The 103,687-nt window shown below is 62.8% G+C and carries 81 protein-coding genes and 3 pseudogenes (1 of these 84 cut by a window edge); 46 read left to right on the top strand and 38 right to left on the bottom strand.

Features of this window, described 5'->3' with window-relative positions:
* Nucleotides 1-1,056: the 3' portion of a sigma-54-dependent Fis family transcriptional regulator gene (locus tag OIU19_RS01855; protein WP_264232973.1), read on the top strand. 825 nt of this gene lie to the left of the window's left edge; 1,056 of the gene's 1,881 nt are visible here — the last part of the coding sequence; the start codon falls outside the window, past its left edge; it ends in the stop codon at nt 1,054-1,056.
* 85 nt (nt 1,057-1,141) lie between these two features.
* On the opposite strand, the gene OIU19_RS01860 is transcribed toward OIU19_RS01855, so the two are convergent.
* The gene (locus tag OIU19_RS01860; RefSeq protein WP_264232976.1) at nt 1,142-1,621 is read right to left on the bottom strand and encodes a nuclear transport factor 2 family protein; all 480 of its coding nucleotides are present in this window, start codon (nt 1,619-1,621) and stop codon (nt 1,142-1,144) included.
* A 208-nt stretch (nt 1,622-1,829) separates the two neighbouring features.
* Here OIU19_RS01860 and OIU19_RS01865 point away from each other — a divergent pair, with 208 nt between their 5' ends.
* From OIU19_RS01865 to OIU19_RS01890, 6 genes are all read left to right on the top strand, one after another.
* Entirely contained in the window at nt 1,830-2,297 is a 468-nt protein-coding gene (locus tag OIU19_RS01865; RefSeq protein ID WP_186554513.1) for a (2Fe-2S)-binding protein, read from the top strand.
* Nucleotides 2,297-4,540 (top strand): xanthine dehydrogenase family protein molybdopterin-binding subunit, encoded by a 2,244-nt coding sequence (locus OIU19_RS01870; RefSeq protein ID WP_264232979.1) that lies wholly within the window; start codon nt 2,297-2,299, stop codon nt 4,538-4,540. Before OIU19_RS01865 ends, OIU19_RS01870 begins: the two co-directional genes overlap by 1 nt.
* Nucleotides 4,541-4,560: 20 nt before the next feature.
* Nucleotides 4,561-5,913: a cytochrome c gene (locus OIU19_RS01875; protein WP_264232981.1), complete on the top strand. Its 1,353-nt coding sequence runs from the start codon at nt 4,561-4,563 to the stop codon at nt 5,911-5,913.
* Between the two features lie 15 nt (nt 5,914-5,928).
* Nucleotides 5,929-6,951, top strand: a complete 1,023-nt coding sequence (locus tag OIU19_RS01880; RefSeq protein ID WP_264232983.1) for an XdhC family protein — start codon at nt 5,929-5,931, stop codon at nt 6,949-6,951.
* A gap of 782 nt (nt 6,952-7,733) precedes the next feature.
* Nucleotides 7,734-9,380, top strand: a complete 1,647-nt coding sequence (locus OIU19_RS01885) for an MFS transporter (protein ID WP_264232985.1) — start codon at nt 7,734-7,736, stop codon at nt 9,378-9,380.
* Nucleotides 9,380-10,537: an HlyD family secretion protein gene (locus OIU19_RS01890; RefSeq protein WP_264232987.1), complete on the top strand. Its 1,158-nt coding sequence runs from the start codon at nt 9,380-9,382 to the stop codon at nt 10,535-10,537. The genes OIU19_RS01885 and OIU19_RS01890 overlap by 1 nt, the downstream gene beginning before the upstream one ends.
* Here the strand turns inward: OIU19_RS01890 and OIU19_RS01895 are convergent.
* Together OIU19_RS01895 and OIU19_RS01900 are read right to left on the bottom strand one after the other, a co-directional pair.
* Nucleotides 10,528-11,592: an acyltransferase gene (locus OIU19_RS01895; RefSeq protein WP_264232989.1), complete on the bottom strand. Its 1,065-nt coding sequence runs from the start codon at nt 11,590-11,592 to the stop codon at nt 10,528-10,530. The two genes, OIU19_RS01890 and OIU19_RS01895, sit on opposite strands and share 10 nt — an antisense overlap.
* 50 nt (nt 11,593-11,642) lie before the next feature.
* Nucleotides 11,643-12,779 carry an acyltransferase gene (locus OIU19_RS01900; protein WP_264232991.1) on the bottom strand — a complete coding sequence of 379 codons (1,137 nt, stop codon included), beginning with the start codon at nt 12,777-12,779 and terminating at the stop codon, nt 11,643-11,645.
* A gap of 390 nt (nt 12,780-13,169) precedes the next feature.
* On the opposite strand from OIU19_RS01900, the gene OIU19_RS01905 reads away from it, so the two are divergent.
* Together OIU19_RS01905 and OIU19_RS01910 are read left to right on the top strand one after the other, a co-directional pair.
* Entirely contained in the window at nt 13,170-15,083 is a 1,914-nt protein-coding gene (locus OIU19_RS01905) for a hypothetical protein (RefSeq protein ID WP_264232993.1), read from the top strand.
* Nucleotides 15,084-15,339: 256 nt separating this feature from the next.
* The gene (locus tag OIU19_RS01910) at nt 15,340-15,972 is read left to right on the top strand and encodes a hypothetical protein (protein ID WP_264232995.1); all 633 of its coding nucleotides are present in this window, start codon (nt 15,340-15,342) and stop codon (nt 15,970-15,972) included.
* 63 nt (nt 15,973-16,035) lie between these two features.
* Here OIU19_RS01910 and OIU19_RS01915 read toward each other — a convergent pair whose 3' ends face one another.
* The 8 genes and pseudogenes from OIU19_RS01915 to proX all read right to left on the bottom strand — a co-directional run.
* A complete protein-coding gene (locus tag OIU19_RS01915; protein ID WP_264232997.1) occupies nt 16,036-16,911 on the bottom strand; it encodes an AEC family transporter in 876 nt (291 codons plus the stop codon).
* A gap of 150 nt (nt 16,912-17,061) precedes the next feature.
* Nucleotides 17,062-17,970 (bottom strand): formate dehydrogenase accessory protein FdhE, encoded by a 909-nt coding sequence (gene fdhE / locus OIU19_RS01920; protein ID WP_264232999.1) that lies wholly within the window; start codon nt 17,968-17,970, stop codon nt 17,062-17,064.
* A complete protein-coding gene (locus tag OIU19_RS01925; RefSeq protein ID WP_264233002.1) occupies nt 17,967-18,599 on the bottom strand; it encodes a formate dehydrogenase subunit gamma in 633 nt (210 codons plus the stop codon). Before OIU19_RS01925 ends, fdhE begins: the two co-directional genes overlap by 4 nt.
* Nucleotides 18,599-19,480: a formate dehydrogenase subunit beta gene (fdxH, locus tag OIU19_RS01930; protein ID WP_186554525.1), complete on the bottom strand. Its 882-nt coding sequence runs from the start codon at nt 19,478-19,480 to the stop codon at nt 18,599-18,601. Before fdxH ends, OIU19_RS01925 begins: the two co-directional genes overlap by 1 nt.
* 13 nt (nt 19,481-19,493) lie before the next feature.
* Complete coding sequence (gene fdnG, locus OIU19_RS01935) at nt 19,494-22,544, bottom strand: formate dehydrogenase-N subunit alpha (protein ID WP_264233004.1); 3,051 nt, start codon at nt 22,542-22,544, stop codon at nt 19,494-19,496.
* Nucleotides 22,545-23,961: 1,417 nt separating this feature from the next.
* Nucleotides 23,962-24,915 carry an AraC family transcriptional regulator gene (locus tag OIU19_RS01940; RefSeq protein ID WP_264233006.1) on the bottom strand — a complete coding sequence of 318 codons (954 nt, stop codon included), beginning with the start codon at nt 24,913-24,915 and terminating at the stop codon, nt 23,962-23,964.
* 465 nt (nt 24,916-25,380) lie between these two features.
* Nucleotides 25,381-26,436: pseudogene (locus OIU19_RS01945) on the bottom strand (GlxA family transcriptional regulator).
* 58 nt (nt 26,437-26,494) lie between these two features.
* Nucleotides 26,495-27,279 (bottom strand): annotated as a pseudogene (gene proX / locus OIU19_RS01950) (glycine betaine/L-proline ABC transporter substrate-binding protein ProX); the annotation flags it as partial.
* Nucleotides 27,280-27,386: 107 nt separating this feature from the next.
* Here proX and OIU19_RS01955 point away from each other — a divergent pair.
* Nucleotides 27,387-28,271, top strand: a complete 885-nt coding sequence (locus OIU19_RS01955) for an alpha/beta hydrolase (protein WP_264233008.1) — start codon at nt 27,387-27,389, stop codon at nt 28,269-28,271.
* Nucleotides 28,272-28,296: 25 nt separating this feature from the next.
* Here the strand turns inward: OIU19_RS01955 and OIU19_RS01960 are convergent, their stop codons facing one another.
* The 3 genes from OIU19_RS01960 to OIU19_RS01970 all read right to left on the bottom strand — a co-directional run bounded on the left by OIU19_RS01960 (nt 28,297) and on the right by OIU19_RS01970 (nt 30,196).
* Nucleotides 28,297-29,028 (bottom strand): hypothetical protein, encoded by a 732-nt coding sequence (locus OIU19_RS01960; RefSeq protein WP_264233010.1) that lies wholly within the window; start codon nt 29,026-29,028, stop codon nt 28,297-28,299.
* Between the two features lie 99 nt (nt 29,029-29,127).
* Nucleotides 29,128-29,919: a histidinol-phosphatase gene (hisN, locus tag OIU19_RS01965; protein ID WP_264233012.1), complete on the bottom strand. Its 792-nt coding sequence runs from the start codon at nt 29,917-29,919 to the stop codon at nt 29,128-29,130.
* A gap of 67 nt (nt 29,920-29,986) precedes the next feature.
* The gene (locus OIU19_RS01970) at nt 29,987-30,196 is read right to left on the bottom strand and encodes a hypothetical protein (protein ID WP_264233013.1); all 210 of its coding nucleotides are present in this window, start codon (nt 30,194-30,196) and stop codon (nt 29,987-29,989) included.
* A 147-nt stretch (nt 30,197-30,343) separates the two neighbouring features.
* Between OIU19_RS01970 and OIU19_RS01975 the strand changes: the two genes are divergently transcribed.
* Together OIU19_RS01975 and OIU19_RS01980 are read left to right on the top strand one after the other, a co-directional pair.
* Nucleotides 30,344-30,928, top strand: coding sequence for an NTP transferase domain-containing protein (locus OIU19_RS01975; RefSeq protein ID WP_264233015.1), 585 nt, complete (start codon nt 30,344-30,346; stop codon nt 30,926-30,928).
* 82 nt (nt 30,929-31,010) lie between these two features.
* A complete protein-coding gene (locus tag OIU19_RS01980) occupies nt 31,011-31,901 on the top strand; it encodes a universal stress protein (protein WP_264233016.1) in 891 nt (296 codons plus the stop codon).
* Nucleotides 31,902-31,951: 50 nt separating this feature from the next.
* Here OIU19_RS01980 and OIU19_RS01985 read toward each other — a convergent pair whose 3' ends face one another.
* From OIU19_RS01985 to OIU19_RS02000, 4 genes are all read right to left on the bottom strand, one after another.
* Entirely contained in the window at nt 31,952-32,473 is a 522-nt protein-coding gene (locus OIU19_RS01985) for an acyloxyacyl hydrolase (RefSeq protein WP_264233018.1), read from the bottom strand.
* Nucleotides 32,474-32,635: 162 nt separating this feature from the next.
* Nucleotides 32,636-33,382, bottom strand: coding sequence for a phytanoyl-CoA dioxygenase family protein (locus OIU19_RS01990; protein WP_264233080.1), 747 nt, complete (start codon nt 33,380-33,382; stop codon nt 32,636-32,638).
* A 54-nt stretch (nt 33,383-33,436) separates the two neighbouring features.
* A complete protein-coding gene (locus OIU19_RS01995; RefSeq protein ID WP_264233020.1) occupies nt 33,437-33,880 on the bottom strand; it encodes a carboxypeptidase regulatory-like domain-containing protein in 444 nt (147 codons plus the stop codon).
* Between the two features lie 83 nt (nt 33,881-33,963).
* Nucleotides 33,964-34,830: a LysR family transcriptional regulator gene (locus OIU19_RS02000; RefSeq protein WP_264233022.1), complete on the bottom strand. Its 867-nt coding sequence runs from the start codon at nt 34,828-34,830 to the stop codon at nt 33,964-33,966.
* 107 nt (nt 34,831-34,937) lie between these two features.
* Between OIU19_RS02000 and OIU19_RS02005 the strand changes: the two genes are divergently transcribed.
* Nucleotides 34,938-36,323: an aldehyde dehydrogenase family protein gene (locus OIU19_RS02005; protein WP_264233023.1), complete on the top strand. Its 1,386-nt coding sequence runs from the start codon at nt 34,938-34,940 to the stop codon at nt 36,321-36,323.
* 44 nt (nt 36,324-36,367) lie between these two features.
* Here the strand turns inward: OIU19_RS02005 and OIU19_RS02010 are convergent, their stop codons facing one another.
* Nucleotides 36,368-38,281, bottom strand: coding sequence for an AAA family ATPase (locus tag OIU19_RS02010; protein ID WP_264233025.1), 1,914 nt, complete (start codon nt 38,279-38,281; stop codon nt 36,368-36,370).
* Nucleotides 38,282-38,805: 524 nt separating this feature from the next.
* Nucleotides 38,806-39,705, bottom strand: coding sequence for a helix-turn-helix domain-containing protein (locus OIU19_RS02015; RefSeq protein ID WP_264233027.1), 900 nt, complete (start codon nt 39,703-39,705; stop codon nt 38,806-38,808).
* A 151-nt stretch (nt 39,706-39,856) separates the two neighbouring features.
* On the opposite strand from OIU19_RS02015, the gene OIU19_RS02020 reads away from it, so the two are divergent.
* From OIU19_RS02020 to OIU19_RS02030, 3 genes are read left to right on the top strand one after another with little or no spacing between them, the layout of a single operon-like run.
* Entirely contained in the window at nt 39,857-41,215 is a 1,359-nt protein-coding gene (locus OIU19_RS02020; protein ID WP_186554547.1) for a glutamine synthetase family protein, read from the top strand.
* A gap of 49 nt (nt 41,216-41,264) precedes the next feature.
* Nucleotides 41,265-42,353: a polyamine ABC transporter substrate-binding protein gene (locus tag OIU19_RS02025; protein WP_264233029.1), complete on the top strand. Its 1,089-nt coding sequence runs from the start codon at nt 41,265-41,267 to the stop codon at nt 42,351-42,353.
* A gap of 14 nt (nt 42,354-42,367) precedes the next feature.
* A complete protein-coding gene (locus tag OIU19_RS02030; protein ID WP_264233030.1) occupies nt 42,368-43,663 on the top strand; it encodes an FAD-binding oxidoreductase in 1,296 nt (431 codons plus the stop codon).
* A gap of 18 nt (nt 43,664-43,681) precedes the next feature.
* Here the strand turns inward: OIU19_RS02030 and OIU19_RS02035 are convergent, their stop codons facing one another.
* The 3 genes from OIU19_RS02035 to OIU19_RS02045 form a co-directional block, all read right to left on the bottom strand.
* Nucleotides 43,682-43,987: a DNA-binding transcriptional regulator gene (locus tag OIU19_RS02035; RefSeq protein WP_186554550.1), complete on the bottom strand. Its 306-nt coding sequence runs from the start codon at nt 43,985-43,987 to the stop codon at nt 43,682-43,684.
* Nucleotides 43,968-44,351, bottom strand: coding sequence for a type II toxin-antitoxin system RelE/ParE family toxin (locus OIU19_RS02040; RefSeq protein ID WP_264233032.1), 384 nt, complete (start codon nt 44,349-44,351; stop codon nt 43,968-43,970). Before OIU19_RS02040 ends, OIU19_RS02035 begins: the two co-directional genes overlap by 20 nt.
* Nucleotides 44,352-44,569: 218 nt before the next feature.
* Complete coding sequence (locus OIU19_RS02045) at nt 44,570-46,513, bottom strand: acyltransferase family protein (protein ID WP_264233034.1); 1,944 nt, start codon at nt 46,511-46,513, stop codon at nt 44,570-44,572.
* A gap of 229 nt (nt 46,514-46,742) precedes the next feature.
* Between OIU19_RS02045 and OIU19_RS02050 the strand changes: the two genes are divergently transcribed.
* Complete coding sequence (locus tag OIU19_RS02050; RefSeq protein WP_264233035.1) at nt 46,743-47,420, top strand: DUF3313 domain-containing protein; 678 nt, start codon at nt 46,743-46,745, stop codon at nt 47,418-47,420.
* Nucleotides 47,421-47,491: 71 nt separating this feature from the next.
* Here OIU19_RS02050 and OIU19_RS02055 read toward each other — a convergent pair whose 3' ends face one another.
* The gene (locus OIU19_RS02055; RefSeq protein ID WP_264233036.1) at nt 47,492-48,799 is read right to left on the bottom strand and encodes a serine/threonine transporter; all 1,308 of its coding nucleotides are present in this window, start codon (nt 48,797-48,799) and stop codon (nt 47,492-47,494) included.
* 178 nt (nt 48,800-48,977) lie between these two features.
* Nucleotides 48,978-50,354: an L-serine ammonia-lyase gene (locus tag OIU19_RS02060; protein ID WP_264233037.1), complete on the bottom strand. Its 1,377-nt coding sequence runs from the start codon at nt 50,352-50,354 to the stop codon at nt 48,978-48,980.
* Nucleotides 50,355-50,500: 146 nt separating this feature from the next.
* Here OIU19_RS02060 and OIU19_RS02065 point away from each other — a divergent pair, with 146 nt between their 5' ends.
* Nucleotides 50,501-51,436, top strand: coding sequence for a LysR substrate-binding domain-containing protein (locus OIU19_RS02065; RefSeq protein WP_186554555.1), 936 nt, complete (start codon nt 50,501-50,503; stop codon nt 51,434-51,436).
* 64 nt (nt 51,437-51,500) lie between these two features.
* On the opposite strand, the gene OIU19_RS02070 is transcribed toward OIU19_RS02065, so the two are convergent.
* Nucleotides 51,501-53,198 (bottom strand): sulfatase-like hydrolase/transferase, encoded by a 1,698-nt coding sequence (locus OIU19_RS02070; RefSeq protein WP_264233038.1) that lies wholly within the window; start codon nt 53,196-53,198, stop codon nt 51,501-51,503.
* Between the two features lie 391 nt (nt 53,199-53,589).
* On the opposite strand from OIU19_RS02070, the gene OIU19_RS02075 reads away from it, so the two are divergent.
* The 15 genes from OIU19_RS02075 to OIU19_RS02145 all read left to right on the top strand — a co-directional run bounded on the left by OIU19_RS02075 (nt 53,590) and on the right by OIU19_RS02145 (nt 69,614).
* Nucleotides 53,590-54,942, top strand: coding sequence for a UDP-glucose/GDP-mannose dehydrogenase family protein (locus OIU19_RS02075; protein ID WP_264233039.1), 1,353 nt, complete (start codon nt 53,590-53,592; stop codon nt 54,940-54,942).
* Nucleotides 54,939-56,003, top strand: coding sequence for an NAD-dependent epimerase (locus OIU19_RS02080; RefSeq protein WP_264233040.1), 1,065 nt, complete (start codon nt 54,939-54,941; stop codon nt 56,001-56,003). Before OIU19_RS02075 ends, OIU19_RS02080 begins: the two co-directional genes overlap by 4 nt.
* Complete coding sequence (locus OIU19_RS02085; RefSeq protein WP_264233041.1) at nt 56,000-56,746, top strand: sugar transferase; 747 nt, start codon at nt 56,000-56,002, stop codon at nt 56,744-56,746. Before OIU19_RS02080 ends, OIU19_RS02085 begins: the two co-directional genes overlap by 4 nt.
* Nucleotide 56,747: 1 nt before the next feature.
* A complete protein-coding gene (locus tag OIU19_RS02090) occupies nt 56,748-57,395 on the top strand; it encodes a CpsD/CapB family tyrosine-protein kinase (protein WP_264233042.1) in 648 nt (215 codons plus the stop codon).
* A 19-nt stretch (nt 57,396-57,414) separates the two neighbouring features.
* Entirely contained in the window at nt 57,415-58,434 is a 1,020-nt protein-coding gene (locus OIU19_RS02095; RefSeq protein WP_186554561.1) for a polysaccharide biosynthesis/export family protein, read from the top strand.
* A 14-nt stretch (nt 58,435-58,448) separates the two neighbouring features.
* Nucleotides 58,449-60,023 (top strand): Wzz/FepE/Etk N-terminal domain-containing protein, encoded by a 1,575-nt coding sequence (locus OIU19_RS02100; RefSeq protein WP_264233043.1) that lies wholly within the window; start codon nt 58,449-58,451, stop codon nt 60,021-60,023.
* Nucleotides 60,020-61,102 (top strand): glycosyltransferase family 4 protein, encoded by a 1,083-nt coding sequence (locus OIU19_RS02105; protein WP_372353280.1) that lies wholly within the window; start codon nt 60,020-60,022, stop codon nt 61,100-61,102. Before OIU19_RS02100 ends, OIU19_RS02105 begins: the two co-directional genes overlap by 4 nt.
* Nucleotides 61,099-62,469: an O-antigen ligase gene (locus OIU19_RS02110; RefSeq protein ID WP_264233044.1), complete on the top strand. Its 1,371-nt coding sequence runs from the start codon at nt 61,099-61,101 to the stop codon at nt 62,467-62,469. Before OIU19_RS02105 ends, OIU19_RS02110 begins: the two co-directional genes overlap by 4 nt.
* Entirely contained in the window at nt 62,466-63,431 is a 966-nt protein-coding gene (locus tag OIU19_RS02115; RefSeq protein ID WP_264233045.1) for a glycosyltransferase family 2 protein, read from the top strand. Before OIU19_RS02110 ends, OIU19_RS02115 begins: the two co-directional genes overlap by 4 nt.
* Nucleotides 63,424-64,560, top strand: a complete 1,137-nt coding sequence (locus OIU19_RS02120; RefSeq protein ID WP_264233046.1) for a glycosyltransferase family 2 protein — start codon at nt 63,424-63,426, stop codon at nt 64,558-64,560. The genes OIU19_RS02115 and OIU19_RS02120 overlap by 8 nt, the downstream gene beginning before the upstream one ends.
* Before the next feature lie 9 nt (nt 64,561-64,569).
* Complete coding sequence (locus OIU19_RS02125; RefSeq protein ID WP_264233047.1) at nt 64,570-65,580, top strand: polysaccharide deacetylase family protein; 1,011 nt, start codon at nt 64,570-64,572, stop codon at nt 65,578-65,580.
* Nucleotides 65,577-66,881 carry a lipopolysaccharide biosynthesis protein gene (locus OIU19_RS02130; RefSeq protein WP_264233048.1) on the top strand — a complete coding sequence of 435 codons (1,305 nt, stop codon included), beginning with the start codon at nt 65,577-65,579 and terminating at the stop codon, nt 66,879-66,881. The genes OIU19_RS02125 and OIU19_RS02130 overlap by 4 nt, the downstream gene beginning before the upstream one ends.
* Before the next feature lie 106 nt (nt 66,882-66,987).
* Nucleotides 66,988-67,677: an N-acetyltransferase gene (locus OIU19_RS02135; RefSeq protein WP_264233049.1), complete on the top strand. Its 690-nt coding sequence runs from the start codon at nt 66,988-66,990 to the stop codon at nt 67,675-67,677.
* Nucleotides 67,678-67,681: 4 nt separating this feature from the next.
* Complete coding sequence (locus OIU19_RS02140) at nt 67,682-68,851, top strand: GNAT family N-acetyltransferase (RefSeq protein ID WP_264233050.1); 1,170 nt, start codon at nt 67,682-67,684, stop codon at nt 68,849-68,851.
* On the top strand, nt 68,823-69,614 hold the full coding sequence (locus OIU19_RS02145; RefSeq protein WP_264233051.1) for a ChbG/HpnK family deacetylase: 792 nt from the start codon (nt 68,823-68,825) through the stop codon (nt 69,612-69,614). The genes OIU19_RS02140 and OIU19_RS02145 overlap by 29 nt, the downstream gene beginning before the upstream one ends.
* A gap of 19 nt (nt 69,615-69,633) precedes the next feature.
* On the opposite strand, the gene OIU19_RS02150 is transcribed toward OIU19_RS02145, so the two are convergent.
* Complete coding sequence (locus tag OIU19_RS02150) at nt 69,634-71,868, bottom strand: bifunctional diguanylate cyclase/phosphodiesterase (RefSeq protein WP_264233052.1); 2,235 nt, start codon at nt 71,866-71,868, stop codon at nt 69,634-69,636.
* Between the two features lie 140 nt (nt 71,869-72,008).
* Here OIU19_RS02150 and OIU19_RS02155 point away from each other — a divergent pair, with 140 nt between their 5' ends.
* From OIU19_RS02155 to OIU19_RS02165, 3 genes are all read left to right on the top strand, one after another.
* Complete coding sequence (locus OIU19_RS02155; protein ID WP_186554572.1) at nt 72,009-73,634, top strand: NADP-dependent glyceraldehyde-3-phosphate dehydrogenase; 1,626 nt, start codon at nt 72,009-72,011, stop codon at nt 73,632-73,634.
* Between the two features lie 174 nt (nt 73,635-73,808).
* On the top strand, nt 73,809-74,276 hold the full coding sequence (locus OIU19_RS02160; RefSeq protein WP_264233053.1) for a VOC family protein: 468 nt from the start codon (nt 73,809-73,811) through the stop codon (nt 74,274-74,276).
* An 84-nt stretch (nt 74,277-74,360) separates the two neighbouring features.
* Nucleotides 74,361-75,545, top strand: a complete 1,185-nt coding sequence (locus OIU19_RS02165; RefSeq protein ID WP_264233054.1) for a hypothetical protein — start codon at nt 74,361-74,363, stop codon at nt 75,543-75,545.
* 64 nt (nt 75,546-75,609) lie between these two features.
* Here OIU19_RS02165 and yiaY read toward each other — a convergent pair whose 3' ends face one another.
* The 3 genes from yiaY to OIU19_RS02180 form a co-directional block, all read right to left on the bottom strand.
* Nucleotides 75,610-76,758, bottom strand: a complete 1,149-nt coding sequence (gene yiaY, locus OIU19_RS02170; RefSeq protein WP_264233055.1) for an L-threonine dehydrogenase — start codon at nt 76,756-76,758, stop codon at nt 75,610-75,612.
* Nucleotides 76,759-76,885: 127 nt separating this feature from the next.
* A complete protein-coding gene (gene ilvA, locus OIU19_RS02175) occupies nt 76,886-78,448 on the bottom strand; it encodes a threonine ammonia-lyase, biosynthetic (protein WP_264233056.1) in 1,563 nt (520 codons plus the stop codon).
* Nucleotides 78,449-78,633: 185 nt separating this feature from the next.
* Nucleotides 78,634-79,065, bottom strand: coding sequence for a PACE efflux transporter (locus OIU19_RS02180; protein WP_264233057.1), 432 nt, complete (start codon nt 79,063-79,065; stop codon nt 78,634-78,636).
* A gap of 187 nt (nt 79,066-79,252) precedes the next feature.
* Here OIU19_RS02180 and wecB point away from each other — a divergent pair, with 187 nt between their 5' ends.
* The 5 genes from wecB to OIU19_RS02205 all read left to right on the top strand — a co-directional run bounded on the left by wecB (nt 79,253) and on the right by OIU19_RS02205 (nt 87,617).
* Nucleotides 79,253-80,407, top strand: a complete 1,155-nt coding sequence (gene wecB / locus OIU19_RS02185) for a non-hydrolyzing UDP-N-acetylglucosamine 2-epimerase (RefSeq protein ID WP_264233058.1) — start codon at nt 79,253-79,255, stop codon at nt 80,405-80,407.
* A complete protein-coding gene (gene nrfB / locus OIU19_RS02190; RefSeq protein WP_264233059.1) occupies nt 80,404-82,578 on the top strand; it encodes a cyclic di-3',5'-guanylate-activated glycosyltransferase NrfB in 2,175 nt (724 codons plus the stop codon). Before wecB ends, nrfB begins: the two co-directional genes overlap by 4 nt.
* Nucleotides 82,575-85,565 carry a phage receptor gene (locus OIU19_RS02195; protein ID WP_264233060.1) on the top strand — a complete coding sequence of 997 codons (2,991 nt, stop codon included), beginning with the start codon at nt 82,575-82,577 and terminating at the stop codon, nt 85,563-85,565. Before nrfB ends, OIU19_RS02195 begins: the two co-directional genes overlap by 4 nt.
* Nucleotides 85,565-86,404, top strand: coding sequence for a DUF4434 family protein (locus OIU19_RS02200; protein WP_264233061.1), 840 nt, complete (start codon nt 85,565-85,567; stop codon nt 86,402-86,404). The genes OIU19_RS02195 and OIU19_RS02200 overlap by 1 nt, the downstream gene beginning before the upstream one ends.
* A gap of 124 nt (nt 86,405-86,528) precedes the next feature.
* Entirely contained in the window at nt 86,529-87,617 is a 1,089-nt protein-coding gene (locus OIU19_RS02205) for a GGDEF domain-containing protein (protein WP_264233062.1), read from the top strand.
* Nucleotides 87,618-87,723: 106 nt separating this feature from the next.
* Here the strand turns inward: OIU19_RS02205 and OIU19_RS02210 are convergent, their stop codons facing one another.
* Nucleotides 87,724-89,022 carry an ATP-binding protein gene (locus OIU19_RS02210; RefSeq protein ID WP_264233063.1) on the bottom strand — a complete coding sequence of 433 codons (1,299 nt, stop codon included), beginning with the start codon at nt 89,020-89,022 and terminating at the stop codon, nt 87,724-87,726.
* A gap of 7 nt (nt 89,023-89,029) precedes the next feature.
* The gene (locus OIU19_RS02215; protein ID WP_264233064.1) at nt 89,030-89,731 is read right to left on the bottom strand and encodes a response regulator transcription factor; all 702 of its coding nucleotides are present in this window, start codon (nt 89,729-89,731) and stop codon (nt 89,030-89,032) included.
* A 158-nt stretch (nt 89,732-89,889) separates the two neighbouring features.
* Between OIU19_RS02215 and OIU19_RS02220 the strand changes: the two genes are divergently transcribed.
* From OIU19_RS02220 to mobA, 3 genes are read left to right on the top strand one after another with little or no spacing between them, the layout of a single operon-like run.
* Nucleotides 89,890-91,065, top strand: coding sequence for an efflux RND transporter periplasmic adaptor subunit (locus OIU19_RS02220; protein WP_264233065.1), 1,176 nt, complete (start codon nt 89,890-89,892; stop codon nt 91,063-91,065).
* Nucleotides 91,066-91,076: 11 nt separating this feature from the next.
* Nucleotides 91,077-94,199: an efflux RND transporter permease subunit gene (locus OIU19_RS02225; protein WP_264233066.1), complete on the top strand. Its 3,123-nt coding sequence runs from the start codon at nt 91,077-91,079 to the stop codon at nt 94,197-94,199.
* Between the two features lie 59 nt (nt 94,200-94,258).
* Nucleotides 94,259-94,834 carry a molybdenum cofactor guanylyltransferase MobA gene (gene mobA, locus OIU19_RS02230; RefSeq protein WP_264233067.1) on the top strand — a complete coding sequence of 192 codons (576 nt, stop codon included), beginning with the start codon at nt 94,259-94,261 and terminating at the stop codon, nt 94,832-94,834.
* A gap of 313 nt (nt 94,835-95,147) precedes the next feature.
* On the opposite strand, the gene OIU19_RS02235 is transcribed toward mobA, so the two are convergent.
* The 5 genes from OIU19_RS02235 to OIU19_RS02255 are packed head-to-tail and all read right to left on the bottom strand — an operon-like array spanning nt 95,148 to nt 100,227.
* The gene (locus OIU19_RS02235) at nt 95,148-95,291 is read right to left on the bottom strand and encodes a DUF2474 domain-containing protein (RefSeq protein WP_264233068.1); all 144 of its coding nucleotides are present in this window, start codon (nt 95,289-95,291) and stop codon (nt 95,148-95,150) included.
* 2 nt (nt 95,292-95,293) lie between these two features.
* Entirely contained in the window at nt 95,294-96,301 is a 1,008-nt protein-coding gene (gene cydB, locus OIU19_RS02240) for a cytochrome d ubiquinol oxidase subunit II (RefSeq protein WP_264233069.1), read from the bottom strand.
* Between the two features lie 14 nt (nt 96,302-96,315).
* Nucleotides 96,316-97,740 (bottom strand): cytochrome ubiquinol oxidase subunit I, encoded by a 1,425-nt coding sequence (locus tag OIU19_RS02245; protein ID WP_264233070.1) that lies wholly within the window; start codon nt 97,738-97,740, stop codon nt 96,316-96,318.
* 2 nt (nt 97,741-97,742) lie between these two features.
* Nucleotides 97,743-98,228: a DUF934 domain-containing protein gene (locus OIU19_RS02250; RefSeq protein ID WP_264233071.1), complete on the bottom strand. Its 486-nt coding sequence runs from the start codon at nt 98,226-98,228 to the stop codon at nt 97,743-97,745.
* Nucleotides 98,215-100,227, bottom strand: coding sequence for a DUF2849 domain-containing protein (locus OIU19_RS02255; RefSeq protein ID WP_264233072.1), 2,013 nt, complete (start codon nt 100,225-100,227; stop codon nt 98,215-98,217). Before OIU19_RS02255 ends, OIU19_RS02250 begins: the two co-directional genes overlap by 14 nt.
* Nucleotides 100,228-100,395: 168 nt before the next feature.
* Here OIU19_RS02255 and OIU19_RS02260 point away from each other — a divergent pair, with 168 nt between their 5' ends.
* Both OIU19_RS02260 and OIU19_RS02265 read left to right on the top strand, forming a co-directional pair.
* Nucleotides 100,396-101,802 (top strand): PLP-dependent aminotransferase family protein, encoded by a 1,407-nt coding sequence (locus tag OIU19_RS02260; RefSeq protein ID WP_264233073.1) that lies wholly within the window; start codon nt 100,396-100,398, stop codon nt 101,800-101,802.
* A 379-nt stretch (nt 101,803-102,181) separates the two neighbouring features.
* On the top strand, nt 102,182-103,474 hold the full coding sequence (locus tag OIU19_RS02265; RefSeq protein WP_264233074.1) for an MFS transporter: 1,293 nt from the start codon (nt 102,182-102,184) through the stop codon (nt 103,472-103,474).
* Nucleotides 103,475-103,579: 105 nt separating this feature from the next.
* Here the strand turns inward: OIU19_RS02265 and OIU19_RS02270 are convergent.
* A pseudogene (locus tag OIU19_RS02270) lies at nt 103,580-103,687 on the bottom strand (cytochrome C); the annotation flags it as partial.

Genomic DNA, 103,687 nt, shown 5'->3' on the forward strand with positions numbered 1-103,687 from the left:
ACTGAGGTCGAGCAATTGCAGCGCCGGCTGGAAATGGAAAACCAGTACTTGCAAGAAGAGATCAACGCCCAGGCCAATCACCACGAAATCGTTGGTAAGAGCCCGGCCGTGCGCCACCTGATCCAGCAGATCGAACTGGTCGCCGCCACCGATGCCAACGTGCTGGTCAGCGGCGAATCCGGCACCGGCAAGGAGCTGATTGCCCGTGCCATCCATGCCAGCAGTCGCCGCGCTGACCGCCCACTGATCCGGGTCAACTGCGCGGCAATCCCCCGCGAACTGTTCGAAAGCGAGTTTTTCGGTCATCTCAAGGGCGCATTCACCGGCGCCGTGAGCAACCGCGTCGGCCGTTTCGAACTGGCCGACGGCGGCACCTTGTTCCTCGACGAGGTGGGTGAAATCCCTCTTGAGCTGCAGAGCAAGCTGCTGCGTGTGCTGCAGGATCGCCAGTTCGAGGCGGTCGGCGATAACCGCACCCGGGCGGTGGATGTCCGGGTGATTGCCGCGACCAACCGTGATCTGCGCGAAATGGTCGCCCAAGGCAGTTTCCGCGAAGACCTGTATTTTCGGCTGAATGTGTTTCCGATCCGCTCGGTGCCGCTGCGTGAGCGGCTCGAAGACATCCCGTTGCTCGCCAGCCACTTCCTCGCGCGGGCCAGTCAGGCGTTCAACAAACCTGATGTGCGCATGCCCCTGACGCAGGTCGAGGTGCTCAAGCAGTACCCCTGGCCGGGCAATATCCGCGAACTGCAAAACGTCATCGAACGCCAGACCATCGTCGCCCGCGAGGGGCGGGTCAGCTTCGACGAATTACTGGCAAGCAGCGGTCAAGCTCATCGCAGCCAGCCAACCCCAGCAACGGCCGATGCTGAACCGACTGCCGATCAAGAGTGGCAACGACAGATCCAGCTCAATGTCATCAGCGTCCTCAAGCGCACGGCAGGCAAGATCTCTGGCGCGCACGGGGCTGCGCAGCTGCTGGGCCTGAAGCCCACTACGCTGGCCTCGCGCCTGAAAAAGTGGGGGATCGATCCGCGCCAGTACAAGGGCCATTGAACCTTTGTTGCCTGCACGGGCCTCGTCGCACTACTGTGACTCGTCGCGCGATGAGGCCGGAGAATGCACACATCAATCCGCCCTTCTAAAGCCCCAAGTCAGACAAGCCCGGATGATCATCCGGTCGCCGTCCCAGCGGCCAGAGGTGCTTGCGATCCGAGGGATGAATGGGCAGATCATTGATACACGCAAAGCGCACCGCCATCAGCCCATCGTCGGCGAACTCCCAGTTCTCGTTGCCGTAAGAGCGAAACCAGTTCCCCGAATCATCGTGCCATTCATAGGCATAACGCACGGCAATACGATTGGCGCTAAACGCCCACAGCTCCTTGATCAGGCGGTAGTCGAGCTCTCTATTCCATTTACGGGTCAGAAACGCCTCGACCTCGCCTCGGCCATGAATGAACTCAGCGCGGTTGCGCCACTGGGTGTCGAGGGTGTAGGCCGTAGCCACCTTCTTCGGATCACGGCTGTTCCAGCCGTCCTCGGCCATTCGCACTTTTTCGATGGCCGATTCGCGGGTGAACGGCGGCAGTGGCGGGCGGGTGCTGGTGGCGGATGTCATGGCGGTTCTCCTGAATGTTTGAAGCACTCAACCAAATTAGCCCAACTTCACAGTCCCGTGCCGATTGACCGGTTCTCGGCAGGATCGTGCAAACCTGCACGCCTGGCCCTGTGCTAGGTTTTCTGCAGGGTGCGCGCAGCGCCAGCTGCGCGGCGCGACCGATAAAAACTAAAGATCGATCAACCAACCGACTGATTACGGGTGAGCCATGCAGCTTCGAATCAACCAAAAGACCTACGAGGTCGATGCAGAAGCGGATACCCCCCTGCTCTGGGTGATCCGCGATGATCTGGGCATGACCGGCACCAAGTACGGCTGCGGCCTGGCCCAATGCGGTGCCTGTTCGGTGCTGGTCGACGGTAATGTGGTGCGCGCCTGCGTCACCCCGGTGGCCGGGGTGGTTGGGCGCGAGATCACCACCATCGAGGCCATCGAAGCGGACGAAGTTGGCAAGCGGGTGGTCGCGACCTGGGTAGAAAAGCAGGTCGCCCAATGTGGCTACTGCCAGTCCGGGCAAGTCATGGCGGCCACCGCGCTGCTCAAGCACAACCCTAAGCCCAGCGATGAGCAAATTGCCGCGGCGATGGTCAACCTGTGCCGATGCGGCACCTACAACGCAATTCACAGCGCCGTGCACGCCTTGGCCGAACAGCCTGCTCAACAGGAGAATGCCTGATGAACGCGCCCGTCGATTACCCGGCCGATCTGTTGCAGTTGGATCAGCCGGTCAACCTCTCACGGCGGCGCTTTTTGGCCGGCAGCGCAATCGGCGCGTTGGTGCTGGGCTTTGGCCTGCCGATTGGCGTCTCGCGGGTTCAGGCCGCAGCCGCTACAGCACCGGCCCAGGGTACCCAAGTACCGGCCTTCCTGGAGATTCGCCCGGACAACAGCATTCGCCTGCTCAGCCCGTTCATGGAGGGTGGCCAAGGCACCTTCACCGCCATGGCGCAGATCGTCGGCGAAGAGCTCGACGCCGATCCTGCGACCTTCCTGGTCGAGGCTGCGCCGCCTGGCGAGGCCTACGTGGTGATGGAGAACGGCATGCGCATCACCGGCGGTAGCATGTCGGTGCGCATGAGCTATCCCACCATGCGCCGCCTCGGCGCCTTGGCGCGGGCCATGCTGCTGCAGGCCGGCGCCGAGCGGCTGGGGGTGCCGGTCAGCGAACTGAGCACCGAACCGGGTCGGGTGCTGCATGCAGCCTCAGGCCGGTCGCTGAGCTACGGCGAGCTGGCCAGCCAGGCGATGGACCTGCCAGTGCCCGACCCGGCCAGCATCCAACTGCGTGACCCCAGCCACTTCCGCTGGATCGGCAAGCCGGTCAAGCGCGTCGACGCCTACGACAAATCCACCGGCAAGGCGCTGTACTGCATCGACCTGAAACTCGACGGCATGCTGCATGCCGCCGTGCAACACGCCCCGCGTCTGGGCATGACGGTGGGCGAGCTGCGCAATGAAGCCCAGGTCAAGGCCATGCCAGGCGTGCATTCGATTCATCAACTCCCCGGCGCGGTGGCCGTGGTCGCCGAGCGCTGGTGGCATGCCAAGCGTGCGGTGGAGGCGATCCAGGTGCAGTGGCAGGAGCCGGCCGCGGACGCCCCGGTGCGACCCATGCCGGCAGATTTTTCCACCGAGGGTTTCCGCGAGCGGCTAAGCAGCGCGACCAGCCCTGCGCGTGACGAAGAAGTGCAAGGCGACTTCGCCAAGGCGCTGGACGGCGCCAAGACCAAGCTCGAGGCGACCTACCACAACCAGTTTCTCAACCACGCGCAACTGGAGCCGCCCTCCGCCCTGGCACGCTTCAACGCCGATGGCTCGCTGGAGGTATGGCTGCCCAACCAGGCGCCAGACATGTTCCGCGCCGACATCGCCAAGCGTACCGGCCTGGACCCGGCGCAGATCACCCTGCACTCGCCACTGCTGGGTGGCTTCTTTGGTCGGCACTTCCTCTACGACAGCGCCAACCCCTACCCGCAAGCCATCGCCCTGGCCAAGGCGGTCGGCCGGCCGATCAAGCTGATCTGGAGCCGCGAGGAAGAGTTTTTGCGCGATGTGCTGCGGCCCATGGCCGTGGTCAAGTTCCGCGCCGGGCTCGATGCCGATGGCCTGCCGGTAGCCATCGAGGCGGTCAGCGCCACCGAAGGGCCAACCGAGGCGATCGCTGGCAAGCAAGCCGAGAAGATCGACCCCACCGCCCTGGAAGGCTTGTCTGGCAAGGCCTACGCCATCGCCAACCGGCGCATCGCGCAGGTCTATGTCAAAGGCCCGGCGATGCTCGGATACTGGCGTTCGGTGGGCAACTCGATGAACGACTTCTTCTACGAAGCCTTCCTCGATGAATTGGCCGATAAAGGCGGCCAGGATCCGTTCGAACTGCGCCGACGCCTGCTGCGCGACAACCAACGCTTGAGCACCCTGCTCGAAGCGGTGGGCGAGCTGTCGGGCGGCTGGAAGCGCGGCCCGTTCACGGCCGAGGATGGCAGCAAGCGCGCCCGCGGGGTGGCCATGGCCTCGCCGTTCGGCTCCGAGGCGGCAGTGATTGCCGAGGTGTCGATTGAAAACGGCCAGGTGCGGGTCCACGACATCTGGCAGGCGATCGACCCCGGCAGCATCGTCAACCCGGCGATTGTCGAGGCGCAGGTCAATGGCGCGGTGGCCCTTGGCCTGTCCCAGGTGCTGCTGGAGGAAGCGGTGTATGTCGACGGCAAGCCGCGCGCGCGCAACTACGACCTCTACCCAATCCTGCCTGCGGCGCGTATGGCGCGGGTGCATGTGCGCATTGTCGAAAGCGGGGAGAAGATGGGCGGGATCGGTGAGCCGCCCTTGCCTGCCGTAGCCCCGGCGGTGGCCAATGCGGTGGCGCGGCTGACGGGCCAGCGCATCCGTAGCATGCCGCTGTCGCGCTATACCTTCAGCTAGCTGGCCAGGACGACCTGCACATGACGCAAAAATCAACTGCAAGAACCCTAGGCTTGCTGGCCGTACCGTGCCTGATCGCGGCGGGCCTGTTGGCCTGGTATGTCACCCGTGAGCCTGGCTCACCGTTCGATGCGCAAGCCAGCAGCCAGGCCACTATGGATCAAGCCCTGATCCAACGCGGCGAATACGTGGCCCGGCTCAGCGACTGCGTGGCCTGTCACAGCCTGCCCGAAGGCGCACCGTTTGCCGGCGGGCTGAAGATGGCGACGCCGTTGGGGGCGATCTATGCCACCAACATCACCCCCGACGCCAGCCATGGCATTGGCGCTTACAGCCTGGCGGACTTCGACAGGGCGGTTCGGCACGGTGTCGCGCCTGGCGGGCGCCGGCTGTACCCGGCAATGCCCTACCCCTCCTACGCCAAGCTCAGTGACGATGATGTGCGTGCCCTGTATGCCTTCTTCATGAAAGGCGTGCGGGCAGCCGAGCAGCCCAATAAACCGGGAGAAATCCCCTGGCCGCTCAACTTGCGCTGGCCGATTGCCCTGTGGAATGGCGTTTTCACCGATGCTGCCCCGTACGCGGCAAAAACCGATCAAGACCCGCTGTGGAACCGTGGTGCCTATATCGTCCAAGGCCCCGGCCACTGCGGCAGTTGCCATACACCGCGCGGCCTGGCATTCAACGAGAAGGCCCTGAGCGAGCATGGCAGCGCGTTCGTCGCCGGGGCCTTGCTCGATGGCTGGTACGCGCCCAGCCTGCGCAATGACCCCAATACCGGCCTTGGGCGCTGGAGCGAGGCGGACATCGTGCGTTTCCTCAAGACCGGTCGTAACCAGCATGCCGTGGTCTATGGTTCGATGACCGAGGCGTTCAACAACTCGACCCAGTTCATGCGCGACGATGATCTGGCGGCCATCGCCCGCTACCTGAAATCCTTGCCCGGCGATCCCCAGCGTGATGGGCAACCCTGGCAGTACCAGGCGGTGTCGGCAGCTACCCGCCTGCAGGCGCCGGGTGCGCATACCTATGTCACCGTCTGCGCCTCGTGTCATGGGCTGGAGGGCCGTGGCCAGGCGGAGTGGATGCCGCCGCTTGCCGGTGCCACCTCAGCCTTGGCCAAAGAAACCGCCTCGGCCATCAACATCACCCTCAATGGCTCGCAACGGGTGGTTGCTGCCGGCGTACCGGACGCTTACCGCATGCCGGCGTTTCGCGAGCAGCTAAGCGACCGCGAGATCGCCGACGTGCTGAGCTTCGTGCGCAGCACCTGGGGTAATCATGGCGGCGCAGTGCAGGCGCAAGAGGTAGCCAAGCTGCGCGAACACACCGGGCCTGCCAGTGCCAGCCCGATCATTTTGCAGATGCGCTGAACAGGAGGCGACGGGATGGAGAGCATTGACCTGATGGTCCTGCGTAGCGCCCGCGACTGGCTGGCTGCCGGCGAGCAGGTGTTGTTGGCTACGGTGGCGCGCACCTGGGGTTCGTCGCCACGGCCGGTGGGCTCGATGATGGTGCTGCGCGAGGACGGCCGGGTGATCGGTAGCGTGTCGGGTGGCTGCATCGAAGATGACCTGATCCACCGCTACACCCGAGTCTATGGCGGCGCGGGTATTGCCCCAGGGTTGCCCCAGGTGGTGCGGTACGGGGTCAGCGCGGATGAGGCGCACCGTTTCGGGTTGCCGTGTGGCGGTACGCTGGAGCTGATCCTGGAGTTCAATCCTTGCCGGCAGTTGCTCGAGCAGCTGTTGGCTCGGCTCGATGCCGGTGAGCTGGCGCGGCGCATGCTGGATCTGTCCAGCGGTGAAGTGCGCCTTGAACCTAGCGCCAGCCCGGACCAATTCAGCTTTGACGGTCGGTACATGAGCAGCACCCTGGGCCCCGGTTATCGCATGCTGTTGATCGGCGCCGGGGCGTTGGCCGAGTACGTCGCTACCATGGCCCAGTTCAATGGCTTCAAAGTCAGCGTCTGCGACCCTCGGCCCGAGTACATGGGGGCCTGCAACGTTGCCGGGGTCGAGCAGTTGGTCGGCATGCCGGACGATGTGGTACGGGCATTCCGCCCTGATTTGCGCACCTGCATTCTGGCCTTGAGCCACGACCCCAAGCTCGACGACCTGGCCTTGCTCGAGGCGCTGCACAGCCCCGCTTTCTACATTGGCGCCATAGGCTCGCGGCGCAACAGTCAGCAACGCCGCGAGCGCTTGATCGAGCATTTTGGTGAGACCCAAGCCTCGCTCAAGCGCCTGCACGGGCCTATTGGCATCTACATCGGCAGCAAGACCCCGGCGGAGATTGCCGTGAGTGTCATGGCTGAGATTCTCGCGGTAAAGAACAACGTGGCCTTGCCTGGCGAAGTGTCGGTGACCCATGCCAAGCGGGCCAAGGAGCGGCAATTGCTTGCCGGCTGAAGGCGGCGTCGTACTTTTCGCGGGCAAGCCCGCTCCCACAGGGTCCTGGTTGGACCTGAAAAGTGCTGTCCTGCCAAGGGACTTGAGTACTGCAGCCTGGCACTGGATATCCACCTAACCCGGCAACAACCTGCTCCTACAGGGGCCTGGTTGAACCTAATAAAATGCTGATCTGCCAAGGCACCTGAGTGCAGCAGTCTGTACCTGAACACCCACTGACCCCGAGAACAGCCTGCTCCCACAGGGGCGCGGTTGAACCTAATAACATGCTGACCTGCCAAGGGCCCTCAGTACAGCAGCCTGCACTTGGATACCCACTGACCCCGAGAACAGCCTGCTCCCACAGGGGCCCGGTTGAACCCAATAAAATGCTGATCTGCCAAGGGTCCTCAGTACAACAGCCTGCACCTGGATAGCCACGGACCCCGAGAACAGCCTGCTCCCACAGGGGCCCGGTTGAACCTAATAAAATGCTGACCTGCCAATGGCCCTCAGTACAGCAGCCTGCACTTGGATACCCACTGACCCCGAGAACAGCCTGCTCCCACAGGGGCCTGGTTGAACCTAATAAAATGCTGATCTGCCAAGGGTCCTCAGTACAACAGCCTGCACCTGGATACCCACTGAACCCGAGAACAGCCGGAACCCTGTGGGAGCGGGCTTGCCCGCGAAGAGGCCGGAACTAACCCCATCCGCTCAGGATCAATCTCACATCTGAAAATTTCCTTTGCCAGGCAGCTCGCGTAGAGTTTGCCTACGCGAACCAGGCCCCCGCACCTGCAATGGACAAATACACCCCCCGCCAGTGGCTGCCCCACGAAAAACCCAGCCTGCCCGGCTCTCCGTCAACGCCCCTGCACCCCCCAGGCACACGCCTGGCCTACGGCGCCGTCGGCCTGCTGGTGGCGATCACCGGCGGCCTGGGTAACGCGCTGGTCACCGCCAACCTGACCTTCCTGCAGGGCGCACTGGGCGCCACCACCGCCGAAATGGCCTGGCTACCGGCGGCGTTCGTCATGACCAACGTGTCGATGAACCTATTGCTGGTGAAGTTCCGCCAGCAGTTCGGCCTGCGCGCCTTCACCGAGGTGTTCCTGGTGCTCTACGCACTGGTGACCTTCGCCCACCTGTTCGTCAACGACCTCAACTCGGCGATCGCCGTGCGGGCCGCGCACGGTATGGTCGGGGCCGCGCTGAGCTCGCTGGGCCTGTACTACATGATCCAGGCCTTCCCTGCGCAGTGGCGCTTGAAGGCCATGGTATTAGGCCTTGGCGCCTCGCAGTTGGCCGTACCGCTGGCCCGGGTGTTCTCCGAAGATTTACTGCAAATCGCCGAATGGCGCGGGTTGTACATGTTCGAGTTGGGCTTGGCATTGGCCGCATTGGGCTGCGTGTTGCTGCTCAAATTGCCCCCAGGTGACCGTTTCAAAACCTTCGAGCCGCTGGATTTTCTCACCTTCTCGTTGATGGCCAGCGGCACCGCCCTGCTCTGCGCCGCCCTGTCGTTGGGGCGTATCGACTGGTGGCTGGATGCGCCCTGGATCGGCGTTGCCCTGGCAGCGGCGATCGCGCTGATCTGCGCGGGCCTGGCGATCGAGCACAACCGCAGCAACCCGTTGCTGATGACCCGCTGGCTAGGCAGCGCGGCCGTGATCCGCCTGGCCTTGTGCGTGATCCTGATCCGCATGGTCACCTCCGAGCAATCGACCGGCGCGGTGGGCTTTCTGCAAACCCTGAACCTGGGCAACGAACAACTGCGCAGCCTGTACTGGGTGATGTTGCTCGGCGCGGTCGCCGGACTTGCCACCAGTGCCCTGACCATCAACCCCAAGCACCTGGTGATGCCGCTGTTCGTCTCGCTCGCGCTGATGGCCAGCGGGGCGTTCATGGACAGCAGCTCAAGCAACCTGACCCGCCCTGCGCAGATGTACCTGAGCCAATTCATGTTGGCCTTCGGCAGCACGTTCTTTCTCGGCCCCTCGATGGCCCTGGGCATCAGCCATGTGCGCGCCAACCCGCGTAACCTGGTCAGTTTTTCGGTGATGTTCGGCATCTGTAACAACCTCGGCGGCTTGATCGGCGCGGCCTTGCTGGGCACCTTCCAGACCGTGCGCGAGAAATTTCATTCGAGCAACCTTGCCGAACAGTTGAGCCGCCTCGAACCGCTGGTCAACGCCAGGGTGCAAAGCGGCGGCAGCGGCTATGCCGGGATCATCGCCGACCCCGGCCTGCGCAGCGAAGTCGGCACCCGCCTGTTGGCCAATGCCACCACCCGCGAAGCCAATGTGCTGGCCTACAACGATGTGTTCATGTTGATCGGCACGATTGCCGTACTGACCATGTTGTGGATCTTGCTACGCAGCCTCTGGGTCTGGTACACGACTCGCACAGCACGCCCTTCCGACACCACCAGCGGCGCCCGAACCTGATGACTCAAGAGACACCGACCACCTCCACCACCGCCATCGCCGAAACCCCGGAAGGCCATACCCCGCCCAACGAACCGAGCAGCCCCACACGTTCGCGGCGAGTACGCGTGCTGTCCTCGATGACCTTTGCCGGCGTGGCCATGGCCGGTATCTTGCTGGTGCTCTACGCCTGGCGCCTGCCGCCTTTCAGCAGTGCCATCGAAAGCACTGAGAACGCCTTGGTGCGCGGCCAGGTGACGATCATTGGCCCGCAACTGGCCGGCTACGTCGTCGAAGTGCCGGTGCACGACTTCCAATTCGTCAAGGCCGGCGACCTGCTGGTGCGCCTGGACGACCGCATCTACAAACAGCGCCTGGCCCAATCGATTGCCCAGTTGCAACAACAGCAAGCGGCGTTGGCCAATAACCTGCAACAGCGCAACAGCGCCCAGGCCACCATCGCCCAACGCCAGGCGGCGATCGCCGATGCCGCAGCGCAGGCCGACAAGAGCCAGGCCGACCTGCGCCGCAACCAGGCGCTGGTCAGCGACGGGTCGGTGTCGCGCCGCGAGCTGGACGTCAGCCGCGCCAGCCACGCCGCTGCGCAAGCGAGCCTGGCGCAAGCCAAGGCCGCTCTGGAGATCGCCCGCCAGGACCTGCAAACCGTGATCGTCAACCGTGCGGCGCTAGAGGCTTCGGTAGAGAGCGCCAAGGCCGCCGTGGAGCTGGCGCGCATCGATCTGGACAACACCCGGGTAACCGCGCCGCGTGACGGCCAGCTGGGGCAGATCGGCACGCGTCTGGGGGCTTATGTCAATTCCGGGGCGCAGTTGATGGCGCTGGTGCCCGACGCGCGCTGGGTGATCGCCAACATGAAGGAAACGCAGATGGCCAAGGTGCGCATCGGCCAACCGGTGAGCTTTACCGTGGATGCCTTGGATCACTTGAAACTCTACGGCCATGTGCAGCAGATCTCGCCAGCCTCTGGCTCAGAGTTCGCCCTGTTGCAGGCCGACAATGCCACCGGCAACTTCGTCAAGATCGCCCAACGGATACCGGTGCGGATAACGGTCGACGCCGATCAGCCCGAGGCACGACAGCTGCGCCCGGGGATGTCGGTGGTGGTCAGTATCGATACCCGTGAGCACGCAGAACAGGCGCATCCCGCTCACGATTGAGCATTGCCCGCTGGCGCTACCGGCGTAGCGCCACGTAAGGTGCGGCGGTCGATCAGGCGCACGCGCAACCAGCGGGTCAGTGGCAACTCGACCAGCCGATAGACCGCGATCGCCACTGCGCAGCACAGGCCAATGCTCACCGGCACCATCACATAAGCCAGCACGCCCGGCGCATCGAACACGTGGAACACCTTGTTGAACACCTTCAGCACGTACGGGTGAAACAGGTAGAGCGAGTAACTAGCGTCCCCGATCAGCACCAGCAGCTTGGGCAAGCTGGTTCGCGACAAGCCCACCACCAGGCTGATGACGATGATCGCAGCCGGTATCCCGCGCCCCACGCCGCGCCCGGCGTCCTCGCCCAGGCTGGCCGACAACGGCATGTAGGCCAGGGCGAGCAAGCCAATCAATACCAGCGCGGCGCGCCCAGCCGAGCCGCCCGGCGCTGCACGCCAGGTCGCGGTGCGTGCATACAATGCATAACAGCCCATGCCCAGGACGAATTCGAGCAGAATCTGCTGGGTATAGAACCTGGCCAACAAGCTCTCGAAGGTCAGCCATTGACCGAGCATGACCAACCCCAGCAGCAAGCCCGAGCAGATCAACAACCGATAACGATGACTGACCGCCATGGACAGGGCGAACACGGCGTAGAAGAACATCTCGAAGTTCAGCGTCCAGCCCAGGTACAGCAGCGGCTGCACGAACTCGCCCTTCTGGTAGGGAATGAACAGCAACGACTTGACCAGGCCGGTCAAGTCCGCTCGGGTATTGTCCAGCAGACTAGGCAATACCAACGCCACGCAAAACACACCGATCGTACCCAACCAGTACAACGGCACCACCCGAATCAGGCGCTTGGTAAAGAAATGGCTGCCTGACTGGGTGGTGACCATGGCCATGATGAAGCCACTGATGACAAAGAAGATATCTACGCCCCAATCGCCATTGCGAAACAGCGGCAGGTGGAAGAACACCACCGCCAGCGCGGCGATGGCGCGCAGCATTTGGATACTGTCCAGCTTGTCAGCCGGAGCCTGGGCAACGGAGGTCATGGCCACATCCTTTCAGTCAGCCTGGGAGGCGGTAGCGCGACGTAGCCGGTTCACGACTCCAGCACCGGGCTTTTGTTCGCGGGTCTGTTGGCAAGTGCGCGACCAAGGTTCTGGCCGGTCATTTCCACGTAGCGGTAAGTGAACATCGACACCAGCACCACCATCGCCACTACCAGCAACGCCACCAGGTTGTTAAGCAGTGCATTGCCGGTATCCAGGTAACGCGTGCCGTCGATCATCGGCGCGATATCGATGCCGATCAGCTTCTTGATCAGCATGAACGCCGACACCACGCAAAACAGGATCGCCGCGTGGGTGAGGTAAATGGAGTAGGACAACTTGCCGAACAAGGCAAACCAGCGCCCGGTCAACACGCGTGATACTGCGCCACCGTCAAAGGCGTAGATCAGGATAATGCTGCCGAATAGCGGGCTGGCGACCAAGGCCTTGGCTTCAAAGTCGCTGACCACGAACAGCAAGGCGGCCGCTACGGCAATCACCTCCAGCAGCGACATCAGCCAGAAGCCGGGGCGTTCGAAGTGGGCAAGCTTGAGGTACAAGGTGTAGATCAGGCAGCCGGTGAAAAAGTACGCCAAGCCGCGCAATGCCTCGAGGGTGAAGAAGCCATTACCCACATGCATCAGCCCCAGTGCTGCCACCACCAATGCCGCCCACACCCATTGGCGCAGGCCAGCGGCAATGCTCAAGAGCAAGGCGAAGATCATGTAGGTGTAGTACTCGATGCTGATGCTCCAGGACGGGTAGTTGAAGGACAAGGGATTGGTCCAATGGGTCCAGGACTGCAGCAACAGTGCATTGGGCAGAATTTCAGCAGGCGCATAGCGCTCGGTAAACGGCGCATTGTTGAAATCCATGCCCTGTTGAAAAGCAATATAACGACCGCCTTCCAAAACAATGAACACCGCCAACATGAACAGGTGCAGGGGCAACAAGCGGAAGGTGCGCGAAATAAAGAACCGGCGAAAGTTAAACTGCGCGCTATTGCCGTAAGCGTGCGCCAGGACAAATCCACTCAGCACAAAGAAGAACGCCACGAACACTTCAGCATGGCGAAAGAACGCCAGCTCGGTAAAACTGCCACTGACCCGCAGGTGATAACCGACCACCGACAGGGCAAACAGGCCGCGGAAGCTGTCCAACGAATGGAAACGCCCTTGCGCGCTCATAGCCAAGCCCTTTCCTTATTATCCCTTCTGGATCAGGTCTCACGAAGCCTTGAAAAAACCGGCGCCAGGCTTTTGGCTTCGCGGTTGATCACGGAAATTTCGCTAGACGATGTCACGTTAGCATCACGCTAATAAAGAGCAAGGACCGCTCATGCCAAGTTAATTTGACGCTTTAACGCGTCAAAAAAACGCGGCGTAAAAAACTGAAATCAAATCCAACAATTAAATATAAAAGCAGTCCATCAGCGCTGGCGTAAAGCGCCTACCGTTTATCGCATGCAACACCGGCGCTACACCATTGAAGGTTAAGCCGTCTATTGTTGAGCAGCAGATAATGGCCCAAGGCCATTTCACTAATGCGTAACCCATCCCGTCAAAGCAAGGGCTCGTATGAAACGTACGCTGGCAGTTTTGATCTGCGCATTCAGCGCCCTGGCCCAGGCGGCGCCCATGCGTTGGGGCGATATTCGCGATGGCAGCCTGTACCTGCAGCCGGCACGCGACGATAGCGTGCGGGTCAGCTGGGTGCCGGCCTGGCAGACCAACGCCAACGAAGAGCGGCTGTACCTGCTCGATGGCCAGGGGCAGTTGCGTGGCGAACGCTTCATTGCCTCCAGCGAAGGCCGTGGCCAGCAGGTCTGGGCGTTGCCAGCCAGCGCCGCCGCCTACCGCCTGGAGGTACCTGGCTACAGTTTTCGCAGCTATCGTATCGAGCACGACGACAACACCGTAGCGCTGTTCGCCCCGACCAAGGTGCACTTCAGTGCCGAAACGCCCAACGGCGTCGAGCTGTACTTCAAAGTCGCTGCCGGTGAGCGGGCGGTGCTGGCAGGCAAGTTCTTCGGCGGGGTCAACAGCCTGCAGGCCGAGCGCCTGGGCGACCGTACCCAGGTCACCCTCAAGCTCAAGCCCTACAAGGACTATCCCCGCTACGACCAGACTGCCTTACCGGTCAGCGCCACCGAACAGGTCTGGCGCTTGCGCCTGCACGGCAGCGGCAAGGCAGCATTCTGGCTGGACGGCACGGCCAACCTGTTCGCCCAACGTGCGCAGCATTTGCAGCCACTGCGCCAAGATCCAGGGCGTGCCGAACTGCAGCTGCACAAGGACATGCTCGGCCCCACCCCGCGCCTGGGCCTGGCCCTGCCCTACCTATTGCCACCACCGGCCAGCCGGGGCGCCCTGGAGACGCTCAAACCACGCGCTGGCGGTTTCTATACCGCAGTCGACATCCTCGCCAACCGCCCGCATTACGAAGATGCCTTCAGACGCTTCTACCTTGAGCAAGCCGGCATCGACATGAACATCACCCTGATGGTCGCCAGCCAACGCCGTAATGACCTGCACGCCAACAGCCAGAGCCTGGCCGGTCTGGACGCCTGGCTGGCGGCCACCGTAGCCCTGGGCGGCAAGGGCACGCACTACCTGTCGTTTGCCGACGAGCCCAACTACAACTACCCCGACTACGCCACCTACAAGCGCTACTTCGACGCCATGGACCGTCACGTACGCGCCTACCCAGGCGCGCGCGAGGCCGGGGTGCGCATCGCCATGCCGGCCAGCTCGCGCTTCGTCAACGGCCCGTTCACCGCGCGCGGTGAGCAGCATCGCGGGATCGATTGGGCGCGGCGCATGCTCAGTGAGTCCGAGCCGCAGATCGACGCCCTGGCCTGGCACGAGTGGATGGTGCGCGACCTGCTGGCCACCCGCGTCTACCGCGACAGTGTGCGGCGCGCCGCTGAAGTGGTCGGTGTCAACGCCGATGGGCGGCCACGCAAGGCGCTGCTGCTCGACCAGACCAACATTTCCCCAGGCCCCAGTGTCAGCCCCTACGAACAGGAAACCCACTTCGCCTCGTTATGGTGGGCCTCGGTGGCGATCAATTCGGCTCAGGATGGCCTGCTCGACATGCTCAACTGGTTCCAGGCGGCAGATGATCCCGACCACATGAAGGGCATGATTCGCCTGCCCGGCCCAGACCGCTTCGAACTGAAACCAGTCGGCCTTGCCCAGCAGTTCATCCAGGCGCACTGGCTCGATCAGGTGCAACGGATGGACAACAGCGCCTTCGAGGTCGATGCCCTGGCCATGGCCCGCGACCGCCAGCGCAGCGTGCTCGGCGTGAACAAGGCTGAGCGTCAGCAACACGTGACCCTGCAAGGTGCCGGTCGCGCCTGTCCTTCACTGCGACTGTTCGGCCCCGACAGCCGCAGCCGCCCGGCAGCGGTGGATTGCACGGGGGGACAGATTCACTTCAACGTCCCCGCCCAGACCTTGTTCGCCCTGAGCTGGCGAGTGTCCTGACCCTGCTCCTGAACAGCACCCTGAGGCGCTCATTCAAGCGCTGCAGCGCACGGGTGGCGAGTGAACTGCGCGGGTGGGTATGAATGAGGCTGGGGTTAGCCGCAAAACTACCCTGCACTGCGCGCAGCAACGCTTTGCCAACTGTGTCCCGATGCCGTCTTGCCACGATTGCGCCCCTCTAGCGCGTGGGTTTTAATCCCGACCCACCGGTCATTCCGGCATCTTTTCGCACTCCGCTATTCAAGGACGCACGACCATGTACAGGACGCTCGTACCGCTGGCGCTAATGGCCACCCTGGCCGGTTGCTCGGACACCAAGGACGCCACCGAAGCCAACTTCCAGCAAGCCGCCCAAGCCTACCTCGACACCCAGTACCCGCATTGTTTCGTGGTTAGCTCGTTCCCGACCAAGACCAAGGACTTCGACGTCAACGGCACCAACAAGGCCCTGCATGCCCTGGCCCAGGTGGGTGTGGTCAGCGAGAAAGAGATCTCTCGCACCGAAGTCCCCGAGCGCCTCTGGCAGCCAGCGCGTACCGACATCTACTACGCCTATGACCTGACTGACGAAGGTCGCAAGTACTACAAGGCCGATGGCCAGAAGCTGATGAATGGCAAGACCGTCGGCGGGCTGTGTTTTGGCAAGGCGCAGGTGACCGGGATCGATCAGTACACTGAACCGGGCGAGATGATGGGGCAGAAAATCTCGCGGGTGACCTACGCCTACACGATCACCGACCTGCCGCCGTGGACGGCCAATGATGGCGTCAAGGCCAACATCTCTGGGTTGGACAAAGTGGTTGCCAGTGCCCAGGCACCCTTGAAGGAAACCCGCGCGATGGTGCTGACCAACAACGGCTGGGTGCATGAGCGATTGATTGCCAAGTGATGCCCAGGGCATGAGCGCCGCTGTGCGGCGCTCGATGTCAAAAGCCCAGGGCAACGCCCTCCCTCACAGCCACCAGGCCAGCACCACCGGCAACCAGACAAACGACAACACCGTCGAACACATCACCAGGTTCGCAACCTGCTCCGGCGAGCGTTTGGCGCGCACCGCCAACAGGTAGTTGAACACCGCCACCGGCATCGACGACTGCACCATCAGCACCGCCTTCTCCATGTGCTCAAGCCCCAGCAGCGCACCCACACCCCAGCCCACTGCCCCACCCAGCACGATGCGCAGGCCGCCGAGCAACATGCCGCTGCCGACGTGATGCAGGCGAATGCTGGCCAGCGACACACCCAAGGTCAGCAGCATCAGCGGGATGGTCATGCCCCCCAGCAGATCTGCGGTATTGGCCAGCCAGCGCGGCAGCTCCAGGTTGAAGAAAATGATCGGCATCGCCCCGACCAGGCTGATCACGATCGGATTGCGCAGCATCGCCTTGATCGAGCTGGCGTTACCGGAAAGCACAATACCCAGGGTGAACTGGAAGATCGACAAGGTCAGGAAGAACGCCACCGCCAGCGCCAGGCCATGCTCGCCAAACGCATACAAGCTGACCGGCAAGCCCATGTTGCCGGTATTGGGGTACATGAACGCCGGTAGCAGCACCCGCCAGTCCCGCCCGCACAGACGGCTGACGATGACGCCCGCCAGGGCCATGCCTGCCATGCACAGCACACAAGCCAGGGCCATGCTGGTGAAGGCGCTCTGGTCCAGTTTGGTGCGGCTGAGGGTCGACAAGACCAAGGCGGGGGTGCCGACGGTCATGACGATGCGGGCGATGAATTCGGTCGGGTAGTCGATACCGCTGCGGGCCCAGGCATAGCCGATGCCTGCGACGATGAACACCGGAGCCAGAACAGCGAACAGCGAAGCCAGCATGCAGCATGCCCTCCGTGGCGATCAGACTGATCGGCCGAAAAGTCAGCATTATGCCGTACCCTCGCCACCGCGGCGCAAGCCCGCCTACCCAACGCCTCAAACTCTGTAGGAGCGTGCTTGCACCGCGATAGCGATGAATCGGTCAACCCTTCAACCCGGGAACAAAAACGGATTGATACTGCTGCGGGCATACCCTTCGCGCTCAAGCTCAGCATCCAGCAGCAAGGATGCAAGGTCATCGGCGACCGGCTCCAGCCCCTGATCATGCTCGTAATAAAACACCTTCAGGTAACTTTCGCAGTCGCCACAGCTCTCGGCCTTCACCGCGCTGTCCTGGCGATCCAGCGACCAGTAGTCGAGCTTGCCGGTGCTTTCACAGTTGCTGCACTTGGCTCGCACCATATGCCAGCGGCTTTCGCACAATCCACACTGCAAGTAACGCAGGCCGGCCCGCTTGCCGGTGAGAATCACGCTGGCCAGCGGCGCACTGCTGCACACCGGGCAATACTGGCGCTGCTCGCCGACAGCCGCCTGGGCGCTGGCCGGCAAGGCTGCGGCAAGCTGGCTGAAGTAGAGCATCAGCGCCGCCCAGAAGAACACCGCCTGACCACTGCCGACCTGGTCGTAGCGACCGTGCAGCAAATGCTCTGCGCAGGTTTCTCGCTGCTCGGCAGTCATGCTGGCAATGCTCTGCAATGCGGCCGCCACGGGCGCGCTGGCATCGGCCGTGAGGTACTCCAGCAACTGCTTGAGCAGCGCCTGCCAATAGGCCGAACGCGGCAGGCTGCGCACATCCAGTGGCGCGCCCTCGCCTACCCGCCCTGCCAGTGTCTGCAGCTCTTCGTCGGGCACCGGCAGGCTGTCCAACAGCGCCTGCTGGGCCTGGGCAATGCGGGCAGCGAATGCCAGGTACGCAGCCTGGTCATGGCCCTCGGCCAACTGGCGCAAACGCGCCGCACGCTGGCCGTAGTGGTTGCGCAGCTGCGGCAGCAACAAGGCGCTGATCTCGCCCACGCCGCCGCTGGCCTGCTCCACGGGGGTCAACTTGATGCTGCTCATTTCTTGTCACTCTTGGAAATCTGCTGGTACCAGCGGTCGTGGTGCGATTTGGCCCAGCTACGCGACACGTAGCCGGTGACCATGCCGCGGACCGAACCCTTGACCCAGAACGCCAGGTAGGCGTGGCCAATGATCAGCAAGATCAGCGAGATTCCGGCCACGGCATGGGTGAACAGCGCGATGCGAATCAACGGGATGCTGAAATAGTCGGCAAACCACGGCCGCCAGATCACCACGCCACTGAGCATCAACAGGCTGATCAGGCCCATGATTCCCCAGAACAGGATCTTCTGCCCGGCGTTGTATTTGCCGATCTGCAAGGGCTTGCTGTGATCGCCCGCCAGCACCGTCTTGACGTTACGAAACCAGATCGCGTCCTGGCGCTCGGGCAGGTTGTACTTCACAAAGCGCACGAACAGGAACATCAACACCACGAACACCACCACCCCCAGGAACGGGTGGAGGATGCGCGCCAGCTGTGGCGTGCCGAACACACCGTTGAGCCAGTTCAGCGACGGGAAGAACCACGACAGCCCCGACAGCGCCACCATGAAGAAGCAGATGACCATGAACCAGTGGCTGGCGCGGTCGATGAAGCGGGTCCGCAGGATCAGTTTGTCCTTGTTCATCATGCGCTCTCCTTCTCATCTTCTTCGACTTCGTTAGGGCCAACGCCGATGTAGTGGAACACCGTACCGGCGAGGGTGGCGAAGAACGCTGCCGCAGCCACTGGTTTGAGCCAGCCCTTCCAGCCTTCGATGGCGCCGCTGATGCGCGGATCGGGGTTGAGTTTGTGGTACAGCTGCGGCTTGTCGGCGTGTTGCAACACATAGAACACATGGGTGCCGCCCACCGCTTGCGGGTCATAGATACCCGCGCCGGCAAAGCCGCGGCCGTGCAGCTCGGTCACGCGCTCCTCGGCCTGCACCAGCATGTCGGCCTTGCTGCCGAAATTGATCGCACCGGTCGGGCAGGTCTTGACGCAGGCGGGTTCCTGGCCGACCGTCACCCGGTCGACGCACAGCGTGCATTTGTAGGCCTTGTTGTCTTTCTTGCTGATGCGCGGCACATCGAACGGGCAACCGGCGACGCAGTAACCGCAGCCAATGCAGTGCTCGGACTGGAAGTCGACGATGCCATTGGCGTACTGGATGATCGCGCCCGGTTGCGGACAGGCCTTCAGGCAGCCAGGGTCGGCGCAGTGCATGCAGCCGTCCTTGCGGATCAGCCACTCGAGTTTGCCCGCCTCGTTCTCGTGCTCGTCGAAGCGCATCAAGGTCCAGGTGTCGGCGGTGAGGTCGGCCGGGTTGTCGTACACACCGACGTTATGGCCGACCTCGTCGCGCAGGTCGTTCCATTCGTTGCACGCGACCTGGCAGGCCTTGCAGCCGATGCAGATGCTCACATCGATCAGCTTGGCCACCTCGGCCTGGTGATCGCGCGCACGCGGCGCCGGGGTGAACGCGTGGGTCGCCGAACGGCGGATGATGTCTTGGGATTGCAGGGACATGTCAGTCGCTCCGTCAGGCCTTTTCCACGTTCACCAGGAACGCCTTGTATTCCGGGGTGTTGGTGTTGGAATCACCGATGCCAGGGGTCAGGGTATTGGCCAGGAAGCCCTTGCGGGTCGCGCCTTCATAGCCCCAGTGGCACGGGATGCCGATGGTGTCGACCGGCTGCCCGTCGATTTGCAGGCGGCGGATCCGCTTGGTCACCACCGCCTTGGCCTTGATATAGCCCCGCTTGGTACTGACCCGCACCAGGTCGCCTTGGACGATGCCCTTTTCCTTGGCCAGCACTTCACCGATCTCGATGAACTGCTCGGGCTGGATGATCGCGTTGAGCTTGGAGTGCTTGGTCCAGTGACGGAACAGCTCGGTGATCGAGTAGGTGGTCGCCACGTAAGGGAATTCTTCACTGTCGCCCATGCGCGCCCGGTCACTGTCGTACAGCCGCGCCGTGGGGCTCTTGCTGACATTGGGGTGCAGCGGGTTTTGCGCCAGCGGGCTTTCGGTCGGCTCGTAGTGTTCCGGGAACGGCCCATCGTTCATGGCGCCGACCGAGAACAGCCGGCCCACGCCCTCGGGGAGCATGATGAACGGATTGGTCTGGGTGCCCGGGGCGATGTTGACCGGGAAGTCGGGCACATCGATGCCGCTCCAGCGGCTGCCGTCCCAACCGATGACCTTACGCTTGGCATCCCACGGTTTGCCCTGCGGGTCGGCCGAGGCACGGTTGTAGAGAATCCGCCGGTTCTGCGGCCAGGCCCAGGCCCAGCCTGGGGTGCAGCCCAAACCGCTGTCGGCATTGTCGCGCCGGGCCATCTGGTTGCCGGCCTCGGTCCAGGAACCGGCAAAGACCCAGTTGAAGCACATGGTGCTGCCGTCGTCGCGCAGCTGGCCGAAGTTGTCCAGCAACTGGCCCTTGCGCAGGATCAGGTTGCCCTTGTCGTCGCGCAGGTCGGCCAGGGCGTAGCCGTTGGACTCCTTGGCTACTTCTTCCGGATCAGGGTCGTAGGGGTTCTTGTAGTCCCAGGCCATGTTCAGCACCTGCTCGGGGCACGCCCCGCCTTCGTTGCGATACAACTCGCGCAGCTTCATGAACAGGTGACCGAGGATCTTGCCATCATGCCAGGCTTCGCCGGGCGGCGCGGCGCCTGCCCAGTGCCATTGCAGCCAGCGCCCGGAGTTGACGATCGAGCCGTTCTCCTCGGCAAAGCAACTCGATGGCAGGCGGAACACTTCGGTCTGGATCTGCCCAGGATCGACATCGTTGGACTCGCCGTGGTTCTGCCAGAAGCTCGAAGTCTCGGTGGCCAGCGGATCGATGATCACCAGGAACTTGAGCTTGGCCAGCGCCTGGGCAGCCTTGTTCTTGTCCGGGAATGCAGCGATCGGGTTGAAGCCCTGGGCGATGTAGCCGTTGACCTTGCCTTCGTACATGCGGTTGGAGAAGTTCAACACGTCATAGCTGTCGTCCCACTTGGGCAGCCAGTCAAAGCCCCAGTCGTTGTCGCGGGTAGCCTTGTCGCCGTACAGGCTCTTCATCAAGCTGATGAAGAACTTGGGCGTGTGCTGGTAGTAGTTGACCTGGTCGGGCAGTTGGGCACTGGGGGTGGTCTGCTTGAGGTAGGTGGCAAGCGTGGTCTGCTCATCGGACGGCAGGTTCATGTAGCCCGGCAGGCGCTGCGAGAGCAGGCCCAGGTCGGTGTAGCCCTGGATGTTGGAGTGCCCGCGCAGGGCGTTGACGCCTCCGCCGGCCATGCCGATGTTGCCCAGCAGCAGCTGGATCATCCCCGAACCGCGGATCATCTGCGCGCCGGTGGTGTGGTGGGTCCAGCCCAGGGCATAGAGGAAGGTCGCGGTCTTGTCCGGCGCGCTGGTACTGGCCATGATCTCGCAGATTTCCAGGAAGTCGTCCATGGGCGTGCCGCAGATCTGGCTGACCACTTCTGGGGTGTAGCGGCTGACGTGCTGCTTGAGCAGGTTGAACACGCAGCGTGGGTGGCTCAGGCTCAAGTCGCGGCGGGCATGGCCGTGCTCGTCCAATTCATAGGCCCAGGAGCTGCGGTCATAGCGTTTGCTCTTGGCGTCGTAGCCGCTGAACAGGCCATCATCGAAGCTGTAGTCGCTGCGCACGATCAACGAGGCGTTGGTGTAGGCGCGCACGTATTCGTGCTGGATGCGATCGTGGGTCAGCAGGTAGTTGACCATGCCCATCAGGAAGGTGATGTCGGAACCGGCGCGCACTGGCGAGTAGATATCCGCCACCGACGCGCTGCGGTTGAAGCGTGGGTCGACGACGATGACCTTGGCGCCGTTGCGAATCTTCGCCTCGATCACCCACTTGAAGCCCACCGGGTGCGCCTCGGCCGGGTTGCCGCCCATGATCAGTACGACGTTGGCGTTCTTGATATCGACCCAGTTGTTGGTCATCGCGCCACGGCCGAAGGTCGGCGCCAGGGCGGAAACGGTCGGCGCGTGACACACCCGCGCCTGGCTGTCGGTGCCGAGGATGCCCAGGGCACGGGTGAAGCGCTGGTCGAGCGAGCCGGTTTCGCTGCTGGCTGCCGAAGAGCAGAGCATGCCGGTCGACAGCCAACGGTTGACGGTGACGCCCTTGGCGTTCTTCTCGATGAAGTTGGCGTCGCGGTCCTCCTTCATCAGCCGGGCGATACGGTCGATGGCGTAGTCCCAGCTGATCCGCTGCCATTTGTCCGAGCCTGGGGCGCGGTACTCGGGGTACAGCAGGCGTTGTTCGCTGTGGATGTAGTCGACCAGGCCGGCGCCTTTTGGGCACAGCGAGCCGCGGCTTACGGGATGGTCGGGGTCGCCTTCGATGTGGAAGATCCGCGCCTTGGCGTTTTTTGCGCCATCGCCCAGGCTGTACATCAGGATGCCGCAACCGACCGAGCAATAGGTGCAGTTGTTGCGGGTTTCCTTGGCGCGCAGCAGTTTGTACTGGCGAGATTGGCTGGCATTGGCCACTGCCGGGCCGAAGCCGAGCGAAACAGTGGTGGCTGCCGCCGCACCGGCGGTACAAAGTTTGAAGAACTGTCGTCTGCCAAGTGCCATGAATTTCTCCTCATGCAGGCCCGGGTTAATCACAGGCAAGTAGGCGCGGTGGCGTGGGCCACTCTGTTATGAAGTGTGAAAAAGTGCGTGGACGGCGTATTAGGCCGACGCGGCGTTAGTTGCGAAAGTCGGCGGCGTACTTTTCGCGGGCCGCCTGCTCCGACAAAGGTCCTGTGGCATTAATGGACGCTACAGCCCAAGTAGGACGGGCTTGGCCGCGAAGAAGCCGGCTAAATTTCTACCCGCCCCATGCGTCAAATCAGCACGCGCCCGCCATTGTAATGACCCTACAACAAGTGAGCCAATTGACCCGTTCGATCATTTGATAAGTTTTATCGATCAACGAGCTGATTAGCTAAAATAATTGCTGACTGTATTGATCTGGATCAAGAAATCGCTCAACCCTGTAACTAAGCGTGCAACTCAATACGACCAAAGTAGGTGGCAGAATAATCCTCACTTTCGCAGTAGATATTTAAAAGCATCGTCTTTAGTTAGACTTTTGGGGTAATGGTCTTGCACGCTCTTGGACTTTTGGCCTGCGAGCTTATCCATTGGATGTGGCGGTGCCACTGGCCCCTTCCGCCCTTACGGCGGGTTACTTTTTTTCAGGCGAAAAAAAAGTAACCAAAAAATTCTGCGCTCCACCATCAGTCCCGCCCGTGGCGGGATCCCCTCGCTCCGGTGCCTTCCGGGCCCGCGCGGCCTACGATTTGCTGCGCAAATCTACATCTCTCGCCTTCGGCTATGCCGAAGAGTGCTGACGCACCTGGCCCTACAGACACCTACGCTCGGCCTCCTGAAGTCGCGAAGTTAGTGGCGGCGCCTGGGCTGGCGTTATCTGGCGATAGTGCCAATTGTGGTGGATGTTCCGGCCTCTTCGCGGGCAAGCCCGCTCCCACAGGCTTCGTGGGGTTCGCAATATCTGCGTGGTGTCAGTGCTGGCTCAACGCTGGACTGAAATCTGCGCGGTCCCTGTGGGAGCGGGCTTGCCCGCGAAGAGGCCAGAACAAACAACACAAAACAGAAAATCAAAAATTTGGCTTTGGCTTTGGCTTTGGCTTTGGCGAGAGCGCAGCGATTCGCCTGCTCTTGATCTTCGTGCGCGTAATTGCAGGCGCCGCAGATTCGCGACTTCAGGTGGCTGAGCAGAGGTGCCTGGAGGGCCAGGTGCGTTAGCACCCTTCGGCGCAGCCGAAGGCGCGAGATGTAGATTTGCGCAGCAAATCGTAGGCCGCGCGGGCTCGGAAGGCGCCGGCGCGAAGGGACCCGAAGCGCAGCGCAGGGCCGTATGTAGGAGCGAGCGGTTTTGCTTACTTTTCCCAAGAGAAAAGTAAGCCGCCGTAAGGGCGGAAAGGTGAATCAGCGTCGACAACAAAAATGGATATGCTCAAAAACCAAAAACCAAAAACCAAAACTACCGCCGCCGCAACGTCTCAGACGGCAACTCCCCAAACCGCTGCCGATAACTCTCCGAAAACCGCCCCAAATGCATAAACCCATAATCCATCGCCAACTCCGTCACACTGCGCACCGAGCAACTCGAATCACTCAAACACTCATGCACCCGCTCCAACTTACGCTGGCGCACATACTGCTTAGGGGTAGTCCCCAAATGCCGATCAAACAACACATAAAACGACCGCAAACTCATGCAAGCCTGCTCCGCCAACGCCTCAGCCGGCAACTCCAACTTCAGGTTGCGCTCGATGTAATCCAAGATCCGCTCCAGGCTCGCCCCCGGCGCCCCAAGGCTCTCACGGCGGATGTTGGTACTCATCAAGGTCAATAACTTGCTCGCCACGATCTGGCTGTAGTGCCCCTGCACCCGCGGCAACGGGTCACTGACCTCAGCCTCATGACAGACCATTGCCAGCAAATTGACGAAGCCATCGAGCTCTTCCAACCGATAATGGTTGCGCAAGAACCGCACCCCACCACTGGGCCGAGACCAACGCTGCTCATCGCAAATCGAATCGAGCAACCGCGTCGGCACCTTGAGAATGAATTTCTCGCAATCTTGCGAGTACGTCAGGTCAACGGGATCATCCGGGTTGATCAGCAGCAGCTCGCCCGGCACCAGGTGATGCTCGCGCTGCGGCCCGCGCCACAGGCAGTTGCCGTTGAGCAGCACCTGCAGGTGATAGATGGTTTCCAGCGCCGGTGAGGTAACCCGCACACTGCCGCCATAGCTGATCCGGCACAGGTCCAGCTCGGCGAATTTGCGGTGGCTCAGACTGGCCTGGGGATGGGTGGTGCGCGACAGGCCGATGCAGTGCTGGCCGACATGTCGATTGACATAATCGGAAACAGCATAAGGATCAGCATGATGGAACACGCTGCTGCGCTCGCTCAACAGGCGGCTTTCCATAGGCAAGGCACTCGGCTCGTTATTGTTCTGGTCGCCGCTTCCTACAGGGCACAAGGCCCGTGGTCGCGGTCGTTCACGGTCATTCTATAGGCCGGTTGCAGGTGACAGCGGGCAAGTGACAACCGGTGGCTTGCTCACACACTAAGCAATATGGCGGGGGTTAGGCAATGCGACCTAGGCGAAGGGCGGGCGGATAGCGGACAGCATAGGGCATGTGATTGTACGATTATCGAACGCTATTGCGCTGCAGCAGTACCGGCCTTTTCGCGGGGCAAGCCCGCTCCCACAAGTGCGGGCCTGTAGATAGATGTCGCTGTGTGCATAACTGACTTTGCGGGGTGTCCTGGCCTCTTCGCGGCCCGCTGCCCCAAGGGGCTGTGCTGGCACAGCAAAAAACCCACTGCAACATAGATCCCTGTGGGAGCGGGCTTGCCCGCGAAGAGGCCAGCCGAGCATACCCATCTATCAGGGCACAGCGCCCTCTGGCCGCCCCGCCCAGCCCTGGCTGCGTGCGCGAAACTGCCTCGGCGCAATGGCGAACAACTCACGGAAACGCCGGTAAAAATGCGGAAAACTGACAAAGCCACTGGCCACCGCCACTTCAGTCAGCGACTTGCTCGTATGCTGCAACAGCTGCCGCGCATGGGTCAGGCGCAGCTCCAGATAATAGCGTGGCGGCGTGGCTTGTACATGGCGGCGGAACAACCGCTCCAGGTGGCGCCGTGACAGCCCTGCATGCTGCGCAATCTCATCGATGCCGATAGGGTCTTCGATGTTGGCATGCATCAATTCCAGCGCCAACCGCACCCAACGCGGTAGCGTTGGGTCTATATCCGGCGCTGCAGCCGGCATATCACTCAACACCCGCGAACGATCGCAAGCCAGCATTTGCTCGACCGCCCGGCGCAAGCTTTCACCGCCACTGTGTTCGAGCAAGCCAAGCATCATGTCCAGCGCACTGCTGGCCCCCGCGCAGCTCATACGCCGCCGATCCAGCACATGCGCCTGGCGGCTGACCCGCACCTGCGGGAACAGCTCGTTGAGCATCGCACGGCCATCTGGATGAAACGCGCAGTCGTGATCGTTGAGCAGGCCTGCCTCGGCCAGAAAGTACGCTCCATTCTACAAACCACCCAACAGCGCCCCATGCTGATCGACTTGGCGCAGTTTGCCGCGCAGCAGGGGGCTGCTTTCCAAGCGAACCCGAAAACCGCCACACACCAGCAGCACATCCAGACCCTGCCCTTCGAGATCGGCCAGGGCAGTATTGACTGGCAGGGCAATTCCCAGGTCGCTCATGACCTGGGCGCCCTCGCCCACCACCTGGATCTGGAACAGCGGCGTGGCGCTCATCAGGTTAGCGGTGACCAAGCTGTCCATGGCCGCTGTAAAGGCCATCATGGAAAAGTGCTCACGCAAGACAAACGCCACCCGCCGACATGGCAGGGCCAAGGCCGTGCGGCCAGCCGGATCGAGGTGGGCCAGGTTGCTGTTCTTCAATACGCTTTCGAAATAACTCATGGCTCAACTCCACCGCCAGCCTGTGCCCCGGCATTACCGGGGCGGATACAAACGACCGTTACTTGCTCGCCAGGCTGGCTGCGCCGCGGGCGGCCAACAGCCATTGGTCGAACTGCTGGCGATGGGCTGCGACCCATTCCTTGGCGTGACGCTCGATGTCGGCGGGTTTCTTCTCGCCCTGCTGCATCTTCAAGTTCTGCGCACTTTCGTCAGCGGTAGTGAGCTGCATCAGCGAGAGGAACGTGGCAGCGGCCGGATTTTCCTCGGCGAAGTCTTTGTTCAGCACCGCTTCAACCTTGTCCACGGCAAAACCGAGGTTCTTGCCTTGGTACAGAGTGTCGACCGTGTTGTTGCCATCGGGCAGATCGTTTTCGGCACCTGCAGCCAGACCACGTCCTTGTCTTCCACCAACACCGTGGAGATCCACTGCGGCACCCAGGTGAAATAGAGGATCGGTTTACCTTCCTTGTAGCGGGTGATGGTGTCGGCCATCAGGGCGAAGTAGGAGCCCTGGTCGACATGTACGGTTTTGTCCAGGTCATAGGCTTTGATGTGGTGGGAGATCACCAGCTCGCAGCCCCAGCCTGGGTTGCAGCCAGTCAGGTTGGCCTTGCCGTCGCCGTCGGTGTCGAACAGCTTGGCGATTTCGGGCTTGTTCAGGTCGGTGATGTACTTGATGTTGTGCGCTTGCGCGGTTTTCTTGTCGATCAGGTAACCCTGGAGCACGCCGGGCATGATGTCGCCGGCCTTGACCATCACCTGATCGCCACCGGCCTGCTGGTAGAACTTGTCGTGCAGCTTGTCCCACAGGTGCACGGTGAAATCGGCATCGCCGTTGGCCAGGATTAGTTGCCTCTGAGGCGCTGACTGACACAACCTGAAATCATCCGACTACGCCACTGGGCAATTTCCTCGACAAACCCGCTACGGCTTCTGCTAAAACGCCCCTCATGTCAACGCTCCTGCTCAATCATCTCAAACGCCGCTGGCTCAGCTGGCTGTGCGTGGCCCTGCTGTTGGTCGGCCTACCGACCGGCTGCGCCGTGCTGCAACACAAAGAGCGCGAACTGGTGTTTCGCATCGAACCGGGTAACGCCAGCTGGTTCCACGGCCTGCCGGCAGGCGTCCAGGAACTCCAATTGCGCCCGCGCAGCTTCGCCGACAATCAAAGCCTACACGCTTGGTGGTGGCCGGCGCGGCGCGCCGATGCCCCCGCCATCCTCTACCTGCACGGCGTGCGCTGGAACCTCACCGGGCAGCTGTTTCGTATCGAACAACTGCATGCCATGGGCTATTCGGTGTTGGCCGTGGATTACCGCGGCTTCGGCCAGAGCCGGGGCGATCTACCGTCGGAGGCGACCGTCTACGAGGATGCGCGCATCGCTTGGGAGCGCTTCGCCCAATTGCAGCCAGACCGCGACAAGCGGCTGATCTTCGGCCACTCGCTGGGCGGCGCGGTGGCCGTTGAGCTGGCCGCAGAACTGGCGCGTCAGGCGCAGAGCGCCGGCGCCCCCGCTGCCGCTCGTGGTTTGATCCTGGAGTCGACCTTCACCTCCCTGGGCGACGTCGCCGCCGCAGTGGCTGACACCGCGCTGCCGGTGCGTTGGTTGTTGTCGCAGAAGTTCGACTCGATCGACAAGATCAAGGATGTCGGCATGCCGGTGTTGTTGGTGCATGGGCAGGATGATCGATTTGTCCCGCCGCGCTTCAGTGAGCAGTTGTATGAAGCGGCGCAGGAGCCCAAGAGCTTGTTGCTGGTACCGGGGGCGAGCCATAACAACAGCATGCGTTTGGCTGGACAGCGTTATCAGCAGGCGATTCGCGGATTGCTTTGATAGCGATACGAGGGGCTCTGAGGTCTCACTGAACCGGCAAGAAATTCATCAGCAACAAGCTCTGCGCATAATTCAGGCCGATCCGCCGATAGCGCTCGTCGAGCATCTGTGCCAGCAGATCCAGGCGCGCGACGATCTTGCCGAACTCCACGGCAAAGCTCAAGTTGCTGCCCTCCTCGGAAATCTCATTGGAAAACAGCAGCAACACGCCATTGGCATCCTGGCGTTGGCTGAGCATCCAGGTGGCCTTTTCGATGTTGCGCGCGGCGTTGTTGACGAACAATGGGTCAATCGCATCGGTCATGTAGAACTCGGTGCGCCCGCCGTGGGCAGTGATGATCATGCTGCCAATGGCGTAGATGAAGGCACCTACCCGATCGCCCCGGAACTCGGGGCTCAAGGCATAGCTCAAGGCCGCCAGGTCACGCCGCTCGCCCAGCTGCGCCAAGGGCTGGCGCTGCTCGATCGCCACTCGAATCTGCCGCTCGGCGGTGGCGGCATCGAGGTAGCCGGACTGTTTCCACTGGCTGGGATTGCGCAGGTAGAGTTTGTTCATCAGCAGGTACAAACTCTGCAGATTGTCGCGCATCGACAGCGTGGCCATGCGGTCGACGCTGGTCTGGAACAACTCGCTGGGCTTGCCGTCACCGAACTGGCTGACGATGTCGCGCCCCTGTTGCTGGGTGCAGGCGCACAGGGCGATCAGGGCGCCTGCCAGCAGCAGGCGCGAGCAATGTCGGGAGACTGGGACAACCATTGGCACCGGGGTCTGAGATCAACGACGGGGCCGGGGATCGGCTCAGCCTGACCAGACATAGAGCGCGGAATGTTGAAAAAGTGCAGTGAAGGCCACGCATCACATCGCGTGGCGCAACAACTCCAGCACCTGGGCATGCAACGCCGGATCACCACAGGCCACCACACAACCGCCGTTCTGCGCCGAGCTACCGTCCCACGCAGTAATCACCCCGCCCGCCCCTTCGATGATCGGTATCAGTGCCTGCACGTCATACGGCTGCAGGCTGGCCTCGACGATCACATCGACAAAACCAGAGGCGAGCATGCAGTAGGCGTAGCAATCACCGCCATAGCGCATCAAGCGCGCCTGGCCAGCCACCGCCTCGAAGGCCGCCTTACGTGCCGGGGTATCGAACATGTCGGGCGTGGTGCACATCAAGGTCGCCGAGGCCAGGTCGCTACAGGCGCGGGTCTTCAGTGCAGCGTGGCCCAGCCAAGCGCCTTCAGGGGTACCGACGAAGCGCTCGCCGGTAAACGGCTGGTTCATCACCCCCACGCGCGGCCGCTCACCGTCGTTCAAGGCTATCAGCGTGCCCCATAGCGGCAGGCCGGTAATGAACGCGCGGGTGCCGTCGATCGGGTCCAGTACCCAGGTCAATGGGCTGCTGCCGACTGCCACGCCTTGCTCTTCGCCAAGAATGCCGTGCTCGGGATAGCGCGCCTGGATCAACGCACGCATGGCGTCTTCCGCCGCTTTGTCGGCCACGGTCACGGGGTCGTACAGGCGTCCGCCTTTGTCCTCGACGTCCAGGCTGGCTCGGAAATACGGCTGGATCGCCGCAGCGGCGGCATCGGCCAGCTGTTCGGCAAAGGCGCGGAATTCGCCAATCTGTGCAGCGCTCAGGGACATGGGGCAGGCCTCTTGGAGTGATGAGGGGCGCATCATACCCGACGCTATGCGGCTCGGTCAGGTCCGATCACGGCACATCCTTCTCCAGCGAGCGCCACAACTCGATCATGGTCGGGTTGCTGTTACCGGTTGCCTTGAACGACCAAATCTCCAGATCTGCGCACCACTGTGCGCCGCCCGCGTGCACCAGGCGGCCGGTGGCTAGTTCATCCTGCGCGGCCGATTCCGGCAGCCAGCAGATGCCATAGCCCTCGCGGGCCATCCGCCACAGGTGCATGGCCAAGTCAGCTGGCCAAGCGCTGCGTTAGCCTAAGCCTTGCCACGCGGTGCTGAGGCAGCCGTGTCCCCGGGCGGGCTGCTAACATGCACCTGGCGCCGCACCGATCCAGCGCAGGCGAACCTTGCCCTCGATAAGGACAACCCCATGCTTTGCAAGCCAGTCGCCCTAGTACTCGCCGCCGGCCGCAGCCAACGCTTTGGCGGCGACAAGCGGCAACAGCGCTTGAGCAATGGCCTGACCCTGCTGCAATCGAGCCTGTTACTGCCTTGCGCGGTGTTCGAGGAAGTCTGGCTGGCCTTGCGCGAGGACGATTCGGTGCCGCTCGACCTACCGAGCAAGGTCCGTATCGTCCAGTGCGCCAGCAGCCGGCTCGGTCTAGGTCATAGCATCGCCACCAGTGTCCAGCGTATCAGCGCCGTTTCCGAAGGCCAGGCGCTGGCAATGTTTCTCGCCGACATGCCGTTCATCCATGCCAGTACCCTGGATACCCTGCTCGGCAGCTCTGCTCCTGATCGAATCTGCCGCCCCGCCTACCAAGGCAAGACCGGTCATCCAGTCATATTCGGCCGCGACTTCTGGGCCGAGCTCAGTCAGCTTGCCGGCGACAGCGGCGCGCGAAGCGTGGTCCAGGCCAACAGCCACGCAGTGCACACGCTGACGGTCGATGACCCGGGAGTATTGATCGACATCGATCGCCCCAGCGACGTGCCGCCGGCGCAGAGCGTCTAGACTGAAAGTGGGATTGGCGCGCCACTTGGCCCGCAAACCAACAACGGCATGAACGGGGGGCTGCCACACGAGGAGGTGTGCGATGAGCCAGTTCAAGCGCATGTTCGTCATGCTCGGCCCGCAGATGCGTTACTCACCCGCCTTGCAGCGGGCGGCGGCGCTGGCCGAATCCAGCGGTGCCTTGCTGGATGTCAACGTTTTCGTCGACGATGTCGACACCTTTGGCCTGATGAGCGATGGCAGCGAGCGCGAACGCCTGTTGACCCACAATCGCCTGTGGCTGGCGGACGTTGCCGAGCAGCTGCGTAATACCGGCCTGGATGTTTCCACCGAGCTGCTGCTGACCCGCGATCCCCTGGGCAGTGTGCTGGAGCAAGTCGAACGCCTGGGCTGCGATCTGCTGATCAAGGATGTACAGCACGAGCCGGTGCTCAAGCGGCTACTGGTAACCCCCTTGGACTGGCAACTGCTCAAGGACAGCCCGGTCGCCGTGCATCTGGTCAGCGAAATCCGCCTGCCGCTACCCCGGCAAATCGCTGCAGCAGTCGATCTCAATAGCCACGGCGCCGGTGAACACCTGGACGAGCAGGTCATCCAAAGCGCTCGTGCGCTGGCCCTGCAATGCAATGCCGAGCTGCATTTGCTGCATGTGTGCGATGCGTCGAAAACCCATATCGCCGACTTTGGCGCTGGCACAGTGACCATGCCTGGCTTCGACGCCAGTGTGCGGGTCGCGCAACGGACCGCGTTCAATCGATTGGGTGATCATCATGAAGTCGCCTTGGAGCGCCGGCATTTCCTTGAGGGGCCGGCGATCAGGGCGATTGCCCATTACATCAGTCACAGCCGGGTCGATGTGATCGTCATGGGCAGCCATCGGCACGACGCCATGCAGACCTTCCTGGGCGGTACCACCGCGCATGTGCTGGAACATCCACTGTGCAACGTGCTGGCGATCAAGGCAGTGCATTAAAGCACTGGCGAAAAGGCAGGCAGGGCGATTGCCGCCCTGCCTGCCATGCATCAGAAACCTTTGCTGTAGAACAGCGAGTACGACTCGATGCCGTCGTTAGGCTGCTTGATGCCGGCGTTGGAGTAGTGCATCGCGCGGATGCCAACCTTCTGCTCGCCCGGCAGCTTCAGGCCAAAACCGATGCGGTCTTCGAAGTTGACCGCAGAGCCCAGGCGTTGGTCGCCAACGTCAGTCTTGGAGAACGCTGCCAGGCCAATACCCGCCTCGATGTAGGGGGTGTAGGTGAAGCCGCTGAACTCGTAGACGAACACCGGGCTGAACGAAAGCGAATGGGCGCCGCTGGCCTCACCACCTTCCCAGTAGGTGTAGGCGCCGTCCCAGTAGCCAGTCAGGTGGCCAGTGCTGCTTTGCAGCCACTGCTTGTCCCAATCCCAGGACAGGCCGATACGGTAGGTCATGTCACCTTGGCCGGTGGCGCCAACAGCGCCGGACACTTGTGCGGCATGGGCCAGATTGGCGCCAGCGAACGCCAGGACGGCGGCCGCCAGCGTGGTGGCGAGACGGGTTTTCATCAATGACTCTCCTGATGGTCTTCACGGAAATCGGGGGCTTGAGCCCCTCATTTTTCGCTTGTCTACCTGGGCATCCAGCCAAGTAACAAGGTGCAATACTTTTCGGATTATCGACTAGATAGTCAGAAAGTTGAAAGTGGATTGCCACTATTGGCTAATAGGCTAATCGTATTCCGACTCGGCGTGCTCCCCGAGTAAACGCCGTTGCCGGGCAGTGGCTGCGGCCAGTACTTCAGGGTTGAACTGCCAGCTCAGGTATGGGGAAAACTTCTGCGCCACCATGCGCCGGCCATAGTGCACCTGGAGCATGTCGCGCACGTGTCCGGCACTGCTGTTGGCCGCCCCGCGGTGCCAGAGGTCACTGCGAAACACCAAGGCAGTACCGGCCCGACACAGCAGCGCCTGGGCGCCCTGCCCTTGCCAGCTGTCCTCGCCCGGCTCTGGCGCTCGCCCCGCGCGATGACTGCCTGGCACTACCCAGGTTGGGCCGATGGCCAGGTCGATATCGCACAAATACAGCTGCGCCGTGATGATGTGCATGGGCAGGCTGAAATCGTGCTGGGCGTAAAGCCACGGCGGCAATTGCATGGGCAGGTGATCCAGATGCCATGGCAGGCCTGGATAACCAGGATGACTGCGCCAGGCGGTCTGGCCGATGATGTGGCAATCGTCGCCCAAGGCCGCTTCGGCCAGGCCGATAAGCGCCGGTAGGTCGAGAAATCTCAGCCACAGCGGGCTGCGGTTGAATACGCACTTGTACTGTTCGAGCAGGCCTTGATAGTCCCAGTGCAGTGGCTGCAGATCGTCGATAGCGCAGCGTATCAAGGCAATCTGCAGTGCATCGAGCACGTCAGGGATAAGCACAAAACCGTCGTCGCGCAGCGCGTGCAACTGCTCCTGCACACCCATCGGGTTACCCTCCGGCACCAGGAGCACATCTGTACTCCTGGTGATAATGGGCATTCAACGCCAGTTCAGATTGACCTTCACTGGCGCCTTGCCGTCAATACTCACTTGCTGCTGCACGGTCTGCCCTTCAGCCTGGCCGATCACCCGGTAATGCCCCGGTGGCAGTTGCACGTAGATCATCGGGCCGACGTCCTGTAGGTTCAGCAGCGGCTGGCCCTGGCCACTTTGAATATCGACCGCCGCTCCCGTCTGGAACTTGCCTTCGGGGCCGGTCGACAGGGTGATGTGCAGGTTGTAGCCCTGGGTTTGGCGCAAGGCGTTGGCCTCGTCCTGGCCGATGCCACCTTGCAGATAGCGGATGCCGTTCTGCTCCTGCGGCTGCAGTTGCACAGCCTGCGCGTCGATTGGCGCATTGAGGTCTGCGCCAGTCGCCAGTGTCCAGGGTAGAGCCAGGCCCACCAGCAATGCTGCACACAGGCTGTAATGATGGTTGCGCATGGTGCACTCCTCCATCAGCGGGATGCTTACCCTAGGTTCGACGCTGCGCCGCGCCTGGCGTTGCGCCCTGGCGCGACCATCGGTCAGGCAGCGCGGCGCTCTTCCAGCAACTTGATGAACATGCTCAAGCTGCGCGACACCGTCCCGCGGCGCCACACCAGCCAGGTCTTGAGATAGCGAAAGTCCTGCGACAACGGCCACACGCTCACCGTGCTGACCCCTGGCATGCTGTCGAGCATGCTACGCGGCATCAGCGCCAGGCCCGCACCGGCACTGACGCAGGCCAGCATGCCGTGGTAGGACTCCATCTCGTGGATCTTGCCGGGCACCGCCTGATCCTGGACGAACCAGTTCTCGAAGTGATGGCGATAGGAGCAGTTGGCGCGAAAGGCGTAGATGCTCTCGCCGTTGACCTCGCGCGCCCGGCTGATCGGTGCATGGTTGAGCGGCGCAATGACCACCATCTCCTCCTCGAACACCGCCATGCCTTCCAAGGTCGGGTGCAACACCGGGCCGTCAACGAACGCCGCGACCAGTCGGCCAGACAACACCCCCTCGAGCATGGTGCCGGAAGGTCCGGTGGAGAGGTCCAGGTCGACCTTGGGAAATCGCTGGTTGTAGGCCGCCAGCAGCGCCGGGATGCGAACCGCGGCGGTGCTTTCCAGCGAACCCAGGGCGAAAGTACCTTGTGGGTCTTCACCGGCCACGGTCAGTCGGGCTTCATGCACCAGGTCAAGAATGCGCCGGGTGTATTCAAGAAAATTCCAACCGGCCGGCGACAGGCGCAGCCGGCTTTTTTCGCGGATGAACAGCTCAACGCCCAGGTCCTCCTCAAGCTGCTTGATACGGGTGGTCAGGTTTGACGGCACCCGATGAATCTGCTGGGCGGCCGCACTGATGCTGCCGTGCTCGGCCACAGCCTTGAAGATTTCCAGTTGCACCAAGTCCACTATCTTTCTCCAAACGTGAATGTTTCGCTCATTATTATTCAGTTTTCAATAATGATGCACGCCACTAGTCTGGGCGTCACTCACCAACAACAACGAGGCGCTCCGCCATGAGCCAGATCACTAGCCTGACCCACGCCATCTCCATCGACCCGTACAGCGGCGAGCAGATCGGCCACTACCCATTCGACACCGACGCCGCACTGGACGCGGCGCTGCAACGTGCCAAGGTTGGCTTCAACCTGTGGCGCAAGGTGTCGCTGGGTCAGCGCAGCGAATACCTGATCGCTCTGGCAGATGCCCTGCAGGCCAACCACGAAGCCCTGGCGGTGATGATCAGCCGCGAAATCGGCAAGCCGATCAGCCAGGCCCGTGGCGAGGTGAGCAAGTGCGTTGGCCTGTGCCAGTGGTATGCCGAACACGGCCCAGCCATGCTCGCGCCGGAGCCGACTCAGATCGAAAAGGCGCGTATCGAGTACCGTCCCCTGGGCCCGATCCTGGCGGTGATGCCGTGGAACTTCCCCATCTGGCAAGTCCTGCGCGGCGCCGTGCCTGCGCTACTGGCCGGTAACACCTACGTGCTCAAGCACGCTCCCAATGTGATGGGCAGCGCCTACCTGCTGCTGCAGATCATCAAGCAGGCCGGCCTGCCAGATGGCAGCTTCGAGGTCATCAACGTCACCCCTGATGGCGTCACTCGCGCCATCAATGACCCGCGCATTGCTGCCGTGACCCTGACCGGTAGCGTGCGCGCCGGCATGGCCATCGGCGCCCAGGCCGGTGCTGCGTTGAAAAAATGCGTGCTGGAGCTGGGCGGTTCAGACCCGTTCATCGTGCTGGCCGACGCCGACCTCGATGCTGCCGTCAAAGCCGCGGTGATCGGCCGTTACCAGAACACCGGCCAGGTCTGCGCCGCGGCCAAGCGTCTGATCGTCGAAGACAGCATCATTGATGAGTTCACCCGCCAATTCGTCGAGGCGACCCGCCAGCTCAAGGTCGGCAACCCGCTGCAGGACGACACCTACATCGGCCCGATGGCCCGTTATGACCTGCGCGACGAGCTGCATGGCCAGGTACAAGCGACCTTGGCTGAAGGCGCGACCCTGCTGCTCGGCGGCCAGAAGGCCGAGGGCGTCGCCAACGTCTACCAGCCGACCGTGCTCGCTGGCGTGACCTGCGAAATGACCGCGTTCAAGCAAGAGTTGTTTGGCCCCGTGGCGGCGATCATCGCTGCGCGCGATGCCGACCATGCGGTGGAACTGGCCAATGACAGCGAGTTTGGCTTGGCCGCGACCATTTATACCGCCGATGTTGCCTTGGCAGAACGGATGACGGCGGCGCTGGATACCGGTGGCGTGTTCATCAACGGCTATTGCGCGTCCGATCCGCGGGTGGCCTTCGGTGGCGTCAAGAAAAGCGGGTTTGGCCGCGAGCTGTCGCACTTTGGCGTGCGTGAGTTCTGCAATGTGCAGACCGTTTGGTTGGATCGCAACTGATTGTTTGGGTAGGCATTTGGGGCCGGTTTGCGGCCCCAACATGTTCAATCGCGCACCTGATCCTTGACCCAATCGAGCATTCCTCCAGGCACGATCAGTTCATGCCTGGCCCGCGAACAGGCAGTATACAAGCCGGCCAACATCCGCGCCCGCTCGTTGCGGTTGTTGCCGGCGCCAGGCGCGACCATCAGCTCGGGCGACACCATCACCCGGGCGAATTCCATGTTCTTCACATCCCTTACCCGACCGAGGAACAGCTTGGGCGCCTTGTCCCAGCGGTAGCGGCTCTTGGCCTTGGCAAAGTGTTCCGGGCTGTAGCCTTTGCGCAGCATGTTGGCCACCGCAGCGAAAGCCTTGTCGTCACCCTTGTCCTGCTCCAGCGCTTGCCAGCTGGCATAGCGAAACAGCATGTTGTGCCGTGGTCGGGTGCCATGGCGGTAGAGTTCGATACAGTCTTCGACGAACAGCTCGAACTCCTTGCGTGCGCCTTGGAGCAGGACGAACGGCACGCCCTGATGGGTAAGGCGCTGGAACCAACCAAACAGCCCCCATTCATCGTCAACCAGCAACGCCGTAGGCTGCTCGGGCACCGTCACCGCATCGAAGAAACTCACCCGCGTGTAGTGTTCGGCGCTGCCGGTGAAGGCCGCCTGGATAGCCGATGGGTGCGCCAGGATCAGTGGATTGAGCACGCTCTCCATCGCCGGCCCCGCTCGCAACGAGTGATCGATGCAGCGCTGGCGAATGAAACTGCCGTGGTGCGGGCTCAGGCCATTGAGGTTCTGCAGGTCATCTCCCAGGGTGATGATCGCCTGGGGGCTGCGGTCGAGTACGGCAAGCATCGGCGCAGATAACTCATGGGCTTCGTCGACGATGACATGGCTGAATTGAACATCGATGACTTCGCGCGTCAGCGATAGCAGCTTGACCCGATGGTAGTCGCGCACCGGTAGCTGGATCTCCCGCGCCGAGGGGCGGATCAGTTGTTGCCAGTACAGGCGCGCCTTCTCCAGCAACACCTCCTGATCCAGCGGCGAGAATCCCGGTCCCATCCATGGCAGATGCTGCAAGCCGATAACCTCATCAGCGCTGCGGCAGAAGCTGCGCACGGCCTTGATGCACAAGGCAACCACCTCACGAGCAGCCAGCGGGCCGATATCGGGGATACCCAGCCACTGCACCACCTGCGACTCCTGTGGGCGCCAGGACAGTTTGCTGCGGTAGGCGTCGCGCAGGCGCCAGCCATTGCTAGTCAGGTCGCGATTGAGGATTTCGTCGGCCAACTGGCCGAACGTCAGTGCGGTGAACGCCGAGGCGTCCTTGACCCGCGCCTGCAAGGCGCGCAACTGGCCCTCGGTCATGGCCAGCAACAAGGTGCGCTGGGGGTCGAGCAAGCGCGCGAATTGATGGATCAGGAACGTCTTGCCGGTGCCGGCGAACCCTTGCACGGCTACCGATTCGTCGACACCGGAGAGAAATTCGCGCAGCAGGCGATTCTGCTGGTCGCTCAGATGCAGGTCGCTGGACAGCGACGGCAGGCTGACAGGGTGCAGCGGCGTTACCAACTGGCGGTAGCTATCGGCGAACAGGAAGTTCCAGCCGCCCTCACTGTCGCGCCAGTCGGCAGGATCGACTGGCGTCTCAGGGCTCAGTAGGCCAATGCCGTTTTCTCCGAGCATGCCCAGCCCCATGGCGAACGCCTCAGCGTCGAAACGCTTGGCTACTTGCGCCTGGAACTGGTCGGGGGCAGCAGCATGCACTTCATCGGCGATGCGCAACATTTCGGCAAAGCGCCGCTCTTGGGCCTCTACCGAGGGTTTTCCTTGCTGGCGTGGCAGGTTCTGGATGAACAGCACGCTGGCCGTTTCCGGCAGGCTGGCCTGGGGAAGAAATTCGCCGGCGCAGGCCTCGCTGGCGAGGCGCTCGGCTTGGTCGCTGGTCAGTGGCAGATAGAACATCGGAACCTCGGGGAAAACTGCCGGGCACCATACCAATATTTACCGGGGCATGCAGGATTGTCTGCGCTGGCCTTTTCGCGGGCAAGCCCGCTCCCACAGGGACCGCGCTGCTCTGAAGAGCAACGCCGTACCTGTGGGGTCAGCACAGGGATCCCGCTGCTCTGAAGAGCAACGCCGTACCTGTAGGGTCAGCACAGGCACCCCGCTGCTCTGAAGAGCAACGCCGTACCTGTGGGGTCAGCACACGGACCCCGCTGCTCTGAAGAGCAACGCCGTACCTGTGGGGTCAGCACACGGACCCCGCTGCTCTGGAGAGCAACGCCGTACCTGTGGGGTCAGCACAGGGATCCCGCTGCTCTGGAGAACAACGCCGTACCTGTGGGGTCAGCACAGGGACCCCGCTGCTATGGAGAGCAACGCCGTACCTGTGGGGTCAGCACAGGGATCCCGCTGCTCTGGAGAACAACGCAATCCCTGTGGGAGCGGGCTTGCCCGCGAAGAGGCCAGCACAGCCGGCCCAGGCCTCAACCTCTTGCCCGGCGCAGCGTCTCACTCGGCAACTCGCCAAACAACTGCCGATAACTGTCGGAAAACCGCCCCAGATGCCAGAACGACCAACGCATCGCCACTTCAGCCACCGTCAACTCGCCCCCACGCAGCAGGTCTCGCCGTGCTCCGTTTAGCCTGCGCAAACGCAACCAATGAGCTGGTGGCAGGTTGGTGAAGGCTTTGAACGTCTGCTGCAACTGGCGCACCGAGACCCCGGCAACGTTGGCCAGCTCCACCAGGTTAAGCGTCTCGTCCGGGCAATCCGCCGCCCAGTCACTGACCCGCCGCATCACCGCCCGCGCCTCGCCACGCCGCTCCAGGGCATCGCCCTGCAGCCGTTGGCTGGCGTTGTCGAGGATGAACAGGCAGTCCTCCAGCAATTGCTCGGCCAGCGCCCTGCCCTCCACCGGCGAATCGGCTTGGCCCAGGCGCGTCAGAGTGGCGCTGAGCCAGCCGCCGAACAGCGCGTTCTGCACGCTGTCCAACGGCACCATGAACAACCCTTCCAGGCGATTGACATCCAGCCCATGCCGTTGCAAGAAGCCTTGATCGAACACCACCGCCACTTCCTGGTAGTTCTCCGGAGTGATCCAGATATTGCGGCTCTCTTCATTGAGCACGTAGAGGCTGTTATCGCTGCGATCAAAGCAAAACGTCAACGACCCGCTGGGCGCGCGGAAGAACTGCTCGACCCGGGTGTTGAGGCGCTCTTCGTAGACTTCCACGCCATCGAGCCCCAAACAGCGCAGTTGGCCGTTGAAATGCCCGGGGGACATTTGCCGGTATTGCTGCTGCCAGCCCGGGGTGGCGCGCACCTGTTCTGTCACGTCGCTGGTGTTGAAAGCCTGGACCTGCAAGGCATGGGGCGTTGTCACGCGATGTCCTATATGCACTCTTTTGGTGCATTCATTGCCGAAGGAAGTGGATAGATCAACCCTGTGGGCTGCGACCAAGATAGCCCTCAGCGCATCAGCTGGGAAGATTCCTTGAAACGATGTGCCACCAAAACCCAACCAAGAGGTCTGTATGAACGCCCCTTTCGATCAGCTGTCCACGTGGCTGAAAGAACACCGCATCACTGAAGTCGAATGCGTGATCAGCGACCTGACCGGCATCGCCCGCGGCAAGATCGCGCCGACCGCCAAGTTCCTCCATGAGCGCGGCATGCGCCTGCCAGAGAGCGTGCTGCTGCAGACCGTCACCGGCGACTATGTCGACGACGACATCTACTACGACCTGCTCGACCCTGCCGACATCGACATGGTCTGCCGCCCCGACCCTAGCGCGGTGTACCAGATCCCGTGGGCGATCGAGCCGACCGCGATCGTGATCCACGACACCTTCGACAAACAAGGCAACCCGATCGAACTGTCGCCGCGCAACGTGCTGAAAAAGGTCCTCAAGCTCTACGCCGACAAAGGCTGGCAGCCTATCGTCGCGCCGGAGATGGAGTTCTACCTGACCAAGCGCTGCGAAGACCCGGACTTGCCCCTGCAAGTGCCACTGGGCCGTTCGGGGCGCGCCGAAAGCGGTCGGCAGTCATTCTCCATCGATGCCGCCAACGAATTCGACCCGCTGTTCGAAGACGTCTACGACTGGTGCGAAATCCAAGGGCTGGACCTGGACACGCTGATCCATGAAGACGGCCCGGCGCAGATGGAAATCAACTTCCGTCACGGCGACGCGCTCGACCTGGCCGACCAGATCACCGTGTTCAAGCGCACCATGCGTGAGGCAGCGCTCAAGCACAACGTCGCTGCAACCTTCATGGCCAAGCCGATTACCGACGAGCCGGGCAGCGCCATGCACCTGCACCAGAGCGTGGTCGACATCGCCACCGGCAAGCCGATCTTCGCCAACGACGATGGCAGCATGAGCGAGCTGTTCCTGCATCATATTGGCGGCCTGCAGAAGTACATCCCCAAAGTGCTGCCGATGTTCGCCCCCAACGTCAACTCGTTCCGCCGCTTCCTGCCCGATACCTCGGCGCCGGTGAACGTCGAGTGGGGCGAAGAAAACCGCACTGCCGGCTTGCGCGTGCCGACCTCGAGCCCTGAAGCGATGCGGGTCGAGAACCGCCTGCCGGGCGCCGATGCCAACCCGTACCTGGCCATCGCGGCGAGCCTGCTGTGCGGCTACCTGGGCATGGTCGAGAAGATCGAGCCGAGCGCAGCGGTCCAAGGCCGTGCCTACGAGCGGCGCAACCTGCGTCTGCCGATCACCATCGAAGACGCCCTGCAGCACATGGAAGACTGCGAAATTCTGCAGACCTACCTGGGCCGCCAGTTCGTCCAGGGCTATGTGGCGGTCAAGCGCGCCGAGCACGAAAACTTCAAGCGCGTGATCAGCTCCTGGGAGCGTGAGTTCCTGATGCTCAGTGTCTGATCTGCAACACTCGCAACAGACCCAAGAAAAATACCAATGAGGTGTCGACATGCGTCATTTGCACTCTTTGCTTCCCGCAGCATTCGCCTTGCTGTTCGGCGCGGCCGCCCAGGCCCAACCAACGGTCAGCGTATACAACTGGACCGACTATATCGGTGACACCACCCTGGCGGACTTCCAGGCCAGCAGCGGGATCAAGGTGGTCTATGACGTGTTCGACTCCAACGAAACCCTGGAGGGCAAGTTGCTGGCCGGGCGCACCGGCTACGACGTGGTAGTGCCCTCCAACCATTTCCTGGCGCGCCAGGCCAAGGCTGGCGCGTTCCTGCCGCTAGACCGCAGCAAGCTGACCAACTTCAAGTACCTTGACCCTAAACTGCTCAAGCAGCTTGAGCAGAACGACCCTGGCAACCAGTACGCAGTGCCCTACCTATGGGGCACCAACGGCATCGGCTACAACGTCGACAAGGTCAAGGCCGCTTTGGGCATCGACAAGATTGATTCCTGGGCTGTGCTGTTCGAGCCTGAGAACCTGAAAAAGCTGCAAAAGTGCGGCGTGGCGTTCATGGACTCGCCGGACGAGTTGTTCCCGGCAATGCTCAACTACCTGGGCATGGACCCACGCAGCGAAAAGGAAGACGACTACAAGAAGGCCGAGGCCCAGCTGCTCAAGCTGCGCCCCTACATCACTTACTTCCACTCCTCCAAATATGTCTCGGACCTGGCCAACGGCGATGTCTGCGTCGCCTTCGGTTATTCCGGCGATGTGTTCCAGGCGGCCAACCGCGCGGTGGAGGCCAACAATGGCGTGAAAATCGCCTATAGCATTCCCAAGGAAGGCAGCAACCTGTGGTTCGACCTGTTGGCGATTCCCAAGGACGCCAGCAACCCTGACCAGGCCCTGGCCTTCATCAACTACCTACTCGACCCGCAGGTGATCGCCAAGGTCAGTGCCACGGTCGGCTATGCCAATGCCAACCTTGAGGCCAAGGCCCACATGGACCCCTCGCTGGTCAACAACCCCGAGATCTATCCTCCCCAGGAGGTGCTGGACAAGCTGTATGTGTCCAGCACTCCGAGCCCGAAGATCATGCGCGTCATGACCCGCTCCTGGAGCAAGATCAAATCCAATCGCTGAGCCGAGTACGCGCCATGTCCCTTGATACTCAACACACTGCCTCCTATTACGCTGCCAGCGCGCGGGCGGCGACGCCCTACGCTGCACTCGAAGGCGCGCTCAGTGCCGATGTCTGCGTGGTCGGGGGTGGTCTTACCGGGGTCAACACCGCCCTGGAGCTGGCCGAGCGCGGGCTTTCGGTGATCCTTCTGGAGGCCCGGCGGATTGGCTGGGGCGCCAGCGGGCGCAACGGCGGCCAGCTGATTCGCGGCATTGGCCATGACGTCAGCGGCTTCGCCCGCTATGTCGGCCAGGACGGCGTGCGCTACCTCAAGCACGCCGGGATCGACTCGGTCGAGTTGGTCCGCCAGCGCATCGCCCAATACGACATCCAGTGCGATTTGCGCTGGGGCTTTTGCGAACTGGCCAACACCCCGGCGCAGTTCGCTGCCTTCAGCGATGAACAGCAAGAGCTGGCCAGCCTCGGCTACCGCCACGAAACGCGCCTGGTCAGTGCCGAGCGGATGCATGAAGTGGTCGCCAGCGAGCAGTACGCAGGTGGCCTGATCGACATGGGCTCAGGGCACCTGCACCCACTCGACCTGGTGCAAGGCGAAGCACGCGCAGCCGCAGGCCTGGGCGTACAGATCTTCGAGCAGAGCCCGGTGCTGCGCATCGAGCACGGCAGCTCGGTAACCCTGCACTGCGCCCGTGGCAGCGTGCGGGCCAACAGTCTGGTACTAGGTTGCAACGCCCACCTGGACGAACTCGAACCACGCCTGACTGGCAAGGTACTGCCCGCGGGCAGCTACGTTGTAGCCAGCGAACCGCTGCCAGAGCAGTTGGCCAAGACGCTGATCCCACAGAACATGGCGATGTGCGACCAGAAAGTCGGCCTGGACTACTACCGCCTCACCGCCGACCGCCGCTTGTTGTTCGGCGGTGCCTGCCACTATTCCGGGCGCGATCCCAAGGACATTGGCGCCTACATGCTGCCCAAGGTCCTCAAGGTGTTCCCGCAACTGGCCGGCGTACGCATCGACTATCAGTGGGGCGGCATGATCGGCATCACTGCCAACCGCTTCCCGCAAGTCGGTCGGCTCAGCCAGCATCCCAACGTCTACTACGCCCAGGGCTATTCAGGGCACGGCCTGAACGTCACCCACTGGACCGCCAAGCTGTTGGCCGAAGCCATCGCGCTCGGTCATAGCCAGGGCTTGGATGTATTCAGCGCAGTCCCGCACCTGACCTTCCCGGGAGGCAAGGCCCTGCGCTCGCCGCTGCTGGCGCTGGGAATGATGTGGTATCGGCTGCGCGAGGTGCTGGGCTAGCCTGCGACGGGCAGCGCTTCAAAGAATGGCCTGCAGCCCCTTGTCAGCAATGACATTGAGCAGCTTCAACGCAGGCCCGGCTGGCCGTGTTTCGCCCTGCTCCCACTTGCGTACAGTGGACGCGCTGGTATGCAGATGCAGGGCGAATACCGGCTGACTGAAATTGAGCGTTTCGCGCAAACGGCGGATATCCAGCGCGCTGAAATCGCGCACGGGCGCGGGGCAAATAGCCTCAAAGTCGCGCAACGTAACCTTGCCCACCGCCCCTGCTTGATGCAGTGCAGTAAGGTCATCACGCAACGACTCAATAAGTTTGCTGCTCACAGCACACCTCCATCAGTACACCTGCCCTGAGGGCCTTCGCCAAGGCCACAGCAGATAATTCGAGAAATACCCTGCCGGCAAATTGCAGCGCTTTTTGTTCATCTGCCGTTATCGACGCTTTGTCACTCTTGGCGAACCCGTGCAAAAACACATAGCGGCTGCCGATGCGCGCGGAAAGTAGCGTTCGATACCCGCCACGCTTACCGCCTGCGGCATTGGCAATGCGCTTTTTGAACAGCAGGCCGCCCAAGCTTGCGTCGACCAAACCATTACGCATGTCCTCGACTGCCCTGCACAACATGCAATCGGTCAGCTTCATGCTGGCTTGCCAGCGAGCAAAATCCCTGCGCTTGTTCACATCCATTGTGAGTCCGCCCTAACCATACCCTTAACGGGCATAGTTTCCAATGAGGGGCAGCAGTGAAAAGTCGGCGGAATCAGGGCGCATCGTAGGAAATTGCATCTGCGCAGCCGTTGCCCTAGCTGGCTCGGCGTTATGCGCAGACCGAACGGGCCCAGGCACCCCGCATTGCCCGGGGCACTGCTCAGTCAGCCAGTGCCCGCAAACAGTAGAAGATTGTCTTAGTTCGACCGGTCAGCTTTGCCGGGCGCGTTGGTGCTGACCACCTGCGGCCGAGGATCCTTGAGCAGTGAATATCCCCGTTCCAGCAAGGTCTGGCCGATGAACCGCGAGCCGACCTCGTTCAAATGGCCGTTATCCAGATACAGCAACTTGCCATCGATCAACGGACTGCACAGGCCATTGGGGCAAATCACTTGGTTGGGGTCGATGAAGCGCACCTGCGGATACTTGAGGCGAATCTGCGCCCAATACTGCGGCAGTGGCGTCTCAGCGGCTTCACACGGATGCTCCAGGCCAAACATCAGGCGCCGTATCGGGCAGGTCGCGGCTTTGTCGATCGGCTGGTTCCTGAGGATCACGATCACCTGCCCGCTGCTGGCCACCACCCGCGCCAGGCTGGCCTCGATCGCCGGCCCGACCGTTTCGTCGTTCGGCCAGTTACCCGCCAGTACCACGTAGGGATAACGCTTGGCCTCGACCAAGGCGTACACCCGTTGGTTGCGTTGAGCGCAATGATCAGCGTAGGCCCCTGGCATGCCGCCGTTGTAGCCCAGCACTGGCGCACAGGAGTCTAGGGTGTAGTCCATCAGGCTGATGCCGTCGGGGCGTGCCAGGATATCGACCATGCCGCTGAAATGGTTGGCGACCGAATCGCCGACCAGGATGCCGTCGATAGCCGCTTTCGCCGCACCAAGGCGGCAGGTGTCATCCGGCTCGGTGCGGTACAGCCCGCTGGGCACGTGACAGCCGCGGCGAATCTCCGCCGGCCGCTCCAGAGTCATCGCCTCCAGGGCCAGCACCTGGGGGCTGAATCGCTGCGGAAAGCCGCTGAACTGCTGCGTGACCCCTGCCAGCAATGCCAAGCCCATGGCTGGCACGGCGAAGCGGCGCGCGAACACCTGAGTGAAACCAAGCTTCACGCCACTGCGGCGCATGGGTTTTTCCACATAGCGCCAGGACAGCCAGGCCAACAGCAGCGCGCCGGCGACCACCACACAGCCGAGGGCGAAGGTCATCGGCACCTCAAGGTAATTGAGGTAGGCAATCAGCGGCCAATGCCACAGATAAAGCGAATACGAGATGAGCCCGACGAACACCATCGGTCGGCAACCGAGAATCGGCGAAGGACCGCCGCTGACCCCGGCATGGATCAGCAATGCCGCCCCCAGGCACGGCCACAAGGCATTCAACCCTGGGAACGGCGCGCCCTCGCTGAGCAGCCATAGCGACGCGCCAATCAACAGGTAGCCAAGCAGCGAACAACCCAGCGATGTCATCCGGCCAACCCGCGGCGTATGCTGCAAGTGCCAAATACCCAACCAGCCCCCTAGCATCAGCTCGAAGAAGCGGGTTGGCAGCAAATAGTAAGACGCCGTAGCGAACACCCCGGTCGCATACTGCGAAACGCCTATCGCCAGCACCAGCCCGCCCCCCAGCACCCACAACAAATGCCGTGGCGCCAGGCGATAGACCAACAGCACCAGCAATGGCCAGACCACATAGAACTGCTCCTCGATACCCAGCGACCAGGTATGCAGCAGCGGCGCTTCACCGGCGTCGGCGGCAAAGTAGTTGCCGTACTTGAGCCAGATGAAGATGTTCGACACCCCCAACAGGGCGAACAGGGCATTGGCGTTGAGCCGCATCAGGTCTACCGGTGACAGCAAGAAGGCGCCGAGCACCACGCACACCAACAGCACCGTTGCCAGCGCAGGCACGATGCGGTTGATCCGTCGCTGATAGAAGCCTTTGAGCGAGAAGCTGCCTTGACGCACCTCCTGGAATACTTGCGAAGTGATCAGGTAGCCGGAGATGACAAAAAAGATGTCGACGCCGACGAAACCGCCCGGCAACAACGAGGTGTTCAGGTGATGCAGGAACACGGCAATCACCGCCACCGCGCGCAAACCGTCAATATCGGAGCGGTAACTTTCCTGACGCATGAGTGATCTTCCTTCGAATAAGGCGTCGAGGCAAAATGCCACCTTTGATATGTAGTACGACTGTCGCTCGCCGCCAAGGACAAAAGTCAAAATGCCGACAATCGGCAGAAGAACACGCTAATCAGCGAAAAACAGCCGCCATTTTTATGACTTCCCAGGCTAAAGCTGGCCAAGCGCCAAGCAGCTGCTAGCGTTGTTCTGGCCGTCCCCTCAATGGATGCCCTACATCATGAAATCACTGCCCCGCGCCACCCTGCTGTGCGCCGCTCTGCTCGCCCTGGCGGCATGCTCGAGCAACCGTGTCGATCCTAGCCAGTACTCAGGGTTTCTCAACGATTACAGTCGCCTCCAGCCTGCCGAAAGCATTTCCGGCCAGCCGGTGATGCGCTGGATTGACCCCAACATCAAAGCCCGCGATTACAACCAGGTATTCATCGAGCCGAGCCAGTTCTACCCCAAGCCGCAAGCGACATCGGTGATCTCGACGCAAACGCTGCAAGCCATCACCCGCTACTTCAACGACGCCATGCGCCGAGAACTGGGCAGCGTGATGACCTTGGCCAAGGCACCTGGGCCAGGGACTATCGTGGTGCGCCCGGCGATCACCGCGGTGTCGACCCATACCGAGGGCCTGAAGCCTTATGAAGTGATCCCGATCGCGTTGGTCGCTGCGGCGGTGAACACGGCCGCCGGTGGGCGTGATCAGGCCGTGGATATTGCCGTGGAGGCGGCCTTCCTGGATGGGGCTAACCAGAAGGTGCTCGCCCAGGTGGTGCGCAAGGGCAGTGGCAAGGAGCTGGAGAACGACACCCAGCAATTGACCCTGGAAGACGTCAAGCCGGTGCTCGATGGCTGGGCGAGCGACATGCGCAAAAGCTTCGTTGCGTTCAAGCAGAAGGCCCGTTGAATAGCTGACCGCCATTGCTCAGGGCGGTTATTGCAGGCCTTAGGGCTGCTATGCAGCCCCAAGGCCTGTGATCAGGCGATAAAGCTATAGAAGATCGCCGACAGGGTAATCAGCCCCACCAAGGTCACGAACACGTTCGACAACCTGCCCGAATATTTGCGCAGCGACGGCACCCGGCGCACGGCATACATCGGCATGAGGAACAGCAAGCAGGCAATCACTGGCCCGCCCATGCTCTCGATCAGCCCCAGGATGCTCGGATTGAGCGTTGCCACGATCCAGCAAGCCAGCACCATGAACACCGCCGTGATCCGCTGCAGACGCTTAGCCGGCCAGGCCTTGCCCTGCCCGCGCAGGCTCTTGACGATCATCCCCTGGAAGCCCTCGCTGGCACCGATATAGTGGCCCAGGAACGACTTGGTGATCGCCACCAGGGCAATCAGCGGCGCCACGAAGGCAATCACCGGCGTCTGGAAGTGGTTGGCCAGGTACGACAGCACGGAAATATTTTGCTCCTTGGCCGCAGCGAGGTCGGCCGGGCTCAACGCCAGCACGCAACTGAAGCAGAAGAACATCACCGTCAGCACCATCATCAGGTGCGCAGTGGCCAGGGTACGGCCACTCTTGCGATCGGCATCTGCGCCGTAACGGTGTTTCTGATCGACAGCGAACGCCGAGATGATTGGCGAGTGGTTGAACGAGAACACCATTACCGGAATCGCCAGCCACAGGGTCAGCAGCAGTTTCGATGCGCTGATACCCTCGTTGGCCTGGGCCAGAAAGGCGCCGTTCCAGTTCGGGATCAAACTCAGGGCGAGCAGCAACAGCGACGCCACGAACGGATACACCAGCACGCTCATGGCCTTGACGATGATCTGCTGACCGCAGCGCACCACGATCATCAACCCGCAGATCAATAACAGCGACAGCACTGCCCGCGGTGGCGCAGGGACGTGCAGCTGATGCTCAAGGAAGCTGGTCAAGGTGTTGGTCAGGGCGACGCTGTAGACCAGCAGGATCGGGAAGATGGCCAAAAAATACAACGCGGTGATCAGCTTGCCGGCGCCAGTGCCGAAGTGCTCCTCGACCACTTCGGTGATGTCTTCGTTGCCGCCCTTGCGTCCTGAAAGGACGAAGCGCGTCAGCGCCCGATGCGCATAGAAGGTCATCGGAAACGCCAGCAGCGCCAGGATCAGCAGCGGCCAGAAACCGCCCACTCCGGCGTTGATCGGCAGGAACAAGGTGCCCGCGCCGATCGCCGTGCCATACAGGCCCAAGGCCCAGGTGGTGTCGTGGCGGTTCCAGGTGGTCGAGCCGACGGCAGAAGCCGGCGCAGCCGAATCCGCACGAACAGTCGTGGTGCTTTGTACATCGGTCATCAGATATCGCCTTTGTAGTTGTTTTTGTTGCTGGTACAGCAGGTGTTGCAGTAGAGGCGTTGCGCCGCGCTTGCTGTGCAAGCGGGCCTGGGCTGCGAGCCGTCAGAACAGGCAGCAAGGTTGACCCTTGAGCCTCAATCGCAGCGCAAGCACGCTTGCACAGCAAACGCTGCGCAGATCAGCACTCGACGAAGGCGACGGCCAGGCCGCCGCGGGAGGTTTCCTTGTAGTTGGCATGCATGTCGGCGCCGGTGTCACGCATGGTGCGAATCACCCGGTCGAGGGAAATGAAGTGCTCGCCATCACCGCGCAAGGCCATCTGCACGGCATTGATCGCCTTGACTGCGGCAATCGCATTACGCTCGATGCAGGGCACCTGGACCAAGCCGCCAACTGGGTCACAGGTCAGGCCAAGGTTATGTTCCAAGGCAATTTCAGCGGCATTTTCCAACTGTGGCGGGGTTGCCCCGAGCACTTCGGCAAGACCTGCCGCGGCCATCGAACAGGCCGAACCCACCTCCCCCTGGCAGCCCACTTCGGCACCTGAGATGGAGGCGTTTTTCTTGCACAAGATGCCCACCGCTGCGGCCGCCAGCAGGAAGGCGACGACATCGTCATCGCATGCACCCGGGTTGAACTTCATGTAGTAATGCAGCACCGCCGGGATGATCCCCGCAGCACCGTTGGTGGGCGCGGTGACCATGCGCCCGCCGGCCGCGTTTTCTTCATTGACCGCCAGGGCGAACAGGTTGACCCACTCCATGGCGCTCAAGGTCGAGCCGATCACGTTGGGCTTGCCGATCTCTTGCAAGCTGCGGTGCAAGCGCGCGGCGCGGCGCTTGACCTTCAGCCCTCCCGGCAAGATCCCTTCGTTACGCAAACCGTTGTCGACGCATTCGCGCATCGCCGCCCAAATCGACAGCAGGCCTTGGCGGGTTTCGCTTTCAGGCCGCCAGGCACACTCGTTGGCCATCATCAGTTGGCTGACACTCAGCCCATGTGCCTTGCACAGTTCAAGCAGTTCGGCGGCGCTGGAAAATTCATACGGCAGGCTGATCTGCTCGGTGCTGCCTTGCGGGGCATCGATTTCGTCTTGCTCGACGATGAAGCCGCCGCCCACCGAGTAGTAGGTCTGGGTCAGCACCAGGCCCTGCTCGCCTTGTGCCTCAAGGGTCATGGCGTTGGGGTGATACGGCAGGTTTTCATCCAGCAGCAGCATGTCGCGAGCGTAGTTGAAGGCAATCGGCTGGCGGCCATCGAGGATCAGGCACTGCTCCTGCATCAACTGATCGATGCGTGGCTCGATGCTGTGCGGATCGATCCGATCAGGCCATTGCCCCATCAGGCCCAGCAGGCAGGCACGGTCGGTGGCGTGCCCTACGCCAGTGGCAGACAGCGAGCCATACAGGCGCACCTCGACCCGCTGCACCTGGGCCAGCAGACCACGCTCACGCAAAGCCTGGGCGAAGGTCGCCGCCGCCCGCATGGGCCCCACGGTATGGGAGCTGGAGGGGCCGATGCCAATCTTGAAAAGGTCGAAAACACTGATAGCCATGCTAATGCCTGACCGTGGCGGCCTACTGCACCGGCCAACGGCTCTCTGGAAAAATTGAACGGTGTTGCCAAGTTGGGCGATACTGCCGCGCATTTCCCACGATGACCAACGAAATTTCCTAAGCTAGCCATTAGCAGGACTAAACTATGAGGCGACAACTCAATGGCCAGATGTATGTCTGGCTGCATGTGTTCGCATGTGCCGCGCGGCACCTGTCGTTCACTCGCTGCGCCGAAGAGCTGCACATCACTCCAGGTGCGGTCAGCCAGCAGATGCGCCAGCTCGAAGAGCGCCTGGGCTACCGGCTGTTTTTGCGTCGAGCGCGCGGAGTGGAGCTGTCTGCCGAAGGCCAGCGCCTGGCACAAACGGTGGCCGAGGCCTATGGCAGCATCGAGGCCGAGTTGCTGCGCCTGGATGCCGGCGAGATCCGCGGCACCTTGCGCCTGCGTTCGATCCCCTCGTTCCTTGCCAAATGGCTGACGCCGCGTTTGCCGCGTTTCCAGCAACGCTACCCGGATATCGAATTGCGGCTTGTCGCTGAAGACAGCAACCAAGCGCTGCATCCGGATGATTTCGACCTGGCCATTGACCTCAACGACGGCAGCTATCCAGGCATGCTCTCCACCCCGCTGCTGGATGAGCAGATCTTCCCGGTCTGCTCCCCGGCGCTGCTGCGCGGCCGCCCGCCGCTGCACGGGCCGACTGACCTGATGCACTATCCCTTGCTGCACGACATTACCGCCTGGCGCGGCAGCTCGGAGTATGCCGAGTGGGAGTTCTATCTAGAGGGCATCGGCGCCGCTGGGCTGGATGTGAGGCGCGGGCACACCTTCAACCGCAACCACCTGACCATCGAGGCGGCGATTGCCGGGGTTGGCGTGGCCATCGCGCGGCGTACGCTGCTCAACGATGAGTTGGAACGCGGGGCGTTGATCGTGCCGTTCGGCGTGCCGGTGGCCAATCATAAACGCTATGTACTGCACTACCCGCCAGGCGGGCTGAGCCAGCCGGGCGCGCGGGCGGTGCATGACTGGTTGGTTGAGGAGGCCCAGGGGTTCCGGGCCCTGCATCCGTTGGCTTGATCAGGTACCTCGCATGGCGCGGCCGGACCTCAACAGGGCCCGGCCGTTGCGGCAAAGGCTGCACTCACTGCGCCGCCACGGTGCCCTTCTCGCCCGTCACCGGCGTGACGATCTGGCCCAGGTCGATATGCCGGAAATCCGGCTGCGCACCCAACCGAGCGTTGAACCGTACGTTGAACGTGAATGGATCCTCAGTCGGCACATCCAGGGCACGTCCATACACCTGCCCTACCCCCGCGCTGTCATAGCCCATCAAACGCAGCAAGGTCGGGAAGATGTTGTAGTGGCTCGAAGCGTTGCGGTTCTGCTCCAGGTGCGCCTGCCAGTCGAGGGTCTTGAGCCCCTTGCCTTGGATGATCACCAGTGGCACCAGACCTTCCTCAGGCACCGGATCACTGTCGCAATGGGTATTGAGCCCTGGGTTGCCGCGCTCGTGCAGGTCCTGGCCATGGTCGGAGGTGTAGATCACCACCGCCTGGCTCAAGTCGGCGTCGGCGAACAAACGGCGGAAGAACTCGCCAACGCTCCACAGCACGCTGTTTTTATAGGCGTTGCGATACAGCACCCAATCCTCGCTACGTCCATCGAAGCCTTCACGCGTGCCTGAGTCGGCCACATCGGCAAAGCGTCCACGCGGCAGCGCCGGCTGATACTTCATGAACTCATCCGGGTACTTGTCGTGTACCGGGAAATGCGCACCCACCTTGTTGATCACGATCAACTGCGCCTGGCCATCGTTGAGCAATACGCTGAGCTTGGCCACCGCTGCCATGTCACGCTGTAACACGGGCGTGTCATCAAACTGAATGAACTGGTCGATATCCTGCTTCTCAGTGGCGGTCATCAGGTTCTGCAGATTACCGGCGGTGCGCTGGCCGTCGATGTACACCGTGCGCAGCCCGGCTTGCTTGGCGTACTGCCAGATCGAAGGCAGGGTCGAATTGATCCGCAGGTAATCCTCTCGGGTGCCGCCATAGCGCAACGTGATGTTGGTATCAGCACTACAATTGGCAATGGATGCGGCATAACCGTAATTGAAGATGTCTGCCTTGGGTTGCGACTGGGCCAGATGGCTGGTCACCCCGCCCGCCGCATTGACGTCCAGGTAGTTGCCGGAAATGCTTTCGTCGATCACCAGCACGATGTCTCGCGCCAGCGGTGCACCGCTACGTGCCAGGCTTACGGGTTCGCGCGGGCCGACATTGTCGCTCAGCGTTTCATAAGTAAGCAGGCTCACGTAGGCCAGCGGCGTGTACATCACCGGCAGCCCGCGCGCGCCTTCGCCGGCGCGCACGAACAGCACGCTGATCAGCAGCAGCAAGGCCAGTACTGGCGCGGTAATCGGCAACCACTGCGGCAGGCGCTGCGCCGGGCCTGGGCGCAGGCCGACCCCCAGGAGCAACAACACCGATTTGGCCACCGCCAAGGTAATTGCGTAGTGGTATTGCTGTAGCGCTTCGCCGACGAAACCGCCGGCATACACCATAGAGACGAATGCGCTATAGGTCATGTACGAGTCAGTAATGCGGGTATAGGCGTCGAAGAACACCGCACTGATCGCCAGCGCCAGTGCCAGCGGCCAGCGCAGCCAGGCCGGTCGTATCCAGGCGGCCAGCAATAAAGCCACCACCAATACTGCGAATACGCCGAGGAAAAGCACGAGCGGCAGGCCTATGCCCAAGGCATCTATGCGCTCCAGGTAATAGGCATGAAAGGAGCCAAGATAGATAAGCACCAACAGCAACTTGATCCACCCGCGCATGATTTGGCCCCTCCATTCATGGAAATCTACCCAAACCGTAGCAGCCCTGAAACAAATCACAAGTCGCAAAAGTCAATTTTCCGACGTTATCACAACGCCAGAATTTGGCGTCTTCACGCCCCCTCACTCGACCCTCTCTATTACTCAAACTTCCCAATTTTCGGGGGCTTAGACCGTTCATCGGCTCGTTAACCGGCCAGTTGCCAGTAGCTTTGAGCGCTAAGCCTCAGATTGGCAAAGGGTTGATGGCCAATGGCCCGTTCGGTTAGCGCGTGTAAATCTGACGAAACATGCCATTGCTTTGACGCAATTCCCCACAGCTGAGCTATACCGAACTCACACCCTGTTTCATCCACCTTACTTACCCCCCCATCCATACGAGGCACCGCGCATGGACGTGAGCGTTTTTGGCACCGGTTATGTCGGTCTGGTTCAAGCAGCGGCTTTGGCGGATGTCGGCCATCGCGTGTTGTGCGTGGATTTGGACACCCACAAGATCAACCAACTGCGCCAAGGCGTGCCGCCGATCAGCGAGCCAGGTCTTTCGGAACTGCTCGAGGACAACATCAAGGAAGGCCGCCTGCTGTTCAGCACCCAGGCCAGCGACGCCGTCAGCCACGCCGAGCTGATCTTCATCGCCGTTGGCACCCCGCCCGACGAAGACGGCTCCGCCGACCTCAGCCATGTGCTCAACGTCACCCGCCAAATCACCGAACTGATGGATGCCGACCGGACCTTGATCGTCAAGTCCACCGTGCCGGTAGGCACTGCCGACCAGGTCTTGGCCCTGGCCCGCGCCGAACTGCAGCGTCTGGCCAAGGACCACTTGCAGGTGCGCGTGGTGTCCAACCCCGAGTTTCTCAAGGAAGGCAGCGCCCTGGCCGACTGCATGCGCCCCGACCGGATCATCGTCGGCACCCGTGACGCGCTTGCGCATGACCAGCTGGCCGAGCTCTACGCGCCGTTCTGCCGCAACCATGAAAAGCTCATGTTCATGGATAACCGCAGCGCCGAGCTGACCAAGTACGCCGCCAACGCCATGCTCGCCACGCGCATCAGCTTCATGAACGAGCTGGCCAACCTCAGCGAGCACCTGGGCGCCGACATCGAAGCGGTGCGCAAGGGCATCGGCTCCGACCCACGTATCGGCTACCACTTCATCTATCCCGGCTGTGGCTTTGGTGGCTCGTGCTTCCCCAAGGACATCAAGGCCCTGCTGCACACCGCAGAACACAGCGGGATGCCGCTGCGCCTGCTGCAAAGCGTGCATGACGTCAACGATCGGCAGCGGCAGATTCTCTTCACCAAACTCCAGCAGCGTCTGCAAGGCCAACTGGCCGGCAAATCCATTGCCGTCTGGGGGCTCGCCTTCAAACCCAACACCGACGACATGCGCGAAGCGCCGAGCCGCTATCTGATGGAAGCGCTGTGGGCCGAAGGCGCCACGGTGCGCGCTTACGACCCAGAAGCCATGGATGAATGCCGGCGTCTGTACGGCTACCGCGATGACCTGCAACTGTGCGCCACCCGTGACGACACCTTGCAGGACGCCGACGCCCTGGTGATCTGCACCGAGTGGAAGAACTTTCGCGTGGTCGACTTCACCTTGCTCGCCAGCAAACTGCGTGAGCGGCTGATCATCGACGGACGCAACCTGTACAACCCCGAACAAGTGGCGGCCCACGGCCTGCACTACAGTGGCATCGGTCTGCGTCAGGTCAACGCACAAGTGAGTGCGCCATGAAGGTGTTGGTAACCGGCGCGGCCGGCTTCATCGGTGCCCACACCTGCCTGCGGCTGCTGCGCGATGGCCATGAGGTAGTGGGCCTGGACAACTTCAACGACTACTACGATCCGGCGCTCAAACACGCTCGGCTGCGTTGGGTACGTGAGCAGGCCGACGACTTTGAGGTGCATCGCCTGGATCTGGTCGACCGCGACGGCGTCGCCCGGCTGTTTGCCATCGAACGTCCCGAGGTGGTCATCCATTTGGCTGCTCAAGCCGGGGTGCGCTACTCGCTGCAAAACCCCCAGGCCTACGTCGACAGCAACCTGGCAGGCTTTCTCAATATCCTCGAAGGTTGCCGCCGTCATCCTGTACGCCACCTGCTGTACGCCTCGTCCAGCTCGGTGTACGGCGCCAACCAGCGCACGCCTTATCGGGTCCAGGACGCAGTCGATCATCCGCTGTCGCTGTACGCCGCCACGAAAAAAGCCAACGAGGCGATGGCCCACAGCTACAGCCACCTGTTCGGCATTGCCTGTAGCGGCCTGCGCTTCTTTACCGTGTATGGCCCCTGGGGCCGCCCGGACATGTCGCCGATGCAGTTTGCCAAGGCGATCAGCGAAGGCCGGCCCATCCAGCTGTTCAACCACGGCCGCCACCAACGCGATTTCACCTATATCGACGACATCGTCGAGAGCCTGGTGCGGCTGATGCCCCACCCCCCGGCAGGCAATTCGGACTGGAACGCCCTGGAACCTGATCCGGCCAGCAGCCAAGCGCCGTGGCGGCTGTTCAACATCGGCGGGCAACGCCCGGTGGAACTGCTCGACTACCTGGCACTGCTGGAGCGCCACCTGCAGCGCAACGCCGTGATCGAGCTGCTGCCATTGCAACCGGGCGACGTGCTGGCCACCTGCGCCGACGCCAGCGCTCTGGCTCAGGTTACCGGCTTCACCCCACGTATTTCCCTGGATGAAGGGCTCAGGCGGTTCGTCGCCTGGTTTCAAGAGTACTACTCGCACACCGCCTTGGAGGCCAACCGTGCTGGCGAGCAGTCCGATCAACGGAGGGCGGTATGACAGGACAACCTAAAAGCGCGCAACTACAGGCGCTCTACCAGGATAAGCGGATGGATCCGGCGCATCGGCAACGTATCGATGCGGCTATCCACATGCAAGGTCGCGGTTGGATCACCGGCCGGGTGGGCGGGCGCCCGTGGACCTTGTCACGCACCAACCGGGTGTTGTCCGGGATCGCGGCGGTGGTTCTGCTGCTGTTGCTGTCGCCGATGTTCCTGGTGCTGGCGATACTGATCAAGACCTCGAGCGCGGGCCCGGTGTTTTTCGTGCAAAAACGCACCGGCTACCGCGGCCGCCTGTTCGGCATGTTCAAGTTCCGCACCATGGTCGCCAATGCCGAAGCGCTCAAGGACTCGGTGCGCCACCTGAACAAGCACGGCGCCGACGCCATCGACTTCAAGATCGACAAGGATCCGCGCATCACCTCGGTGGGCAGCTGGCTGCGCCGCAGCAGCCTGGACGAGCTGCCCAACCTGATCAACGTGGTCACCGGCGACATGCGCCTGGTCGGCCCCCGCCCCACCTCTTTCAACGCCTACCGCTACAAGGACAACCACCTCGCGCGGCTGTCGATCTACCCCGGCATGACCGGCCTGTGGCAGATCTCCGGGCGCAGCAACATCGATTTTGACCAACGCGTAGAGCTCGACCTTAGCTACATCAACGAACAGAGCCTGATGCTGGATCTGAAGATCCTCTTCAAGACCCCGTTCAAAGTGTTCACTGGCCACGGAGCAAGTTGAGATGGACGGTTCCACTTCGAGAAGCCTGAGTATCGCCACCCCGAGCGAGACCAACCTGACCGCCACCGTTCTTGACCTGGAGCAGCGCACCTTGCTGCTGACCGCGGCCAACACCGGCAGCGGTACCAGTACCAGCGCGCTGGCGTTCGCCAGCCAACTGGCGCTAATGAGCGCCGGCGCCGTGCTGCTGATCGACAGCAGCAACAGCACCGGTGGCCTCAGTCAGCAACTGGGTCTGGGCAAGCTGCGCGGGTACACCGACCTGTTGTTCGACCAAGACACCCCGCCACTGGCTCAGGACTGCATCGTGCGCCTGTCCGATCAACTGTTCGACATCCTCCCGGCGGGCACCTTCAAGCGCGGGCGCGCCGCGCTCGATCCTGAGCGCCTGCGCGTGCTGCTGCACCAGCTCGGCGGCCAGTACCGCTTCGTGGTGATCGACGGCGAAGCGATCTATGCCAGCGCCGACAGCCTGGTGATCGGCACCCTGGTCGATGGCGTGATCCTGGTGGTGTGCGCCGAGGAGACTCGCAAGGAAGTCGCCCAGGCCGCCGCCCAGCGCCTGACCCAGGCCGGCGCGCGCCTGATCGGTAGCGTGTTCAACAAGCGCAAGTACTACATGCCCAAGTGGCTGTACAACAACCTCTAGGCCGGTACAGGAGAGACCCATGAGATATCCATCCATTGCCCTGTGCCTGCTGGTCCTGACCGGTTGCGCCAGCCAGGATAACCGCGAGATGCCGGTGCAGATCCTCACCGCTGCGCCCGAAGACAGCCAGGCCACCGAGGTGGCGCGGCGCGAGCAGGTGCTGCGCCCGCAAGACGTGTTGGAAGTGATCTTCCACATCAGCGGCACCAGCGCCGGCGCCTATCGCATCCAGTCGGGCGACAGCATCGACCTTAACTTCATGGCCGCCAGCGGCCTCAACGGCAGCCAGCTGGTGCAACCAGACGGCACCATTACCCTGCCCAGCACCAACTCGACGGTCAAGGTCGAAGGGATGACCCCAGGCGAAGCTGAAAACGCCATCCGCGAGGCCTACCGCAACAAGCGCGTGTTCCAGAACAACCGCGACCAGGTGACGTTGCGGGTGATCAGCCCGATGACCAATGAGGTCACCCTGAAGAACACCCTGACCCACCCTGGCACCGGCATGAGCCGCGACATCACGGTCGGTACCGACGGCCGCGCGACCTTCCCGGAAATTGGTTCGGTGCCGCTGCAAGGCATGACCGTCAACCAACTGCGCGACTACCTCAATGAGCGCTACGCCAGCCTGCCGGGCCGGATGACGGTCGACGTGCTGCTCAAGTCAACCGCTGCCAACGAGATCTATGTCCTGGGTGAAGTCGGCCAGCCGGGTGCCTTCCAGATCCGCCGGCCGGTATCGGTGCTCGAAGCACTAACCCTGGCCCGCGGCCCGACCCTCAAGGCCAAGCTCGGCTCGGTGGTGATCATGCGCCGTAACGGCAACACCGTGCATGCCTATAACTACGACGTCGACCAGGCCCTCTCCGGTGGCAGCCAGAAGATCGCCTACCTGCAGCCCGAAGACATGCTCTATGTGCCCAAGAGCAAGCTGGCCAGTGCCGGCGAGCTGTCCCGGCAATTGGCTGACGTCGTGCTGTTCCAAGGCTTCGGCTTCAGCTTCAGCTATCGCGTCGACAACAAAGACGACAACAACTGACCGGGGATCGGACCATGACGACGCAACCCAAAGAAAACTATGTGCATGAGTTCTTCCGCATCTTTTTTGCCAATAAGCAATTGGCCAAGCGGGTGTTCCTGGTATTTGCGGTGATCGCCCTGGTGCTGCCGTTCGTGCTCAAGCAGAGCTACGACATCACCGCTGAGGTCATCGTGCAGTCGAAGAAACTCTCACAGAGCGACACCAGTTCGGCGCTGACCCAAGAAGCCGACCGCTTCATTCCACCGACCCTGGCCGACATGGAAACCGAGAGCAACATCCTGCGCTCGCCGACCCTGATTCGCCAGACCATCGACCAGCTGCGCAAGGATGGCCAGTTCAAGACCGAGCCGGGCGCCTTGCAGCGTCATGTGTTCACGCCGCTGCGCGAGCAGGTGCTCAATCCGCTGAAGCGCCTGTTTGGCAGTGAGCAAGTGGCACAGCGTGACACCGAGCTGGACGCCCTCACCGACCAAGCGGTCAAGGCACTCACCGTCGAGACCCTGCCAGGTTCGAACGTCATCTCGGTGACTTACAGCGCCGATGATCCCAAGGTCGGCACCCTGTTCGTCAGCCAGTTGCTGGACAACTTCCTGAAAAACCGCCAGGACCTGCAGTCCAATGAGCTGCCACAAAGCTTCTACGAGCAGAAAAAACTCCACTACCAAGCCCGCCTGGGTGACCTGGAAGGGCAACGGATGGGCCTGCTGACGGCAATCAGCTCGTCTGACCCGAAAGAGGAGATCACCTTCCGCCTCAATGCGATCAACACCGAAGAGCAGGCGCTGAACGTGCAGCGCGACCGCCAGTTGCAGAACCAGAAGTGGCTCGAATACCTGCAAACCCACCTGGCTGCCGCCAGCAAGGCAAGAATTGCCGACTACGCCTTCCCCTACACCTTCACCACCACCCTGGAGAACGTGGCGTTCGAAGACCGCGAGATCAAGCAACTGGGCGAGCAACTGACCACCCAACTGGCGCGCTACAACGCCGACCGGACGGTGTTCCAGCCGGGTTCCGAACCCATGCTGCTGGCACGTGAGCAGATCGCCCAGCTGCGCGGGCAGTTCCTCAAGATCGTCGAGAACCGCATCCGTGAACGCCAACAGGATCTTTCTGTCACCCAGCAAGTGATCGACCAGAAGACCCAGCGCATCGCCGACTACAAGGCGCGCATCCTGCAACTGCGCGAAACCCAGAGCAAGACCCGCCAGCTGGACACCGAGATCGATGCCCTGCACAAGGCCTTCTCGACCTACGCCCAGCGCTATGAAGAAAGCCGTGGCCAGGGCCTGCTCGACGGTAGCCAGTCCAACGCCAGGATCCTCAGCGCACCTTACGAGCCAACCGCAGCGGCCTTCCCCAAACCTGGCCTGATCATTCCGTTCGGCTTGCTCTGCGGCTTGCTCCTGGCGATTGCCGTGGTCTACGTCAAGGAGTTCTTCGACCATCGCTTCAAACACCCTGCGCAAATCGGTCAAGAGCTGGGCCTGCCAGTGCTGCTGGTAATCAACGACCACGCCCCGGCCCTGCCCAACCCGCACAAGACCTGGTCGCTGCCGCGGCTGGTGCACTGGGTGCGCAATTGAACGCCGCCGTGCCCGCCGCCGGCCGGCCGATCGTGCACCTGCTCAGCAGCGGCGGCTTCTATGGTGCTGAGCGCATGCTGCTGGACCACTGCCAGGCGACCTCGGGCGACCATCGCGTGGTGTTCCTCGATGCCCCGGCGGAGCTGGTAACCCGGTTCCGCGAGGCAGGGGTTCAGTGCCAGTCGTGCGACAGCCTGCCAGCGCTGCTGCGGCTGTTGCGCGAGCAACGGCCGTTGATCAATACGCACAACTTCAAAGGCCTGGTGTTCGGTTGGCTGGGCGCCAGCGTGTGGCGCTTGCCGCTGGTGATCACCCAGCACGGCTTTACCCCCAGCAGCCGCAAGCAACGCCTGTATACCTGGCTGAGCCTGCAACTGTGCCGTATGCCCAACGTTGAGCGGGTGGTCTGCGTGGCCGAAAGCATCGCGCGTATTTTGCGCGATGCGGGGGTACCGGCGAGCCGCCTGCAGGTAATCCCCAATGGCCTGCCGCAAGCCGCTGCCCTGCCTGAACGGATACCGGCGAGCGGCACCTGGCTGGCCGGCTACGTGGGACGCTTGAGCCGCGAAAAAGGCCCGGACCTGTTCCTCGACGCCTTGATCCCGCTGTGCCATCGCCACCCGCAGGTGCGTGGGGTAATGCTCGGCGAAGGCCCTGAACGCGCTGAACTGCAAGCGCGCATCGATGCCGCCGGGCTCACCGAGCGCATCACCCTGCCAGGCTTTCAGCGCGATATGCGCAGCTGGATGGCCCGCCTGGATGCGCTGGTGATCAGCTCGCGCACCGAAGGCACGCCGATGATCCTGCTCGAAGCCATGCAGGACGGCGTGCCAGTGGTGGCCTTCGGCGTCGGCGGCATCCCTGACGTCATCGAACATGGGCGCAATGGCCTGTTGGCCCGGCCATTGGCCGTCGATGAGCTGGGCCAACAGCTGCTGGCCTTGCTCGAAGACCCGGCGCAGGCTGGCGAGCTGGTCGCCCGCGCCCGCCAGACCCAACGTGAACGCTACCACCTACCCACCCTGGCACAACGCTGGGCCCAGGTTTACCGGGGCGCGGCACAGGAGGTCGTCGCATGATCATTCCACTGTCGCTGGTCGGCCTGGTCGCCATGGTGTGCCTGGGCTTGTTGGCCAGCCCCTACCCTTACCTGGCGCCGGGCGCGGTGCTCGGCCTTGCCGGTGCGCTGGTCTTGTACCGGCGGCCGGCCTTGGGCTTGCTGGCGATCGTCACCCTGGTGCCGCTGGAAGGCTTGCTCAAGGATGGCCTGGTCTCCGGCGCCAAACTGGTGGGGATTGGCCTGGCCCTGATCCTCACCCTGCAACTGGCGGTCGGCCAATTGCAAGGCGCGCGCCTGCGCAGCTCGCACTGGCGGCTGCTGGCGCTGTTTCTGACCTTCTATCTGCTGAGCCTGTGGACCAGCGACAACCTCAGTTTGTCGCTGAACCACCTGCGCGACCTGATCGTCGGCCTGGTGGTGTTCGTTCTGACCTTGCTCATCGGCCGCGACCTGAACCTGCCTTGGCTGGCCCGGGTGATGACCCTCAGCGTCTGCGTGATGTGCCTGTTCGGCATATTTTCGACCAAGTACCAGGAAGGCGGCCGCGCCACCGCCATGCTCGACGCCAACCTGTTCGCCATGATGATTACCGTGGCCATGCCGATGGGCTTGTGGCTGGCCTTGAAGAGCCGCCAGCTGCCGGTCAAGCTGTTCTGGATCGGCTGCTGTCTGTTGCTGCTGGCCGGCATGACCAAGACCGACTCCCGCTCGGGGCTGGTGGTGCTGCTGATCAGCTCGGGCATCCTGCTCTACAACTACCGGGAGCAGCTCAGCCACATTCGCCCGCGCCACCTAGGCTTCGCCATGCTTGGCATCGCCATCATCCTGCCGTTGGCCGCTGCGGTAGTGCCGGCCAGCTATGTCGATCGTATCGCGTCGCTGGCGATGCTCAAGTCCGGGGTCAATGCGCACAAGGACGAGTCACTGGGCCGGCGCGCCACCTACCTGGTGGTGGGCAAGCAGATGATCAGCGACAACCCAGTCCTCGGCGCCGGCCCAGGCACCTTCCCACTGCATTACGCAGACACCGGCTTCTCCAAGGCCTTTGCCCCGGTCAACAGCGTCGCCACCGACCTGTATCGCCGCGCACACAACACCTACCTGGAAATCTTCAGCGAAATCGGCCTGCCAGCTGGGTTGCTGTTCGTTGGCATGATCGCCCTGGCTCTGCGCAACTTCTGGCGGGCGCGCGCGGCCTGGGCGGCGATCGGCGAGCACGACAAAGCCGACATGATGACCCACCTGACCATCAGCATGCTGGCCATTGCGCTGTTCCTGATGTTCCTCAGTTCACCGAGCCTCAAGTACCTGTGGCTGATGCTGGCGCTGTCCAGCGTGGTCTGGCGTGAAGCGACCCAGGCCCGGGCACTGCAGGGGGCAGCATGAGCCTGATCAGCATCGTCATTCCCATGTTCAACGAGGCCCGGCATATTGCCCGGACCTTGCAGGCGGTGCAGGTGGCAGCCGCCAATGCCGGGCTCGACTGTGAAGTGCTGGTGGTCGACAACGGCTCCAGCGACGCCGGCCCTGCTATTGCCAAAGGCTTCGGTGCGCGGGTGCTGAGCCTGCCAAAGATGGCCATCGGCGCCCTGCGCAACTACGGCGCCCGCGCCAGCAACGGGCAATGGTTGGCGTTTCTCGACGCCGACATCGAGGTGCCCAGCGATTGGCTCAGCCGCTTGCTCGACCTGCAGCGTCGTGGCGAAGGCGATGTGTTCGCCCTGGATTGCGACACCCCCCGCCAGGCGCCGTGGTTCGCCTATGCCTGGCAGCGCCGCACCTTGCGCGCCGGGCAAGCTCTGCAAGACAGCAGCTGGTTGCCGACCCCCAACCTGTTGATGCAGCGCCAGTGGTTCGACCGGGTCGGCGGTTTTGACGAACGGCTGCGCACGGGCGAAGACAAAGACTTCACCTTGCGCCTGCATCAAGCCGGCGCGCGCCTGCGTGTGCTGCGCCAACCGGTGGTGCTGCACTGGGGCTTCGAAGGCAGTTGGGCGGAATGGCTGGGCAAAGAGCTGTGGCGCCAGGGCAGTCACCTGCAATTGCTGCGAAGCAACGGCCTGAGCCTGCGCTTGCTGCGTTTCCCGCTACTGTCGCTGGCGATTTGGCTGTTCGATGCATTTGCCCTGGCGCTGCTAGTGGCCGGCAATGGTCGCGCAGCCATGCTGCTTGCGCTGGTCGGCGCCCTGCCCGCCCTGGTCCTGAGCCTGCGCCAGAGCCTGAAACACCGCGATCCACTGTTTGTCCTGCAGCTTTGGGGCCTGCACTGGGTCCGCCTGCACCTGGCCGGCGCGGCCTGTGTACTCAGCCTGTTCAACTGGAATGCAAGGAGGCCCGCACGTGGCTGAATCAATCTTCTGGCTCTGCCTGCTACTGCCCTTTTATGCCTGGCTCGGCTACCCGCTGCTGCTGACCCTGGTCGGGCCGTTATTCGCGCGCCATCGGCCAGGGCCATTGCCCCTGCAACAGGTCTGCGTGGTGGTGGCCGCACACAACGAGGAGCGGCATATCGAAGGCAAACTGCGCAACCTGCTCGCGCAGAACTGCCCAGCCGCCGACCTGCAGATCATCGTTGCCAGCGATGGCTCCAGCGATCGCACCGTGGCCCTGGCACGCAGCTTCGGTGACCCGCGAATTCACGTGCTGGACCTGCCACGCCAAGGCAAGAACAGCGTGCTCAACGCCGCCGTCGAACACTGCAGCGGCGATATCCTGGTGTTCACCGATGCCGATGTGCACTGGCTCGATGGCACCCTCAGCGCCCTGTTGGCACCGTTTGCCGACCCGGCCGTGGGCGCCAGCGTCGGCAACATGGTCATCCCCGTCGCCGGTAAAGGCCTGAGCCTGGGGGAAAGCCTGTATCGGCACTACGAAGCCTGGCTGCGCCGGGTGGAAAACCGAACCGGCTGCACGGTTTCGGCCGATGGCGCGCTGCAAGCGGTACGCCGCGAGTATTACCAACCGATCCCGCCACGGGTCAACGACGACTTCTACATCAATACCTGCGCACCGGTGGCCGGCAAGCGCGTGGTGTACGTCGACCAGGCCAAGGTGCTGGACATTGGCGTGGACGAAGCGCATCGGCAATTCAGCCGCCGCCAGCGGGTCACGGTCGGCGGTCTGATCAGCCTGGCCGCCCGCCGCGAGCTGCTCAACCCACTGCGCCATGGCCTGTACGCCATCGCCCTGATCAGCCACAAGCTGATTCGCCGGCTGGCGCCGGTACTGCTGTTGCCGCTGTTGTTGGCCAACTTTTTCCTGCTCGACGAGCACGTTTTCTACCGTCTGACGCTGGTCGCCCAGTTGCTCTGCTACGCGATTGCCGTGGCGGGCCTGTTGGATGTGCGTCATCGCCTGCCCAAGCCGTTTCGCCTGGCCGCATTCGTCCTGGTGACCTTGGCGGGGATGAGCGTGGGCCTGTGGCAGTTCTTGCGCGGGCACAGCTACAACCAATGGAACCCCGACCAGACTCGATGAGTGCCTGACATGCCGATCAAGACCAGTATCAAGCGTGCCAGCGGTTGGCTCTACCTCAACTCTCCCAAGGGCCGCAGCCAGCTGCGCGGTGCCGGGGTGATACTCATGCTGCATCGGGTGCTGGCCGACGACGCCAGCGCCGCGCTGCCCCATCGCAATGAACTGTGCGTCGGCCCCAAGGCCTTCGAGGGCCTGCTGCGCTGGCTGCCGCGGCACTTTGACTGCGTCAGCCTGATGGACCTGCTCAAAGACCACCAAGGCACTCGCGGCAGCGGCCGGCCCAAGGTTGCCCTGACCTTCGACGACGGCTGGCGCGATAACGCCCTGAACGCCTTTCCCTTGCTGCGTAAACATCACATACCGGCGAGCATCTTCCTCTCCACCGATTTCATCGGCAGCCGCCAGCGCTTCTGGTGGGAAAGCGTCGGCGAAACCCTGTGGGGCAGCCATGGCGAAGAGCCGCGTCGGCAACTGATCGAGCGCTTGCGCAAGCTCGGCCGGCCGCTGCCTGCGGCCTACTTCATGAACGACCGGCCCAAAGCGCGCAGCCACGCGCTGGCGCAGTATCTGCAAGGCCTCAAGAGCCTCAATCATCAGGCCTTGCAGTTGCTCACCGACGCCTGCCCGCCAGAGTCCCTGGCCCAGGCCATGGACTGGCAGCAGGTGCGCGAACTGGAAGACTCAGGCCTGGTGCGCTTCGGCCCCCACGGCGCCAGCCATGCGTTGCTGCCGTACCTGGACGACCGCCGTCTGGATGAAGAACTGCAACGCAGTCACGCCGCCCTCAACCAAGGCTGCCAGCAGCCGCTGCCGGTGTACTGCTACCCCAACGGCGACCACGATGAGCGGGTTCGCGCGCGGGTCGCCGCCCACCGCTACCCCTATGCCCTGAGCACCCGCGCCGGGATTTGCCAAGGCTATGACGACCCGTTGGCGTTGCCGCGTATCGGCGTCAGCCAACGCAATGCCAGCCGGCCTTCGCTGCTGGCTTGGCGCATCAGCCGCGGGAGCCGCTCATGAACCGCAACAGCTACCTGCGCCATCTGCTGCTGAGCATGGGCACCAAACTTGCCATGATCGCCCTGCGCCTGGCGCGCAACGTGTTGCTGGCGCGCATCCTCGGCCCCAGCGAGCGCGGTTTGTTCGCCCTGCTCAGCACCCTGCCCGACCTGATCAGCGCCGCCACCAGCGGCGGGCTCAACAGTGCCGTCGGTTACCAGGCGGCCAAGCACCGCGATATGGGCCTGCTGCTGACCCAGGTGTTGATCTATGGCTGCCTGCTGGCCGGGTTGCTGACGCTGGTGTGTGTCGTGCTGGTGCGCCAGTTTGGTGCTGAGCTGGAGATCACCCTGCAGTTGGGCGTGCTCGCCTGGCTGTTGCTGCTGGCAGTGCCCATGACCGTGCTCAAGAGCGGCCTGCTGACCCTGCACAACGCCAGCGGCGGCGTCGGCGCCTTCAATGCCCTGCGTCTTAGCGAATCACTGGCGCCGCTGCTGCTGTTCGTCGGGCTGTACTGGATGTGGCAGGAGCACGCCTTGGAAGCGGCGCTGATCAGCTGGCTGGGCGGTATCGCCCTGGTGTTGGTACTGGGCCTGTGGTGGCTACGGCGGCAACACCCGCTGCACCTGCGCTGGGACCGCAGCGGCCAGCGCGAGCTCCTGAGCTATAGCGCCAAAAGTCATCCGGACCTGTTGTTCCAGCAACTGATCCTGCGCTCGGACTACCTGTTCATCGGCGCGATTCTGGGCAGTACCGCGCTGGGTCACTACGCCATGGCCAGCGCCGCCGCCGAACTGCTGCTGATCATCCCCGAGGCAGTCACCACGCCGCTGATGAAGCGCCTGCTGCAACAAGATGCCGGCATGGACAAGATCACCCCATTGGCCCTGCGCCTGACCGCCACGGTCATGCTCGGCGCCTGCCTGGGCATGGCGCTGATCGGCCAATGGCTGATCGTGACCCTGTTCGGCGCCGAGTACCAACCCGCCTACCCGGCCCTGCTGGCGCTGCTGCCAGGCCTGCTTGGGCTGTGCTACGCGAGCATCCTGCGCCTGGACCTGCTGGGCAAGAATCGCCCCGGCACGGTGTCGCTGATGATGGGCGCAGGCGCCGCGCTGAACCTGGTGCTCAACCTGGTCCTGATCCCCACCTGGGGCATCGTCGGCGCCGCCATGGCCTCCTCCATCGCCTACCTGACTGTGACCGTGGCCATGCTGGTGCTGTATTGCCGGCTCAGTGGCGTAGCGCTGGGGCAGACCTTGATCGTTTTACCCAGCGACTTCGCCCCGCTGCGCCAGATGCTGCAACGGAGGCCGGCATGAATCTCTCTTCTCTCACTCCACCTCCAAGCGCCAGGGCAGTAGGAGGTCGCCCTGAGCTGGAACGCGTCAACCGACGCATCTCGACCTGCCACAAACAGGAGGCACCATGCGTGCATTGAGCAAAATCCGGGAGCGCATCAAGCGCAAAGGATTGCGCAACACACTGCGAGCCGCGTTCAAGCGATTCGTTTTCTACCATTGGGAACTGCTGTGGATGGAGCGCGACCTGGTCAGCCCTGTCCCTCCCCACCGGCTTAAACCGTACACGCCGCTGCGGGTGGAGCGGATCACGGTGAACAATGTCCAGGCCTTTGCCAAGCATTTCGGCGATCGCGTGGAAGTCATGCGCGATCTGGCCGCCGAGGGCCACACCGGGCTGATGTTCCTTGACGATGACAACCACACCTGTGCGTTCATCTGGGGCAGCAGCCGGCACTACCACGACCGCCACTTCTACGGGTGCTGGTTCCCGGTGCAAGCAGGCGAATTCTTCGAGTTCGGTGGCGAGCTGATCCGCAAATACTGGGGCACGCGCTTGTCCCTGGATATCCAGTTGGAAATCTGGAAAGCCATGGCCGCACAAGGCTGCACCAAGGTGGTGGATGTGTGCGAAAGCGACAACATCCCTGCGCTGAAGTTGCATTTGCGTACGGGCTACAAGGAGCAAGGACGAATCATGAACGTGTATTGCCTTTTTGGTCGCTGGAAGTTCTTCCGTGAAACCCGCTACACCGAGTCACGCCTTGAGCCACTGCGTAAACCTGAGCGGGAAACCGTCTCGGCCACGGCGTCGTGAAGCCATGGGCTTGCGCCTGAGCTGGTGCGCCTCGCTGCGCACCCCCGACTTCCCCGCTGCCGACTACGAGGCGCTGCGCCAGCGCTTGGCCGGCAGCACCCCTTTCAACCACCTGGGCTGGCTGCGTGCCGCCGAGGCCGCCCTGCAACCTGGGCAATTGCTGCAAGTGCTGCTTGGCTACAAGAACGGCCAGCTCTGCCTGTGCCTGCCGCTGGTGCGCCAGCGCGAAGCATTCGGCCCCATTTCTTTGGCGGTGGTACGCCACCTGGGCTACCCACTGAGTGACCGCATCGCCCTGTTGATCGACCTGCCGGGCAATGCTGCTGGCAAGGTCCTGCGTGCCATTCGCAAGCAGCTGCCACATGCCCTGCTGCAATTGAGCGAAGTGCCCGACGGCGCTGCCGGTGACAACTGGCTGCGGCGCTGGGCCAGCCGCAGCTCGACCTTCGAACGGCGCCTGACCTGCAGCGTGCCGGTGCATCGCATCAGCGACGCCGATCGCCAGGAGGTCAGCGGCGATCCGCGCTACAAACTGCGCCGCGCGCGCAAACGCATCGCCGCCTGTGGCGCGCAAGTGCGCCGCGTGATCGCCACCAAGGACACGATCAGCGAGTTGCTCGATGCCATCAGCGCTGTCGAAGCGGCCAGCTGGAAAGGTGACGATGAAGTCGGCATCTTCTCCGGCGAACAGCGCCGCCAGTGGATGTACCAGGCCTTTACCGCCCTGGCTGGCGAAGGCCTGGTGTGCCTGGTCCTACTAGAACTCGACGGCCGCTGCATCAGTTACCGCCTAGGCCTGCTCGAACGTGGCCGGGTATACGACTACAACCTGGCCTTCGAGCCTGCCCATCGTGACCTGGGCAGTGGCCGGGTGCTGCTCGAAGAATTCATCCACTGGGGCCTGGACGACGGCTGGCAGTGGGTCGACGCCTCCCGCGTCAGCCTGGAAAACTCCAGCCACCAGCTGCACGAACGCCAGACCGAGCAGGTCGACCAGTGGCGCCTGAGCTGCTACAGCTGGCGCCTGGATGGCATCGCCCTGGGCCTGGCGCTGCGCTGCTGGCAGTGGCTCAAGCCGCGCCTGCGCAAGCGCGCCGCCAGCCCCCAGGTCGCGGCCACCCCCAATCCCCCACAGGAGAGTCCGAATGCCATCTCAGGTCATAGTCAACGCTGACGATTTCGGCCTCAGTGCCCATACCAACGCGGTGATCTTGCATGCCTTCCAGGCCGGATTGATCAGTTCGGCGACTGCCATGGCCAACATGCCGGCGTTTGCCGCAGCCTGCGTCCTGGCCCAGCAGCCGGCGCTCAAAGGGCGGATTGGCTTGCATTTCAACCTGACCTACGGCCGGCCGTTAAGCCAGGCCATCTTGGCCGAAGCGCGTTTTTGCGCGCCGCACGGCGAATTCGAACTCAAGCTCAAGCGCCGCACCTTGCGCCTGTCGCGGCGTGAGCGGCTGGCCGTCGAACAGGAGCTCGAAGCACAGTGGAACCGCTGCCTGGAACATGGGGTGATGCCCAGCCACCTGGACTCGCATCAGCATGTGCACAACATCTGGCCAATCGGCGAGATCGTCGCGCGCTTCGCTCGCAAACAAGGGGTGCCGGTGCGCTTGGCGCGCAACCTGGGGCAGAACATCGGCCCCTTGAAGAAAATCTTCAAGGCGCTGCTCAATCGGCGCTTGCGCCAACTCAGCGGGGCGACGGCGGACTATGTATGCACGCCGCAGGACTTGAAGGCGGGCCTGGCGCCCAAACGGGGCGTACTGGAAATCGTCGCCCATCCCAGCGCACTGGGCGGGCATGACTTTGGTGATGCCTACCTGGCCACCGGCGAGTCGCTCAAGAACCTGATTGACCAGCGGCTGGCGGGGCTACCTCGGGTTGGCTACACCTGCCTGGCTGCTCAGCCTTCGGCGCTCGCTGCGCAGACTTGATAGGCGTCGAGCAGCGATCTCAGCGCGCCGGCCGCCGCTGCTCATGTTGCACCAGCCATGCCTGCAACGCCGGCGCAGGCATCGGCCGGCCCATCAGGTAGCCTTGGCCCTGATTGCACCCGGCATTGCGCAGAAAGTCGTACTGCTCCTGGGTTTCGATGCCTTCGGCGGTGATCCGAAAGCCCAGCGCATGGCCCAGGTCGATGATCGCGCGGGCGACGGCCACCGCATCGTCGTCGCCAGGCAAGTCCTTGATGAAGGCGCGGTCGATCTTCAAGTGGTCGATCGGCAGCGAGCGCAGATAGGCCAGCGACGAGTAGCCGGTACCGAAGTCGTCCACCGCGGTGGCCACGCCCATGGCTTGCAGCTGGGCCAACACCGCGCAGGCCTGTTGCTGGCTTTCCATCAACAGGCTTTCGGTGATTTCCACCTCCAGCAGTTGCGCCGGCAAGTCGTAACGCGCCAGCGCCGTAGCGAGGCTGGTGACATAATCGCTGCGCTCGATCTGCAAGGCCGCGACGTTAATCGCCAATGGCCCAGGCAAACAGTCTGCGGCGCGCCAGCTAGCCAACTGTGCGCAGGCCAGATCCAGCACCAACTCACCTAGCGGGATGATCAAACCGGTGCGCTCGGCCAACGGGATGAACTCGGCCGGCGACACCAACCCATGCTCGGGGTCACGCCAGCGCAACAGCGCCTCGACCCCCTCCAGCTGACCACTGAACAAATCCACCTTGGGCTGGTACCACAGCTCGAATTCGTTGTCCTGCAGGGCCCGGCGCAGGTTGCGCTCCAGCTCCAGCCGCTGCTGCAGGCGCGCGGTCATCTCGGGGTGATACGGGCGCCAGGCATTGCGGCCGCTCTCCTTGGCCACGTACATGGCGGTGTCGGCATGGCGCAGCAGGCTGTCGACGCTCTCGCCATGCTGCGGGCACCAGGCCAAACCGATGCTGCCGGTGACCAGCGCAGCATTGCCGTTAAGGTCGAACGGCCGCTGCAGGCAACGCAAGATCGCCCGTACCTGGTGACTGACCTGGCCCTGGCTGCCTTGGAGCATGAACACGAACTCATCGCCGCCAAGTCGGCAAACGCGGTCGACGCTGTCGAGTTCTTGCAAAAAGCGCGCGGTGGCTTGTTGCAAGAGTAAATCGCCCATGGGGTGGCCGAGGCTGTCATTGACCTGTTTGAAGCCGTCGATATCCAGCATCAATACTGCCAGGCCATTGCCCTTGAGGATGGCAGCGGCCAACTGCTGCTGGAACAGCACGCGATTAGGCAGCCCGGTGATGGTGTCGTAGTGGGCCAGGCGCTCCAGCTGGGCCTGCGACTGGCGCAGTTCGCGGTTGCGCTGCTTGAGCAAACGGTGATTGCGATTGAGCTGGGCGACGAACACGCTGAACAGCCCGGTGCAACTCAAGGCGAACAGGAACAAGGGCGACGCGAACAAGCCCAGCACCGGCCAGCCGGCATGCGGGGCAGCGACCAGCTGCCAGCGACCACCTGGCACTTCCACCGTCTGGCTGAGCAGCGGGTCTTCGAACAGCCGTGCATCGCCCCAGATCAACCCGCCATCGCCGCCTTGGCCATTAGCGCCACGCACGGCCACGTCGATCTCAAGCTCCGGCCCAAGCCCGGCGGCGGCCAGCAGCCGATCGATGTCGGCCACGGTCGAGACGTTGCCCCAGTAGAACTTCACCCCGCGCTTGCCATTGATGAACACCGGGCGCCGATATATCAGCGCCTGGCCGCCCTGATACAGCTTCACCGGCCCGGCAAGCACCGGCTGCATCTGCTCGCGCGCCGATTGCAACAGCGGGAACTGGTCGGCCAGTCGCCGATAGTCCAGGCCCATGATGGCCTGGTTGCCCTTGAGCGGATAGACATCGCTGATCACATCGTCCGGCGCCAGCGACACATGGCGCATGTACGGCACCGATTCCAAGGCTTCGCGCGCCATACCATGGAAGTGCTCGGCACTGATATGGCCATCGGCGGCGATCAGTTGGGCAATGCCCTCGGTTTCGCCAAAGGCTGCGCGCAGTTGCGCTTCTAAGGCGGCCCGCACCCCAGACAAATGTGCAGCAATGGTGGCGACCTGCTCGCTCTGCTCGCGTTGCACGTCCAGCCGGCCAAGCACCAGCGACAAGCTGATGCCAATCAGGGCAAAACCCACTGGCAGCAGGCGGTTGGCGCTGTGACGCAGCGAGCCCGCAGCGGCTGGCGGGTCATCAGGGGAAGGGTGGACGGTTCTCATGGGCCCGCGATCGGAGGACGATTGATCCTGTATCGGCGCAGGCTGGCCAATGTTGAGCCAGACTGGTGTTTTTCTTGCGGCGGGTGCATGCTCGGACGCTGAAGCGTTTCACCTAGCCTAACCTGTGAGGTGCAGTAACCATGGACCGTTTGCTCGATTCGCTGTTTCCGACCGCCGAAGAAATCCCCGAAGCCTGGCGCCTCGGCCCGCCCCTGGAACAGCGCGATTACCTCGTCAATGGCGAACTCAGGCAATGGCATGGGCCCTTGGCTACCGTACGCAGTCCGGTCTGGCTCAAACAGGGCGATGAAGAGCACCAGGTGATTTTGGGCAGTGCACCGTTGCTTGACGCCGACACCGCACTCACCGCCCTGGATGCTGCGGTTCAAGCCTATGACAAAGGCCGCGGCAGCTGGCCGAACATGCGCGTGGCCGAGCGCATCCAGCACGTCGAAGCGTTCCTGGCGCGCATGCGCGAACAGCGCAGCGCGGTGGTCAAGCTGCTGATGTGGGAGATCGGCAAGAACCTCAAGGATTCGGAGAAAGAGTTCGACCGCACCTGCGACTACATCGTCGACACCATCAACGCCCTCAAGGATCTGGACCGACGCTCCAGCCGCTTTGAACTCGAACAAGGCACCCTCGGCCAGATCCGCCGTGCGCCGCTAGGCGTGGCGCTGTGCATGGGCCCTTACAACTATCCGCTGAACGAAACCTTCACCACCCTGATCCCGGCGTTGATCATGGGCAATACCGTGGTGTTCAAGCCGGCCAAGTTCGGCGTGCTGCTGATCCGGCCACTGCTCGAAGCGTTCCGCGACAGCTTCCCGGCCGGGGTGATCAACGTCATTTATGGTCGCGGCCGGGAGACCGTCAGCGCCTTGATGGCCAGCGGCAAGATCGACGTATTCGCCTTCATCGGCACCCACAAAGCCGCCAGCGACCTGAAAAAACTCCATCCACGCCCGCACCGCCTGCGTGCAGCGCTGGGCCTGGATGCCAAGAACCCCGGGATCGTGCTGCCCCAGGTGGACCTGGATAACGCCGTCGAGGAAGCAGTGACCGGCGCCCTCTCCTTCAATGGCCAGCGCTGCACCGCGCTGAAGATTCTGTTCGTGCACGAGGATGTGGTCGCGCCGTTCCTGGAGAAATTCCAACGCAAGCTGGCTGCGCTCAAGCCTGGCATGCCCTGGGCACCGGGGGTGGCGCTGACGCCGCTGCCAGAGCAAGGCAAGGTCGACTACCTCAACGCCTTGGTGGAGGATGCCAAGGGCAAGGGCGCGCAGGTACTCAATGAGCATGAAGGCGGCGGCCACAGCCGGGGGTCGTTCTTCTATCCTGCCCTGCTCTACCCGGTCAGCGCCGATATGCGCGTGTATCACGAGGAGCAGTTTGGGCCGGTGGTGCCCGTGGTGCCCTACCGCGACCTTGAGACAGTGATCGAATATGTACTGGATTCCGACTACGGCCAGCAGTTGAGCCTGTTCGGCAATGATCCCCAGACCATCGGCACGCTGGTCGACACCTTTGCCAACCAGGTGGGGCGCATCAACATCAATGCGCAGTGCCAGCGTGGCCCGGATACCTACCCGTTCAACGGCCGCAAGAACAGCGCTGAAGGGACCTTGTCGGTACATGACGCCTTGCGGGTATTCTCGATCCGCACCTTGGTCGCGACCAAGTTCCAGGAGGCTAACAAACAATTGATCAGCGAGATCATCCGTAATCGACAATCGAGCTTCCTGACGACCGACTACATCTTCTAGCCAGACGGTTGCTTATGGGGAATTGGCATTTGCGTTAAGCGGCTAGCTGTATAAGCATACAGCCTCGCTGTTTATATTGGCCTCATCGCGCGACACCGTCCGTGTAGCAGCGGGCTGGTCCCGCGAGAGGCCAGCATGACCCGCCCAATGCTCAAACCCCAAGGAGATAACAAGATGGCAGCCAAACCGATTCCCGAAGGGCAACACAGCATCACCCCCTACCTGGGCATCAAAGACGCCCACCTGGCCATCGAGTTCTACAAAAAGGCCTTCAACGCCCAAGAGATGTTTCGCCTCGACAGCCCAGACGGCCGGGTCGGCCACGCCGAGTTGAAAATCGGCGACTCGTCGCTGATGCTCGCCGAACCCTGCGGCGAAAGCGGTGGCTTGACCGCCAGCCAATCGGTCAACGGCGTAGCGGTTGGCCTGCACTTGTATGTCGAGGACTGCGACCAGATCTACGCCCAGGCCATCGCCGCAGGCGCTACCCAGGTCAGCCCGTTGCAAGACCAGTTCTACGGCGACCGCAGTGGCACCGTGAAGGACCCGTTCGGCAACCTGTGGTTCGTCTCGACCCACAAGGAAGACCTCTCGGTTGAAGAAATCCGCGCCCGCGCGGCGAAGATGTTCAGCGCTAACTGAACCTCGAGCGCCAAGCCACAAGCTTCAAGTTGAAAGCGACGCGGCTTTGCTTGAAGCTTGAGGCTTGTAGCTTGGAGCTGCTTCATGCGAATCATCGAGAAAAACGCCACCCTGGTGCGCAGCCTGACCCTGGCCGAGGAAGAACTGCTGGCCGGTTTTGCCAGCGCCACCCTCAGCGGTCCTGCCGTGCTGCAGGCTAACCAGATGCTGATGAAGGTGCGCAGCGCCAACCAGTGGCTGGCCTGTGATTGCCGCAAGGACGCCTCGCCGGTGCTCAACATCGCCCTCAATGGCGACACGGGTCGGCTGATCCTGCGCAACAACCCAGACACCCCCGAGCATGCTCCCGGCTGCCCGTTCACCAAGGATGAACGCGAGGCCGACGAGCGCCGCAACGAGACCACCCCGCCACCGGCTTGGCTGGCGCCCGATACGCCGTTGCGGCTGATAGGCGATTTTCGCAAAACCGCAGAAGGCGGCGCGGCTGCAGAGCCTGGCGATCGGCGTGAGCAGCAACATCTGTTGTCGTTACTGCTGACCTGGATCGAGATCAGCGGCCTGAACGTCTATGCCACCCACCTGAAAAAAGACCTCACCGCCCAATTCGCCGAACTGCGCAGCGTCGCCAGTCGCTACCCCTTGCTCGAACGCGTGCCGGCCAGCAACTACCTGGAAACACGCCTGGACATGAAGCACATGATGATGCTCAAGTCCCGCCTGCGCGAAGCCACGGTATTTGCCAACCACCGCCGCCACGGCCTGTTGCTCGACTGCGTCGATCAGATCAAGGCACGCAAGCTGTTCAACGCCCGCAGCGAAGATGGTTTCGATTTCCAGGGGCATCACTTGTATTGGGGTGGCAGCCGCACCACTGGGCCACTGCTGGCCTTGGCCCTTTACTCACCGACCACGGCAGGCAGCCACTTCTATGAGTTGATCCATGTCGCCAGCGTGCCGGTATTGTCGCGCGCGCATCTGTTCCCGGTGTACCGCGATGAAGAGCGCGAACCGCTCAAGGCGCTGGTGTCGTTGATCGACTGGATGGCGAGCAAGGGGGTCAAGGTGCTGATGCGCCGGCCAGTGATCGGCGGCCAGGTGATGGATGAACTGGTGCTGACCTCGGATCAGGACCGGGTGCTGTCGGTGTCACTGCTCGAACAACCGCTGGGGCCGGAGCCTGAGACCGAGCACTTCAAGCGCTATGCCGACTTCAAGAGCCTGGAGACGTTTCGCAAGTATGTTGCAGGGTTCTTCATGCGCGAGCGCTGAAGACCGTAGCGCAGCCAATCGTCGGACACGTCACTGCGACGTGTCCGACGATTGGGCTGAACGATCAGAACGCCGCGCGGAAGATCGCCTCGATCTCAGCCTGGCTGGCCGGCCGCGGATTGGTCAGCCCGCACGCGTCCTTCAACGCATTTTCAGCCAGGACCGGTACGTCCTGGACTTTGGCACCCAACTCCGCCAGCCCCGCGGGAATGCCGATGGCCGCAGCCAGATGCTCGATTGCGCTGATCGCCGCCCCCGCGCCCTGCTGCGCATCCAAGGCACACACCCGCACGCCCATGGCCTTGGCCACATCGCGCAGACGCGCTGCACTGACCTTGGCATTGAAGCGCTGCACGTGCGGTAGCAGCACCGCATTACAGACTCCATGCGGCAAGTCGTAATAGCCGCCGAGCTGGTGGGCCATGGCATGGACGTAGCCGAGCGAGGCATTGTTGAACGCCATGCCGGCGAGGAACTGGGCATAGGCCATGTTCTCCCGCGCTTGCAGATCCTTGCCGTCCGCCACCGCCTGGCGCAGGTTGTCGCTGACTAGGCTGATGGCCTTGAGCGCGCAAGCGTCGGTAATCGGGGTTGCCGCTGTCGACACATACGCCTCGATGGCATGGGTCAGGGCGTCCATGCCCGTCGCGGCAGTCAAGCCCTTGGGCATAGCGGCCATCAAGGCTGGGTCGTTGACCGAGAGAATCGGCGTGACGTTGCGGTCGACAATGGCCATTTTCACGTGGCGTGCTTGATCAGTGATGATGCAGAAGCGGGTCATCTCGCTGGCCGTACCGGCAGTGGTATTGATCGCAATCAGCGGCAACTGCGGCTTGCTCGAGCGGTCGACGCCCTCGTAGTCGCTGATATGCCCGCCATTGGTCGCGCACAGGGCAATGCCCTTGGCGCAGTCGTGGGGTGAGCCGCCACCGAGGGACACCACGCAGTCACAGCGTTCACGCTGGAGCACCGCCAGGCCCGCTTCGACATTGGCGATGCTCGGGTTGGGCTGGGCGCCGTCGAACACCACCGAATCGATGTCACGCATTGCCAGCATCTCGGCGATACGTTGGGCCACGCCAGCCTTCGCCAGCCCTTGGTCGGTGACGATCAATGCCTTGCGCAGGCCATAGCCGGCAATGGCGGTCATCGCCTCCTCCAGGCAATCGATGCCCATGATGTTGACGGCGGGGATGAAGAATGTGCTGCTCATGGGCGGATCCTCGGCAAACTGGGTCTGGCTTGAGGATCGACCTGAATGGCGCGAAGGGTGTTGATCCAGGGCAATTTGTTGTGAGTGACGCGCCCATCGCCGACTTGCAGCGATGGGCGCGGTACTTCTAGCCCAAAAACAGCTGATACGCCGGGTTATCCGTCTCATCCCAGTAGCGATAGCCCATGTCATCCAATGCCACCGGCAGCCCCGCCAGTTCATCCCCAGGCACTTCGAGCGCGGCAAACACCCGGGCCTCAGCCGCGCCGTGGTTGCGATAATGAAACAGGCTGATGTTCCAACGCTTGCCCAAGCGCTCCAGGAAGCCCAGCAACGCCCCCGGCCGCTCCGGGAACTCAAAGCGCAACACCCGCTCGTGCGCCCCAGGCGCGGCATGGCCACCGACGGTATGACGCACATGCAGCTTGGCCAACTCGTTGTCGGTCAGGTCGAGCACGCTGTAGCCCTGCTCGCGCAAGCTGGCCAGCAGCTGTTCGCGCGGGTCGTTCAGCGGATGCGTCTGCACCCCGACGAACAGCCGCGCTTCTTTACCTGGGTAATAGCGGTAGTTGAACTCGGTGATCTGGCGCTTGCCCAGGGCCTGGCAGAATGCGCGGAAACTGCCTGGCTGCTCCGGGATGGTCACGGCGATGATCGCCTCGCGCTGCTCACCCAGCTCGGCCCGCTCGGCGACATGACGCAGGCGGTCAAAATTGACGTTGGCGCCCGAGTCGATCGCCACCAGGGTCTGCCCCTGCACGCCGTCACGGGCCACGTACTTCTTGATCCCGGCCACCGCCAACGCACCAGAGGGCTCGGTGATAGAGCGGGTGTCGTCGTAGATGTCCTTGATCGCCGCGCACAGCTCATCGCTGCTGACGGTGATCACTTCATCGACGAAATGTCGGCACAATTCGAAGCAATGGGCACCGATCTGCGCCACTGCAACGCCATCGGCAAATGTGCCGACCTGCGCCAGGATCACCCGCTCACCGGCAGCCATGGCCGCTTGCAGGCAGTTGGAATCCTGCGGCTCGACGCCGATCACCTTGACCTCGGGCCGCAGGTATTTGACGTAGGCGGCAATCCCGGCGATCAGGCCGCCGCCGCCCACTGGTACGAAGATCGCATCCAGCGGCCCAGGCTGCTGGCGGAGGATTTCCATGGCCACGGTGCCTTGGCCTGCGATCACGTCCGGATCGTCAAACGGCGGCACGAACGTCGCGCCGTGCTCGTCGGCCAAGCGCAGGGCGTGGGCCAGCGCATGGGGAAAGCTCTCACCATGCAGCACCACATTGCCACCGCGCGAGCGCACGCCTTCGATCTTCAGCGTCGGCGTGGTGGTGGGCATGACGATGGTCGCACGCATCCCCAGGTGCGCCGCAGCCAGGGCGACCCCCTGGGCGTGGTTGCCCGCCGAGGCGGTGATCACGCCGCGCTCGCGCTGGGCAGTGGTCAGGCGTGATAGCCGGGTGTAGGCACCGCGGATCTTGAACGAGAAGGTTGGCTGCAGGTCTTCACGCTTGAGCAGCACCTGGTTTGCCAAGCTTGCTGACAAGGCGGGAGCGACTTGCAGTGGGGTCTCGATGGCCAGGTCGTACACGGGGGCGGCAAGAATCCGCCGCACCTGCTCCGAAAGCAATTGTTGCGGCGTGGTGACGGTACGCGGGCTGACACTGAGGCTGGTCATCGATGACTCCTGGTTTTTTTGATTTGCCCAGGAGTCAGAGAGAAAAAACCCGCCTCCAGGGCGGGTTCGGTGCACGTACGCGCTAGCCCGCCAATCCGATAATGGCGGTAATAATAATGCTCAGGGCGCGACGTTGCGGGAAGGTATTCATGGGCGCTGACGTTAGCCTGCCTGGGTACGGCAAGTCAACATTTGACGTGCTGGGCCGAGAGCGGCACATCGAACACCTTGTCAAAGCCCCACTGGAACACGAAGGCATAGACAAAGAAGAACATGAACAAGGCCAGGTTGGTCAGCAATGCCTGCCACAGGCTGATGTCGAGCCAGAACGCCACCAGCGGCAGCAGGATCAACACTAGGCCGCCCTCGAAGCCCAAGGCATGCAGCACCCGGCGCAACAGGGTACGGGTACGCTGGTGCTGACGTGCCTCCCAGCGCTCGAAGGCCCAGTTGTAGCCCATGTTCCAACTCATGGCGATGCCCGACATCAGCACCGACAGCACCGTCGAATGGGCCATGCCTGCGTCGAACATCAACGACAGCGCCGGCGCTACGCAGGCCACGGCGATGACTTCATAGCAGATGGCCTGGACGATCTTGCGGGCCTTGCCTTGCATGGGGGCCTCCTGATGAGAAATGGACAGAAACGGTACGCCGCTCTGGGCGGATCTTCAACCTTTGCAGCATCCGCTGGCAGCTGCGCCCGCAATTGGACAACCCCTGGTTCCCCTGCTTGTATCTAACTCCTACAAGCGCGACGCATTCGTACAACTTCGGACACGGAATCGGACGAGGAGTGAGACGATGCCCCATACCGTCATGATGGTTTTCGGTACCCGCCCAGAAGCGATCAAAATGGCTCCGCTAGCGCGCGTACTGCGCCAATGGCCCGAGCTCGACCTGCATATCTGCTCCACCGGCCAACACCGGGAAATGCTCGAACAGGTGCTGAGCGCCTTCGGCCTGTCGGTCGATCAGGACCTGCAGGTGATGACCAAGAACCAGACCCTCAATGGCCTGGCCCGCGACCTACTGGACAAGATTGACCAGGCCTACGCACAGGTAAACCCGGACATCGTGCTGGTCCACGGCGATACCACCACCAGTTTCATCGCCGCCCTCGCCGCCTTTCACCGGCGCATCCCCATCGGCCATGTCGAAGCCGGGCTGCGCACCGGTAACCTGCAGCAACCCTGGCCGGAAGAGGCCAACCGGCGCCTGACCGGGGTGCTCGCCGATCTGCATTTCACCCCTACTACCAAGTCTCGCGACAACCTGTTGGGCGAGCACGTGCCCGCCGAACACATTGAAGTGACCGGCAATACCGTGATCGACGCGCTGCTGTGGATGCGCGAGCATCTGAACACCAGCGGCTGGCATCCGGCAGCCGATTCGCCGCTGGCAGCGCTGGGCGATGATCAGCGTATGGTGCTGATCACCGGCCATCGCCGGGAAAACTTCGGCGCGGGTTTCGAGCGCATCTGCCTGGCGCTGGCGGAGTTGGCCTTGCGCTACCCAGACGTGCAGTTCGTCTACCCGGTGCACCTCAACCCCCAGGTGCAAAAAGCTGTCTACGGCGTGCTCTCGGGCCGCGACAACATCCATTTGGTCGCCCCCCAGGATTATCAGCACTTCGTCTGGCTGATGGACCGCGCCCACGTGATCCTCACCGATTCCGGCGGGGTCCAGGAAGAAGCGCCGGCGCTGGGCAAGCCGGTGTTGGTCCTACGCAAGGTCACTGAACGTCCGTCAGTGCTCGAAGGCGGTACGGTCAAGCTGGTCGGCACCCTCACCGAACGCATCGTCAAGGAAACCAGCCAACTGCTCGATGACCCCGCGGCGTATCGGCAAATGGCTCGGGTGTACACCCCGTTCGGCGACGGCCATGCCAGCGAGCGCATTGCCGAACGCCTGCAACGCTGGTTCGAGGAGCGCGAAAACGGACGAGATGACGCATGAGCCTGGCCTTTATCGATTTTCTGACCTATGTGCTGTTCGGCCTGAAGATTCTCGCCATCATCCTCGCTAGCCTGATGTTCCTGCTCGGCCTGGATGACCTGTTCATCGACCTGTGCTACTGGGGCCGCAAGCTGGTGCGGCGCTTCCGGATCTATGACAAATACGAACCGGCCGACGAGAAACGCCTGTTCGAAGTGCCGGAAAAACCCCTGGCGATCATGGTGCCAGCCTGGAACGAAGTGGGCGTGGTCGGCGAGATGGCGCGCCTGGCCGCTTCGACCATCGACTACGAGAACTACCAGATCTTCGTCGGCACCTACCCCAACGATCCGCAGACCCAGGCCGATGTCGACGCGGTGTGCCTGCACTATCCCAACGTGCACAAAGTGGTCTGCGCCCGTCCAGGCCCGACCAGCAAGGCCGACTGCCTGAACAACATCATCGACGCCATCCTGCGGTTTGAGCAGGACGCACGCATCGAGTTCGCCGGGTTCATCCTGCATGACGCCGAAGACGTCATCTCGCCAATGGAACTGCGCCTGTTCAACTATCTGCTGCCCAACAAGGACATGATCCAGATCCCGGTGTATCCCTACGCGCCAGAATGGAAAGGCTTCACCGCTGGGCACTACGTGGATGAGTTCGCCGAAAACCATGGCAAGGATGTCATCGTCCGCGAAGCGTTGACCGGGCAAGTGCCCAGTGCCGGGGTCGGCACCTGCTTCAGCCGGCGGGCGATCAGCGCGCTGCTTGAGGACGGGGACGGCATCGCGTTCGATGTGCAGAGTCTGACCGAGGACTACGACATCGGTTTTCGCCTGAAACAAAAAGGCATGAAGTGCATCTTCGCCCGTTATTCCATCACCGACCCGGCGCTGGCGCTCAAGCACGAATGGCGTTTCGGCATGAGCCGGGCCTTCTCCCAAGTGATCTGCGTGCGCGAGCACTTCCCGCGCGACTGGCAGCATGCCATCCGGCAAAAGTCGCGCTGGATCGTCGGCATCGTGTTCCAAGGCACCAGCAACCTGGGCTGGAGCCGCAAGGGCGCGCTCAATTACTTCCTGTGGCGTGACCGGCGCGGGCTGTTCGCCTACCTGCTGAGCTTTTTGGTCAACCTGTTGTTCCTGGTCCTGTTGGCGATGTGGCTGGTGACGGTGATCGCCCCCGAATCGTGGCGTTTCATGTCAATCCTGGGTGACAGTTGGCTGCTCTCCACCCTGCTCTGGCTCAACGGCTTGTTGCTGATCAATCGGCTTTTCCAGCGTGGGTGGTTCGTCACTCGCTACTACGGTATTGGCGAAGGGCTGCTGTCGGCGCCGCGGATGATGTGGAGCAACTTCGTCAATTTCTTCGCCAACCTGCGTGCCCTGCGCCAAGTGATGGAAATGGGTGATTCACGGCGAGTGGCCTGGGACAAGACCACCCACGAATTCCCGGCCCTCGCCTCACCGGCACGCACGCCCCTGGGCCATCGTCTGGTTGAAAAAGGCTACATCAGCGAAGCGCAACTTGAACAAGCCATCACCAGCCCAGTGCGCCGACGATTGGGGCGCGAGCTGCTGTTGCGTGGATGGCTGACCACCGAGCAACTGGTCGAAACCCTGGCTGAACAGCTGGAGCTGCCCTGGGCGCCACTCAATCCGTTCAAAATCGCCCCAGCGTTGATCGGCAAACTCCCCCGCCGCCTGGCCGTTCACTATGGCGTGCTGCCAGTAGCGGAAGATGGCGACACGCTGGTGCTGGCCAGTGAAAGCCCAGTCAGCCAGGTGTCGCTGGGGGTCATCAGCCGCCAGCTCAAGCGCCCGGTGCGCAGCCGCTTGGCGCCCCAGGGGCGGGTAACCCTGGGCCTGCGTTATCACTATCCCAGCCCCTGGCAAAAACCCGAGACCCAACAGATGCTGGCCGTGCTTGAGCGCCATCAGGATGACGCCGAGCTGATCGAGAATGTCAGTACCCACCAGGTGATGCTCGGTGCACTCCTGCAGGTGCGCGGTATGGTCCCGGCTACCTTGTTCAATCAGGCGCTGATCGATTTCGACCCCGACACCATGAGCCTGGGCGAGCACCTGATCGCCCGCGGCATCATCACCGAGCAGGTGCTGCAACAGGCCCTCGCCGAACAAGCCAGCGAACAGCAGGCTGCCTATGACCTGACGCGGGAGGTGGCATGAAGCCCGGTATTTCCCTGACGTTGACTACCTTGTTGCTGTGTTCCACCGCCCTGCCGGCATTGGCAGCGCCGATGACTGACTTCCAGCGTTTCACCAGCTATCCCTTCATGGAGCGTGGCTATCGCGAGGCGCAGAAAGACAACTGGGCCGAGGTCGAGCGGCTGACTCGCCATGTCCTCGGCCGGGTACCGAACAACGATGAGGCACGTGCCTTGCTGATGTCGGCACTGGCCCACCAGCGCCGCTATAAAGAAGCCCAGGCAATGGCCGAGCAGTTGCAGAACAGCCCCGAGCACGCCGACGCCCTGCTCGAACTGCGCTTGACCTGGATCGAGCAAGACCCGCCACCGGCCAGCCAGGTCGAGGGCTGGATCGCCAGCAGCGAAGGCAACACCCGTGTGCGCCTGTGGCAGGCCTACAGCATGAGCCTGGCCAAGTTCGGAGGCGCCGGGCGAGCCTTGGCGTGGCTCAACCAACTGCCGGCGCATGGCGACGGCATGGTCTTGCGCCTGACGAGGGCCAACTTCGCCGAACAGCTGCGCAATTGGGGCGAGACCATCGAGCAACTGCAACCCTTGGCCGACAAGGGCCAGCTGTCGGCCGAGGACTGGCAGCGCCTGGCCAACGCCTACGTGCAGCGAGTCGACGAAAACGGCCTGAACAAGCTCCTGGCCAGTGCGCCATCGGCCGAGGTGGCCAACCAGACGCGCCTGGCCATGGCCAACCGGGCAATTGCCGTGGGCCATAATCAGCAGGCCGAGCGCTGGCTGCAAAGCCTGCCCAGTGAGCAGCTACAACACCCCGAGCAGCGCCAGCAACTGTGGGAACTGGCGCGCCAGGGCGATAACGCGGCGCAGGTCCAGCAGCTGAGCAACCAGCTCGGCAAACCGTGCCTGGAAACGGTCGACTGGCTGTCGCGACACGATCCTGCGCTGGCCCGCGAGCAGCTCAAGGGTTGTACCCGCGACGACAACCCACGCGCCTATGCCGTGCTCAAGCAACGCCTGTATGGCGACCCGCCGCAACCACCGCAGCCGCGCACCGCCGCGCAGTGGGAGCAGCGTTACCGGCAAAGCGGCGACCTGGCGGCGCTCGAACAAGCCAGTTTTCTGCTAGTCGAACAAGGCCAGGCCGAGCGCGCACGGCACCTGCTCGAGCAGGCCTACGACCGTCGCCAGGGCCGCTTGACGCCGTCCCTGCTGCGGCGCCTGGGCAACCTTTACGCACGCAATGATGGCCCGCTGGACAGCCGCCGCATGCTGGCGCTGGCCCCCCGGGTGGACGCCGCCACCCGGGCGCAACTGCTCGCGCGCCTGGCCGAAGCCGGACAGTGCGATGCGGTGCGCGGGGCAATCCCGGCTAAACCAACCGAACCCGGCCAGTACCGTGCCCTAGGCCGCTGCGCCATGCCCGAGCATCCCGGCGAAGCGGTGGTTTATTACCAGGCCGCAGAAGGCCTGGGCGACATTGCCAGCCGTCTGCCGCTGGCCTATGCCCTGCAGGCAGCGGGTGACTTTGAAGCGGCCCTGCCAATCTGGCGCAGCCTGCCCGCCGAGGCCTGGACCGACAACGCCCGCCTGACCGCCGCACAAGGCGCCTTGAATGCAGGCGACGCCCAAGCCGCCCAGCGCTATTGGCAGGCGGCAGCGCACAACAGCCCCGATGATTGGGCCTTGGGCGCCGCCATCGCCCAGCGCCAGGGCGATTTCAACACAGCGCTCAACCGGCAACGCCAGGCGCTGGCGCACACCCCACGAGCCGATCATTACTACGCCGCCGCGGGCACCGCCCAAGCCGCGGGTGACAGTGCGCAAAGCACCGCCTGGCTCGCCGAAGCGGTGCGCCTGGCGCCTGACCAGCCGCGCTACCGCGCCGACTACGGCATGCGTTTGGCAAGCTCGGCGGACCCGCAACAGCGCCGCGCAGCGATCCCCTACCTTGAGCGTTCGACCCGCGATTTTCCCGAGGACTACCGCCTCGGCGAAACCCTGGCGCTGCGCTATGACGAAGTCGAAGACAGTGCCTCGGCCCGCCGCGAACTGCGCCGCGTCATCGATGTGGAGCAGCATGTGGTCGACGGCGACGACGAATACGGCAGCCTGGAGGCGCGCAAATACCGCCAGCGCCGTGCCCACGAAACCCTGTCGCGGCGCGACAGCATCACCCTGGCCAGCACCTGGTCACCCGCCGGTACCTCGACCAACGACAACTTCGACACCGGTCGTAGCGAGCGCCGGGCGCGCTCGCAGAACGTGCAACTGGCGATGTGGGACCATGCCCTGGGCGAACAGCCCAGCCGCAATGGCAGTACCCTGTCGGTGTATGGCCGGGTGCTGTTTGGCGGTCCGGGGCGCTCCGACTACGCGCAAAGCATGGGCACTGGCGTAGGCCTGCGCTGGAAACCGTTCGGCCAGGCCAACCTAAACCTCTATGCCGAGCTTTATCACCAGCGCCAGATCGACGACCAGCACTACAACGGCTTGAGCCTTGGCCAGTTGCTCAGCCCGAGCAAGGTCGGCGATAACTGGGGCGATCTGCGCGGGCACGCCGAGTCGAGCAACGACTTGCTGCTGCGCGCCACCGCCTCGGTGCTCGACCAGGGCGATTGGCGTAACGACTGGCGCATCGATGAAGATCAATGGAACGAGCGCTTCCTCTACCTCGACGCTGCCTGGTGGACTCGCGCCGGCGACCACGCCTGGCTGTCGCGCTATCAGCAAGGGCACGCCTGGAAACTGCCGGTCGACTCGCCGCAGACGATCATGCCCTATGGCTTTGTCGAGTTCGCCAGCCAAGACCCCAGCAACGACTGGCGCCAGGATCTGCGCAGCGGCGTCGGCCTGCGCTGGCAATGGTGGTTCGATGATGATCGCTACAACGCCTACCGCGGCTCGTTGAAAGTGCGCGCCGAGTACCAGCAGGCACTGGGCGGCAACCTCTATGAGCGGGCCAACGGCGTGCTCCTGGGTGTGGAGATGACCTTCTGATGCGCAAGCTCCTGGCAATTGGCATGCTGCTGTTGTGCCTACCGGCGCTGGCCGACCAGCGCCTGTTCTATCAACCGCTGAACCGCGATGCAGCGCTCACCCCGGCCCAGTGGCAACAGCTGTGGCGCGCCACCGTGGCCCAGGGCGGCAAGACCTTGATCGTGCAGTGGAGTGCCTATGGCGACAGCGATTTCGGTGGCGCTCAGGGCTGGTTGGCCAACAGCCTGCGCGAAGCCCACGCGCAAGGCCTGGAACTGGTGCTTGGGCTGTACATGGACCCCGGCTACTACCAACGCATCGAGCAATTGGACGCCCAGGGGCTGTCGGACTACTGGAAAGCGCAACTGGGCCGTTCGCTGACCCAGCTGCATCAGGTCCAGACGAAATGGGACGTGCCGGTCGCGGGCTGGTACCTGCCCATGGAGCTGGACGACCTGCACTTTGGTGATGCTGCCCGCCGCGAGGCGCTGCACAGCCAGTTGCAGGCATTCAACCGGCAACTGGGCAAGCCGCTGCATATCAGCGCGTTCAGCGCCGGCAAGCTGTCGCCGCGGGTCACTGGTGTGTGGCTGGAACAGTTGAGCGGCATGGGCTTGACTGTCTGGTGGCAGGATGGCGCAGGTACTGGGCGCTTGCCGGCGCTGGTGCGCCAGGGCTATGAACAGGCGCTGCCCTGCCGGGTCGGCATCGTCCGGGAGGCGTTTCGCCAGACCAGCGCGCCGGGGCAGCCATTTCGCGCAGAGCCTGCGCCCCCAGCGCTGAGCGGTGGGTGCCACGCCGAAGCAGTGTTCGCCTTGCGTTATCGGCCTTGGGCGCAGGGTTTATTGCCGGTCAATTGAGTGGGTTTCACCGGCCTCATCGCGGGGCAAGCCCGCTCCCACGCGAATGATCGGCGCTACACGTGGGAGCCGGCTTGCCCCGCGATGAGGCCAGTACAGCCAGCAAGGAGTCCCCGACTAAACCATGTTCAAAACCATCGAAGAGCACGTGCGCAAGCAGGTCGCCCCCGCCGCCCTGCGCGCGGAATTTCGCCAGCACGAATTCGAGTTGATGCGCCCGTTCTGCCAGTTGATCTTCTGCTGCAGCATTGGCATCTGGCTGATCTTCGACCTGATCGTCAGTTACCTGGGCGATCAAGGCTTCACCTGGCTGTCTGGCCTGTTCATGGGTTTACTGGGCTGTATCACCGTGGTCCTGGGTTTCACCCGCAAAAGCCACCACTTCGATGTGCTCAACTTGCTGTTCATCGCCGTGATCACCTTAGGCATGCGCCTGGTGATCGAGGGCATCCCTATCGCCCTGCGTCCGGTATGGCTGGTGCTCGGCGTGTCGACGGTGCTCTACAGCGTTTCGGTGCTGCCAGTACGGCGTTGGTCGTTCTTCTGCGCCATGGCCATCTGCTGGGCGATGCTCAACCCCTTCTACGGTACCAATATCGACCTGGATGATCTGGAAGCCGCCATGCTGCTCAGTTATGCGGTGTTCCTCAGCGGCCTGGTGATCTACAGCTACCTGCGCATCCGCCAGGCCAAGCTACACAACTTCTACATGTCCAAGGTGCTGTTGGAGCAAGCTTATGTCGATGTGCTAACTGAAATACCCAACCGCCGCTCGTTCATGGTCAAGGCCGAACGCCAGTTGCAGCAAGCGCCGCCGGGGCAATTCCTGGCGATGATCGACATCGACAATTTCAAGAAGGTCAACGACCAATTTGGCCATGATAGTGGCGATGAAGTGCTCAAGCGTGTGGCTGGTCATATAAAGGCATCGATGGCAGGTTTCGAGTTCGCCAGGCTTGGCGGCGAGGAATTCGCGATCTTCTTCCAGGGCCTGGATCAGCAAGCTGCCGAGCGACAGGTCGCGACATTGTGCAAGCGCGTGCGCGAAGACCTGGGGCCGCATCCGGTGACGATCAGCATCGGCCTGGCCAAAGTCAACGCCGGCGATAGCCTGAGCGTGGCGCTGCTACGTGCCGACCAGGCGTTGTATGAGGCAAAACATTCGGGCAAGGATCGGTTCGTGTTGTGGACTGCCCAGTTGGGGGGCGCCTGACACAGGTCCAGTACCTGCCGCTGCGTGGTCACCCCACGCCCGCAGCCCCTCGACAAAAACCTGTAGGAGCGGGCTTGCCCGCGAAGAGGCCGGAACAAACACCCTCTCAACTGGCAGGCAAACGAATCTTGAACTGCGCCCCCCCCAACACCGACTGCGCCACCGTCAGTGTGCCACCCTGCCCCTCGATCGCCCGCCGGCTGATCGCCAGACCCAAGCCAAACCCGCCGGTATTGCGATCGCGGCTGCGATCGAGTCGATAGAACGGCTGGAAGATCCGCTCACGCTCTTCGACCGGAATGCCAATGCCGTCATCCTCAACCGTCAACAAACACGCACCATCGGCTTCCAGCTTGAGCCGCAACAGCAGGCTTTCGTCACAGTAGCGCATGGCATTGCGCACCAAATTCTGCACTGCGCGGGCGGTCAGGCGCGGATCGAGGACAAAGCGCGGCAGCTTGTCATCGGCGCGCACTTCCCACTGGATGCCGCGCCCATCGAGCTCTTCGGCAAAGCCGCCGAGCACACTGTCGACCAGCTCCAGCAACGACACCTCGACCCGCTCGCGGGCCTGCTCAGCATTCTGCAAGCGGCTGTAAGACAGCAATTCGAGCACCAGTTCGTCCAGCTCGCGCACATGCCCGACCAGCTCCAGCAGGCGCTTGCGGCTGGCTGGCGGAACCTCGTCGAACAGCAGCACCAGGCCAAAATCCAGGCGGGTCAACGGCGTGCGCAGTTCATGCGACACCGCATTGAGCAGCTCGCGCTGCTGGTTGACGTGGCGTTCCAGGTCGCCGGCCATGGTGTCGAACACCCCGGCCAGTTCGCCGATGTTCGAGTGCGCCGAGATGTGCGTGCGCTCCGACATCTGCCCCTGGCCCAAGCGTCGGGCGGTTTCCTTGAGTCGCTCCAGGTCGCGCCAGTGTGGCCACACCCAGACCAGCAGGCAACCGAGCATGGCGGCGCCGATCAACACCGTCACGCCCCAGGACAACACATTGATATCGACCGGGTCCGGCGGGCTGTGCAGGCTCACCAGCCAGTCCTGGTCGAGCGCTGCCAGGGCGGTCTGGTAATAGCCCCAGTCGCCGATGCGCACCACCTTCAATCCATGTTCAAGACGCGCCCGCTCGGCCTGCGTCAGCTCGGCTTCGTCCCACTTGAGCAGCTTGACCTGCAACGGCGTGAAGTGCGCCGCCAGGTCGCTTTCCACCGCTGGCCACTGCTCGCGCGGTGCCTGCTGGAACTGGCGCACGATCAATGACTGCACGCCCTTGGCCTGGTCGAGGTTGTAGGCCATGAAGCGCTCATGGAAGGCCCCAACGATAGCGTCGGGGATCAGCAACAAGGCACCGGCATAGGCGACGATGATCACCAGGTACAGGCGCACCAGGATCTTCAGCATGATGCGCTCAGAACTCCCACTCGACGCGGCTGAACAAGTAGCCCTTGCCCCACACGGTCTTGATCTTGCGCGCTTCGCCGGCGTTGTCGTCGAACTTGCGGCGCAGTTTGGAGATTGCCACGTCCACCGAGCGGTCGGTGCCGTTGAACTCGATGCCGCGCAACTGCTGCAGGATGCGGTCGCGGCTGAGCACTTCGCCGGCATTGCGCGCCAGCACCACCAACAGGTTGTACTCGCCGCTGGACAGCTCGACCTCCTCGCCACGCCAGGTCACGGTGCGTTCGGCCAGGTTGATCTGCAGACCACCCACCAGGATCAGGTCGCTTTCCAGGCGCGGCTCATTGATAGTGCTACGGCGCAGCAGGGTGCGCACTCTGGCCAACAGCACGCGCGGCTCGCAGGGTTTGGTCACGTAGTCGTCGGCGCCCATCTCCAGCCCCAGCACCTGATCGTGGCTATCGTCGCGGGCGGTCAGCATGAGAATCGGTAGGCCCTGGGATTCCTGGCGCAGCAGGCGGCACACTTGCAGGCCGTCGAGGCCCGGCAGCATCAGGTCGAGCACCACCAGGTCAGGTTTGTCACGGCGAAACGCTTCCAGCACGTGGTCGCCCCGGGCGATCACCCGGACATGAAAGTCGTTGCGTTGCAGGTAGCTGGCGATCAATTCAGACAAGGCACTGTCGTCTTCGACCAGGAGAATGTTCGGCATAAAGGGCGTAATAGCGAAAGGGTGAGAAGCAGGATATAGAATCCTACGCCTGGCCAGCGGCATTCCTTACACTTTTTCACACTCGTCCTACACTGCTTCACACCCACGCCGAGAGCGCCTGCTTTAGCATACGCCTGGTCATTTTCGGAAAACCCCGCATGTCTACTCACTGCCCTACCCGCCTGCGCCGTTTGGCGCCTTTGGTGCTGCTGAGCGTATTACTCGCTGGCTGCGACGATGCTGCCGAGCAGCAAGAACAAGCCTCCACACCGCAGGTGCGGGTGGAAACCGTACAGGTCCAGCCCTTGGCGATCAGCACCGAACTGAGCGGGCGCATCCTGGCGCCGCGCACGGCAGAGGTGCGTGCACGGGTCGCAGGGGTGGTACTCAAGCGGGTGTACCGTGAAGGCAGCGACGTCAAGCAAGGCCAGGTGCTGTTCCTGATCGACCCGGCGCCCTTCAAGGCCGACCACGACAGCGCCCGCGCTACCCTGGCCAAGGCTGAGGCCACCCGCTACCAGGCGCGCCTGCAAGCGCAACGCTACAGCCAACTGGTCGACGACAAGGCGGTCAGCCGCCAGGAGTACGACAATGCTCGCGCTGCGTTGCTCCAAGCTGATGCCGAAGTCGCCGAGGCCAAGGCTGCCCTGGAGCGGGCGCGACTGAACCTGGGTTACGCCACGGTCACCGCGCCGATCTCTGGGCGCATCGGCCGCGCGCTGGTGACCGAAGGTGCGCTGGTCGGTCAGAACGAATCCACGCCGCTGGCTACCATCCAACAACTGGACCCGATCCATGCCGACGTCACCCAGTCGACTCGCGAACTCAATGCCCTGCGCCGTGCCTTGCGCGCCGGCGAGCTGAGCCAGGTCGGCGAAGGCCAGGCCAAGGCTACCTTGATCCAGGATGACGGCAGTGCCTACCCGCTGGCGGGCAAGTTGCTGTTCTCCGACATCAGCGTCGACCCGAGCACCAACCAGATCACCCTGCGCAGCGAGTTCCCTAACCCGGATCTCGACCTGCTGCCTGGCAGCTATGTGCGCGTGCGCCTGGAGCAGGCTGTGCAGCCCAAGGGCATCAGCGTGCCACAGCGGGCGATCTTGCGTGACAGCGCGGGCGTGCCGAAGGTGCTGGTGGTCGACGCGCAAGCCCGTATCAGCGAACGGCAGATCGTCCTGGGCAGCGCCCAGGGTGATCGCTGGATCGTCAGCGAAGGTCTCGCCGCAGGTGAGCGGGTGGTGGTCGAAGGCCTGCAACACGTCAAGGCCGGCGACCAGGTGCAAGTCGATTCATCACAGGACGCGCTTCCGATCGTCCAGCACAACGGCCAGTGAGGGCCTGATTCATGCCGCAGTTCTTTATCGACCGCCCGGTATTCGCCTGGGTGATCGCACTGTTCATCCTGCTGGCCGGCGCCCTGGCGATCCCGCAATTGCCGGTGGCCCAGTACCCTAATGTGGCGCCGCCGCAGGTGGAAATCTACGCCGTCTACCCCGGCGCCTCGGCGGCGACCATGGATGAGAGCGTGGTCAGTCTGATCGAGCAGGAGCTCAACGGTGCCGACAACCTGCTGTACTTCTCCTCGCAGAGCAGCCTGGGCAGCGCCACTATTACCGCGACCTTCGAGCCAGGCACCCACCCGGACCTGGCCCAGGTCGATGTGCAAAACCGCCTCAAGGTAGTCGAGTCGCGCCTGCCGCGGCCGGTGACCCAGCAAGGTTTGCAGGTGGAGAAGGTCTCCACCGGCTTCCTCTTGCTGGCCACCCTCACCTCCGAGGACGGCAGCCTGGATGAAACCGCGCTCAGTGACATCCTCGCGCGCAACGTGATGAACGAGATCCGCCGCCTCAAGGGCGTCGGCAAGGCCCAGCTGTATGGCTCGGAGCGAGCCATGCGGATCTGGATCGACCCACGCAAGCTGATCGGTTTCAACCTCACGCCCAACGATGTCGCCGAAGCGATTGCCTCACAGAACGCGCAAGTCGCCCCTGGCAGTATCGGCGACCTGCCCAGCCGCCCCACCCAGGAAATAACCGCCAACGTGGTGGTCAAGGGTCAGCTGAGCCTGCCTGAGGAATTTGCCGCCATCGTCCTGCGCGCCAACCCCGACGGCTCCAGCGTGACCATCGGTGATGTCGCCCGGGTCGAGATCGGCGCCCAGGAGTACCAGTACGGCACGCGTCTGAATGGCAAGCCATCGACGGCCTTTGCCGTGCAGCTGTCGCCCGGCGCCAACGCCATGGAAACCGCGACCCTGGTGCGCGAGAAGATGGCCCAGTTGGCGCACTACTTCCCCGAAGGGGTCAAGTACGACATCCCGTACGACACCTCGCCGTTCGTCAAGGTGTCGATCCAGCAGGTGATCACCACCCTGTTCGAGGCGATGCTGCTGGTGTTCGCGGTGATGTTCCTGTTCTTGCAAAACCTGCGCTACACGCTGATCCCGACCCTGGTGGTACCCGTGGCGCTGATGGGCACCTTTGCCGTGATGCTGGCGCTGGGTTTCTCGGTCAACGTGCTGACCCTGTTCGGCATGGTTTTGGCGATCGGCATCCTGGTGGACGATGCCATCGTGGTGGTGGAAAACGTCGAACGGATCATGGCCGAAGAAGGCCTGCCACCCAAAGAAGCTACGCGCAAGGCCATGGGCCAGATCAGCGGCGCTATCGTCGGGATTACCCTGGTATTGGTGGCGGTGTTCCTGCCGATGGCCTTCATGAAAGGTTCGGTGGGGGTGATCTACCAGCAGTTCTCGGTATCGATGGCAGTATCGATCCTGTTCTCGGCATTCCTTGCCCTGAGCCTGACCCCGGCGCTGTGCGCGACCTTGCTCAAGCCAGTGGCCAAGGGCGAACACCATGAGCGCAAAGGCTTCTTTGGCTGGTTCAACCGACGTTTCGACGGCATGAGCAACGGCTATCAGCGTTGGGTGGTGCAGGCACTCAAGCGCAGTGGCCGCTACTTGCTGGTGTATGGCCTGCTGTTAGTGGCGCTGGGCCTTGGCTTCAGCCAGCTGCCGACCGCCTTCTTGCCCACCGAAGACCAGGGCTACACCATTACCGATATCCAACTGCCGCCTGGCGCCAGTCGCGCCCGTACCGAGCAGATCGCCGCCCAGATCGAAGCGCACAACGCCGAGGAGCCTGGAGTGGGCAACACCACGCTGATCCTGGGCTTCAGCTTCTCCGGCAGTGGCCAGAACGCAGCACTGGCCTTTACCACCCTCAAAGACTGGTCCGAGCGTGGTGCCGACGACAGCGCCCAGTCCATCGCCGACCGGGCGACCCTGGCTTTCAGTCAGCTCAAGGATGCCATCGCCTACTCGGTGCTGCCGCCGCCGATCGACGGCCTGGGCGAGTCCACTGGCTTCGAGTTCCGCTTGCAAGACCGCGGTGGGCTTGGCCATGCGCGGTTGATGGCAGCGCGTGACGAGCTGATGGACAATGCGCGCAAGAGCAAGGTGCTGGTCAACGTGCGTGAAGAGTCGCTGGCCGAGAGCCCGCAGGTGCAGCTGGAAATCGACCGACGCCAGGCCAACGCCCTGGGCGTGTCATTCGCCGACATTGGCGCTGTGCTGGACACCGCGGTGGGCTCCAACTACGTCAACGACTTCCCCAACCAGGGCCGTATGCAGCGGGTGGTGGTGCAGGCTGAAGGCGACCAGCGCAGCCAGGTCGAAGACCTGCTGAAGATCCACGTACGCAACACCAGCGGCAAGATGGTGCCGCTGGGAGCCTTCGTCCAGGCCAACTGGGTCAGTGGCCCGGTGCAGCTGACCCGCTATAACGGCTATCCGGCGGTGGCGATCTCCGGCGAGCCGGCGGCTGGCTACAGCTCCGGCGAGGCCATGGCAGAAATCCAGCGCCTGGTCGACCAACTGCCCGAAGGCACTGCCCTGGAATGGACCGGTTTGTCACTGCAAGAGCGTCTGTCTGGTAGCCAGGCGCCGTTGCTGATGGCGCTATCGCTGTTGGTGGTGTTCCTCTGCCTGGCGGCGCTGTACGAGAGCTGGTCGATCCCCACTGCCGTGCTGCTGGTAGTGCCCCTGGGGGTACTCGGCGCGGTCTTGGCCGTGACCCTGCGCGGCATGCCCAACGACGTGTTCTTCAAGGTCGGCCTGATCACGTTGATCGGCCTTTCGGCCAAGAACGCCATCCTGATCATCGAGTTCGCCAAGAGCCTGGTCGACCAGGGCCAAGACCCTGTGGACGCTGCCGTACACGCTGCACGCCTGCGCCTGCGGCCAATCGTGATGACCTCGCTGGCGTTCATCCTCGGCGTGGTGCCGCTGGCCATCGCCACCGGTGCCAGCTCCGCCAGCCAACAAGCGATTGGCACCGGGGTGATCGGCGGCATGCTCAGTGCGACCTTGGCGGTGGTGTTCGTGCCGGTATTCTTTGTGCTGGTGATGCGTTTGGCTGGGCGCGGCAAGGCCAAGCATACCGCGGCGGTCGTCAGCGAAGGCTGACTGGACAAGCCACCTGCGACATGGGAGGGTTTCTGGCTTAACCGCCAGGAACCCTTTTTATGTCCGCTGCCCTTCCCCCCTGCTCCATCCTCATTTTGGCCGGTGGTCGCGGCCAGCGCATGGGTGGCCGTGACAAAGGCCTGGTGTGCTGGCGCGGCGAGCCGCTGGTGGCGCATGTGCAACGGGTAGTACGCGACTTGAGCGATGACGTAGTGATTTCCTGCAACCGCAATCAGGAGGCCTATCGGGTTTTTGCCGATCAATTGGTGAGGGATGCCGAAGCGGACTATCCCGGGCCGTTGGCTGGGGTGATTGCCGGTGTCGAGGCGGCTCGGCATGAATGGGTTGTCGTACTGGCCTGCGATGCGCCGCTGATTGATCAGGGGTTGATTGAGGAACTGCTGCGGCTGGCGGTTGAGCACGATAGCGCGGCCATGGTGCGTCAGGCTGGGTATTGGCAGCCGATGTTCAGCGTGGTGCCGCGGCGTTTGTTGCCGGTTTTGCAGCAGGCTTGGCAGGTGGGTGAGCGGAGTTTGCAGAAGGTTTTGTTGCTGGGTTCGGTGCAGGGATTGGAGTGTGCTGAGGGGGATCGGCGGTTGAGTAATTTCAATAGTCTGCGGTGGTTGGAAGAATAGGTTCTTGGGGTTCTGGGCCTAGGATACTGAGCTTATCCGTTTGATGTGGCGGCGCTACTGGCCTCTTCGCGGGCAAGCCCGCTCCCACAGGTACCGCGCCGATTTCAATCCAGCGTTGAACCAGCACTGACACCACGCAGATCCTGCGCACGCCACGAACCCTTTGGGAGCGGGCTTGCCCGCGAAGAGGCCGGAATAGCCACCACAACTGCCCACAGGCTCTGAACCCAGAAGAACCCAGCCCCTTTCGAACAACCAAAAAAAGGGCCTGAAGCGAACCCCAGACCCTGACCGACAACCCAAGCGCAACAGCTTAAGCCGTCATCCCCGCAAACCTCATGGCCAGCCGGGTAGCCAACGCAACCGCACCCAGCGCCATGACACTAGCCGCCCAGATCGCCAGCAACCACAGCAGACGCTTGCTCCACCCAGGACCCTTGGTAGTAGATGAATTCATGATCAATGAAACTCCTCGCCGACTTTGACTTTGCCCCGGAACACGTAATACGACCACGCCGAGTAACCGAGGATGAATGGAATGATGAACAGCGCCCCCACCAGCGCAAAGCCCAGGCTCTGCGGCGGTGCCGCGGCTTCCCAGATGGTCAGGCTAGGCGGCAGCACGTAAGGCCAGATGCTGATCAGCAAACCGGTGTAGCCCAGGAAGATCAGCACCAGCGACCAGATGAACGGCCCGGCATGCGGCTCGCCGCGCAGCGAACGCAAGATCGCCCAGGTCGCCACCAGCACCAGCGCTGGCACCGGCAGGAAGAACCAGAAGTTCGGCAGACTGAACCAACGCTCGAAGATCGCCGGGTGGGTCAGCGGCGTCCAGACGCTCACCACCAGCATCGACAGTACGGTTGCCAAGGTGATCGGCCCGGTCGCGCGCATGATTCGCGCCTGCAAGTCGCCCTCGGTCTTGAGGATCAGCCAGGTCGCCCCCAGCAACGCGTAGGCGATGACTACGCCGAAACCACAGAACACGTTGAACGGCGTCAGCCAGCTCATCACGCCATCGGTAGCCACGCCATCGACGATCTGGTGACCCTCGATGAACGCGCCAAGAATCACGCCCTGGAAAAACGCGGCCATGAACGAGCCGGACATGAACGCTCGGTCCCAGAACGGCTTGTGCGCATCATCGGCCTTGAACCGGAACTCGAACGACACCCCACGCCAGACCAGCCCTACCAGTAACCCCAGGGCAGGCAGGTACAGCGCGCTGAGCAAGATCGCATAGACCTTGGGGAATGCTGCCATCAGCCCTGCCCCACCCAGTACCAGCCAGGTTTCATTGCCGTCCCACACCGGAGCGACCGTGTTGACCATGGTGTCGCGATGGTCGCGGTCGGGGATGAACGGAAAGAGGATGCCAATGCCCAGGTCAAAGCCATCGGTGATCACATACATCATCACGCCGAAGCCGATGATCAGAAACCAGATCAGCGCAAGATCGATACCCATGAAAGACGCTCCCGTCAGTGGTTCTTAGGGGTGGAGGAATACAGCGACTCATCGACCGCCGACAGCGGCCTCGCCGGTCGCTGGTTGGCCGTGATTTCAGCCTCCAGTTCATGGTGCTCATGCTCCTGCGGGCCTTTGCCAACCAGGCGCAGCATGTACACGATGCCGGTGCCGAAAATGCCCAGGTACATCACCACCAGTACCACCAGGCCAACCGACAGGGTCATGGCCGAGTGATTGGACACCGCATCCTTGGTGCGCATCAGCCCATACACCACCCACGGTTGACGACCGATCTCGGTGACGTACCAACCTGCGAGCAGCGCCACCAGGCCAGATGGCCCCATCCACAGCGCGAAGCGCGCCAGTGCCTTGGACTCGTACAGCCGGTGCCGCCAGCGCAACCAGGCGCCGCACAGGCCAAGCACGACCATCAGCACGCCTAAGCCCACCATGACCCGGAACGACCAGAACACGATGGTTGCGTTGGGCCGGTCCTCAGGCGGGAAGTCCTTCAGTGCCGGTATGTGACCGTTCAAGCTGTGGGTCAGGATCAGGCTGGCAAGATTGGGGATCTCGATCTTGTAGTGGGTGGTTTCGGCCTGCATGTCCGGGATGCCGAACAAAATCAGCGGCACGCCTTCACCAGGGGTATTGCTCCAATGGCCTTCCATCGCCGCCACTTTCGCCGGCTGGTGCTTGAGCGTGTTGAGGCCATGCATGTCACCGATCACCACCTGCAAGGGCGCGGTGAACAGCAGCATCCACATGGCCATGGAGAACATCCGCTTGACCGCTGGTGTGCGTGTGCCGCGCAGCATGTGCCAGGCCGCCGAGGCGCCGACGAACAGTGCGGTCGACAACATCGCTGCGGTGACCATGTGCGCCAGGCGGTAAGGGAACGACGGGTTGAAAATGATCGCGAACCAGTCGACCGGCACCACGATGCCATTGATCACCTCATGCCCCTGGGGCGTCTGCATCCAGCTGTTGGACGCCAGGATCCAGGTCGCGGAGATCATCGTGCCGACGGCAACCATGGCCGTGGCGAAGAAGTGCAGCCCGCGCCCGACCTTGTTCCAGCCAAATAGCATGACGCCAAGGAAACCGGCCTCGAGGAAGAATGCCGTAAGCACCTCATAGGTCAGCAGCGGCCCGGTGATACTGCCGGCGAACTGCGAGTAGAAGCTCCAGTTGGTGCCGAACTGATAGGCCATGACCAACCCCGAAACCACGCCCATGGCGAAGTTGACGGCGAAGATCTTCGACCAGAAGTGGTACAGGTCAAGGTAGGCGTTGTCTTTCTTCCACAGCCACAGGCCCTCGAGGACCGCAAGGAACGAGGCCAGGCCGATGGTGATGGCCGGGAAGATGATGTGGAAGGTCACGGTGAAGCCAAACTGAATACGTGCCAGCTCCAAGGCTGTCAGGCTGAACATGGTTATGCCTCATTACTTAGGGAAAGGCGCTCGAGCAGCGTGCGCGGCCGGGCCTGGGCTTGCAGGCGCGCGCTGGCGGCGTCTTGCCAGCGAACCAGCGGCACCGTGGCCGGGGCCAGCAGGCTGGTGAAGCCGCACTGCAGCAACATCGAGAACTGATCGGGCAGCAACGGCCCGGCGGCACGTAAATCGCCAGCGAAGGCGTGCCGTTCGCGCAACAGGCGCGCAAGGGTAAAACCGCGACCGTCGCGCGACTTGGCAAAGTCGATGACGATCACTTCGAGCTGGGCCAGTAGCGCCAGCACGCCAGCGGGATCCTGCTCGCCGCTGATCCGCACACCTTGGGCAGGCGCGCCGAATTGGCTGAGGTACTCGTCCCATTGTTCAAGGCGAATCACGCAGCGTTCGGCGAACACCAAGGGTGCGTCTTGTTGTTGATACAGCCACAGGTCTGCAACCGGCAGGCCGTTACGATCAATGAGCGTCACGCAGCACCTCCTTGAACACATCGATGCCGACGCGGCGGTAGGTATCCAGGAAGCGTTCGCCCTCGACGCGTTCGCGCAGGTAGATCGCGACAATCGCCTCGACCACTTCTGGCAGTGCTTCGTAGCTCACCGAACGGCCAAGGATGGTGCCCACCGCGGCATCCTCCGCCGCGCTGCCGCCGAGGGTGATCTGGTAGTTTTCATGCCCGGCCTTGTCCAGGCCGAGAATGCCGATGTGGGCGACATGGTGGTGGGCACAGGCGTTGATGCAGCCGGACACGTTGAGCTTGAGCTCGCCAATCTCACGCTGCTGGGCCTCATCGAAACGCTGCGCGATGCGCTGGGCCACCGGCACCGAACGGGCCGTGGCCAAGCTGCAGTAGTCCATGCCTGGGCAAGCGATCGAATCGGAGATCAGGTTGACGTTGGCCGTGGCCAGGCCGGCGTCGCGCAGCGCTTGCCAGACCTGGTAAAGCTCACTGAGGCGCACATGCGGCAAGACCAGGTTCTGCTCATGGGACACGCGGATCTCATTGAGCGAATGGGCCTCGGCCAGGTCGGCGATCAGCAGCATCTCTTGGGCACTGACATCGCCCGGAATACCGCCCTGGGGCTTGAGCGAGATGACCGCGCTGATATACCCGCGTTTCTTGTGCGGATGGGTGTTGTTGCGCACCCAGAAGGCAAACTCGGCATCGGCTGTGCGCGCATCGAGGTAGTCTTCACAGATGCCGGGCAGCTCCGCGAAGGCCGGTTTGACGAAGCGCTGGTGAATCGCCTGGACGATACCCGGCTCCAGGTGCTGATGGTCCGCGGGAAGGCTGGCGAACTCCGCCTCGATCATCTCGATGAACTTGGCTGGCTTGAGCTCGCGAACCAGGATCTTGATCCGCGCCTTGTACAGGTTGTCGCGCCGCCCGAGGCTGTTGTAGACCCGCAAGATCGCCTCGACATAGCGCAGCAAGTCGCGCTCGGCCAGCCAGTCGCGCACCAGCGTGCCGACGATAGGCGTGCGCCCCAGCCCTCCACCTGCGTAGATCTGGAAGCCCACCTGGCCCTGGTCGTTGCGCGTGGCGAGGATGCCGATATCGTGAAAGCGCACCGCTGCGCGGTCGATCGGGCTGCCGGTAATGGCGATCTTGAATTTACGCGGCAGATAAGTGAACTCAGGGTGGTCGGTGGACCACTGACGGAGGATTTCGGCGTGCACCCGCGGGTCTATCACTTCATCTTGGGCGGCGCCGGCGAAGTGGTCAGTGGTGACGTTACGGATGCAGTTGCCGCTGGTCTGGATGCAATGCAGGTCAGCATCGGCTAGCACCGAGAGGATCTCAGGGGTAGCGGACAGGTGCGGCCAGTTGAACTGGATGTTCTGCCGCGTGGTGAGGTGGCCATAGCCCTTGTCGTAGGTGCTGGCGACATAGGCCAGCTGGCGCAGTTGAATCGCACTCAAGGTGCCATAGGGGATGGCCACCCGCAGCATGTAGCCATGCAACTGCAGGTACAGGCCATTCATCAACCGATAGACCTTGAACGCTTCTTCGTCGAGCTCGCCACTCAGGCGCCGGGCCACTTGCTGCTCGAACTCGCGGGCACGGGCCTTGAGGTAGTCGCGCTCGAACGGGTCATAGCGATAGACCCCAGCGTGCTCGACCTGCGCCGCGATCACCGGACGCGGCTGGGCAGCGCTCGCGGGTGGGCTTAGGCCGGCCGCCTGTTTACCCAGATCGGTGCGCACCGATGGCCCACGAGCACGCAAGCGTTCGCGCAGCTCGATCGGCTCGACAACGCCGTCCACTAGCCGTGCAGTGCAGGGCAGCGGGCCGACCACCAGGTTCGCGTCCACCGCTCGTTGCGCCGCAGCCTGGGCGGCAGGGAGTTGCTGCGGGGCAAAGACACTGGCCTTCGCAAGGGTCTCGACCCACTGGTGCTCCGCGTCCAGCCAGACCACTGCGCCATCGTCGAGACGATTGGCGCAGATCAGTTGGCAGTCATTCATCAAACATCTCCATGACTGGCAGCCCAGAAGCGCTTATCGTTGCAACCCTGCTGCGCCTCTCCGGTGCCTGACAATAAAATCCATACGCAGTCCATTTGTATGGATTTAACATGTAACCGTATGCCATGTTATGCTTGAGCGTATGGATTGACAACCTGAGGAATTCGCATGCCTCTCGCTGACGAGACGAAAGAATCAGCTCAAGCCCGCTGGACAAGGCCCTTCAAGCCCAAGGGTGGACCAAGATACATACAGATCGCCGACATGATCTCAGAATCCATACAGTCGGGTTCTTTGCAGTCTGGCGACCAGGTTCCGCCGCAACGCACCCTGGCCGCGCAACTGGGCGTCGACCTGACCACAGTGACCCGCGCCTATGCCGAAGCGCGCAATCGCGGCTTGATCGCCTCGTACAGCGGTCGCGGATCGTTCGTCACCGGTGTCAGCGAGCCGGGCGATGAGGTGCGCATCGACCTGACCATGAACATTCCCCCGCAACCGGCCAACGGCTCGATGACGGAGCTGGTTGGCAAGGGCCTTGACGATGTGCTGCGGCGCAACCGCATCGAAGCGTTGTCGACCTACCAGGACGAGCCCACCACCCGCTCTGCGCTGCAAGCGGCGCAAGGCTGGTTGAACCCAGCCCTGGGCGATCTCGATACCCGCGCGCTGAGCGTGTGCTCGGGCTCGCAGGCGGCGATTTTCGCCATCTTGGCGTCCTGCGCGAAGCCCGGTGAGACGCTGCTCTGCGACCCCTTGACCTACCCTGGGCTGCTATTGGCAGCGCGCCAGCTGGGCCTGCGCGTGCTGGCGGTCGAGGGCGATGCCGACGGCATGCGCCCGGACGCACTGGAGCGCGCCCAGCAGCAAAGTGGCGCGCGCCTGGTGTACCTGAACCCAACCTTCAACAACCCCACCGCGCACACCATGCCCATCGGTCGCCGGCAGCAGATCGCCACCACCGTGCTGCGCCTGGACCTGACGCTGATCGAAGACGACCCCTATCGCTACCTGCTCGACGACGCACCGGCGGCCATCGCTACGCTGACCGGCGGCGCCAACACCTTCTACCTGGCATCGCTGTCCAAATGCCTGTGGCCAAGCCTGCGCACCTCGTTCGTCCTACCGCCACGGGGCGATACCGGTGAGCGCCTGCAAAGCGGGCTGCGCGCTGCGAGCATGGGTTGTTCGGCGCTGCTGCTGGGGTTGGTCGAGCACTGGATCCGCAGCGGCACCGCCAAGCAGCTGGTACAAGAGATTCAGCGAGAAGCCCGCGCTCGCCAGCAGCTGGCGCGCAGCTTGCTCACGGCGCCGGTGCAGGCTCACCCCTCCGGTATTCACCTGTGGCTGCCCTTGCCCGCGCACTGGAACCAAAACCTGTTCACCCATGCCTTGGATGAGCTTGGGGTCAACGTCGCCAGTGCCGATTCGTTCAGCGTCGCCCCGCAGACCCAGGATGCGGTGCGCGTATCGCTCGGCGGCCCGGCCGATCAGGCCAGCCTGGGCAGCGCCTTGCGCAAGATCGACGCGTTGCTCAAGGAAGATCGGCGGCGCAGCTCGCGCGCGTTCGTCTGACCGATAGCAAGAAGCCACCCCTGCGGCCTCTGGTCGCAGGGGTGGCCCTCTTGGCAAATTCTCCACAAGGCTTAGAATCGCGCCTCCTTTTCGCCCGTCGATCCGTCGACTGATTCCTGCCCCGGCCTTCGCCCGCAGCTACCCGGTTACGAAAAGGCACCCAGCCAGATGCCAGTCAGTTAAGACTCGAGTCGGTTTATTTTGGGCCCGCTTTGCGGTCCTTCGCGGGCAAGCCCGCTCCCACAGAGATAGCGTTTGCCTGGAAGGTGGCGCGGTACCTGTGGGAGCGGGCTTGTCCGCGAAGGACCGCAAAGCGGGCCCAGGCTTGTAACTGACTGGTATTGCGCACCACCCTGCTTTTTCCAACCTTGAGGTACGTATGTCTCCGCGTTTGCTGGCCCAGGCGCTAGCACCCCTGCTCGGGCTATTCATCATTGCCCTGGGCAATGGTTTCATGTCTTCCCTGACCACCCTGCAACTGGGTACCGCTGGCGAATCGGCGACCATGATCGGCGTGGTGTCCTCGGCCTACTTCATCGGCCTGACCCTGGGCGCGATCTTCAACGATCGGCTGATCCTGCGCATTGGTCACATCCGCGCCTACACCAGCTTCGCCTCGCTGATCGCCGCGACCATTCTGTTGCAAGGGCTGTTCTACGACACCACCTGGTGGATGGTGCTGCGCCTGATCAACGGCTGGGCTGCGGTCGGGGTGTTCCTGGTGATCGAAAGCTGGCTGCTGCTGGCGGGCGACGCGAAGATCCGTGGACGCCTGCTGGCGCTGTACATGATTGCCTTCTATGGCGCTGGCGTGCTGGCCCAAGCCACCCTGGGCGACGTCACCGGCTGGGGCCCGACCGTGCCGTACATGGTCGCCGGTATGCTCGCAACCCTGTCGGTGCTGCCGATCGTGATCTTGCCACGGGTGTCACCGCTGATGGATCAGGTCGAACCCCTCAAGCCACGTCAGCTGCTGGGCATCGCCCCGACCGGGCTGGTCGGCTGCTTCGGTTCGGGCGTGGCGATCGCCGGGATCTATGCGCTGCTGCCGCTGTACCTGCAACGCATCGGCCTGGATGTCGGTGAGGTTGGCAACATGATGGCCTGGGTGATTCTCGGCGCCATGCTGCTGCAGTATCCGGTGGGGCGCTGGTCGGACCGCAAGGATCGCCAGGATGTGCTGATCTCGCTGGCCGCGCTGTGCGCCGTGCTGTCGGTGTTGATCGTGCTGCTGCCGGCTAATTCGGTGCTGCTGCCGGCCATGTTGTTCCTGCTCGGTGGGGGCGTGTTCGCCCTGTATCCGGTAGCGGTAAGCAGCGCGGCCGACAGGGCCCCGGCCGATGCGCTGGTGCCGATGATCCAAGGCTTGCTGCTGATCAATTCGCTGGGCTCGGCAATGGCCCCGCTGGCGATCTCGCCGGTGATGACTTCCTATGGTGAAGTCGGGCTGTTCTGGGCCTTTGCGGTGATCAACCTGGCCATGGTCAGCTTCTTCCTCTGGCGGCGCGGCAAACGCCCGGCACCGGAGCATCCGGCCCCCTTTGCGCCGACTGCGACCTTTTCGCCTACCGGTGCTGAGCTGCGCGCTACCGAAGAGCTGATGCATGCGGTGCAGGAGCACCCTTCGATGGCCGAGATACAGACCCCGGCAGCGGCGCCTGAGCGCGTTTGATCTTTTACAGCTGGTTTTTGGCTGCGTCAGTCCTGGCCTCTTCGCGGGCAAGCCCGCTCCCACAGGTACCGCGCCGCTCTTGCGGTTGGCGGTGAGCAGGTGGGAGCGGGCTTGGTCGGCACGGCGTGCCGCGGCGAGGACATTGCCTTGGTTGCGGTCGAACAATGGCAGCGGCATCGACAGCCCCACCACGTTGACCCGCTCGCGGTCCTC

The sequence above is a fragment of the Pseudomonas sp. BT-42-2 genome (genome assembly GCF_025847435.2).
GTDB classification, from domain to species: domain Bacteria; phylum Pseudomonadota; class Gammaproteobacteria; order Pseudomonadales; family Pseudomonadaceae; genus Aquipseudomonas; species Aquipseudomonas urmiensis.

What these genes read in the sequence shown, in the direction of transcription:
- OIU19_RS02075 (WP_264233039.1), top strand. Translation starts at nt 53,590, where the DNA reads ATGGACGTGAGCGTTTTTGGCACCGGTTATGTCGGTCTGGTTCAAGCA.
- OIU19_RS01860 (WP_264232976.1), bottom strand. Translation starts at nt 1,621, where the DNA reads ATGACATCCGCCACCAGCACCCGCCCGCCACTGCCGCCGTTCACCCGC.
- OIU19_RS02065 (WP_186554555.1), top strand. Translation starts at nt 50,501, where the DNA reads ATGAGGCGACAACTCAATGGCCAGATGTATGTCTGGCTGCATGTGTTC.
- OIU19_RS01915 (WP_264232997.1), bottom strand. Translation starts at nt 16,911, where the DNA reads ATGCTGGCTTCGCTGTTCGCTGTTCTGGCTCCGGTGTTCATCGTCGCA.
- OIU19_RS02245 (WP_264233070.1), bottom strand. Translation starts at nt 97,740, where the DNA reads ATGTTCAGCCTGACAGCCTTGGAGCTGGCACGTATTCAGTTTGGCTTC.
- OIU19_RS01900 (WP_264232991.1), bottom strand. Translation starts at nt 12,779, where the DNA reads ATGAGCGCGCAAGGGCGTTTCCATTCGTTGGACAGCTTCCGCGGCCTG.
- OIU19_RS01940 (WP_264233006.1), bottom strand. Translation starts at nt 24,915, where the DNA reads ATGGAAAGCCGCCTGTTGAGCGAGCGCAGCAGCGTGTTCCATCATGCT.
- OIU19_RS02210 (WP_264233063.1), bottom strand. Translation starts at nt 89,022, where the DNA reads ATGCTGAAGATCCTGGTGCGCCTGTACCTGGTGATCATCGTCGCCTAT.
- OIU19_RS02040 (WP_264233032.1), bottom strand. Translation starts at nt 44,351, where the DNA reads ATGGATGTGAACAAGCGCAGGGATTTTGCTCGCTGGCAAGCCAGCATG.
- OIU19_RS01910 (WP_264232995.1), top strand. Translation starts at nt 15,340, where the DNA reads ATGTACAGGACGCTCGTACCGCTGGCGCTAATGGCCACCCTGGCCGGT.
- OIU19_RS01885 (WP_264232985.1), top strand. Translation starts at nt 7,734, where the DNA reads ATGGACAAATACACCCCCCGCCAGTGGCTGCCCCACGAAAAACCCAGC.
- OIU19_RS02070 (WP_264233038.1), bottom strand. Translation starts at nt 53,198, where the DNA reads ATGCGCGGGTGGATCAAGTTGCTGTTGGTGCTTATCTATCTTGGCTCC.
- mobA (WP_264233067.1), top strand. Translation starts at nt 94,259, where the DNA reads ATGTCCGCTGCCCTTCCCCCCTGCTCCATCCTCATTTTGGCCGGTGGT.
- OIU19_RS02180 (WP_264233057.1), bottom strand. Translation starts at nt 79,065, where the DNA reads ATGCAAGGCAAGGCCCGCAAGATCGTCCAGGCCATCTGCTATGAAGTC.
- OIU19_RS02005 (WP_264233023.1), top strand. Translation starts at nt 34,938, where the DNA reads ATGAGCCAGATCACTAGCCTGACCCACGCCATCTCCATCGACCCGTAC.
- OIU19_RS02115 (WP_264233045.1), top strand. Translation starts at nt 62,466, where the DNA reads ATGAGCCTGATCAGCATCGTCATTCCCATGTTCAACGAGGCCCGGCAT.
- OIU19_RS02020 (WP_186554547.1), top strand. Translation starts at nt 39,857, where the DNA reads ATGAACGCCCCTTTCGATCAGCTGTCCACGTGGCTGAAAGAACACCGC.
- OIU19_RS02150 (WP_264233052.1), bottom strand. Translation starts at nt 71,868, where the DNA reads ATGAGAACCGTCCACCCTTCCCCTGATGACCCGCCAGCCGCTGCGGGC.
- OIU19_RS02160 (WP_264233053.1), top strand. Translation starts at nt 73,809, where the DNA reads ATGGCAGCCAAACCGATTCCCGAAGGGCAACACAGCATCACCCCCTAC.
- OIU19_RS01970 (WP_264233013.1), bottom strand. Translation starts at nt 30,196, where the DNA reads ATGCACCTGTGGCGGATGGCCCGCGAGGGCTATGGCATCTGCTGGCTG.
- OIU19_RS02030 (WP_264233030.1), top strand. Translation starts at nt 42,368, where the DNA reads ATGTCCCTTGATACTCAACACACTGCCTCCTATTACGCTGCCAGCGCG.
- OIU19_RS02130 (WP_264233048.1), top strand. Translation starts at nt 65,577, where the DNA reads ATGAACCGCAACAGCTACCTGCGCCATCTGCTGCTGAGCATGGGCACC.
- OIU19_RS02125 (WP_264233047.1), top strand. Translation starts at nt 64,570, where the DNA reads ATGCCGATCAAGACCAGTATCAAGCGTGCCAGCGGTTGGCTCTACCTC.
- OIU19_RS02045 (WP_264233034.1), bottom strand. Translation starts at nt 46,513, where the DNA reads ATGCGTCAGGAAAGTTACCGCTCCGATATTGACGGTTTGCGCGCGGTG.
- OIU19_RS01875 (WP_264232981.1), top strand. Translation starts at nt 4,561, where the DNA reads ATGACGCAAAAATCAACTGCAAGAACCCTAGGCTTGCTGGCCGTACCG.
- OIU19_RS02085 (WP_264233041.1), top strand. Translation starts at nt 56,000, where the DNA reads ATGACAGGACAACCTAAAAGCGCGCAACTACAGGCGCTCTACCAGGAT.
- OIU19_RS02225 (WP_264233066.1), top strand. Translation starts at nt 91,077, where the DNA reads ATGCCGCAGTTCTTTATCGACCGCCCGGTATTCGCCTGGGTGATCGCA.
- OIU19_RS01925 (WP_264233002.1), bottom strand. Translation starts at nt 18,599, where the DNA reads ATGAACAAGGACAAACTGATCCTGCGGACCCGCTTCATCGACCGCGCC.
- OIU19_RS02100 (WP_264233043.1), top strand. Translation starts at nt 58,449, where the DNA reads ATGACGACGCAACCCAAAGAAAACTATGTGCATGAGTTCTTCCGCATC.
- OIU19_RS02050 (WP_264233035.1), top strand. Translation starts at nt 46,743, where the DNA reads ATGAAATCACTGCCCCGCGCCACCCTGCTGTGCGCCGCTCTGCTCGCC.
- wecB (WP_264233058.1), top strand. Translation starts at nt 79,253, where the DNA reads ATGCCCCATACCGTCATGATGGTTTTCGGTACCCGCCCAGAAGCGATC.
- OIU19_RS02260 (WP_264233073.1), top strand. Translation starts at nt 100,396, where the DNA reads ATGCCTCTCGCTGACGAGACGAAAGAATCAGCTCAAGCCCGCTGGACA.
- OIU19_RS02090 (WP_264233042.1), top strand. Translation starts at nt 56,748, where the DNA reads ATGGACGGTTCCACTTCGAGAAGCCTGAGTATCGCCACCCCGAGCGAG.
- yiaY (WP_264233055.1), bottom strand. Translation starts at nt 76,758, where the DNA reads ATGAGCAGCACATTCTTCATCCCCGCCGTCAACATCATGGGCATCGAT.
- nrfB (WP_264233059.1), top strand. Translation starts at nt 80,404, where the DNA reads ATGAGCCTGGCCTTTATCGATTTTCTGACCTATGTGCTGTTCGGCCTG.
- OIU19_RS02165 (WP_264233054.1), top strand. Translation starts at nt 74,361, where the DNA reads ATGCGAATCATCGAGAAAAACGCCACCCTGGTGCGCAGCCTGACCCTG.
- OIU19_RS02255 (WP_264233072.1), bottom strand. Translation starts at nt 100,227, where the DNA reads ATGAATGACTGCCAACTGATCTGCGCCAATCGTCTCGACGATGGCGCA.
- cydB (WP_264233069.1), bottom strand. Translation starts at nt 96,301, where the DNA reads ATGGGTATCGATCTTGCGCTGATCTGGTTTCTGATCATCGGCTTCGGC.
- OIU19_RS02145 (WP_264233051.1), top strand. Translation starts at nt 68,823, where the DNA reads ATGCCATCTCAGGTCATAGTCAACGCTGACGATTTCGGCCTCAGTGCC.
- OIU19_RS02095 (WP_186554561.1), top strand. Translation starts at nt 57,415, where the DNA reads ATGAGATATCCATCCATTGCCCTGTGCCTGCTGGTCCTGACCGGTTGC.
- OIU19_RS01870 (WP_264232979.1), top strand. Translation starts at nt 2,297, where the DNA reads ATGAACGCGCCCGTCGATTACCCGGCCGATCTGTTGCAGTTGGATCAG.
- OIU19_RS01955 (WP_264233008.1), top strand. Translation starts at nt 27,387, where the DNA reads ATGTCAACGCTCCTGCTCAATCATCTCAAACGCCGCTGGCTCAGCTGG.
- OIU19_RS02235 (WP_264233068.1), bottom strand. Translation starts at nt 95,291, where the DNA reads ATGAATTCATCTACTACCAAGGGTCCTGGGTGGAGCAAGCGTCTGCTG.
- OIU19_RS02195 (WP_264233060.1), top strand. Translation starts at nt 82,575, where the DNA reads ATGAAGCCCGGTATTTCCCTGACGTTGACTACCTTGTTGCTGTGTTCC.
- OIU19_RS02215 (WP_264233064.1), bottom strand. Translation starts at nt 89,731, where the DNA reads ATGCCGAACATTCTCCTGGTCGAAGACGACAGTGCCTTGTCTGAATTG.
- OIU19_RS02155 (WP_186554572.1), top strand. Translation starts at nt 72,009, where the DNA reads ATGGACCGTTTGCTCGATTCGCTGTTTCCGACCGCCGAAGAAATCCCC.
- OIU19_RS02025 (WP_264233029.1), top strand. Translation starts at nt 41,265, where the DNA reads ATGCGTCATTTGCACTCTTTGCTTCCCGCAGCATTCGCCTTGCTGTTC.
- OIU19_RS02055 (WP_264233036.1), bottom strand. Translation starts at nt 48,799, where the DNA reads ATGACCGATGTACAAAGCACCACGACTGTTCGTGCGGATTCGGCTGCG.
- OIU19_RS02205 (WP_264233062.1), top strand. Translation starts at nt 86,529, where the DNA reads ATGTTCAAAACCATCGAAGAGCACGTGCGCAAGCAGGTCGCCCCCGCC.
- OIU19_RS01865 (WP_186554513.1), top strand. Translation starts at nt 1,830, where the DNA reads ATGCAGCTTCGAATCAACCAAAAGACCTACGAGGTCGATGCAGAAGCG.
- OIU19_RS02200 (WP_264233061.1), top strand. Translation starts at nt 85,565, where the DNA reads ATGCGCAAGCTCCTGGCAATTGGCATGCTGCTGTTGTGCCTACCGGCG.
- OIU19_RS01890 (WP_264232987.1), top strand. Translation starts at nt 9,380, where the DNA reads ATGACTCAAGAGACACCGACCACCTCCACCACCGCCATCGCCGAAACC.
- OIU19_RS02010 (WP_264233025.1), bottom strand. Translation starts at nt 38,281, where the DNA reads ATGTTCTATCTGCCACTGACCAGCGACCAAGCCGAGCGCCTCGCCAGC.
- OIU19_RS01895 (WP_264232989.1), bottom strand. Translation starts at nt 11,592, where the DNA reads ATGACCTCCGTTGCCCAGGCTCCGGCTGACAAGCTGGACAGTATCCAA.
- OIU19_RS01880 (WP_264232983.1), top strand. Translation starts at nt 5,929, where the DNA reads ATGGAGAGCATTGACCTGATGGTCCTGCGTAGCGCCCGCGACTGGCTG.
- OIU19_RS02060 (WP_264233037.1), bottom strand. Translation starts at nt 50,354, where the DNA reads ATGGCTATCAGTGTTTTCGACCTTTTCAAGATTGGCATCGGCCCCTCC.
- OIU19_RS02110 (WP_264233044.1), top strand. Translation starts at nt 61,099, where the DNA reads ATGATCATTCCACTGTCGCTGGTCGGCCTGGTCGCCATGGTGTGCCTG.
- OIU19_RS02220 (WP_264233065.1), top strand. Translation starts at nt 89,890, where the DNA reads ATGTCTACTCACTGCCCTACCCGCCTGCGCCGTTTGGCGCCTTTGGTG.
- ilvA (WP_264233056.1), bottom strand. Translation starts at nt 78,448, where the DNA reads ATGACCAGCCTCAGTGTCAGCCCGCGTACCGTCACCACGCCGCAACAA.
- hisN (WP_264233012.1), bottom strand. Translation starts at nt 29,919, where the DNA reads ATGTCCCTGAGCGCTGCACAGATTGGCGAATTCCGCGCCTTTGCCGAA.
- OIU19_RS02135 (WP_264233049.1), top strand. Translation starts at nt 66,988, where the DNA reads ATGCGTGCATTGAGCAAAATCCGGGAGCGCATCAAGCGCAAAGGATTG.
- OIU19_RS01995 (WP_264233020.1), bottom strand. Translation starts at nt 33,880, where the DNA reads ATGCGCAACCATCATTACAGCCTGTGTGCAGCATTGCTGGTGGGCCTG.
- OIU19_RS01960 (WP_264233010.1), bottom strand. Translation starts at nt 29,028, where the DNA reads ATGGTTGTCCCAGTCTCCCGACATTGCTCGCGCCTGCTGCTGGCAGGC.
- OIU19_RS01980 (WP_264233016.1), top strand. Translation starts at nt 31,011, where the DNA reads ATGAGCCAGTTCAAGCGCATGTTCGTCATGCTCGGCCCGCAGATGCGT.
- OIU19_RS02080 (WP_264233040.1), top strand. Translation starts at nt 54,939, where the DNA reads ATGAAGGTGTTGGTAACCGGCGCGGCCGGCTTCATCGGTGCCCACACC.
- fdhE (WP_264232999.1), bottom strand. Translation starts at nt 17,970, where the DNA reads ATGAGCAGCATCAAGTTGACCCCCGTGGAGCAGGCCAGCGGCGGCGTG.
- OIU19_RS01975 (WP_264233015.1), top strand. Translation starts at nt 30,344, where the DNA reads ATGCTTTGCAAGCCAGTCGCCCTAGTACTCGCCGCCGGCCGCAGCCAA.
- OIU19_RS01985 (WP_264233018.1), bottom strand. Translation starts at nt 32,473, where the DNA reads ATGAAAACCCGTCTCGCCACCACGCTGGCGGCCGCCGTCCTGGCGTTC.
- fdxH (WP_186554525.1), bottom strand. Translation starts at nt 19,480, where the DNA reads ATGTCCCTGCAATCCCAAGACATCATCCGCCGTTCGGCGACCCACGCG.
- OIU19_RS01990 (WP_264233080.1), bottom strand. Translation starts at nt 33,382, where the DNA reads ATGGGTGTGCAGGAGCAGTTGCACGCGCTGCGCGACGACGGTTTTGTG.
- OIU19_RS01905 (WP_264232993.1), top strand. Translation starts at nt 13,170, where the DNA reads ATGAAACGTACGCTGGCAGTTTTGATCTGCGCATTCAGCGCCCTGGCC.
- OIU19_RS02140 (WP_264233050.1), top strand. Translation starts at nt 67,682, where the DNA reads ATGGGCTTGCGCCTGAGCTGGTGCGCCTCGCTGCGCACCCCCGACTTC.
- OIU19_RS02265 (WP_264233074.1), top strand. Translation starts at nt 102,182, where the DNA reads ATGTCTCCGCGTTTGCTGGCCCAGGCGCTAGCACCCCTGCTCGGGCTA.
- fdnG (WP_264233004.1), bottom strand. Translation starts at nt 22,544, where the DNA reads ATGGCACTTGGCAGACGACAGTTCTTCAAACTTTGTACCGCCGGTGCG.